General features: G+C 68.7%; 91 protein-coding genes and 17 pseudogenes (1 of these 108 running past the window's edge). 50 read left to right on the top strand and 58 right to left on the bottom strand.

The window, feature by feature from the left end; genetic code table 11:
• From ACIGDI_RS34385 to ACIGDI_RS34395, 3 genes are all read left to right on the top strand, one after another.
• On the top strand, positions 1 to 624 hold the 3' portion of the coding sequence (locus ACIGDI_RS34385) for a hypothetical protein (protein WP_399905056.1). 510 nt of this gene lie to the left of the window's left edge; only the last 624 of its 1134 coding nucleotides appear in the window; the start codon falls outside the window, past its left edge; it ends in the stop codon at positions 622 to 624.
• A 2-nt stretch (positions 625 to 626) separates the two neighbouring features.
• The gene (locus tag ACIGDI_RS34390) at positions 627 to 830 is read left to right on the top strand and encodes a hypothetical protein (protein WP_399905059.1); all 204 of its coding nucleotides are present in this window, start codon (positions 627 to 629) and stop codon (positions 828 to 830) included.
• Between the two features lie 81 nt (positions 831 to 911).
• Complete coding sequence (locus ACIGDI_RS34395) at positions 912 to 1190, top strand: hypothetical protein (protein ID WP_399905062.1); 279 nt, start codon at positions 912 to 914, stop codon at positions 1188 to 1190.
• Positions 1191 to 1371: 181 nt separating this feature from the next.
• Here ACIGDI_RS34395 and ACIGDI_RS34400 read toward each other — a convergent pair whose 3' ends face one another.
• The 6 genes and pseudogenes from ACIGDI_RS34400 to ACIGDI_RS34425 form a co-directional block, all read right to left on the bottom strand.
• Positions 1372 to 3573, bottom strand: coding sequence for an ABC transporter substrate-binding protein (locus ACIGDI_RS34400; RefSeq protein WP_399905064.1), 2202 nt, complete (start codon positions 3571 to 3573; stop codon positions 1372 to 1374).
• Positions 3574 to 3596: 23 nt separating this feature from the next.
• The gene (locus ACIGDI_RS34405) at positions 3597 to 5813 is read right to left on the bottom strand and encodes a bifunctional serine/threonine-protein kinase/ABC transporter substrate-binding protein (protein WP_399905067.1); all 2217 of its coding nucleotides are present in this window, start codon (positions 5811 to 5813) and stop codon (positions 3597 to 3599) included.
• Positions 5810 to 6697: a hypothetical protein gene (locus ACIGDI_RS34410; protein ID WP_399905069.1), complete on the bottom strand. Its 888-nt coding sequence runs from the start codon at positions 6695 to 6697 to the stop codon at positions 5810 to 5812. Before ACIGDI_RS34410 ends, ACIGDI_RS34405 begins: the two co-directional genes overlap by 4 nt.
• 183 nt (positions 6698 to 6880) lie before the next feature.
• A pseudogene (locus tag ACIGDI_RS34415) lies at positions 6881 to 7069 on the bottom strand (integrase core domain-containing protein); the annotation flags it as partial.
• Positions 7066 to 7539, bottom strand: a pseudogene (locus ACIGDI_RS34420) (transposase); the annotation flags it as partial. The pseudogenes ACIGDI_RS34420 and ACIGDI_RS34415, both read right to left, overlap by 4 nt.
• Positions 7540 to 7638: 99 nt before the next feature.
• Positions 7639 to 7812, bottom strand: a complete 174-nt coding sequence (locus ACIGDI_RS34425; protein WP_399905071.1) for a hypothetical protein — start codon at positions 7810 to 7812, stop codon at positions 7639 to 7641.
• Between the two features lie 835 nt (positions 7813 to 8647).
• Here ACIGDI_RS34425 and ACIGDI_RS34430 point away from each other — a divergent pair.
• Positions 8648 to 9088, top strand: a complete 441-nt coding sequence (locus ACIGDI_RS34430) for a hypothetical protein (RefSeq protein WP_399905074.1) — start codon at positions 8648 to 8650, stop codon at positions 9086 to 9088.
• Positions 9089 to 9339: 251 nt separating this feature from the next.
• Here ACIGDI_RS34430 and ACIGDI_RS34435 read toward each other — a convergent pair whose 3' ends face one another.
• The 4 genes from ACIGDI_RS34435 to ACIGDI_RS34450 all read right to left on the bottom strand — a co-directional run bounded on the left by ACIGDI_RS34435 (position 9340) and on the right by ACIGDI_RS34450 (position 15094).
• Positions 9340 to 10278 (bottom strand): hypothetical protein, encoded by a 939-nt coding sequence (locus tag ACIGDI_RS34435; protein ID WP_399905077.1) that lies wholly within the window; start codon positions 10276 to 10278, stop codon positions 9340 to 9342.
• A gap of 416 nt (positions 10279 to 10694) precedes the next feature.
• On the bottom strand, positions 10695 to 12497 hold the full coding sequence (locus tag ACIGDI_RS34440; protein WP_399905079.1) for a DEDDh family exonuclease: 1803 nt from the start codon (positions 12495 to 12497) through the stop codon (positions 10695 to 10697).
• Between the two features lie 384 nt (positions 12498 to 12881).
• A complete protein-coding gene (locus tag ACIGDI_RS34445) occupies positions 12882 to 13724 on the bottom strand; it encodes an SDR family oxidoreductase (RefSeq protein WP_399905082.1) in 843 nt (280 codons plus the stop codon).
• Positions 13721 to 15094 carry a flavin-containing monooxygenase gene (locus ACIGDI_RS34450; RefSeq protein ID WP_399905085.1) on the bottom strand — a complete coding sequence of 458 codons (1374 nt, stop codon included), beginning with the start codon at positions 15092 to 15094 and terminating at the stop codon, positions 13721 to 13723. The genes ACIGDI_RS34445 and ACIGDI_RS34450 overlap by 4 nt, the downstream gene beginning before the upstream one ends.
• A 108-nt stretch (positions 15095 to 15202) precedes the next feature.
• Between ACIGDI_RS34450 and ACIGDI_RS34455 the strand changes: the two genes are divergently transcribed.
• Positions 15203 to 16231 (top strand): AraC family transcriptional regulator, encoded by a 1029-nt coding sequence (locus ACIGDI_RS34455; protein WP_399905087.1) that lies wholly within the window; start codon positions 15203 to 15205, stop codon positions 16229 to 16231.
• A 176-nt stretch (positions 16232 to 16407) separates the two neighbouring features.
• Here the strand turns inward: ACIGDI_RS34455 and ACIGDI_RS34460 are convergent, their stop codons facing one another.
• Both ACIGDI_RS34460 and ACIGDI_RS34465 read right to left on the bottom strand, forming a co-directional pair.
• Positions 16408 to 17046, bottom strand: coding sequence for a TetR/AcrR family transcriptional regulator (locus tag ACIGDI_RS34460; RefSeq protein WP_399905090.1), 639 nt, complete (start codon positions 17044 to 17046; stop codon positions 16408 to 16410).
• A 607-nt stretch (positions 17047 to 17653) separates the two neighbouring features.
• Positions 17654 to 17863, bottom strand: a complete 210-nt coding sequence (locus ACIGDI_RS34465) for an FAD-dependent oxidoreductase (protein WP_399905093.1) — start codon at positions 17861 to 17863, stop codon at positions 17654 to 17656.
• A 228-nt stretch (positions 17864 to 18091) separates the two neighbouring features.
• Here ACIGDI_RS34465 and ACIGDI_RS34470 point away from each other — a divergent pair, with 228 nt between their 5' ends.
• Positions 18092 to 19321, top strand: a complete 1230-nt coding sequence (locus tag ACIGDI_RS34470; protein WP_399905316.1) for an MFS transporter — start codon at positions 18092 to 18094, stop codon at positions 19319 to 19321.
• 225 nt (positions 19322 to 19546) lie between these two features.
• On the opposite strand, the pseudogene ACIGDI_RS34475 reads toward ACIGDI_RS34470, so the two are convergent.
• Positions 19547 to 19954 (bottom strand): annotated as a pseudogene (locus ACIGDI_RS34475) (transposase); the annotation flags it as partial.
• An 8-nt stretch (positions 19955 to 19962) separates the two neighbouring features.
• On the opposite strand from ACIGDI_RS34475, the gene ACIGDI_RS34480 reads away from it, so the two are divergent.
• The 4 genes and pseudogenes from ACIGDI_RS34480 to ACIGDI_RS34495 all read left to right on the top strand — a co-directional run.
• Complete coding sequence (locus tag ACIGDI_RS34480; RefSeq protein ID WP_399905096.1) at positions 19963 to 20154, top strand: hypothetical protein; 192 nt, start codon at positions 19963 to 19965, stop codon at positions 20152 to 20154.
• 474 nt (positions 20155 to 20628) lie between these two features.
• Positions 20629 to 20898, top strand: coding sequence for a hypothetical protein (locus tag ACIGDI_RS34485; protein ID WP_399905100.1), 270 nt, complete (start codon positions 20629 to 20631; stop codon positions 20896 to 20898).
• Positions 20899 to 20905: 7 nt separating this feature from the next.
• Complete coding sequence (locus ACIGDI_RS34490; protein WP_399905103.1) at positions 20906 to 21952, top strand: helix-turn-helix domain-containing protein; 1047 nt, start codon at positions 20906 to 20908, stop codon at positions 21950 to 21952.
• A 53-nt stretch (positions 21953 to 22005) separates the two neighbouring features.
• Positions 22006 to 22520: pseudogene (locus ACIGDI_RS34495) on the top strand (RICIN domain-containing protein); the annotation flags it as partial.
• Between the two features lie 383 nt (positions 22521 to 22903).
• Here ACIGDI_RS34495 and ACIGDI_RS34500 read toward each other — a convergent pair.
• Positions 22904 to 23263 carry a DoxX family protein gene (locus tag ACIGDI_RS34500; RefSeq protein ID WP_399905106.1) on the bottom strand — a complete coding sequence of 120 codons (360 nt, stop codon included), beginning with the start codon at positions 23261 to 23263 and terminating at the stop codon, positions 22904 to 22906.
• Between the two features lie 120 nt (positions 23264 to 23383).
• The gene (locus ACIGDI_RS34505) at positions 23384 to 23878 is read right to left on the bottom strand and encodes a cupin domain-containing protein (protein WP_399905109.1); all 495 of its coding nucleotides are present in this window, start codon (positions 23876 to 23878) and stop codon (positions 23384 to 23386) included.
• A gap of 81 nt (positions 23879 to 23959) precedes the next feature.
• Between ACIGDI_RS34505 and ACIGDI_RS34510 the strand changes: the two genes are divergently transcribed.
• The 5 genes and pseudogenes from ACIGDI_RS34510 to ACIGDI_RS34530 all read left to right on the top strand — a co-directional run bounded on the left by ACIGDI_RS34510 (position 23960) and on the right by ACIGDI_RS34530 (position 27993).
• Positions 23960 to 24817, top strand: a complete 858-nt coding sequence (locus ACIGDI_RS34510) for a LysR family transcriptional regulator (protein ID WP_399905112.1) — start codon at positions 23960 to 23962, stop codon at positions 24815 to 24817.
• A gap of 102 nt (positions 24818 to 24919) precedes the next feature.
• Positions 24920 to 25312: pseudogene (locus ACIGDI_RS34515) on the top strand (DUF4232 domain-containing protein); the annotation flags it as partial.
• A gap of 183 nt (positions 25313 to 25495) precedes the next feature.
• Positions 25496 to 25993, top strand: coding sequence for a MarR family winged helix-turn-helix transcriptional regulator (locus ACIGDI_RS34520; RefSeq protein ID WP_399905318.1), 498 nt, complete (start codon positions 25496 to 25498; stop codon positions 25991 to 25993).
• A pseudogene (locus tag ACIGDI_RS34525) lies at positions 25986 to 27405 on the top strand (MFS transporter). Before ACIGDI_RS34520 ends, ACIGDI_RS34525 begins: the two are co-directional and overlap by 8 nt.
• A 42-nt stretch (positions 27406 to 27447) precedes the next feature.
• A complete protein-coding gene (locus ACIGDI_RS34530; RefSeq protein ID WP_399905115.1) occupies positions 27448 to 27993 on the top strand; it encodes a cysteine hydrolase family protein in 546 nt (181 codons plus the stop codon).
• 196 nt (positions 27994 to 28189) lie between these two features.
• Here ACIGDI_RS34530 and ACIGDI_RS34535 read toward each other — a convergent pair whose 3' ends face one another.
• Positions 28190 to 31021: a BTAD domain-containing putative transcriptional regulator gene (locus tag ACIGDI_RS34535; protein ID WP_399905118.1), complete on the bottom strand. Its 2832-nt coding sequence runs from the start codon at positions 31019 to 31021 to the stop codon at positions 28190 to 28192.
• 171 nt (positions 31022 to 31192) lie between these two features.
• Here ACIGDI_RS34535 and ACIGDI_RS34540 point away from each other — a divergent pair, with 171 nt between their 5' ends.
• From ACIGDI_RS34540 to ACIGDI_RS34550, 3 genes are all read left to right on the top strand, one after another.
• Positions 31193 to 31597, top strand: a complete 405-nt coding sequence (locus ACIGDI_RS34540; RefSeq protein WP_399905121.1) for a hypothetical protein — start codon at positions 31193 to 31195, stop codon at positions 31595 to 31597.
• Between the two features lie 176 nt (positions 31598 to 31773).
• The gene (locus tag ACIGDI_RS34545; RefSeq protein WP_399905124.1) at positions 31774 to 32217 is read left to right on the top strand and encodes a hypothetical protein; all 444 of its coding nucleotides are present in this window, start codon (positions 31774 to 31776) and stop codon (positions 32215 to 32217) included.
• 447 nt (positions 32218 to 32664) lie between these two features.
• Positions 32665 to 33747 carry a hypothetical protein gene (locus tag ACIGDI_RS34550; RefSeq protein WP_399905126.1) on the top strand — a complete coding sequence of 361 codons (1083 nt, stop codon included), beginning with the start codon at positions 32665 to 32667 and terminating at the stop codon, positions 33745 to 33747.
• A 383-nt stretch (positions 33748 to 34130) separates the two neighbouring features.
• Here ACIGDI_RS34550 and ACIGDI_RS34555 read toward each other — a convergent pair whose 3' ends face one another.
• The 3 genes from ACIGDI_RS34555 to ACIGDI_RS34565 form a co-directional block, all read right to left on the bottom strand.
• Positions 34131 to 35600 (bottom strand): oxygenase MpaB family protein, encoded by a 1470-nt coding sequence (locus tag ACIGDI_RS34555; RefSeq protein WP_399905129.1) that lies wholly within the window; start codon positions 35598 to 35600, stop codon positions 34131 to 34133.
• Positions 35597 to 36352 carry a polyprenyl diphosphate synthase gene (gene uppS, locus ACIGDI_RS34560; RefSeq protein ID WP_399905321.1) on the bottom strand — a complete coding sequence of 252 codons (756 nt, stop codon included), beginning with the start codon at positions 36350 to 36352 and terminating at the stop codon, positions 35597 to 35599. The genes ACIGDI_RS34555 and uppS overlap by 4 nt, the downstream gene beginning before the upstream one ends.
• Positions 36353 to 37627: 1275 nt before the next feature.
• Complete coding sequence (locus ACIGDI_RS34565) at positions 37628 to 38023, bottom strand: YybH family protein (RefSeq protein ID WP_399905132.1); 396 nt, start codon at positions 38021 to 38023, stop codon at positions 37628 to 37630.
• Positions 38024 to 38145: 122 nt separating this feature from the next.
• Between ACIGDI_RS34565 and ACIGDI_RS34570 the strand changes: the two are divergent.
• A pseudogene (locus tag ACIGDI_RS34570) lies at positions 38146 to 38283 on the top strand (S1 family peptidase); the annotation flags it as partial.
• An 85-nt stretch (positions 38284 to 38368) separates the two neighbouring features.
• Here ACIGDI_RS34570 and ACIGDI_RS34575 read toward each other — a convergent pair.
• The 3 genes and pseudogenes from ACIGDI_RS34575 to ACIGDI_RS34585 all read right to left on the bottom strand — a co-directional run.
• A pseudogene (locus ACIGDI_RS34575) lies at positions 38369 to 38488 on the bottom strand (VOC family protein); the annotation flags it as partial.
• A gap of 190 nt (positions 38489 to 38678) precedes the next feature.
• On the bottom strand, positions 38679 to 39122 hold the full coding sequence (mscL, locus tag ACIGDI_RS34580) for a large conductance mechanosensitive channel protein MscL (RefSeq protein WP_399905135.1): 444 nt from the start codon (positions 39120 to 39122) through the stop codon (positions 38679 to 38681).
• 130 nt (positions 39123 to 39252) lie between these two features.
• Complete coding sequence (locus ACIGDI_RS34585) at positions 39253 to 39759, bottom strand: GNAT family N-acetyltransferase (RefSeq protein WP_399905138.1); 507 nt, start codon at positions 39757 to 39759, stop codon at positions 39253 to 39255.
• A 180-nt stretch (positions 39760 to 39939) separates the two neighbouring features.
• On the opposite strand from ACIGDI_RS34585, the gene ACIGDI_RS34590 reads away from it, so the two are divergent.
• The gene (locus ACIGDI_RS34590) at positions 39940 to 40095 is read left to right on the top strand and encodes a hypothetical protein (RefSeq protein WP_399905141.1); all 156 of its coding nucleotides are present in this window, start codon (positions 39940 to 39942) and stop codon (positions 40093 to 40095) included.
• 509 nt (positions 40096 to 40604) lie between these two features.
• Here the strand turns inward: ACIGDI_RS34590 and ACIGDI_RS34595 are convergent.
• Together ACIGDI_RS34595 and ACIGDI_RS34600 are read right to left on the bottom strand one after the other, a co-directional pair.
• Positions 40605 to 42290 carry a ribonuclease J gene (locus ACIGDI_RS34595; RefSeq protein ID WP_399905144.1) on the bottom strand — a complete coding sequence of 562 codons (1686 nt, stop codon included), beginning with the start codon at positions 42288 to 42290 and terminating at the stop codon, positions 40605 to 40607.
• A gap of 550 nt (positions 42291 to 42840) precedes the next feature.
• Positions 42841 to 44127 carry a PQQ-binding-like beta-propeller repeat protein gene (locus tag ACIGDI_RS34600; RefSeq protein WP_399905147.1) on the bottom strand — a complete coding sequence of 429 codons (1287 nt, stop codon included), beginning with the start codon at positions 44125 to 44127 and terminating at the stop codon, positions 42841 to 42843.
• Between the two features lie 1216 nt (positions 44128 to 45343).
• Here ACIGDI_RS34600 and ACIGDI_RS34605 point away from each other — a divergent pair.
• Positions 45344 to 47050 carry an MFS transporter gene (locus ACIGDI_RS34605; RefSeq protein WP_399905150.1) on the top strand — a complete coding sequence of 569 codons (1707 nt, stop codon included), beginning with the start codon at positions 45344 to 45346 and terminating at the stop codon, positions 47048 to 47050.
• A 715-nt stretch (positions 47051 to 47765) separates the two neighbouring features.
• Here ACIGDI_RS34605 and ACIGDI_RS34610 read toward each other — a convergent pair.
• From ACIGDI_RS34610 to ACIGDI_RS34625, 4 genes and pseudogenes are all read right to left on the bottom strand, one after another.
• The gene (locus tag ACIGDI_RS34610; protein WP_399905333.1) at positions 47766 to 47918 is read right to left on the bottom strand and encodes a hypothetical protein; all 153 of its coding nucleotides are present in this window, start codon (positions 47916 to 47918) and stop codon (positions 47766 to 47768) included.
• A 27-nt stretch (positions 47919 to 47945) separates the two neighbouring features.
• Positions 47946 to 48084 (bottom strand): annotated as a pseudogene (locus ACIGDI_RS34615) (IS5/IS1182 family transposase); the annotation flags it as partial.
• A gap of 158 nt (positions 48085 to 48242) precedes the next feature.
• A complete protein-coding gene (gene dacB, locus ACIGDI_RS34620; protein ID WP_399905153.1) occupies positions 48243 to 49862 on the bottom strand; it encodes a D-alanyl-D-alanine carboxypeptidase/D-alanyl-D-alanine-endopeptidase in 1620 nt (539 codons plus the stop codon).
• A gap of 826 nt (positions 49863 to 50688) precedes the next feature.
• Positions 50689 to 50889 carry a hypothetical protein gene (locus ACIGDI_RS34625; protein WP_399905156.1) on the bottom strand — a complete coding sequence of 67 codons (201 nt, stop codon included), beginning with the start codon at positions 50887 to 50889 and terminating at the stop codon, positions 50689 to 50691.
• A gap of 543 nt (positions 50890 to 51432) precedes the next feature.
• Here ACIGDI_RS34625 and ACIGDI_RS34630 point away from each other — a divergent pair.
• Positions 51433 to 53322 carry a propionyl-CoA synthetase gene (locus ACIGDI_RS34630; RefSeq protein WP_399905158.1) on the top strand — a complete coding sequence of 630 codons (1890 nt, stop codon included), beginning with the start codon at positions 51433 to 51435 and terminating at the stop codon, positions 53320 to 53322.
• 1168 nt (positions 53323 to 54490) lie between these two features.
• Here the strand turns inward: ACIGDI_RS34630 and ACIGDI_RS34635 are convergent.
• Positions 54491 to 55033, bottom strand: a complete 543-nt coding sequence (locus ACIGDI_RS34635) for a hypothetical protein (protein WP_399905161.1) — start codon at positions 55031 to 55033, stop codon at positions 54491 to 54493.
• 822 nt (positions 55034 to 55855) lie between these two features.
• On the opposite strand from ACIGDI_RS34635, the gene ACIGDI_RS34640 reads away from it, so the two are divergent.
• Positions 55856 to 56554, top strand: coding sequence for an SDR family oxidoreductase (locus ACIGDI_RS34640; RefSeq protein ID WP_399905164.1), 699 nt, complete (start codon positions 55856 to 55858; stop codon positions 56552 to 56554).
• A 464-nt stretch (positions 56555 to 57018) separates the two neighbouring features.
• On the opposite strand, the gene ACIGDI_RS34645 is transcribed toward ACIGDI_RS34640, so the two are convergent.
• The gene (locus ACIGDI_RS34645) at positions 57019 to 58569 is read right to left on the bottom strand and encodes a hypothetical protein (protein WP_399905167.1); all 1551 of its coding nucleotides are present in this window, start codon (positions 58567 to 58569) and stop codon (positions 57019 to 57021) included.
• Complete coding sequence (locus ACIGDI_RS34650; RefSeq protein WP_399905170.1) at positions 58566 to 60002, bottom strand: hypothetical protein; 1437 nt, start codon at positions 60000 to 60002, stop codon at positions 58566 to 58568. The genes ACIGDI_RS34645 and ACIGDI_RS34650 overlap by 4 nt, the downstream gene beginning before the upstream one ends.
• Positions 60003 to 60689: 687 nt before the next feature.
• Between ACIGDI_RS34650 and ACIGDI_RS34655 the strand changes: the two genes are divergently transcribed.
• The 5 genes from ACIGDI_RS34655 to ACIGDI_RS34675 all read left to right on the top strand — a co-directional run bounded on the left by ACIGDI_RS34655 (position 60690) and on the right by ACIGDI_RS34675 (position 65916).
• Positions 60690 to 61067 carry a hypothetical protein gene (locus ACIGDI_RS34655; protein ID WP_399905172.1) on the top strand — a complete coding sequence of 126 codons (378 nt, stop codon included), beginning with the start codon at positions 60690 to 60692 and terminating at the stop codon, positions 61065 to 61067.
• 227 nt (positions 61068 to 61294) lie between these two features.
• The gene (locus ACIGDI_RS34660) at positions 61295 to 62014 is read left to right on the top strand and encodes a helix-turn-helix domain-containing protein (protein WP_399905175.1); all 720 of its coding nucleotides are present in this window, start codon (positions 61295 to 61297) and stop codon (positions 62012 to 62014) included.
• A 95-nt stretch (positions 62015 to 62109) separates the two neighbouring features.
• Positions 62110 to 62664: a dihydrofolate reductase family protein gene (locus tag ACIGDI_RS34665; RefSeq protein ID WP_399905178.1), complete on the top strand. Its 555-nt coding sequence runs from the start codon at positions 62110 to 62112 to the stop codon at positions 62662 to 62664.
• Between the two features lie 984 nt (positions 62665 to 63648).
• Positions 63649 to 64026, top strand: a complete 378-nt coding sequence (locus ACIGDI_RS34670) for a hypothetical protein (protein ID WP_399905181.1) — start codon at positions 63649 to 63651, stop codon at positions 64024 to 64026.
• Positions 64027 to 65220: 1194 nt separating this feature from the next.
• Entirely contained in the window at positions 65221 to 65916 is a 696-nt protein-coding gene (locus ACIGDI_RS34675; protein ID WP_399905184.1) for a hemerythrin domain-containing protein, read from the top strand.
• Positions 65917 to 66205: 289 nt separating this feature from the next.
• Here the strand turns inward: ACIGDI_RS34675 and ACIGDI_RS34680 are convergent, their stop codons facing one another.
• The 3 genes from ACIGDI_RS34680 to ACIGDI_RS34690 all read right to left on the bottom strand — a co-directional run bounded on the left by ACIGDI_RS34680 (position 66206) and on the right by ACIGDI_RS34690 (position 69250).
• The gene (locus tag ACIGDI_RS34680) at positions 66206 to 67075 is read right to left on the bottom strand and encodes an IS5 family transposase (RefSeq protein ID WP_399905187.1); all 870 of its coding nucleotides are present in this window, start codon (positions 67073 to 67075) and stop codon (positions 66206 to 66208) included.
• Between the two features lie 262 nt (positions 67076 to 67337).
• Positions 67338 to 68018 carry a hypothetical protein gene (locus ACIGDI_RS34685; protein WP_399905190.1) on the bottom strand — a complete coding sequence of 227 codons (681 nt, stop codon included), beginning with the start codon at positions 68016 to 68018 and terminating at the stop codon, positions 67338 to 67340.
• A 752-nt stretch (positions 68019 to 68770) separates the two neighbouring features.
• Positions 68771 to 69250: a winged helix-turn-helix transcriptional regulator gene (locus ACIGDI_RS34690; protein ID WP_399905324.1), complete on the bottom strand. Its 480-nt coding sequence runs from the start codon at positions 69248 to 69250 to the stop codon at positions 68771 to 68773.
• Positions 69251 to 69583: 333 nt separating this feature from the next.
• Between ACIGDI_RS34690 and nadC the strand changes: the two genes are divergently transcribed.
• The 3 genes from nadC to ACIGDI_RS34705 all read left to right on the top strand — a co-directional run bounded on the left by nadC (position 69584) and on the right by ACIGDI_RS34705 (position 72000).
• Positions 69584 to 70477, top strand: a complete 894-nt coding sequence (gene nadC / locus ACIGDI_RS34695; protein WP_399905193.1) for a carboxylating nicotinate-nucleotide diphosphorylase — start codon at positions 69584 to 69586, stop codon at positions 70475 to 70477.
• Positions 70465 to 71322, top strand: coding sequence for a PhzF family phenazine biosynthesis protein (locus ACIGDI_RS34700; RefSeq protein WP_399905196.1), 858 nt, complete (start codon positions 70465 to 70467; stop codon positions 71320 to 71322). Before nadC ends, ACIGDI_RS34700 begins: the two co-directional genes overlap by 13 nt.
• 384 nt (positions 71323 to 71706) lie before the next feature.
• A complete protein-coding gene (locus ACIGDI_RS34705; RefSeq protein ID WP_399905199.1) occupies positions 71707 to 72000 on the top strand; it encodes a DUF1330 domain-containing protein in 294 nt (97 codons plus the stop codon).
• A 543-nt stretch (positions 72001 to 72543) separates the two neighbouring features.
• Here the strand turns inward: ACIGDI_RS34705 and ACIGDI_RS34710 are convergent.
• The 5 genes from ACIGDI_RS34710 to ACIGDI_RS34730 all read right to left on the bottom strand — a co-directional run bounded on the left by ACIGDI_RS34710 (position 72544) and on the right by ACIGDI_RS34730 (position 77279).
• Complete coding sequence (locus tag ACIGDI_RS34710; RefSeq protein ID WP_399905202.1) at positions 72544 to 72906, bottom strand: SUKH-4 family immunity protein; 363 nt, start codon at positions 72904 to 72906, stop codon at positions 72544 to 72546.
• 399 nt (positions 72907 to 73305) lie between these two features.
• A complete protein-coding gene (locus ACIGDI_RS34715) occupies positions 73306 to 73614 on the bottom strand; it encodes a hypothetical protein (RefSeq protein ID WP_399905205.1) in 309 nt (102 codons plus the stop codon).
• 190 nt (positions 73615 to 73804) lie between these two features.
• Positions 73805 to 73999, bottom strand: a complete 195-nt coding sequence (locus ACIGDI_RS34720; RefSeq protein ID WP_399905208.1) for a hypothetical protein — start codon at positions 73997 to 73999, stop codon at positions 73805 to 73807.
• Positions 74000 to 75265: 1266 nt separating this feature from the next.
• Entirely contained in the window at positions 75266 to 76255 is a 990-nt protein-coding gene (locus ACIGDI_RS34725; RefSeq protein ID WP_399905211.1) for an ornithine cyclodeaminase family protein, read from the bottom strand.
• A 412-nt stretch (positions 76256 to 76667) separates the two neighbouring features.
• The gene (locus ACIGDI_RS34730; protein ID WP_399905214.1) at positions 76668 to 77279 is read right to left on the bottom strand and encodes a dihydrofolate reductase family protein; all 612 of its coding nucleotides are present in this window, start codon (positions 77277 to 77279) and stop codon (positions 76668 to 76670) included.
• 501 nt (positions 77280 to 77780) lie between these two features.
• Between ACIGDI_RS34730 and ACIGDI_RS34735 the strand changes: the two genes are divergently transcribed.
• Positions 77781 to 79418, top strand: coding sequence for a serine hydrolase (locus ACIGDI_RS34735; RefSeq protein ID WP_399905217.1), 1638 nt, complete (start codon positions 77781 to 77783; stop codon positions 79416 to 79418).
• 217 nt (positions 79419 to 79635) lie between these two features.
• Here ACIGDI_RS34735 and ACIGDI_RS34740 read toward each other — a convergent pair whose 3' ends face one another.
• Positions 79636 to 80664 (bottom strand): tetratricopeptide repeat protein, encoded by a 1029-nt coding sequence (locus ACIGDI_RS34740; RefSeq protein WP_399905220.1) that lies wholly within the window; start codon positions 80662 to 80664, stop codon positions 79636 to 79638.
• Between the two features lie 31 nt (positions 80665 to 80695).
• Here ACIGDI_RS34740 and ACIGDI_RS34745 point away from each other — a divergent pair.
• Positions 80696 to 80782, top strand: a pseudogene (locus ACIGDI_RS34745) (IS5/IS1182 family transposase); the annotation flags it as partial.
• 78 nt (positions 80783 to 80860) lie between these two features.
• On the opposite strand, the pseudogene ACIGDI_RS34750 reads toward ACIGDI_RS34745, so the two are convergent.
• The 3 genes and pseudogenes from ACIGDI_RS34750 to ACIGDI_RS34760 form a co-directional block, all read right to left on the bottom strand.
• Positions 80861 to 81153: pseudogene (locus ACIGDI_RS34750) on the bottom strand (DUF1330 domain-containing protein).
• A 33-nt stretch (positions 81154 to 81186) separates the two neighbouring features.
• Positions 81187 to 81399: a hypothetical protein gene (locus tag ACIGDI_RS34755; RefSeq protein ID WP_399905222.1), complete on the bottom strand. Its 213-nt coding sequence runs from the start codon at positions 81397 to 81399 to the stop codon at positions 81187 to 81189.
• 186 nt (positions 81400 to 81585) lie between these two features.
• A complete protein-coding gene (locus tag ACIGDI_RS34760; RefSeq protein WP_399905225.1) occupies positions 81586 to 82230 on the bottom strand; it encodes an MFS transporter in 645 nt (214 codons plus the stop codon).
• Between the two features lie 157 nt (positions 82231 to 82387).
• Here ACIGDI_RS34760 and ACIGDI_RS34765 point away from each other — a divergent pair, with 157 nt between their 5' ends.
• A complete protein-coding gene (locus ACIGDI_RS34765) occupies positions 82388 to 83143 on the top strand; it encodes a class I SAM-dependent methyltransferase (RefSeq protein WP_399905327.1) in 756 nt (251 codons plus the stop codon).
• A gap of 177 nt (positions 83144 to 83320) precedes the next feature.
• Entirely contained in the window at positions 83321 to 83659 is a 339-nt protein-coding gene (locus ACIGDI_RS34770; protein ID WP_399905227.1) for a hypothetical protein, read from the top strand.
• Between the two features lie 107 nt (positions 83660 to 83766).
• On the opposite strand, the pseudogene ACIGDI_RS34775 reads toward ACIGDI_RS34770, so the two are convergent.
• From ACIGDI_RS34775 to ACIGDI_RS34785, 3 genes and pseudogenes are all read right to left on the bottom strand, one after another.
• Positions 83767 to 83988: pseudogene (locus ACIGDI_RS34775) on the bottom strand (molybdopterin-dependent oxidoreductase); the annotation flags it as partial.
• A pseudogene (locus ACIGDI_RS34780) lies at positions 83983 to 84708 on the bottom strand (transposase family protein); the annotation flags it as partial. The pseudogenes ACIGDI_RS34775 and ACIGDI_RS34780, both read right to left, overlap by 6 nt.
• Before the next feature lie 126 nt (positions 84709 to 84834).
• On the bottom strand, positions 84835 to 85674 hold the full coding sequence (locus ACIGDI_RS34785; RefSeq protein ID WP_399905230.1) for a patatin-like phospholipase family protein: 840 nt from the start codon (positions 85672 to 85674) through the stop codon (positions 84835 to 84837).
• 137 nt (positions 85675 to 85811) lie between these two features.
• Between ACIGDI_RS34785 and ACIGDI_RS34790 the strand changes: the two genes are divergently transcribed.
• Positions 85812 to 86468 carry a TetR/AcrR family transcriptional regulator gene (locus tag ACIGDI_RS34790; RefSeq protein WP_399905233.1) on the top strand — a complete coding sequence of 219 codons (657 nt, stop codon included), beginning with the start codon at positions 85812 to 85814 and terminating at the stop codon, positions 86466 to 86468.
• A 114-nt stretch (positions 86469 to 86582) separates the two neighbouring features.
• Here ACIGDI_RS34790 and ACIGDI_RS34795 read toward each other — a convergent pair whose 3' ends face one another.
• Positions 86583 to 87488, bottom strand: coding sequence for an AraC family transcriptional regulator (locus ACIGDI_RS34795; protein WP_399905330.1), 906 nt, complete (start codon positions 87486 to 87488; stop codon positions 86583 to 86585).
• A gap of 126 nt (positions 87489 to 87614) precedes the next feature.
• Between ACIGDI_RS34795 and ACIGDI_RS34800 the strand changes: the two genes are divergently transcribed.
• From ACIGDI_RS34800 to ACIGDI_RS34830, 7 genes are all read left to right on the top strand, one after another.
• Positions 87615 to 88508, top strand: coding sequence for an MBL fold metallo-hydrolase (locus tag ACIGDI_RS34800; RefSeq protein WP_399905236.1), 894 nt, complete (start codon positions 87615 to 87617; stop codon positions 88506 to 88508).
• A 37-nt stretch (positions 88509 to 88545) separates the two neighbouring features.
• The gene (locus tag ACIGDI_RS34805) at positions 88546 to 89196 is read left to right on the top strand and encodes an NADPH-dependent F420 reductase (RefSeq protein ID WP_399905239.1); all 651 of its coding nucleotides are present in this window, start codon (positions 88546 to 88548) and stop codon (positions 89194 to 89196) included.
• A gap of 172 nt (positions 89197 to 89368) precedes the next feature.
• Positions 89369 to 89608: a hypothetical protein gene (locus ACIGDI_RS34810; protein ID WP_399905241.1), complete on the top strand. Its 240-nt coding sequence runs from the start codon at positions 89369 to 89371 to the stop codon at positions 89606 to 89608.
• A 681-nt stretch (positions 89609 to 90289) separates the two neighbouring features.
• Positions 90290 to 91123, top strand: a complete 834-nt coding sequence (locus ACIGDI_RS34815; RefSeq protein WP_399905244.1) for a DUF4397 domain-containing protein — start codon at positions 90290 to 90292, stop codon at positions 91121 to 91123.
• 76 nt (positions 91124 to 91199) lie between these two features.
• On the top strand, positions 91200 to 91892 hold the full coding sequence (locus tag ACIGDI_RS34820; RefSeq protein ID WP_399905247.1) for a class F sortase: 693 nt from the start codon (positions 91200 to 91202) through the stop codon (positions 91890 to 91892).
• A gap of 47 nt (positions 91893 to 91939) precedes the next feature.
• Positions 91940 to 92497, top strand: a complete 558-nt coding sequence (locus ACIGDI_RS34825) for a sigma-70 family RNA polymerase sigma factor (protein ID WP_399905250.1) — start codon at positions 91940 to 91942, stop codon at positions 92495 to 92497.
• Positions 92498 to 92816: 319 nt separating this feature from the next.
• A complete protein-coding gene (locus ACIGDI_RS34830) occupies positions 92817 to 93233 on the top strand; it encodes an anti-sigma factor (protein ID WP_399905253.1) in 417 nt (138 codons plus the stop codon).
• On the opposite strand, the pseudogene ACIGDI_RS34835 reads toward ACIGDI_RS34830, so the two are convergent.
• A pseudogene (locus ACIGDI_RS34835) lies at positions 93173 to 93601 on the bottom strand (alpha/beta fold hydrolase); the annotation flags it as partial. The gene ACIGDI_RS34830 and the pseudogene ACIGDI_RS34835 overlap by 61 nt on opposite strands.
• Positions 93602 to 93678: 77 nt before the next feature.
• Here ACIGDI_RS34835 and ACIGDI_RS34840 point away from each other — a divergent pair.
• Both ACIGDI_RS34840 and ACIGDI_RS34845 read left to right on the top strand, forming a co-directional pair.
• Positions 93679 to 94329, top strand: coding sequence for a helix-turn-helix domain-containing protein (locus ACIGDI_RS34840; RefSeq protein ID WP_399905256.1), 651 nt, complete (start codon positions 93679 to 93681; stop codon positions 94327 to 94329).
• A 285-nt stretch (positions 94330 to 94614) separates the two neighbouring features.
• Positions 94615 to 94824, top strand: coding sequence for a hypothetical protein (locus ACIGDI_RS34845; RefSeq protein ID WP_399905259.1), 210 nt, complete (start codon positions 94615 to 94617; stop codon positions 94822 to 94824).
• Positions 94825 to 95067: 243 nt separating this feature from the next.
• Here ACIGDI_RS34845 and ACIGDI_RS34850 read toward each other — a convergent pair whose 3' ends face one another.
• Positions 95068 to 95661 (bottom strand): hypothetical protein, encoded by a 594-nt coding sequence (locus ACIGDI_RS34850; RefSeq protein ID WP_399905262.1) that lies wholly within the window; start codon positions 95659 to 95661, stop codon positions 95068 to 95070.
• Positions 95662 to 96088: 427 nt separating this feature from the next.
• Here ACIGDI_RS34850 and ACIGDI_RS34855 point away from each other — a divergent pair, with 427 nt between their 5' ends.
• The gene (locus ACIGDI_RS34855) at positions 96089 to 96412 is read left to right on the top strand and encodes an anti-sigma factor (RefSeq protein WP_399905265.1); all 324 of its coding nucleotides are present in this window, start codon (positions 96089 to 96091) and stop codon (positions 96410 to 96412) included.
• Between the two features lie 241 nt (positions 96413 to 96653).
• On the opposite strand, the gene ACIGDI_RS34860 is transcribed toward ACIGDI_RS34855, so the two are convergent.
• The 4 genes and pseudogenes from ACIGDI_RS34860 to ACIGDI_RS34875 all read right to left on the bottom strand — a co-directional run.
• Positions 96654 to 97154 carry a hypothetical protein gene (locus tag ACIGDI_RS34860; RefSeq protein WP_399905268.1) on the bottom strand — a complete coding sequence of 167 codons (501 nt, stop codon included), beginning with the start codon at positions 97152 to 97154 and terminating at the stop codon, positions 96654 to 96656.
• A 456-nt stretch (positions 97155 to 97610) separates the two neighbouring features.
• The gene (locus ACIGDI_RS34865) at positions 97611 to 98450 is read right to left on the bottom strand and encodes an oxidoreductase (RefSeq protein WP_399905271.1); all 840 of its coding nucleotides are present in this window, start codon (positions 98448 to 98450) and stop codon (positions 97611 to 97613) included.
• Positions 98447 to 99037: a TetR/AcrR family transcriptional regulator gene (locus tag ACIGDI_RS34870; RefSeq protein ID WP_399905274.1), complete on the bottom strand. Its 591-nt coding sequence runs from the start codon at positions 99035 to 99037 to the stop codon at positions 98447 to 98449. The genes ACIGDI_RS34865 and ACIGDI_RS34870 overlap by 4 nt, the downstream gene beginning before the upstream one ends.
• A gap of 153 nt (positions 99038 to 99190) precedes the next feature.
• Positions 99191 to 99409 (bottom strand): annotated as a pseudogene (locus tag ACIGDI_RS34875) (epimerase); the annotation flags it as partial.
• A gap of 675 nt (positions 99410 to 100084) precedes the next feature.
• Here ACIGDI_RS34875 and ACIGDI_RS34880 point away from each other — a divergent pair.
• From ACIGDI_RS34880 to ACIGDI_RS34895, 4 genes and pseudogenes are all read left to right on the top strand, one after another.
• Positions 100085 to 100222 carry a hypothetical protein gene (locus ACIGDI_RS34880; protein WP_399905277.1) on the top strand — a complete coding sequence of 46 codons (138 nt, stop codon included), beginning with the start codon at positions 100085 to 100087 and terminating at the stop codon, positions 100220 to 100222.
• Positions 100223 to 100389: 167 nt separating this feature from the next.
• Positions 100390 to 101322 carry an aldo/keto reductase family oxidoreductase gene (locus ACIGDI_RS34885; RefSeq protein WP_399905279.1) on the top strand — a complete coding sequence of 311 codons (933 nt, stop codon included), beginning with the start codon at positions 100390 to 100392 and terminating at the stop codon, positions 101320 to 101322.
• A 143-nt stretch (positions 101323 to 101465) separates the two neighbouring features.
• A pseudogene (locus ACIGDI_RS34890) lies at positions 101466 to 102251 on the top strand (IS4 family transposase); the annotation flags it as partial.
• 58 nt (positions 102252 to 102309) lie between these two features.
• Complete coding sequence (locus ACIGDI_RS34895; RefSeq protein ID WP_399905336.1) at positions 102310 to 102555, top strand: hypothetical protein; 246 nt, start codon at positions 102310 to 102312, stop codon at positions 102553 to 102555.
• Positions 102556 to 102798: 243 nt separating this feature from the next.
• Here the strand turns inward: ACIGDI_RS34895 and ACIGDI_RS34900 are convergent, their stop codons facing one another.
• The 5 genes and pseudogenes from ACIGDI_RS34900 to ACIGDI_RS34920 form a co-directional block, all read right to left on the bottom strand.
• Complete coding sequence (locus ACIGDI_RS34900; protein WP_399905282.1) at positions 102799 to 103203, bottom strand: type II toxin-antitoxin system PemK/MazF family toxin; 405 nt, start codon at positions 103201 to 103203, stop codon at positions 102799 to 102801.
• Positions 103204 to 103570: 367 nt separating this feature from the next.
• Positions 103571 to 106114, bottom strand: a complete 2544-nt coding sequence (locus ACIGDI_RS34905) for an ATP-binding protein (protein WP_399905285.1) — start codon at positions 106112 to 106114, stop codon at positions 103571 to 103573.
• 1 nt (position 106115) lies between these two features.
• Positions 106116 to 106799, bottom strand: coding sequence for a response regulator (locus ACIGDI_RS34910; RefSeq protein WP_399905287.1), 684 nt, complete (start codon positions 106797 to 106799; stop codon positions 106116 to 106118).
• 127 nt (positions 106800 to 106926) lie between these two features.
• A complete protein-coding gene (locus ACIGDI_RS34915; protein ID WP_399905290.1) occupies positions 106927 to 107595 on the bottom strand; it encodes a potassium-transporting ATPase subunit C in 669 nt (222 codons plus the stop codon).
• Positions 107596 to 107600: 5 nt separating this feature from the next.
• Positions 107601 to 108335, bottom strand: a pseudogene (locus ACIGDI_RS34920) (HAD-IC family P-type ATPase); the annotation flags it as partial.
• Positions 108336 to 108426 lie beyond the last annotated feature (91 nt).

Here is a 108426-nt window from a genome sequence, read left to right on the forward strand (position 1 = left end):
GCAGTCGGCTCCGTACACATCGCCCACCCGGACGGGGAGCACGTGGGACTGAGCATCGGCATGGGTCAGGACGGGTCGATGCTCTACTGGGCGCGATGGGAGAAGGGCAACCTGCACAGCTGGGACATGAACGACGACGACCGCATCCTCGTCGACGTCCACCCCTCGGGTGGCAGGTTCCTGACCCTGGACCACAACTGCGGGGACCTCTCCGTCCATGCTTTCCCTTCGGGAACGGCATTGGCAACCGTCGACGATTCCACCATCCCCCCGCTCCAGCCCGGAGACGCGTACGAGGACTACGAGAATGAAGACGCCGCGTACTGGGACTACTACTGCGGGCACATCGACTCAACGGCAGTCATAGCCTCGACCACCGAGGCCGACGAGGAGCACGGTGAAGGCCGTCACTGGCTGCTTGACTCCGCCACCTTGGAGGTATTGGGGCAGGTGGGCTATCCGTGTCCCCCAGAAGGACCGGCACGGCCCCTTGGTGACGGAACCTGGCTCACCTACAACGCGGATTCCGGCCAGCTGACCCGTTGGGCTCTGCCGTCGTGGACTGGGTCCTTTGCTGGCGTCGCGCGGGTGGCGGAACGCGCCGCAGAGGCTCAGGAAGCGTGAGGATGGGCTCCCAGCTCGACTGGCCGGCCGATGCCGCCTCCCGCCCGCCGCGGCAGGTGTCCCAGCTGCGGGTTCCGGTGAAGTGGCTGTGCACGGCGTGCACGTTCATCGCCCCCACGGGCCTTCGGCTGCCCCGGACCCCGGAGCGTGCCTTCGCCCACCTTCTGCACTGCCCGGCCCGGCGTCCCCTCGCGGTGACGGACTGATCGTATGACCGCGTCCCGGTGGCCAGGGAACCCACCGGGACGCGCCTTCTCCCTGCTCTGCGCAGCAGATCGGAGAGCCTCATGTCGCAGCCCCTGAGTGCCGCCCCGGACGACTGGCAACGTGCGTGGAGCGCGCAACAGGACGCCGCGCTGGTTTCGGCCTTTCCCGGGCTGGAGCGCATGCCGCCTCCCACCGGCTGCTGTGATTCACGCATGCGGGTGGAACGGGCGGGCGAAGCCGCCGGCACCGTGTGCTTCGACGACCACGGCCGGGTGACGATCGACTTCACCGGCATCCCCCAGCAGGCGCTGGGCCATGCTCTTGACACGATCTTCGGTCCGGGATGGTTCGGTGAATGACCCGAAGGTATCGCCGAGGCTCGGCCCGGCATCTACTCATGGGACGACGAAGCCACTTGCGCCGAATACGAAGTCGGCAGCACATGTCGGTGTGGGAGAAGACCGACGGCTGACCCGCCGACCGGTACCGGCGGGTCGGCCGTCCGTGCCCGGTCCACCGGCCGGCTTCCCCGGACCCGGTTCAGGCCGTACCGCCGAGGTCGTTGGCGCGGGCGACGAAGCGGGCGGCGCCGCCTGTCACCTCGTAGAGGAACTCGCCGCTGTCCTCGGCCGCCTCGAAGAACTGGGAGTCCGGATCGTAGCGGACGCTGCGGGTGATGCCCTGCCAGGGGCGGCGCAGGAGTTCGGAGCGCAGGGCGGCGCGGGCCTCGTCACCTGCGGCGGTCAGGCCACGGACGGCGAAGCGTACGGCGTCGTAGGCCTCGGCCGCCCAGGGAGCGGGGGCGGCGCCGTAGCGGTCGCGGTGGGCGGCGGCGAACGTCGCGGTGCGCGGATCGACGGCGGCGTCCGTGTACGCCGTGCCCACCCGCCAGCCCTCGGCCGCCGCGAGGAACCGGTCGCCGAGCACATGCTCGGCGGCCACCCGCGTACCCCGGTGCCCCGCCTCCCGCAGCGCGCGGGCACAGGCGGCGGCGCGGTCGGGGCGTACGCCCGCGAAGAGGACCGCGTCGTCGGGGCGGGCGGCGATGCGCCGGGCGGTCGCGGTGAAGTTCCGGCCGGCGGGGACCTCCTCGAGCGTGATGTCGCCGGCGAGCTTCCCGTAGACGGTGACGATCCGGACCGTCGGCAGTGTGTCCGCGCCATCGGTCCGGTCGTGGACGACCACCGTGCGGGAAGGTCTCGCCACCCGGTTCAGGTAGCGCAGGATCGCGGGTGGCCCGGCGGTTCTCGTGGAGCGCAGCAGCAGCGTGGTGGTCTCGTTGACGCCGTCCAACTCGTCGGTGTCGGCGCGGGTGACCAGCAGAGTCACCTGGCCCCGGGTGCACACGGGGACGGCCGCCGGCACGGTGGCGTTCGTTCCGGCGCCGATCACCACGGTCACGTCCGGGTCGGCGGCCAGCGCGGTGGCGGTGGCGGCGGATCTCCGGGCGGTGCCGCCGTCGTCGGCCGTGCGCAGGGCGAGGGTGAAGGGCCGGGAGGGGTCCTGGTTGTGCTGGTCGACGGCGAGGCGGGCGCCGCGCTCGTGGGCCGTGAACGCGGGGTCGGACCGGTCTCCCAGCAGGGCTACCACCCGCCGGGGACGCCGAGCGGAACCGGCCGGAGCGGAGGAGGCGGGGCGGCCCCACCGCCACCACCAGGTGCCCGCGCCGGCCGCCGAGACGCCGAGGACCGCGCCCGAGGCGGCCAGCAGACGCCGACGGGTGGTGGGTGCCCCCGAGGCAGAGCCCGTCGCGTCGCCCCGCGTCCCGGCGTCGGACCTCCTCGCGTCGGACCTCTTTGCTTCCGGCCCCTCGGCGTCCGGCCCCTCGGCATGCGCGGGAGGGCCGTCGGCGACGGTGGCGTCCGGCACCGGCAGGTCGAGGACCCGCGCGGCCCTGGCGGCGACCAGCGCGGGCAGCCCCTCCGGCAGCCAGACCCGCTCGTCGAACGGTCCCAGCCTGTTGCGGAGTTCGGCGATGTCCGGCCGCTGTTCCGGGTCCTTGGACAGACAGGGCCGTACGATCCCGGCGAGTCCGTCGGGCAGGCCATCCAGGTCGGGTTCCTCGTGCACGGTCCGGTACAGCACGCCCGCGGCCCCGCCGGAGCCGAACAAAGGCCGGCCGGTGGCCGCGTGCGCGAGGACACAGCCCAGGGAGAACACGTCGCTCGGCGGGCCGACGGTGCGCCCGCGTGCCTGCTCCGGCGAGAGGTAGCCGGGAGAGCCGATGACGGACCCGTCCGCGGTGAGCGCGGTCGCCCCGACCGCACGGGCGATCCCGAAGTCGATCAGCCGCGGCCCGTCGGCGGCGAGCAGGATGTTCCCCGGTTTCACGTCACGGTGGACCAGTCCGCAGGCGTGCACCCCTTCGAGGGCCTCCGCCAGCGCGGCGCCCAGCGAGAACAGCTCCGCCTCGGGCCAGGGTCCGTGCCGGGCGACCGCCTCCGCGAGGGAGGGACCGGGCACGTAGGCGGTGGCCAGCCACGGGGAGCGGGCCTCGGCGTCGGCCGCGACGACGGGCACGGTCCAGCGACCCGTCAGTCGCGCCGCGAGTTCCGCCTCCCGCCGGAAGCGGGCCCGGAAGCCGGGGTCGTCGGCGTGCTCGGAGCGGATCGACTTCAGCGCGCACCAGGTCCCGAGCGGGGAGCGCGCCAGGTAGACCACGCCCATGCCGCCCGCGCCGAGTCTGCCCACCAGCCGGTACCCGCCGATAACGGACGGATCGGAGGACAGGAGCCGTTCCATGCCGTGCGCCCTCCGATTCCGCCTCAGCCCTGGGCCTTGCTCGCGCGGTGCAGATCCCCGATCGAGCCCACCTGCCGGAAGCGCCCGTCGTGGACCACGTGCACGAAGGTGCTCTCCTCCCAGCCGTCCGAACCTGCCTGGTACTGGTGGTAGTCACCGAAGGCGTAGGTCTTCGCGATGCCCCGGTACCTGGCCTTCGCCAGCCGCTCGCCGAGTTCGGCCCGCACCGGGTGCCGGCCCGCCGCGGCCGGCACCGTGCGGGCGAACTCGGTGAGCAGCATCCGTACCGTGTCGTACGCCTCGGCGGCGTGCGGCTCCGGCACGGCGCCGTAGCGCCTGCGCCAGGCGGCGGTGAAGTCGCGTGCCCTCGTCGACGTCAGTGCGGAGGCGTCCACGGAGGAGTCGACCACGTACCAGCCCTCGCCCGCGGCGCCCGCCAGGCGCGGGAAGTCCGAGCCGTACAGCAGGTGCTGCATCCAGCGCGGGCCCCGGAAACCGGCCGCGGCCAGGTCCCGGGACGCGCGGACCGTGGCGTCCAGCGGGCCCAGATAGGCGAAGGCGCTGACGTCGGACGTGAGCAGTGAACGCACCGTCGCCGGGCCGTCGCCTGTGTCCTCCGCCACGACCCTGGGCACGACCGCGCCGCCGAGGGTGTCCCGCCACTGGCTGACCAGCAGGCTGCCCTGGTCCTGGACGGCGGTGCCGCCGGACCGGTCGAGGACCACGCCGATCCGGCCCGGCTGCTTGGTCAGCAGGGCGTGCAACCCGATCAGGCCGCCGAGCACGGTGTGCGGAGTACCGGTCTGGAAGGTCGACGTGGGCGAGGTGACGAAGTAGTCCTGCTGGCCCGTGGTGCTGGAGACGTTGGTCAGTCCGGCCTGTCCGTAGACGGCCGACGCCGTCCGCATCGGAATCTCGCCGACCGGCCCGAACACGGCGACCACAGGGCGGTCCGCGGTGAAACGTCCGGCGACCTGCTGGGCGCTCGCCGCGTCGCCGCCGTCGCGTAGGACCCGCACCTCCAGGTCGTAGGCGCGGCCGGCGGCGGCGTTGTGCTGGGCGACCGCGAGCCGGGCAGCGCGCTCGCAAGGCCGACTGAAGAGGGCCGCGGAGGCGCCCGCCGTGCTGTGCACGCCCAGGACGTAGACGGGACGAGTGGCGGTCGGGGTCTTCCTCCCGTCGTCGCGGGTGGCGAGCAGTGCGGCGGCCGTCCCGCCGCCCGCGGCCAGCACCAGGGCCCCGCCGGCCAGCAGCAGCCGACGGCGTCCCGGACGGCGAGCGGCGTCCTCGGGGCCGCCGTCCGTCTCCGGGCGGGTTGCGCCGGACTCGTCGAGGGCCGTCGGCTCGATCTCGGGCAACGCGAGCCCTTCGGCGGAGCGTACGGCGATCATGCGGGCGACCGCGTCGGGAAGCCAGCCGCCCCCGTCCGACCCGTCCTCGGGCCCGGCGAGCAGGCGCCGCAGTTCCTCGGCGGTCGGTCTCACCGTCGGGTCCTTGGCCAGGCAGCGGGCCACGAGGGCACGCGGTCCGTCCTCTATCCCGTCGAGGACGGGTTCGTCGTGGACGGTGCGGTAGAGCATGGCCTCCGGCTCGCCGGTGCCGAAGGGCAGGCGGCCGGTCAGCGCGTAGGTCAGGACACCGCCCAGCGCGAAGACGTCGCTCGGGGGGCCGGCCGGTTCGCCGCGGGCCTGCTCTGGGGCGAGGAAACCGGGGGTGCCGACCACCAGGCCGGAGGCGGTCAGGGCCGTGTCGTCCTCGGCGCGGGCGACACCGAAGTCGATCAGCCGCGGCCCGTCCAGGGCCAGCAGCACGTTGCCCGGTTTGACGTCCCGGTGGACGAGTCCGGCCGCGTGCAGGCCCGCGAGGGCCTCGGCCAGCAACCGGCCCAGGGTCCCCGCGGCGGACGACGGCAGGGGGCCGTGCGCGCCGACCGCCTCGACGAGCGAGGGCCCGGGGACGAACGCGGTCGCGAGCCAGGGCTCGTCCGCCTCGGCGTCCGCGCCGAGTACCGGCACCACCCAGGGGCTCTCCACCCGCTGAGCCAACTCGGCCTCCCGCGCGAAGCGGGCCCGGAAGGCGGGGTCCCCGGCGCTCCCGCCCCGGATCACCTTGACCGCGGCGAGCGTCCCGGCCTCGTCGCGGCCCAGGTAGACCACGCCCATACCGCCCGCGCCGAGCCGTCGCAGCAGCCGGAACCCGGCGATGCGGGAGGGGTCGGAGGGCCTCAGCGGTTCGCTCATCGCGTGCCCTCCGTACCGACGCCGGCCGCCGTGGAGGCGCCCGCGCCCGCCGTCGCGCCCGCGTGGTTCCCGTACCGGCGGTCGATCCCGGCGGCGGTCAGGCCCACCCCCTGCCCCACGTTCCCGGAGACCTCGGTGTTCTCGTCCTTGCCGCGGCCCGCGCCGACACGGTCCGTGGCGGCCACCGTGACCGGACCGAGCCGTAACTTGTACCAGTCGAAGGGAAGGGCCCCTTTCTCGCCGTCCACGAGGTACTCCCCGCTCTCCGTCAGGTCGTCGTCGGCGATGGAGTTGCGCGCCTCGGAGAAGGGATCGGCGCGTGAGTACAGGCCGCGCACCCGTTCCGTGTCGCTCAACTGCTGCTGCGGACAGCGCAGCGCCTCCTCCAGGGACACAGCCATGTCACGGCGTGCCGAGACGGTGTCCCTGTGCACGGTGATGGTCAACGCCACGTGCACCGGCCCCTTGCCGCCGTGCGCGGGGAGGACGAACCTCCTGGTGAGACTGGCCAGTGCGGTGGCGGGCAGCGGCCGGCGGTGCCACACGCAGTCCTGTCCGAGCACGGCCCACTCGGCGGGATCGCTCTCGTACGGCACGTCCTTGCGGAACCCGGTGCCGAAGTAGTCCGGCCGTACGGTGATCCCGCGCACGAAGGCGATCGCCTCAGCGCGGGTCCGGGGTGCCCGGCCCTCGGCCACCGTGTAGGGCTCGTCGGTGGCGGGGGCGGAAGCCGAGGAGGAGGGCCCCGGACCGGCCTCGGCGCCCGTGTTCCGCGCCACTTTCGGCGTCCCGCCGGCCGATGCGTTCCCGTCCGCCCCAGGCGTGCATCCCGCCAGCAGCAGCGTCCCCGCCGCCACGGCCAGGACCGGTCTCCACTCCGCCATCCCAGCTCCCCGTCCGTATGGCTGTTCCCCTTGGAGGCAGTGTGACCCACCAAGGCACATGCCGACACCAACTGGAGCTGCCTGGAACGGAGTTGGCACATACCCGATGCCACAGCGGCCTTGTGCATGTCGTACGTCAAGGTGAACGACGCTGTGGCTGTGCCGGGCGAGCTCCAGCAGACACTAGGTGTATTGACCTGAAGCGTTGTTCACGCGGCTGATCGGTGGGTGGCCACCGAGTGCGGTGTGGCAGCGGTGGTGGTTGTAGGTGTGCAAGAAGTCTGACAGGGCTTCGGTGCGTTCACCGTTACCGGTGTAGGGCCGCAGGTAGGCCCACTCGTCGAGCAGGGTGCGGTTGAAGCGTTCGACCTTGGCCAGGTCTCCTTCACCCAGCCGGTGACGGCTTCCTCGTTGCGCTCCACTGCGGGGCGAGCGGGGACCTGGTGGCTGAAGCCGTGCCGGTGGAGCATCTGCGCGATGGCTGAGAGCGTCATGCTCTTGTGGAACCGGCGCCCGATCAGCGTCTTGATCCGTGCCAGCGTCCAGGCCTGGTCCGGCCAGCCGTGCGCCACCGGACCCTTGACCAACTCCTGCTCGAGCACCGCGAACAGTGCCTCGCTCAGCTTGGGCCTGGATGCGGGCCCCTTCGACTCCAGGCCGGATGTCCCGCCGTGCTTCCACGCCTGACGCCATCGTTGTACCGACCGCACGCTGACACGTAACTGCTTGGCGACCGCCCGGTTGTCATCTCCCCGGGCGAATAGCTCGGCCGCCTGCATCCGGATGTGCTGGCGAAACGCCCGTCGCTCCGCGGTCAGCCCGCCCCCTTGCGGATACCTCATACGACCGGCCTACCGCCAAAGCCGTCGCTTGTCAGCCCCGCGACATCACGCCAGCAAGGTCAGTAGCGGAGCGGGAGAGGAAGTTCGGGGCGACGGGGGTCAGGTTGAAATCTCCGCGACGGGCGGACCAAGGGCGGCGGCTCGTTCGCAGACTCGCTCTTCGCTGTGCACGCCGCGCTTGATAAAACAGGCCGATCCGGAAACCCGCGCCACGTCCACGGCGCGGCAGCGGCCGTTGGATGCGTCGCCGGTTTTCCTGGCGTTCCAGTACATGTGCCCAAGCTCACCTCGGCAGGAGTGACAAGTCGGAAACAGTCCAGGGTGGTTGACCGTTCATTCATACGTGGCTGCGGAGGGGACAGTGTCCCCGGGCCTTACCTCCGGCCCCTGGGGACGATCGTTCGGCTGAAGCCCCATGGAGCATCCCGCCGAGAGGCGACCGCCCTCCGCACGCCACCACATACGGCCTCGGCTGGTCACCCCCGTCCAGCCGGGGCCTTCCCTATACGCCTGCCCCCCTGTGAGCCGCCGCCCTGCACTGGTTGTGGCCACCCGACGGAATGCGCTGACCTGCTGAAACGCGACCCTCGCCGGTTGGTGATCCCGAGTAGAGGTGTGGAGATTCCCGGCGAACCGCCGTACGCCGACGTGTGACTGAGCGCGCCAGTTGGCCACGCTGTGCATCACGGTTGGACGCAAGGTGTAGAAGCTGGATCACGGCATGAGGGTGCATTGCTCGGGCATCAGGATTTGACCGTGCCCCGATGCGACAACGCACCTCGACCCACCACAACCAAGAAGTGCTGGTCGACCGGCTCAGCGACGGACGCGGTAGCGGATGTGGGTGGCCTCCGGCGTGTCGATCACCCGGATGATCTCCAACTCGATCTGCGACGGCAAGACGTCGAACAGGCGACGGCCATCACCGAGCAGCACCGGGATCCCAGCTCTCGCCGGAAGAAAGCTGGGCAGCCGGGCAGAGTGGCCGTGCTGTCATGGCATGTGGCTCCTGGTCTTCCCCCCCTCGAAGACCAGGAGCCATCAACCGTGTGTCCAGCAGTGGGACCCGCACCACGCCCGCTTCGGGGGACTCGGCATCACCCCCCGCTTGCTGGTCTCCGCCGTCGACACCAACCGTGCCCGCGCCGAACTGCAGACCCGGTACGCGCCCAAGATGCTCTCCGCGAGCACCCTGGATCTGCACGCGGAAGCCCTGCGTGTCGGGCCGCCCGGCATCAGCGCCTGTCTGCGCTGCTACAACCCGCCCGAAGCCGTCACCGGTGGTGACGAACTGCGCGAGCGCACCCGGGCCGGCGGCACGGCGGCCGTGCGGGCCCTGGCGGCCGAGGCGGGTGTCGCGGAGGCCGATGACCGGCGGTGGCTGGGCTGCGGCGAGATGGGGAACCCGGCTCCTGAACTCACTTGGCCGGCAGGCCAGCTCCCAGCTGGCCCAGTTCGCGGTGGGCTTCACCTCCGTCTCGCAGCCGAAACCGTCAAAGCCCACCTGTACCAGCCGCTGCGAGCCGCAGCCCCCAGCACAACAACATGACCTTCCAGTTCCTCAAGCCCACAGCCGGCATCAACGCCACCAACCCCTGGCCCGCGACCCGCACTGCCCCGCGTGCGCACCCACGCACCCCGTGATGCCCACCTGGCAGCGCCGCAGCGCGGACTATCTCGCACAAGAGCCGCCGCGAGCCCACAGCAGCAGCCAGGGCCCTCCCTCCCGCCCTGGGTAAGGAGCCGACCTCGCGGCATGCGGCCGCGGCGCAGTGGCGTTGCCGGTCAGCGGACACGCCCTCAGGCCGGCTCGTGTCGCGTCAGGCCAGCCGCGTTGCTCCATGAACCGGTGGTGTACCATCCGTTCGCATCCGGCCAGACGGTGTCCGCGCCCATGTCCCGGGCGAGTTCCAGGAGCTCTCGCTCGGGCTTTGCGGGCAGGAGAATGGCCTTGCGCAGGACGCCTGGCGTGTGGCGGGTGTAGTGGGCGAGCTGCCCGATGGCCATGCGGACGTCGTCGGTGGTGTTGCGGCCCGCCTTGGCCTCGATGAGCAGATTGAGGTGGGCGATCCAGGTGTCGGTGAACATCGGAGCGCAGTCGGCCGTATGCCGGATCGCGAGCCGATGGACCGCGTAGCCCTGGCTGATTATGTAGCGCTCGAAAGCCTTCGACAACCGGGTTTCGGGGCGTTCACCGGCCAAGGAGCGTTCCCGGACGTCGCGGCACAGCAGATCGCACCGCTCTACGCGGCGCACATCGATCCGGTGGGGATCGCCAGGCGGCAGGAGCTGGCCCGGCTGGTGCGTGACGCTGTCGATGCTGCGCAGCCGGAAGAGGGGATACTGCACCGGGGCTCCGCGGGGACCTTCAGCCGTCACTTCTCCGGCGATGCCGTCGAGCATGAAGGAGTCGACGAACCTCCACATCCGATCCGTCCGACGGCGCGGTGCTTGCAGGAGCTGGAGTCGCCGGCCGCTGGTCCACGCTCTCTCAATCGCCTTGTTCCCGGGGCAGGACTCCCAGCCCCCCGTGTCGAGACGGGTGGCCCCGGGATAGTAGTAGAAGCCGTCCTCCCGCCATCCGCCGCCGGGCACGAAGCCGGCGTCGAACAGAAAGATATGGCTGCTCCTGCCCGCAAGGGCAATACCCGATATCCGTGAGCCGCCGTAGCGCTCATGCAGCGTCGCGCGTGACGTGAAATCACCCTGCGTGTAGATCCACCGGTCCGTCGCACCCACAGTGTGCATCTCGAGTAACTCTCCCCGTGATCCTGAGCGTTCTCAGCACGGCAAGGCTAATCGGCACCACTGACACGTCGGCAGCCTGTAGCGTTGAGTTGGGCGGGAGAGGTGATCCGGCCTTCTCGAACCTGCGGGCCCCGGACTTCGCCTCACATCCCAGGACCGCGGCCCAGGCAAAGGGCTCAAACCAATCCGGCCGCCCCGACCGTCTTCCATTCCGCGGCGACACACGGCGTCGCGAGCCGCGGTACTCCGTCGTGCACTGCGCCCGCGGGCATATGGCCCATTCCCGGGGCACAAGCGGCCCTGCCGCCAATCAGCCGTCGCAAGCCCCACCCTCAGGAGGGGAAGTCGCGGCCGGTTCGCCTGCGCAGTAGGGCGTGCTCGGCCCGGTGATAGCCGAGCTGCACGGCTCAGTCCGTGATGTCGACGCCGAAGGAGCGGGCGGTGGTCGCCAGGTCGTGGTCATGGCCCTGGCCTACGGCCCGGATCCGCCAGAGAGGGCCGCGGCGGTAGATCTCGGCCAGCACCAGGCTGCGTTCCGTGGTGGCTGCATCCAGCGTGGCCTGGGCCAAGGCCTGTTCTCCGGAGGCAGGCACCACCATGATCTCAATGGGTCCGACATCTGCGAATGTGCCGGCTCCGTCCAGGGCGGCCGCGACAACGACCTTGTGCGTGGCGGCGGGCAACGCGCTCAACTCGACGACGATGGCTTGCTCGTTCGGGCCATCCGTCACCAACTGGACGACGCTGCCGGGGCTTTGTGGGGCGCCGTAGAAGACGAAGTCCTCATCGCAGGAGACCTGCTCGTCTTCGTCGACGATGAAGGCGACCACGTCCACCTCCTTGTTGGCCTGGTGGGCCCACGCCGCGCTCACGCGCCAGCACTGGGGGCCTTCTTGCTCGGTGGGCAGGTCGATGACACCGCCGCGGGGCAGGACACGCGGCGTGTCGGCCCTGGGCGACGACGCAGAAGCGCCGGCCGGTCCGGACACTGTGGCCAGGTCCAGGGTGTCCAGCCAGTCGTCGGCGTGAACCGGCAGGCCGCGGTCGGTGATGCAGGGCATGCGGCGATCGTGTTCGCCTCCGGGCAGGACGATGACGTCGGTGACACTGGCCGAGAGGTTCACGGCTGCGGCGCCGCCCAGGTCGACCACGCGGGAGCGCACGGCGACTGCCTCATCATGCGGGCCGCCCAGAACCAGGATCCGCCGGCCGGCCAACGCCCCGGCCGCCACCGGCGTGGCGGACGGACGGCTGCTGCGCGGGGCCGAGATGGCGGTGTCCGCTGCCGGGTGGGTGCTGCCGGGCCGGATGTCGGCAAGCAGCGCGAGGAAGGCCGCCTCGGTGATGACGGGGACGCCTGCGCTGTGGGCGGCGCGGGCCTTGGCCGTGTCACCGGCGCGGTCATTGGTGATCAGCACGCTGGTGTGTCGGCTGACGGAGCCGACCACGTTGAGTCCCGCAGCCACCGCACGGGCCACCAGTTCCTCACGGGCGGCGTGCGTGTCCCCGGTGAAAGCGACCCTCATTCCCTGCACCAACGGCGCCCCTGGCGCGAGAGGCCCGGGATTGCGGAAAGCACACGGCGTCTTGGGCACACGGGGCGGATAGCCGATGCCCTGCTTGGGCGGGCACGCCACCACTGGCAGCTGAAGGCCCAGTTCGCTGGCCGCGGCCAGGGAGCCGCGCAGCACGCCGGCCAGCACCCGGGCGTCATCGAGGGCGTCGTGCGCCTGCCGTTGCCGCACGCCGTAGAAGGAGGCCAGTGAGGCCAGTTTCAGATCGCCGGTGGGCGGCCCGATCCGCCGGTTGAGGGCCACGGTGCACAAACGCTGGGAGACCGGCAGCCAGGAGCGGGCCCGGGCGAACTCGTGCGCCAGGAACTCGTAGTCGAACTGCGCGTTGTGCGCCACCAGGATCCGGCCGGTGAGCAGCGCGCCGATCCGGTCGGCGACCCGCTCGAACGTGGGTGCACCGCGCAGCCGTTGTGGGGTCAGGCCATGGATGTGGACCGGGCCGGGGTCGCAGCCCGGATCGAGCAGGGTGGAAAACTCCTCCGTCAACTGCCCCGACACGTCCAGCGTCAGCACCGCCACCGACAGCACCCGGTGCTGATAGGGCCTCAGCCCCGAGGTCTCCACATCCACCACCGCCCAGGCTGGATCGCCCGGCAGACTCGAAAGACCATCAGCACAGGTAGGCATCGCGCTCATGACCGTCAGCATCGCCTGGCAACTGCCGTCCGCTCAACTCCGGCCACTCCTGGTGTGCTTGCTGCCGCGATGACGGCAACGGGCGGTGTCGTGGCGAGCGGAGTGAGATCGGCATGTCGACCCCAGGGTGGAGGTGACGACTGGCTGGTAGAGGCCGAAGACCACGTCTGCGGCGCCCGCGCCGGTGCCCTGGCCGGGCGCGTAGCGCGCTGTGTGGGTCCGGTGGACCGCACCGCAGCCGGCACCGCCCTGCCCCCCACTCCACAGCCCGATCCCTTGCCCCCCCCCACAGGTCTCCGGGGCAGCGGCCTCGCTCCGAGGTCCTGACCGCCCAGCGCCGCGAGCGAGCCCATGGCGGCCGGTGATCTCTCCCTGCGGTGGGTGTCACGGGGTGGGCCGGGGGTTCCGGCGGGGATCGGCCGCTTTTCGCCGGCGGGCCTTGGCGATGATGCGATCGAGTACCCAGTCGACGAACTGCGGTGCAGTGCCGACGAGACGGCTGAGCGCTCGAGTCTGGAAGTCCGGGATGACGGTGGAGCGGCCGGATCCGGTGCCGCGCAGGATGGCCTCGGCGACGCGCTGCGGGGTGAGCGGTTTGATCGTGCCGCTGATCGCTCGGAGCTCGGGTGGCTGCAGGGGCTCCTCCATGGCCAACTGCGGCGTGTCGACATCGGGCGGGTAGACGGCGGTGACGCTCACACCGTGGGGTTTGAGCTCCTGCCGTAGCACCGCGCAGAGTCCGCGTACGGCGAACTTGCTCGGGCCGTACGCCGCGTAGCCGAAGACGCCGAGCAGTCCGGCCGCGCTGGAAATGCAGGTGATCGTGCCGTCGCCGGCTTGGATCATGCCGGGCAGCACGGCCCGTACAGCGTGCAGGGTGCCGAAGTAGTTGACCTCCATCTGGGCTCGGAAGTCGCCCAGCTCAAGATCTTGGACGTAGCCTGGTTTGCTGATTCCGGCGCTGGTGAAGAGCGACCTGACCGGGCCGACCTCGGCCGCCAGTTCTGTGACGGCCAGGTCCATCGCTGCGGCGTCGGTCACGTCGGCCCCTCGGACGTGCACGTCGAGGGCGGAAGAGCGCAGCTGTCTGAGGTCGGTGTCGTCGAGGGCGATGACGGAGACCACCGCTCCGGCCCGGTGCAACTGCCGGACGAGTTCGAGTCCGATGCCGCTGCTTCCGCCGGTGACCAAGACGTGCCTGCCGCTCCAGTCGGTACGGCCGCTCACGCGACACCTGCCTTCCGGGCGGGGGCCTGGGCCCGCTGCTGGTCGAACATGCCAGGTGTGAGGTTCTGCCAGCCGATCCGTTTACGGATCTTGGCGAGGTAGCGGTGATAGGTGCGGGCGTCGATGTAGGAGCGGTGCCGCGCCGAATCCACGAAGCTGATGCCGCCGCTGAGCCGGGGCCGGTCCTCGGCGATCAGCCGGTCGAAGGCCGCGGCCCGCGCCGGGGCGTGCTCCTGGTCGTGCAGGTACTGGGCGAGGACATTGCTGATGTGGTCGAACAGGGTGTACGCGCTTGAGTTGGTCTCCAGGTAGCCCAGGCCGAACAGGTTGTGGTGGGACCGGTTGAACGCGGTGAGATACAGCTCCGGGCGGCCATCCTGCCACTCGAAATACTCATCGGGAACGTAAGGGATGGTCCAGTCGTATCCGGTGGCGTAGAGGATCAGGTCGATCTCCTCCGTACCGCCGTCGGTGAACCGGACCCGGGACCCGTCCAGGGCCGCGATGTCGGGCCGGATCGCCACATCGCCGTGCTGCAGGTGGTGCAGCAGCTGGCTGTTGAGCAGCGGGTGCGACTCGAACAGTTTGTGGTCCGGCTTGGGCAGCCCGTACCTGGTGAGGTCGCCCTGCAGGACGCGCAGGAGCAGCTTGAAGATCGGGCGCTCAAGGCGCAGCGGAAGCTGTGGTCCGTGCGCGCCGAACTCGTCGGTGGGGATACCGAACAGGTGCTTGGGGATCACGTGGTAGCCACGGCGAACGCTCACGAACGCGGCGTCGGCGTTCGCGGCCGCGTCGCAGGCGATGTCGGCGCCCGAGTTGCCGAGACCCACGATCAGGACCCGCTTGCCGCGGAACTCGGCCGGGTCGCGGAAGCTCCCCGAGTGCCGGATCTCGCCGGTGAAAGTGCCGGGGTGTCGCGGGATGCGGGGTATCCAGGTGGTGCCAGTGGCGCACACTACCGCCCGGTACCGGTGATGGGTACCGTCGTCGAGCCGCACCGTCCATCCGTCGCCGGCTTGCTCGACGCCGGTGACCGTGCAGTTGAAGCGGATTGCCTCGCGCAGGCCATAGGCCGCCGCGAAGTCCCGGGTGTACTTCAGGATCTGCCGGTGGCCCGGATAGTCGGCGAAGGAGTCCGGCATCGGGAAGTCGAAGAACCCGGACGTCTTGCGGGAGGAGATGAAGTGCGCCGACTCGTACATCGGCGTCCCCGGGTTGTCGATGTCCCAGATGCCACCGACATCCGAATGCCGCTCGTACTGGTCGTAAGGGACGCCGAGCCGTCGCAGGGCCCGGGCCGCCGACAATCCGGCGGGTCCGGCCCCGATGATGCAGACGCCTCGGTGCACCACCTCTGGCGTTCTCACCATAGGTCCTCCTTATGCTCTGGGTTCGCCCCGGATTAAAGTCCTGCTCACCCCGTGGCGGGGAGGGCGGCATCAACCAGAATGGGGGGCAGACCGGACAGGAGGGGTGGTGTGGGCGCGTACCAGGATCCGCGGCTGAGCGAGGCGGTCATCCCGCCGTCCGTGCTGGCTGGCGTAGTCGAGATGGGGCAGCGCGAAGCCCTCCCCGTTGACTCATGGTTCTCCGGCACGGGGGTGACCCCGGCGCATCTGGTCACCGCCGAGCCGGTCAAGCTGTCGTTCCGCCAGGCCGCCACGATCCTGCGACGGGCGCTGCGGGCCCTGCCCGGCGGGCCTGTCGGCATGCAGGTCGGCGGCCGGGACGCGCTGCTGACTTTCGGCATCCTCGGCCTGGCGATCAGGTCGTGCGCCACCGCCGCCGACGCCCTGGCCGTCGGACTGGAACTTCACCAGGCGTCCGGCAGCCTGATGGACTTGGAGCTCGAGGTCTATGGCCAGGAGTTCGCGCTGCGGCTGCATGAGCGGTCGCCGGAACCTGAACTCATCGCCTTCCTCTGCGAGGAGGTGCTGTGCAGCACGCTGGCGCTCACACGGTCCATCCTCGGAGACGACCACACGCCCACCCTTGTCGAGTTCTCCTACCCCGCCCCGCCGTACGTCCAGGAATACCGGCGATTCTTCCGCTGCCCCCTGCGGTTCGACGCCGAGGCCACCCGCATGCTCTTCCCGGCATCGCAGCTGGACCGCCCCATCCCCACCCGCAACGACCCCACCCGGGCGGCCGCCGTCGACACCTGCCGCCGGCTGCTCGACACCGGACGGGGAGACTCAGACATCATCGTGGCCGTCGAGACCCTGCTCAGCCGGAGCCTGCGACGACCCCTGTCCATGACCGAAACCGCCCGGCAGTTGCACCTCACCGACCGCACCCTGCATCGGCGACTCGATGCGGCCGGAGAACGCTTCAGCGCCGTACGAGACCGGGTTCGGCAGCGGCGAGCGACCTTCCTCCTTCACGAATCCAGACTGAAGATCGCCGAAATCGCCACCGAAGTGGGCTTCAGCGACGCCCGCGAATTCCGCCGGGCCTACATCCGCTGGACCGGGCATCCACCGAGCGCCGAACGGCGCGACCGCTGAAGCCCAGACCAGGCCAAGGGGAGTGTTACTGCAGGTGACAGGCTCGGGCCGACGCCGCCCCAGAAAGACGGTATTAAGCCTTTCATGAACGCCGGAAATCGCTATGTCCACGACCATTTTTGAGGGCCGCCAACGGCGAGGCGATCATTGTGCAGAATCTTCTGGAGCCGGCGATTTCACTCAGACAAAGTCACGGGCGCGTCAGACACCGCCGATTCGGCGCTCTCCAGTGCGACGAATCCGATGGCGAGAGCGTGCAGGGCGCGGTGCAGCGAGACGAGCTGTTCCGGCGCGGGCACAGCGACTCTGTGCAGAGCGAACCCGTCGATCAGTGCCACGATCGCCGCACTCGCGCTGCCGTCGGTGATGCCGCGTATTCTGAGCGCCGCAGCGGCCACCTCCTTCGTGGCCTGGATGATGACAGCGACCTCTTCCTGCAGCTCGGGTCTGCGTGAGGCGAACAGATACATTTCGAACTGTGCGACCGTGTGCTCGGGAGAAATCTCGCGAAAATACTCGATGAATTGGTCGATTATTAGGCTTCCGGGAGTATCGCTCTGGCTCACAATGTCCTGGAGCTGCTTCAAGTGCTCCAGTTCCTGGTCCATGGCGCTCCTGACCGCTTCGGCGATCAGGTGATCGAGGCTGTCGAAGAAGTAGGTTGCCGAGGATGGCGGTACTCCGGCGGCGGCAGCCACTGCCCGATGCGTCACGCCCGCGATCCCCTTCTCGGAGATCACCTGAAGTGCGGCGTCGAGGAGTAGCTGACGCCGGGCTCTGCCACGCTCCCGTACTGCTCTGTTGTCCCCTGACATGGGCTGATTTTCCCACCTTCCTCTCGGGTCGCTCCTGGTTGCCGACGGCTCCATCGTCATGCCGGGCCGCCGCGAGTCGCGCACCCAGGAGAGCACCATAGAACCTGGACAGCGGCCCTTCGATGACGATCCCGTGGGTGCTCGACAGTCCAGGACCGGTCCACGGCGTGCGTGGTGGACGGCCGCGCCAATGGTAGGCGGATCCCGGGGTCCAGGAGCTCGTGAGTCCGCACGTCGGTGAAGGGGAACCTCCGCGCCGGTGAGCCGGCGTTCTTGATTCGGCCGGTGGACTCCTGTGGCCGCGGGGCCGTCCAAGGAGATCCGTTGGACCGCCGTATCGTCCATCGGCCAGTAGCGGGCGGTGGTCCGTTGCCTCCACAGTTGCCTGCTTTCGTTGCCCAGCGGTGGCCGACATGGCAGGCCGGCGTCGAAGGTGATGAATGCGAGCCCCGCCTCCGAGAGCGCATGTCCCGTGAGGCCCGCATGACGCCAGAACGGTTCGGAGCAGACGGCGTATGCCTTCGAGAGCACCCCGGGCGACCAGCGTTGAAAGAGCGGTCCACGCCGAGTTCGTCTGCGATCGCGATGCCGCGGTCCCGCCCCGGACCTACGAAGGTGCCCCCAGTCCGACGCGGGCACCGGCCACGGTCGCGTTGCGGACACGCCCCCCTGCTTCATCCGCTGCCTCCAGGACCAGGACCGACACCCCGCGCTGTCGCAGGGTCCGTGCGGCGGCCAATCCCGGGAGACCAGCGCCGATCACGACCGTGTCAACCCGGGGCGGAGAATCGGCTCGGCGCCCGTACGAAGCACTCATCGTGGATCCTCGTGTTCTCTCGCACGAGGTGTCGAGCTTGGTTCGACGACGGCGACATAGTTGCACGATTGTCCAACTATGGCTCCGAGGTATCCGCCGTGGTCATCCAACAAAAAGGGCAGAGCCGTCGAGCGCTGACCATCCGGCCAGTGACAGCTTGCAAAACTTGGACTAGCGTCCCGTTTCAATCAATCGAGGTGTGCGCTGGAGGGGACCCATCAGATGCCGATGAGACACGGCGGAACAGCGGCCACGGTCGGAGCCGCGTACGCGGCTCAAGGTCTCGGATACGCCGCGGTCGTCACTGCGCTACCGGCCTTCAAGGAGCGGCTTACGATGGGCGAGACCCTCGTCTCTGTGATCATGCTTGGCACCTGCTTCGCCGCCGCCGCCGGATCAGTCCTCGCCGATCTGATCGCCGTGAGATGGAGCAGCCGGCAAGCCCTGTGCGCTGGTCTCGGCATTCAGGCGGTAGCCCTGCTGATCATGGCGTCCGAACCGCCCTTCGTGCCGTATCTCTGTGTACTCGTCGGGTACGGGATTGGGCTCGGTGCGGTGGACGCGTCGGTCAACATGCAGGGCGTGCTGGTCCAGAAGCACACGGGGGCCCTGCTGCTCGGCCGGTTCTATGCGGCGTCAACCGCCGCCGCGATTGTCGGGGCGCTGATGACGTCCGGGCTTGCCGCGTCGGGCTCCCTGGCAACAGGTGGACTCCTGGTCGCCGCGACCGTGCAAACGATGGTGGCGCTCACCGGTGCCAGGAAGTTCGATCGCAGCAGAGCCGCCCGTCCCGGCCACGACGTGGCATCCGACCGTACTCCGCTGCCAAGGCGTGGCATTTGGGCCGTGGGTGGCCTGGTGTTCGCGGCCTTCGTTGTGGACTCGGCGGTTTCCACCTGGAGTTCTGTCTATCTGGCCGAAGGCCTGCGAGCCACGGCGGCGGTCGTGCCTCTGGGCTACGCCGCCTATCAAGCCGCCGTACTCGTCTCCCGCCTCGCCACAGACTCTCTGACGAGGGTGCTCGGAAGCAACGCGACCGCACTCAGCGGCATCGCCGCAGGCATCGTCGGCTGCGTGCTGGTGTCATCGGTGCATGACACGACGGGGGCCGTACTGGGTTTCGCGGCTGCCGGGCTGGCCACAGGCGCGCTCGTACCACTGGCGTTCAATGCCGCGGGTGAGCTGCTGCCCCCACGTAGTGACGAGGTGATCGCACGCGTCAATCTGTTCAACTACGCGGGAGCGGTGGCCGGCGCCGTCCTGCTCGGTTTGGTCGCGGCCGGTCCCGCCCTCGGCACTGCCTTTGTCATTCCTGCCGTGTTCCTCGGTGCCGCAGCGCCCCTCGCCCGACGGGCCCCCGCTCTGGCCGCAGCATGCCCACCCGCGACGCACGCCGCAGCCGCTGCCAAGCAGCAGCTGCCAATGGAACAGCAGGGGCTGGGCTCCCACTACCCGTGATCGTCGCCGCAGTCGGTGTCGGCTCCCTGCACGGTCTCTCCCGCGTCCTGCCCTGCGTACGGCGTCGATGCGGCCTACGCCGCACATCTCCACCGAGCCCTCAGCCTCGAAACCACCCGCTGAGATCATCTGACCGACCAACGGCCCCGCTCTGGCCGCAGCATGCCCACCGAAGGGTTTTCGAGGGCACAAAGGCACCTCGGCACCAGGTTGAAGCGGACATGTCGTCTGACCGGTTTCAGCGAGACATCCGTCGAGGCGGTCGCTGCGGTACTGAATCTGCCGGAGACCCTGCCGAAGAGCTCGCATCAGGTGGTCGGGGTCGGTGAATGCGGTATTGGCCTGGCTGCTGCGTCGCAGCAGTGACCAGACGCCCTCGACGGGGTTGAGGTCGGGTGCATAGGCCGGCAAGAAGTAGCAGCTGATCCAGTCATGGCTGTCGATGAACTCACGCAGCCGGGCGTCCTTATGGACGTTCAGGTTGTCCCATACGAGAACGATCGGTGCGCCGAGTTGCTGGTAGGCGGCAGTCAGCAGGTCGCGATAGTCGGTCCAGGTGAAACTGCGTCTGCCGCCCCGCTTGTGATCGACGTGCCGCTTGGGCCGGTAGATCAGCCGCGAGCGCTCGCCAGGTCCGGGCGATGTACGAGAACGAACCGGACGTGAAGAAGGTCATCGACACCGCCAAGGGCGTCGAAGGCCTGATTCTGACCGCATGGTCAGAATCCGGGATACGACGCCGGTCCTCTGAAGGTGGTGGTCGGCTGAACGACGAAGCCGGCGCCCGGTGGACGGGTGCCGGCTTAGTGCGGGCAGATCACGCGCCAACGTGAGTCTGCCGGGTGCCCTTGTCAGCATCGGTTGCAGCCAGTAGCGGTTCAAGGACGTTCGCGGGCCGGGAGGACCTGGCCTCGTCATGTTCTGATGACCACCATCACTTACAGAAGGCGGCCTGGGCAAGCCGAGCATGGACACCGATGAGCCATAGCCGCAGGGCAGGCAGTCGGTTCGCACAGAGGCGGCGCGGCCGTGCTGGTCAGGGCGGTGCGGGTGGCGGGATGTAACCAGGATGTGAGAACCGCTCTCTTGGACACCACCGAACCAAAAACCTGACACAACACACCTATGGTGCATTGCGGGCGAGGATGCCTCAGCGGGGACCGCCACAGGACTGGAATGATGGAGGCATCCCCGGCGCGAGCGGTGACGCCAATCACCCTCGCACACACGGGATTTGCAGCCAGTAGCCGTTCAACTGCCCCGCATTCGTTATTCGTTGATGCCGGGGCCTTCGAAAGGACCCGCGCATGTCGATCGACAGCACCCCTGTACCCCCGGCCGGGGCCGGCCAGACGGACACGGCTCCCCGATTCGGCGCGCCGCAGGCCTTCACAGCCGTCTCGTTCCCCGCCCTGGGAGTCGCCCTGCACATGACCGGAATGCCGGTGCAGGACATCTTCGTGCTGCTGAGCGGCTGCGGTGCCCTGGGCGCCGCGGCGGTGGTCGCCGTTGCAGGCGGCCGGCGCCGCCTGGCCGGGCTAGCCTCCGCGGTGCTGCGCGCGGCGGCCGGGAAGTAGGCGCCGGATGGGACGCAGAGAGAAGCCGGTCGATCACAGCCGACCCGCGCGTGGCCGACTGGCCGAACACCTGCGCAGCTGGCGGGAGTCGGCCGGGATAGCCTACGAAGAACTGGCCAGCCGGACGGGCCTGTCACCGGCCACTCTGAAGCGTGCAGCCTGCGGAACCACGGTGCCCAAGCGCATCACCGTGGAGGCCTACGTCGACGGGTGTGGCGGCGGGCAGGAGGCGGTGCTGGCTGCGGATGAGCTGTGGCGCCAGGCGCGCATCGAAGAACGCAGCCGACTGACGCAACTGCGTGCCCCTCGGCCCGAACTTATAGGTGACGAGGGTGACTTGAGCCGGGCACTGGAGGTGGTGTTCGAGCAGGCAGGAGCACCGAGTCTGCGCGAGATCCGCGACCGCTCGGGCAACCCGCTCGCGCTGCCGGTCAGCAGCGCGGCCCGTATCGTCAACCGTGACACCATCCCCGCCGACCAGCCACAGTTGCAAGCCTTCCTGACCGGCTGTGGTGTCCCGCCCGAGCGGCATACGCCGTGGCTAGCGGCCTTCGCCAAGATCAGCAGCCAGTCCGCCAGTCTTTCCGGGGCCATGCCTGCCGGCGATGTCCCCGGGTCGGACGTCGAGCGCCGGGTGGCGCTGCGCCAGCGGCGTCAGCGGGCAACGGGCCCGGCAGCCTTCTGGTCCGCCATGCAGGGCGATACCTTCCAGCCGCTTCCGACGGGCGATTCGGCCGACCTGCATACCAGCCATGTGATCGCCGAGGCTGTCCGCAATGGGTTCACCGCGGACCAGGTCCGCCCCTGGCAACCGGACTACATGGTGCAACACGACGGCAGGTACGTGGTGGTCGAGGTGAAGAGTACGTCCAGCCCCAAGCACGGGCGCGGGCCGCAGTCCGGCGGATCTAAGCCAGCACCGCGGAGGCCGTCGGGCGGCGGCAGCGGACCTACCGCAGCTGGCGAGGCACGGAGCAAGACATCGCCAGATGACTGGTCCACCCCGTGCCTCTTGTGCCAAGAGCATGCTTCCGCCGGACACAAGGCGGCCTGAACAGGCACCACGCAGCCGACGGCGGCTGGAGGAAGAAGCAACTCGCGCAGTGGAACGTTACCGGCACCGCCTGGACCTTCACCGCCGACAACCCGGACCTCAGGGTCACCGGCAACAACGACCAGATCACCTCGCTCAGGGTCCAGTTCAACCCGTCGAAGTACTTCCGGATCACCAACGTCACCGACGGTCTCGCCCTGGACAGCGGCGGCAACGTCGCCTCCGGATCCAATCTCAAGCAGTGGAGCTGGGACTCCAGCACCAACCTCCACTGGCAGGCGGTCGACGTGGCGGCGGCTACTACAAGCTGGTCAACCGCACCAACGGCATGGTCGCCGACGGCTGGGGCAACACCGCCGACGGCTCCCCGGCCCAGCAGGCGCCCTGGAACGGCGGCCCCAACCAGCAGTGGAAGATCACCCCCCGGGGCGGCAGCAGCTACACGATCGCCAACCGCACCACCGGCCTGGTCCTCGACGGCGGCGGCAACGTCACCTCGGGCTCGGTCACCAAGCAGTGGACCTACGGCACCAGCACCAACCTGCAGTGGACCTTCACGACGCTGTGACTCCCGCAGCGTCATGACCCACGGCCCCGGCGGGCGCGCCCTCGGGCCTGCCCGCCGCCTCCACCGCCTCACCCCCGAACATCACAGCATCGAGGAAAGAACAGACATGGGGTGAACCCTGCGCCATCCGTTCTTCCATGTCGACCGACAGACGGCAGTTCGTTGGTGGCCTGATAGCAGCCGTTCCGGGGGCGGCCCTCGAAGCGAGCCAGGCCAAGGACCAGTTTCAACTCGCGGTAATCGTGCCGAAAGGCCACAGCAAACAATTGTGCCCCCATCGAGCAGCACGTGGATGACGGCGTGTTCGTTGTGCAGGAGACACGACAGAGGCCCCGTGGCGGTTGCATTCAGGCGGAGCCTCCGGTCAACACGGTGCTCCTCCATTACAATCCGGTGGCCAGCCAGATGGTCACGGTCGCAGTGATGATGAGCCCGACGTTGAGCGTGATCCGGCGATCTTCGCCGGTCAGGTGGACGGCGACTGCACCGATCTGCAGGAGTACGAAGCCGATGGCCGCGGCTGGCGCCAGTGAGGGAGCGATGCCGGTCAGCGGCGGCAGGATCAGTCCGGTCGCGCCCAGTAGTTCGACCGCTCCCAACAGCCTCAAGACAGACAACGGCATGCGGTCGACCCAGGCCATCATCGGTCGGAGTTGATCGCGGCTGCGGCTCACCTTTATCGCGCCCGCGTAGAAGTAGAAGAGGGCGAGAAGTCCCGCGACGATCCAATAGGCGAGGTTCATGGTTCCCGTTCTGGGCCACCGTTCCCGGGGTCCCGTCGATGGCGTCGACTACCAACAGGTGCCTGGAGAAGGCCCGGCCCGTCGTCCGAGGAGCGGCCGGGTCGTGCCGGGCCATCGGCTTCAGGCGAGGTCCGTGGCAGGCTCGGTGGCGTAGCGCTTCATCGCGTCGATGTTGGCTTGGGGCGTCGGCGACCGGCCGACGGTGAACGTGTCTTGGAGGTCTCGGAAGTACTGCACGTACAGGTCGGGCGTGAATGTGCTGAGCATGACGGCGGGTTGGTCGGTCCGGTTGGCGAAGGTGTGCGGGATACCGGGCGGAACCATCACAAGCGTGCCCGCGGTGGCATCGTGTTCCTCGTCTCCGACGGTGAACCGCACGGTGCCGGAGATGATGTAGAAGCCCTCGTCGTGTCGGGCGTGGCGGTGCTGCGGCGGCCCTTGAGTGTGCGGGGCGAGGACGGACTCTGCGATCGCGAGGCGGTGCTCGGTGTGGCTGCCGTCCTCCAGGACGCGCATGCGCGTGGTGCCCAGAATGATCGTCTCCCCGTCACCGGGGCCCATCACCGATATGGCGGGGCCGGTCTGCGGCCGGCTGGTCTTGGCTGCTTCGGTCATGCTCACCAGTGCACCGCCAGGGCCTTGTCGCTGTCCAAGACCCATCCCGCAGCGCCGATACCTCGTGGGTATCGTTGCAGCGTGGAGCTACGGACCTTGCGCTATTTCGTGGCGGTCGCCGAGGAACTCCACTTCGGCCGGGCCGCCACCCGACTGCACATGAGTCAGCCGCCGCTGAGCCGGGCGATCAAGCAGTTGGAGGCCGATGTCGGGGACTTGCTGTTCGCCCGCTCACCTGCAGGCGTCACGCTCACTACGGTGGGCAGAGTGCTGCTCGACGAGGCGCGGTCGCTGCTCGACCATGCCGATCGCGTCCGTGTGCGCGTGAGCGCGGCGGCCGGCGTCACGACCCTGACCGTGGGCATCCTGGGGGATGGCACCGACCCGGGAGTGTCAAGGCTGGCCGCCGCTTACCGCCGACGCCATCCCGGCATCGACATCCGCATCCGTGACACCGATCTGACCGACCCGACCTGCGGGCTGCGCGCCGGACTGGTGGACGTCGCCCTGACGCGAGCGCCATTCGACCGGACCGCTCTGACGGTGCGGGTGTTGCGGACCGATCCGGTCGGCGTGGTCCTGCGCGCCGACGATCCGCTGGCCCGACGCGACCGGCTGCGGCTGACCGACTTGAGCGACCGCCGCTGGTTTCAGTTCCCGCCGGGGACCGACCCTCTCTGGCAGGCGTACTGGAACGGCGACAAGCCGCGGAAGGGCCCAGTGGTGCGCGCTGTCCAAGAATGCCTGCAGGCCGTGCTGTGGAACGGCACGCTCGGTCTGGCCCCGCTCGGACACGACCTGCCCGCAGAGTTGGCCGTCGTACCGCTGACCGACATGGCGCCAAGTGAAGTGGTGGTGGCGTGGAACGAAAGCGACCGCAACCCATTGATCCGGTCCTTCATCGAGATCGCCACATCCGCCTACCGCCCTGAGCACTGACAACCGGTGCTGCCACAGCCCGTCAACCAGACGGCCACTGCCTCGGACCCGACCCCTTGAACAGGAATGATCCCCCGTGGCGAGTGAGCCGCGAAACAGGCCCTGACCGACACACGCCTCGACTGCACCGCCCCCCACCTGAAGGTCAAGCTCGTCGCCAAGGGCTCGGAGATGAACAGTCGGTACCACGACCTCCAGGTCACCAACACCGGCGGGCGTTGCGGCATACGCGGTTACGCGGGCCTGTCGCTCCTGGACGGCGGCGGCAAGCAGATCGGCAAACCCGCCACCCGCTCCAAGGACGGCGACGCGGTCTGTAACGTCGTCCTCGACAAGGGAGACAGCGCCCACGCCGTGGTCAAGAGGCCGGGGAAGGGCGTCACCGGCGGCGACAGCGCGGCCGAGCCCGCGAAGATCAAGGTCTACGCCCCGGGCGACACCAAGGCCGTCACCTCCTCCAACACGGCCGACATCCGCCTCTGCGGCGGCACCCTCACGATCGGCCCCTCGGCACGTCCTCGTCGTCCCCCTGACCGAAACCTCCGCTCCGCCGGGGGCCGAGCCGGGCCCGCTCGCCCCCGGGCGGTGGGCGTCACCCACCTTCGGCAGACACCGGCGCTCGGCCCTATGTACAGGCAAGGCTGTACAGTTCACCCTGCACAAGTTACGGTAGGTGGTATGCCCACCGATTCCGTCGCGAGCGGCACCCCCGGCTCGCCGCCCCGCCCCTCTCCCGCCGCCGTCCAGGCGTCCCGCGAGGTCAGGGTCGTCATCAGCCGCCTGCGCCGCCGCATCCTCGGGGCCTCCGAGGCCGAGGACCTCACACTCGGGCAGTCCACCGCGCTCGCCCGCCTCGCCCGCGAGACCGAGACGCCCGCGGCGGCGGCCGGGGTCACGACCAGCGTGCTCGCCGCCACCGAAGGCGTCCGGCACCAGTCGATGACCGCCACCGTCGCCGCGCTCGCCGCACGCGGCCTCGTCGTCCGCACCCCGGACCCCGAGGACGGCCGCAGGCTGCTGATCACCCTCACGCCCGAGGGCCGCCGCCGTGTCCACGAGGGCCGCCAGGCCCGTGCCGAATGGCTCGCGACGCGGCTCCAGGAGGAGTGCACGGAGGAGGAACTTCAGACGGTCATCGCCGCCATGTCCGTACTGGAGCGGCTGACGCATGACTGAGCCCGCCACGAGTGCCGGGACGAGCGACAAGAATCCCCAGGCCCAACAGCCCCGTTTCAACCGGCGGTTGCTGCCGCCGATGATGCTCGGCTCGGTCCTCAACCCCATCAACTCAACGATCATCTCGGTCGCGCTCATCCCCATCGGTGACGCGCTCGGCGCGCCCCCGTCGAAGACCGCGTGGCTCGTCTCGGCGCTCTACCTCGCGACTTCGCTCGGGCAGCCCGTCGTCGGACGACTCATCGACATCTTCGGGCCGCGCAGGCTCTTCCTCATCAGCACGAGCATCGTCGGCCTCGCCGGCGTCCTCGGCACCCTGGCGCCCAACCTCGGCGTCCTCATCGCGGCCCGCGTCCTCCTCGGTTTCGGCACCTGCGGCGGCTATCCGGCCGCGATGGCGCTCGTACGGAGCGAGGCGAAGCGGACCGGGCGCGACAGCCCCGGCGGCGTGCTCACCGCGCTCGCGGTCGCCAACCAGACCATCGCCGTCATCGGCCCGCTCCTCGGCGGCCTTCTCATCGCGGTCGGCGGCTGGCGCGCGACGTTCGCGCTGAACATCCCGCTCGCCGTCGCGGCGGTGCTGCTCGGCTGGTGGCGACTGCCCAAGTCGGCCGGTACGGGCGAGAGTCCGCAGCGCGGCCGGGTCGCCGCCCAGCTCGACTTGCCCGGCATGGCGCTCTTCGCGGTCACCTGCACCTCGCTGCTGCTGTTCCTCATGAACCTGCACCTGCGGGACTGGTACCTGCTCGTCATCACGCTACTCGCCGGAAGCGCCTTCGCGCTCCGGGAGTTGCGCGCCGCCACGCCCTTCATCGACCTCCGCGTGCTCGGCGGCAACACGCCGCTGCTCGCGACGTACGGGCGCGCCCTCGTCGCGTACGTCGTCGCGTACTCCTTCCTCTACGGCTTCAGCCAGTGGGCCGAGGAGGGGTACGGGCTCTCGCCGTTCCGCGCCGGGCTCGTGCAGATCCCCATGTTCCTTCTCGCCATCGGCGTCTCCATCTGGTCCGGGCGCCGGAAAGGCGTACGGAGCAAGCTCCTCGTCGGCGCGCTCGGGCAGATCGCCGCGTGCCTGATTTTGCTCACGCTCTCCGGCTCCAGCCCGCTGTGGGGCCTGCTCCTCGTCGCCCTGGTGTTCGGCGTCCCGCAGGGGCTCAACAACCTCGCCCTCCAGAACTCCGTCTACTTCCAGGCCGATCCGGAGCGCACCGCGTCCTCCGCCGGGCTCCTGCGCACCTTCGCCTACCTCGGCTCGATGGTCGCCTCGTCCGCGAGCGCCGCCTCGTTCGGGGAGCGCGCCGACACGGGCGGCATGCACGAACTGTCGTGGATCATGCTCGGCGCCGGTGCGGTGTTCCTCGTCATGACCCTCTTCGACCGCTCCCTCGGCCGGGATCGGCACGTCGGACTGACTCCCCTCCCACCCGGATTTCCCGCAAGTGAAAGGCACCCTCATGTCCCGCACCGCCCTGCTCCTCATGGACTTTCAGAACGCCCACGCCACCCGCGCGGACCCTACCGCCCTCGCCCAGGCCGCCGCCGCCCTGAAGGCCGCTCGGGAGAAGGGAGTCCTCGTCCTCCACGTCGCCCTCCGCCTGCGCGCCGGGCACGTCGACGCGCACCCGAACAACGCGGTGTTCGGCGCTCTCCCGCACGACCGCTTCGTACCGGGTGACCCGGAGGCCGAGATCCACCCGGACGTGGCCCCCGCGCCCGACGAGGTCGTCCTGTACAAGAACCGCGTCAGCGCCTTCGCGGGCACCAACCTCGACCAGATCCTCCGCGCCCAGGGCATCGGCCACCTCGCCCTCGCGGGCATCGCGACCGGCGGCATCGTACTCTCCACGGCGCTCCAGGCGTTCGACCTGGACTACCGGCTCACGACGCTCTCGGACGCGTGCGCCGACCCGAGCCCGGCGCTGCACGACGTCCTGATGAAGGACCTCCTCGCGAAGCGGGGCGAGGTCGCGACGGTGGCGGAGTGGACGGCGACGCTCTAGAAGGGCCGCGCCCTGGGGTACGGGCCCCCGCCGGCGAGGCGGTCCCACCCCGGGGGGGCGTACGGGACCTCGCGGGCAGTCTGCCGCTGCCGCTCGGCGTGGCCGACCATGGGGGCTCGCCCGTGATCGTCGGTCTCAACGGCCTGCGGCCACTGCGGGCATGGGCGACCTCGGCCATACGGCGCGTGACGTCGGCTCAACCCTCCTTAGCGTCAGGCCCCTTGTGCTCGTCGAGGGCGCTCAGCTGGCGCCGGACCTGGTCGGCCTGCTCTGTGCGGTGCTGGGCCTGATACAGGTCGAGGGCCTGCTGCCACGTGACGCGGGCGGCGTCGGCCCGGACGGCGGTGAGGAGCGCGTGGCCGAGGCGGTCGAGGGTGTCGGCTTCGGAGTAGGTGTGGCCCAGCTCGCGGTACAGGGCCAGGGCCTGCCGGTAGTACTCCAACGCTTCGGGGAGCCGGCCGGTGTGGTGGGCGATGTGGCCGAGGCTGTCGAGGGTGTGTGCCTCGCCTTCGCGGTCGTGGTGCCTGCGGTGCGCCTCCAACGCGGTCTCGCAGGCACCGCGCGCCTCGGTGTGCTCGCCCAGCCGGGTGGAGTACCAGCCGACCTGGTTGAGGGTCCGGGCCGCGCGGACGTGGTTGCCGAGAGCCTGGAACATGTGGAGGGCACGGCTGGCGTGTTCGCGGGCCGGCCGGTACTCGCCCCGCCGTCCCCACGCCCAGGCCAGTGTGTGGTGGGTGCGAGCCTGTCCGGCGAGGTCGTCGGCCTCTTCGGACAGCGCGAGCGCTTCCCGGAAGTGTTCCAGTGCCTCGTCGTGTCGGGCGAGGTCGGCGTGGGCCACGCCGAGGTGCCGGTGCGCGAGGGCGCGACCTTCCGGGTCGTCGAGGTGGTCGGCGGCGTTGAGCGCGGCCTGCCACGCGGCGAGGTCGTCGTGGAGGTGACCGCGTCGGACGTGGTAGGCGTCCAGCGCCAGAGCGAACTGCCAGACCGCGCGATGCCGGCCCCGGGCGGCGGCGAGCCGGAGGGCGGTGAGCAGGTTGGTGTGCTCGGTGTCGAACCACGCCAGCGCGGAACTCTCGTCGTCGAAGGCGAGTGGCTCCACGCCGGGTCCGGGCGGCCCCAGCCGCAACGGCTGGGTGTCCGGATTGATCAGGCGCTCGGCGTTTTCGGCGGTGTGCAGATAGAAGCCGAGCAGCCGGTTCAGAGCCGCGTCACGAGTGTGCGGATGGAGGTCCTGTTCGGCCCGTTCACCGGCGTAGAGGTGGACGAGGTCATGCATCCGCCAGCGGCCGGGGACGCTCTGTTGTACCAGCGAAGCGCGCTCCAGGGCCCGCAGGACGGTGCGCGCCTTCGCGACGGGCACGGCGGCCAGGGCGGCCACCGCCGGAACACCCAGTTCCGTGCCGGGCGCGCTGCCCAGCAGCGCGAACATCTCCGCCTCGGCGGCGGGCAGATCGGTGTAGGACCAAGACAGCACGGAGGAGAGGTCCGCGGTCGGGTCGCCTTCGTCCAGCGCGGCCAGCCGGGCGGTGCCGTCGCGCAACTCGTCGGCCAGCGCCCGCAGGGGAAAGCCGGGATGCGCGGCGGCGCGACCGGCGATGATGGCCAGCGCGAGAGGGTAGCCACCGCAGCGGGCCAACAGGTCGTCCACCGCTTCGGGTTCGGCGGCCAGCCGCTCGGCGCCGAGCCGGCGCGCCAGCAGTTCCCGTGCCTCGGACTCCGGCAGCACGTCCACCGGAAGCAGATGGGCGCCGTGCGCGGTGACCAGCCCGCTCAGACGGTCCCGGCTCGTCACCAGCACCGCGCACGCCGGGCTCCCCGGCAGGAGTGGAGCGACCTGCTCCAGATCGTAGGCGTTGTCCAGCACGATCAGCATGCGCCTGCCGGCCACACGACTGCGGTAGAGCCCGACCAGGGCATCGTCGTCCGCCGGAAGAAGGCCCGGCTCCACGCCCAGACCATGCAGGAACGCCTTCAGTGCTGCAGACGGCGCGAGCGGTTCCGCACCGGGCGCGAAGCCGCGCAGATCAATGAACAACTGCCCGTCGGGAAACCCGTCGAGATGCTGTTGGGCCCAGTGCAGGGCGAGCCATGTCTTGCCGATCCCGCCGGCGCCGGACAGCGCCGAGATCACCACCGTGCCGCCCGCTGCCGCCGCCTTGTCGAGGACGCCGGTCAGAGTGGCCAGTTCGGCGGTGCGGCCGGTGAACGACGGTGGCGGCGCGGGCAGCTGGCGCGGTATCGGCTCGGGCCCACCCGTACTCCCCGGACCGGACCCCGCCGGGTCGGCGGTGAGGATCCGCTGGTGCAACCGCCGCAGTGCCGGAGAGGGGTCGCTGCCCAGCTCTTCGGACACCATCGTGCGCATGCGCTCGTAGGCGTCCAGCGCCTCGGCGTGGTGCCCTGCCTGGAACAGGGCCGAGATCAGTGCCTCCCACAGCCCGTCCCGGAGCGGATGCCGGGTGAGCAGCGGTCGTACTCCTGCGACCGCGTCGGCGTGGCGACCGGCGCCCACCAGAGCCCGGGCATGACGCTCGGCCACCGCCAGCCGACGCTCCTGTAATCGCACGATGTCCATCAGTGGCCCCGGCCCCAGTTCGAGATCCTCCAGCGGCTCTCCCCGCCACAACGCCAGCGCCCGCTCGAAGAACCCGGCCGCGCCGGCGAAGTCACGCTCGGCGAGTGCCCGGTCCCCGCGGCCGGCCAACTCCTCGAACGCGAGCACGTCCACCTCGTCGGTTGCCGCGGCGAACAGATAGCCCGCCGGCCGGCTGATCAGGCGTTCGCCGTCCTCGCGCAACAATCGCCGAAGTGCCGCGACATATGTGCGGATGTTGGTGTCCGCCGAGGCCGGCGCCGTCTCCCACACCGCCTCGACCAGGGTCCGTACCGTGACGACCTCGTTGGCGCGCAGCGCGAGTACCGCCAGCACGGCTCGCTGACGCGGCCCGCCCAACGCGAGCACCTCACCACCGTGGCGAACCTCCACCGGTCCCAGCAGCCGGAACTCCACCGATCCCCCCTGACGCACGTCACACACCGGAAACAGACCCAGTCCACTAAAACACCGCACCCAGCGGCCGTGTACGGCATCTGTGCGCCATCTGTACGCCCGCGCGACAACCTGGACCTGCCAGCCGGAAACCAGCGCTCCGGGGCGTCAAGCGAACCTGGACGCCTCGGACACCGAGGGAGGACCGACATGCGGACCCGAACGAAGTCACTCGCCGTCGGAGTTGCGAGTGCCCTGACCGTGATCGCCACCGGCGTGACGGCGAGCGCCCCGGCCCAGGCCGCGCCACAGCCGACTGCCAAGTCCGTGACCGCCCACAGCACACGCCACGGCGCGCGCCCGTTGGGCGTGGTGACGTGGACTCGAAGCTGCGGGACCACCTACGGAGGGCTGAGCACGAGCGCCTACGCGCTGACCAACAAGGGATCCGACGGTTCCTGCAAGGGGGACGCCTGGGTGCGGGTCAAGTGGCGTGGCTCGTGGAGCGGCTGGGTGCACAACGCCTCCGAGGCACGAATCAACGTCGGCTCCGGCCTCCAGGCCGCACAGCACAAAGGCTGCGCCGACTGCCACGTGTACACCACCTACCCCTGACGGCAGGAAGTCACCGTAGCCGGTGAGCAATCGAGAAGCTCGCACCCCGGTGTACGAGGACAGCGGGGTGCGCGGGTCGGAGAGCGTTGGTGGCATCGGGGGGACCAACGCTCTCCGGCCGCCCAGTCATGGCGGCGCGGACCGGCGCCGCCGGCGAACAAAGGGGGAATCAAATCATGAACACTCGCAAGAAGACGCTGACCAAGCTGCTGATCGTGACGGCAGCCGCGGCGAGCACGGCGGTGCTGGCGGCGGGACCCGCCCTGGCCGCCGACGACAGTACGGCCATCACCACGCCGGAAGGCTGCGGTCGTCTGGACTTCGACGACTACGGTCCGGGAGCTCCCGGCGGCGGTGACAACGACGACTACTTCGTGATCCACGACATGTGCGCTGACGGCGCCGGTGTCAAGGCGTACGCCTGGCAGAACGGCCACTACCTGGGCAGCCGGTACAACGGCAACGGCCTGGCCGGCGCCGCCGTCGTCTGGGACCCGTTCTTCAACGGCAACGTCGCACCGGGCGACAACATCGGCATGAAGGTGTGCCTCGCGCACGGCGACGGCGACCCCGCGCCCTACGCGTGCACCTCCCACACCTTCACCAGCGTCGACGGCTAGGACGTGCCGCCGACCCCGGCTGGACCGTGACCGCAGTGGGGGTGAGGGCGGCGTGCTCCTCAGGGGACTTGACCACAACACGCACCCGGGCGCCGCAGTCGCGGTGCCGGATCTCGATGGCGGGCCCCGGAGGGTCGCCGACTGACGTCTCGCCCCACTGCCGAAACTCCCGTCTGTTCGACGGGGGCGCCTTGTCCTTCGTCTCGGCCAATTTACGGCGGATGGATGACGGCGAGTCACATCACGAACGCCGCTGACAAGCGAGCCCGCCGGGACCGCCGCGCCGGCAGACCGGCGGGGCTCGGCGATCGACCCTGGCCTACCTATTCCATGCGGGAAGTGCCCATGTTTCACGGGGGAGTTCGCGCCGTGGACACCGATCGTTCCCGCGGCTAGCGTGATCACGAACCACCACATCAGCTGGACAATCAGTAGAGGGTGATGCAGTTGCGCGAGAGAACCGAGGACGGCGAGGCATCCGCCGTCAGTCGTCGCACTCTCCTCCGGACCGGTACAGGCATAGCGGCCGTCGCTGCGAGCGGCGGCTTTTCCGTGTTTGCGGCTCAGTCTGCGTCCGCTGTCGTGGGGACGTCGCAGCGCTTCGTTCTCGACGGGGCCGGCGGGAATTTCTTTGTGAACGCCCCGCTCCACCAGCCCTACTGGGCGATGCAGTCCTTCGCCTTCGACCACGTCTTCGGCCACATCTACCTTGTGCAGACGAAGGTCGGCAGCGCCAACGGGGATCTCTGGGTGACCAGGACCGACATGTCCGGTCAGATCCTGGGCGCCATGGCGATCCACGGCTTCGACCACGGCTCGAACATAGCCATCGAACCGGACACCTATGGATCCCCCTATATGTGGGTTCCGGGCGACTGGAGAAATCTGCATCCCCAAGACCCCGACAGCAAGCCCAACAGCCACACCATCGCCCGATTCAAATACGTCGACGGAGGTGACCTCAGTTACGCGGACCCGACGGTCAGGAAATTCATCATCCACCTCTCCGATTTCGTCGATTGCCCGAGACCGGCCATCGATCCCTACAACAACCGGATTCTCCTCCGGTACATGGGAACCACAAACCCGTGGCGCCTCGCGCTCTTCGACCTCCCCAGCGTCCTCAGCAAGGGCTTCGTCGACGACATCCCGCTCCCCCTCCTCACCGCACGTGAACTGCCGAGCAACAGCGATATCGGCCTCACCACGGACGACGAATTCCAGGGCGTGACCGCCTATGGCCAGTACGCCTACCTCCTCTACGGAGGCCCTCCGAAGAAGACCACGGACCCGGCCAGGCCGTCCTACCTAGTCACACTGGACATGAACAACGGCGGGAAGTCGGTCAGGGACATCTTCCAGACCCACGCGGGTGACAACGCGCTCCCCGGCCGTGAACCACAGGGGATCGCGGTCTACCGCTCTCCGAGCGGGCCCCAACTCGCGTTCGGCTTCTCCAGCAAATACGACAGCAACGACCCCGTCCAGTTCCGGTCGACCATCTTCTACAAAAGTGAGCTCACGAACTGACTGGCCGCCCCGCGACGCCTTTGAAGCCGCCCTCCTCAGGCTCCGCTGGAACCGAGACAGTTGCCGCTGCGGCCCGCAGTGCATCCGAGAGATGGAACCGGCGATGGTCGACGAAACCGTGAACAGCAGCGCAGGCCTCGACTACTGGGACTCCAAAGGTATCGCACGGTGCCTCCTCGCCCCCGCGCCCGAACGCAAACGCTGCGACGCTGCCGAGGATTTCAAGTGCCGGCTTCGCCTGCAGACCGGACAGGCGTGTCATGTCGTGCCTCATCGTTTGATCCCTCACCCTCGGTTCAATGCGTCAGGGCACTTTTTGACACTCCGGAAGCATGAACTTCACGCTCCAGTGGCTGGCAGCCTCATCGGCTGCCGCCCCTGCGTCAGGCGTCGGCGAGGAGAGGATCGTACGGGGTGTTCGTGCGGCGGCCTGACATGAAGGAAAGGAAGTCGCCCACGAATGCGCTGCGCCTGTAGGCGCTGTCGGCGGTTGTGAGGTCGCGGTGGAAGCCTGTGCGGAAGAGCGCCCGGTACTCGTGCGAGTCGATGGTGCCGCTGCCGTCCTTGTCGGCGGCGTCGAAGAGCACTTCGGCGACGCGGATGAGAGCGGGGCCGGCGAGGGTGGGTACGGCGGCGGCGTACTCGTCGGCGCTGACACGGCCATCGCCGTCCGTGTCCAGAGCGGCCTGGAGCTCGCGCCACCAGGCGGCGAAGGCATCGTAGAGGCGGGTCTCCGCGGGTTCGTCCAGGTCAAGGCGGGTAGCCAGTTCGCGTGCCATGGCGGCGAGGTCAGGCCAGTCGAGGTAGCCGTCGCCGGTCTGGTCCAGCACCTGCCGGAAGAACTCCTCCGCGGAGCGACGGCCCTCGTGTGTGGCCGTCGAGGTGGCCGAGGCCGGGCCGGGCCCGGTGTCACCGCTCAGTGGTGTGAGGAGGCGGAGCAGGGCCGATGCCCTCCTCAAGCGGGCGCGTAGCGCGGCCACGGTCCGGGCGCGGGGGTCGTCGCTGCAGGGCGAAAGGGAGAGTGTCTCGATGATGGCTTCGGCGTTGATCCAGCCCTCGGGCAGGAAACGGGTGAGCCCGGCAGCGAGATAGGCGCCCTGCATGAGGAACGGGGCGCCGGGCATCTCCGCCAGGCCCGCCTTACGCCGGTAGGGCTCGGGCAGCGAGGCGACGGTGATCGCGCCGAGGAGCGGACTGACGACGGCGCGGCCGACCGCCCACACTGCCGGCGCACCGTCGAGCAGTGCCGGGGCGGGCAGATGGTCGAAGAGCCGGTAGAGAATGATGCGGGCTGCTTCGGTGTTCTCCAGCTCCTCCTCGACCACCCTGTCGAAGTAGCGCCAGAAGTCGCTCAGGTCCTCGGGGAGTTCCGCTGCGTCGCCGTCGAGTGTGGCGAGGTACGCGCGGTACTCGGCATACATGCGCTCCATGCTGTGCTGGTCGAGCGGTTGGCCGCTCAGCCGGCACATGGTGACGGCGCTCTCGAAGAGGGTGGCGACCACCCAGGCGCGGGTCGCGCGGTCCATGGCGTCGTAGGCGCGACCGCGGGAGTCGCTGCCGCTCATGCGGGCGTGCAGCCGGTTGAGCCGGGCGGCCTCTCTGTCGCGTACCGCAGGGTCGGTGTCGAACATGCGCCGCATGCTCAGGAAGGTGTTGCGCAGCCGGCGCCAAGGGTGGGCGACGAAGGTGGAGTTGTCGGCGAGTGCCGCGCCGATCTGCGGATGAGCGGCCTCCAGCACGGTGGCGCGGATTATGGCCAGCGCCCAGCGAGGGTCGTCGAAGAAGGCGCGGAACTGCGAATCCTGGCGGAACAGGGTTGCCCCGTCGGCCGTTTGCGTGGTTCCAGTCGTCATGACGTCTCTCCGTTCGTCTGGGGCGGCACGCCACCGAAGCGGCGGTCACGGCGCCGGTAGGCATGCAGGCAGGCGAGGAAGTCACCGGCCCGGAAGTCCGGCCAGAGCACCTTGGGGAAGACCCACTCGGCGTAGGCGACCTGCCAGAGCATGAAGTTGGAGATGCGCTGTTCGCCGGAGGTGCGGATGACGAGGTCCACGTCGGGGGTGTCGGGAAACGGCAGGTGCTCCGCGAAGAGTCGCTCGGTCACCTCACCGGCGGGCGTCCCGTGGCGGATCAGCGACCTGGCGGCTTCGACGATGTCTCGGCGCCCGCCGTGGTCGAAGGCGACGGTCAGGGTCATCCCCTGGTTGGCGGCGGTCAGCGTCGCCAGATCCTCGAGGTTCTGGGCCAGTTCACGCGGAATGCGGGGGTCCGTGGCCCCGAGGAAGCGGCAGCGGATGCGGCGGGCGAGCAGCAGCGTCGCGTGCTTGCGCACAACCCGGCTGACCAGGCGCATCAGGTAGTCCACCTCGGTGCCGGGACGGTTCCAGTTCTCCGTGGAGAAGGCGTAGAGGCTGAGCCATTGGACACCGGCCGTGCGGGCCGCCTCGATGATGTCGATCACGGTGGTCTCCGCAGCCCGGTGGCCCGCCGTTCGGGGAAGTGAACGCCGCTGAGCCCAGCGGCCGTTGCCGTCCATCACACACGCCACGTGCCGCGGCACCGCGCGCGGCGACCCGTCGTCTTCGGGCCGCTCGTGGCCGAGCAGTCCCCCACCTGGCCAATCCCCCGTCGCCGCGCGTGCGCGCTCGACGTCGTGGTCCGTCACACCCAGCCCCGTCTCGCCCCTACGCCCTCCACATTGGAGCGTTCTCTCTCAGGAGTCTGAGCGCCTGGAAGGGCCCCGACCTGCCAAACGGACACCCGTCACCCCTGGCTCATTTGCCCGATTCCCCCACACGGCACCAGACGCTCCGTCATTCCCGTGCAAGTGACAACTGTGCAGCACGCGACCGCCGGACCCGTGTCAGCCCCGTACGCGGATGCGGTACATCGATCTCCGGCAGGCGCTCGCCGGTGTGGTGAGGCGAAGCTGTCCCAGATGCAGTGAGGCTGGCTCCGCTACCACGGGGGAAGTGACGGAGCCAACCCGTTTCCACCGTGCAACAACTACCTCCGGCGTGCTCGTGCTCCAGGTGCAATCCCATCTGCAACGCCTGTCGTGGCGGATTTCCGACCGTTACCGATCGCAAGCTTGAGGTGACGCCGGGGGATGCTGAGCGTTCGGAGCCAGGGTGGCTCGGTGCACGGGCGGGACGGGTGGGGACATGGCGGGCGCAGACCTTCGGGGTGCCGCGAAAGGGTCGGCGCGGTGGGGCTGGGAGCTGATGCCCCTGGAAGGAACGCCGCACCGTGCTGCGCGCCCTCACCGCGGCCGAACAGCACCTCGACCATGCGGGCACCGAACAGCCCGCCTGGTGTGCCTGGGTCTCCGACGCCGTTTGCCGGTCTGTCAACCTGTTCCAGCGCGGGCGTGTGTCGAGGTGGCGTTGCTGCCTGGCCGCATGACGGTGTCGCGTCGCTTCGTTTCGGCATGCCCGTGACGAGGTCACTGCGGCACTTCAGGACATGATCGAACTCGTAGTGTCCTGGGATGCGGTTGAGAGGCCGCCTCGCCCGCAGCTGTTCCCGTCCCGGCCGCTGACCGCGTGCGGCACGGCCCCACCGCCGCTCACGTCGCATCCAAGTGACCGCGAGCGTGCTGTGCTCCCGAACTGGCGGACCGTCACCGTGGTTGGACTCCGGTGGGGCGGCCCCGGTGCCCCGCTCCACCCATGGCGTGAGCGTCGGCGGCTTCAGGGTGGCTTTGTTCACGAGAACCGAGAGCAGATGTTCACCACATCGGGGGCCAGGTGCCGGAGGCCCTGTTCGATGGCAGTGGCGCTACCGCCCGCATCCCTGAGGAACGTCAGCTTGGGTGATCAAACTGATCAGGGCTGAACCTTGGACTGCGCACGCAACGGCGGGAGCCTGGGAGTGCCGGTCACGGCCCTTCGTCCCCATGACGGTGGGCGACCCTCCACCACCCGTCCTCTCGACGGTAGACCTGCGTCACCCGGAGCGTGTAGCTCGTGGGCTCGCCGTGGACGGACACGGACGTGTGCTCGAAGCCGGCCGTCCAGGCCAGGTCGCCCACCACGTCGAACGCCCGCAGCTCGAACGCATACGACGTGCAGTCGGAGAAGCTCTCCGCGAGGTGGGTGAAGAGCTCATCGACCTCGCGTAGCCCGAAGGCGTTGCGCCAGGCGCCGAGCACACTCACCGGCTCCTGATGGGACCACAGCGCCCTACGCGGGTCCGCGTCGCCGTTGTGGATGGCCAGCTCCGCCGCGTACAGGTCGGATCCGACCCAGGCAAGGAAGTCGTCGCGCTCGCTCATGGCAGCCATCGAAGCGCCGCTCCGGCCTGACCGCCTCCCAGCCCGGCAGGCGGGTGAGCTGCGATTGGACCGGCTTGGGTGGTTGGGGGCGGTGGTGGGCCACACCACCGCCCCCAACCACCGGCTCCTTCATCAGTGGCGACCGGACCCAGGGAGTCACCGCAGGGGACTGGGGCAACTGCTCGTCCGGCGGGGAGACCTGGTTCAAGCCCGTCAATGAGATCCTCAACCGCTACGGGCAGACCCTGCATACAACCTGAGTCACCCGAGCTCCGGGGGAGGTTCCGTCACGGCGCCGTGACGGAACCGCCGAGCCGCGAGGAACCCCGGCGCCTGACGGCCCGGTCAGGCCACCGGCTGGGTAAAGCGGATGCTGTTGCCGAAGGGGTCCCGCAGGCCGCAGTCGATCCCGTACGGCCGCTCGGTGGGTTCCTCGGTGAACTCCACGCCCCGGCCCCGCAGCGTCGGCCCGGGCGGCCTGGCCGCGGCGGCGCAACAGCAGACTCCGCTGGACCACGAACTCGAGCAGGGCGGCGCGGACGCCGGCGCCATCCAGTACATACCGCTCAAAGGCGCGGCTGACAGCGGCCACAACAGGCAGCGCGCGGGGTACCACGGGTGAAGCCGCGCAAATCAGCGGGCCATGGGGGTCGGGTCACCCGGCACGCTGGGTTGTCTGTCCGGCCTGAGCGGGTACGGCGGGCAGGGAGACGGTGCAGGAGGCGCAGCGTCGGGCCTGGGCGGGTACGGGGCTGAGGCATTCGGGGCAGTCCCGTTTGGGGGCCTGAACGTCTTGATGCGGGGCGAGGCGTTCGTGGAGCTTGTTGATCGGGAGCACGACCAGGAAGTACAAGGCGCTGGCGAGGAGGAGGAAGCTGATCGCCGCGTTGATGAAGGCGCCGTAGGGGAATTTGGTGGCGCCTATGGTGAAGGTCTTGCGGCTCATGTCACCGGTGGCGCCGGTGGCCAGCCCGACCAGTGGTGTCAGGAAGGCGCTGACGAAGCCGTTCACCACGGCGGTGAACGCTGCCCCGATGACGATGCCCACGGCCAAATCGACCACGTTGCCGCGCAGGATGAAGCTGCGGAAGCCCTTCACCTTCTCACTCCCTAGAGGCTCTTGACGTCGACGGGCGGCACCGAAAGCGCGGTCAGCCCACTCCCCCACCTCGGATGCCCTGCCACCCCTCACCCATGCCGGCTCCGCCGCACGGCACGGTGCATTGGGGTCAGCCGCCGGCCGGGCCGACCGGGCCAGAGAGTGTCTGGTGAGCATGGGGGCAGGGCGTGGCAGAGGTGGTTGTGGGAATACGCATCCGGCGCAGGAGATCACGGGTGGCGCGCTTGTGCAGCGTGCTGCGCCAGGTCAGTCCCGGGTGGCGGGACCGTAGGTGTGACAGCGCCCGGGTGCCCAGGCCTGTGCTGCGGAAGCGCTCGTCGATGACGACGGCGGTGATGACACCCTGGGCGCAGTCAGTGCAGATCCGGTACCGGACCTGGCCGACGACCTGGCGGGTGTGCACGAGGAGCAGGCATTCCTCGCCCGGGCCGGGGTCGTCCGGGATGTGCGTGGACAGGAAATGGATTGCCCGGTAGGCGAGGACGCGGCGGCGCAGGCGGCCGGGTGACCAGCCTCGTGAGTGCTTGGCGCCGTCGTGACCGGGCGGCGATGTGTCGGCTGTGGAGGCCTGGCCGATGAGACCGTTGCTGGTGGGACGCGCATGTAGTCCGTGCATGACGTCTCGTGTGCCCGAACCGCCGACGGATACCCGTTCCAGTGACTCCCGCCAGCCCGATGCATTGCACCCCGCGCGGCCGCCGTGACGTCGCGGCGGACTTCCTACACCAGCCGGCCATCCCGTGCCTCGGCGGCACGGGCCCGGACAACCCCCACCGACACGATCGCGAAGAAGGACATGGACCAGCTCGGCGGCAGCGCCCGCCGGCTCAATCGTCACAACGCGGAGGTAAAAGCCCTGGCGGTCATGCTGCATCCCAGCCAGGTCATTGACGCCAAGGCCCTCGCGGTGCCGAGCATGCGCGTCGTCACCCGGCCCTGTTCGAGAAGCTGAAGGCCGCCGTGACGAGTTACGCGGCCGCGCTAGCAAGCACCTCCAACCGCTGGGCGGACGAGCAGGCGGTCCGCGAACAGCTCGCCCACCACGAGCTGACCGGACGACCGTCTTTTCACCACCTGCTCCGGGCCCGTACGCGCCTCCACCTGAGCATGGTGGCGCCGCGATCCGGTGAGGCGTGCCACTCCTGCCGCACCCGCCGTCGGCCGCCCGCACATCGGGGGCCGACGGTGGGTGCGGCATCTCGGATCGCGACTTGGGGGCTACAGGCGGGCCGGAGCTGGTCAGAGGTCGTTTTCAGCTGGTTTGCGTCGCTTCACGGCGGCGGTGGTTCAGGCATGAGCCGACATCTGACCAGCAGTGTGGGCCCGACCGGTACACCGGACGAGCCCACACTGCGTGCAGCGGGTTCTACGGTGAGACTCCCCCGCTGCATCGCGGTTTTCGCGACCACGGTGCCGGCGGCGCCGCGGCCGGAACCGGGGACCGTGCTGCCGGGCCGGGGCTCAGGCGTCGATGATGACGGGGATGATGAGGGGCCTGCGGCGGTGGGTGCGGAACGCCCAGTTCGCCACGGCGCGGGCGACGAGTTGTTCGAGTTGGCGGGCGTCCCCGACGCCCTCCTCGGCCGCGGTGGCCAAGGTCTTCTCGATGACGGGGATGACCGATTCGAAGGTGGCGTCGTCGTGGACGAAGCCCCGGGCCAGGAAGTCCGGGGCTTCGGCGAGCGCGCCGGTGTCCGCGTCGACGATCGCCACCACCGTGACCACGCCTTCGGCGGCGAGAGTGAGGCGGTCCTTGAGGGAAGCCTCGGTGGCGCCGCCGACTTCCATGCCATCCACGTAGACGTTGCCGGCGGGCACCTTGCCGGTGATGGACGCCCGCCCGTCGACCAGGTCGACGACGACGCCGTCCTCGGCGATGACGACCCGTTCGGGATCGACGCCGGTACGGATGGCGAGGTCGCCGTTGGCCCGCAGGTGGCGCCATTCACCGTGCACCGGCATGACGTTGCGGGGTTTGACGATGTTGTAGCAGTAGACGAGTTCGCCGGCGCTGGCGTGCCCGGAGACGTGCACCTTGGCGTTGCCCTTGTGGACCACGTGGGCGCCCCACCGGGTGAGTCCATTGATCACCCGGTAGATGGCGTTCTCGTTGCCGGGGATGAGAGAGCTGGCGAGCAGGACGGTGTCGCCCTTGCCGATGCGGATCATGTGGTCGCGGTTGGCCATCCGTGACAGCGCGGCCATCGGCTCGCCCTGGGAGCCGGTGCACACCAGGGTGATCTTGTGGTCCGGGAGTTTCTCCAGCTCCTTCGTGCTCACGACCAGACCGGAGGGGACCTTCAGATAGCCAAGGTCACGGGCGATGCCCATGTTGCGGACCATCGACCGGCCGACGAAGGCGACCTTGCGGCCGTGCTGGTGGGCGGCGTCCAGGACCTGCTGGATCCGGTGCACATGGCTGGCGAAACTGGAGACGATGACCCGGCGCGGCGCAGTGCGCATCACCTGCTCGATCGCCGGGTTCAACTCCCGCTCGGAGGTCGTGAAGCCGGGCACTTCGGCGTTGGTGGAGTCGGTGAGGAACAGGTCCACGCCCTCCTCGCCCAGGCGGGCGAAGGCACGCAGATCGGTGATGCGGTCGTCGAGAGGGAACTGGTCCATCTTGAAGTCGCCGGTGTGCAGCACCATCCCGGCCCGGGTGCGGATCGCGACCGCGAGACTGTCGGGGATGGAGTGGTTGACCGCCACGAACTCGCAGTCGAAGGGCCCGAAACCACGCCGGTCGCCCTCCCGCACCCGCACCGCGCGCGGCCGGATGCCGTGCTCCTTGAGCTTGGCCTCCAGGAACGCCAGCGTCAGCTTGGAACCGACGATGGGGATGTCGCGCCGTTCGCGCAGGAGGTACGGCACGCCGCCGATGTGGTCCTCGTGGCCATGGGTGAGGACGATGCCCACGACGTCGTCCAGCCGGTCCCGGATCGAGGTGAAGTCCGGCAGGATCACGTCCACGCCGGGCTGGGTCTCCTCGGGGAACAGCACACCGCAGTCGACGATGAGCAGCTTGCCGGCGTGCTCGAAGACGGTCATGTTGCGGCCGACCTCACCCAGACCGCCCAGGGCGATGACCCGCAGCCCTCCCTCGGGAAGGGGCGGGGCGGCTTTCAGATCGGGGTGCGGATGACTCATACCCCTGACGGTACCCGGAGAGCGGGCAGAGTGATCCATTGCCCGTGTGATCTACCGAGCGCTGAGCGGTCGTCAACGGGGAGACACCCTCCGGTGGGCGTGACAATGAACCGTCCGGGTGCCCGACCGCCGGTACTCCCGTGACCCCGCGGCCCTCGCCTGCGCCGCATGCGGCTCCCTCGCAACGACGCTCTTGCCCTCCTTGGCGGCATCCTGAGCCTGGGAGAGGTGGCGTGCCTTGCGTATGACCAGGATCTGTGTCGGCAGTCTCCTGGACCATGGGCCAGTCTCCTGCGCCAGTTGATCGTCAGTAGTTGTGTGACTTCTGCTGCTGGTGCGCCAGTTCCCCGCCGGGGCCCGAAGCTGGAACCGTTGCTGCTGTCTGATGATGAGCGGGCGGAGTTGGAAGATGAACCCGTCGGGCGACATCGGCCCAGGCCTTGTCCTCCCTGCGGGCGCGGATCGTGCTGGCCTGTGCGGGGCCGGAGATGCCGCCGATCGTGGCGGTCGCGCAGGCTTTTTGAACTATCAGGTTGCCCGCGCCGGCACCTCAAGGCAGCGGCATCGAGCGCAGAGAGCCGTGCGTTCGTGCCATGACGACGACGTGGCGTGCGGTGTCGCCGGGCACGATGAGCAGGGGGCCTTCGCCGTCCCTCGTCTGCGGATAGGACGCGGACATGGCGGGGGCGGCGGCTCCGGTCGCCTGTGGCCCGGTGTGCAGGTCGATCGTGATCACGCGGCCTCGCGTGACCCGGTCGTTGCCGGGGGTGAAAGTCACGAACCGACCGTCGGTGAATGCGCCTTCGGGTGTGGTGTCGTAGTAGCTCCACAGCCTGCGCCGGCTTTTGAGGTCATAGGCGTTCCAGTCGCCCGCGCTCGAGTCCTCCGCGCTGGCCTCGAACAGCATCAGCACGCCGTCGGGGGAGATCAGGGCACGTACGGGCTTCTGCCCGGTGTCCTTCGGTGTCGGCAGTGGCTCAAGCGTCGTCGGGTCCAGACGCCGCATGGGCGGGAAGACGTCCTCGGCCGACAGCGGACTGCCGGTGCACACCAGGTAGTGGCCGCCGGAGGCGAGGTGCGGGCATGCCGTGCCCGGGGGGCTGGTCGCCACGGTGTCGCCGGTTCGGGCGGTGCGGGCGGTGACTCTTCTGCCGTCGGTGGTGTAGACGCGCCCGCCGAACGCGGCGATGCCCTCGACCGGATCCGCTGCGACGTCGCGGCGCCACAGGGGCGTGCCGTCCGAGGCGCGCAAGGCGGTGAGAGCGACATTGCCGGCGGTGTGAAGCGGCGCGTCGAAAGCGTAGACGGTGCCGTCCGCCGCGCCGATACCGACGTAAACACGCCCCACGGCCAGCCGCTTGGTCCAAGCAGCCCGGCCCGTCCGCAGATTCGCGGCCTGGAGTACACCGCCAACGCCGCTCACCGCCCGCTCGTGAGCCGAGTCGACGACGAGCCCCGCGCTCTTGCCACTGCCGGCCGCCAGCACCTGCCAGGTGATTTTCCCGTTCGCCCGGGACCGCCCGACCAGGCCACCGGAACGAGTGGCGCACACGACCTGGTGTGCCGTCGCACCACAACTACCCGACGCCTCCTGCCGGGACAGACCCGTGCTCCACGCACGCCACGGACCAGACCACCGGCGACTGAGCCGCCGTAGCCCCCGAGAGGCCGGACGAAGTAGCGGCGGACGGGCGGGCGGTCCCAGTCGGCGCACACCCGGTGCCCATCGGCGCGCACAACGCCACGAACGCCACGAACAGTGCCGCATGTATCCGACCCAGACGCCCCATTCTGCTCCCCCCTGTGCGCGTCGGTCATCCTCGCACGAGCTGCCCATCCTGTCCGCCTCGTTGACCGGATCGTGGCGGGGGCGGGCGCGGCTGGATCGACAACCGGCGCCACGGCGGGCGCGCTCTCACCGGGCAGAAGGGCAGGTCCTCCCGACATTGGCCCAGGGGTCTCCCGGCGCACCAGCGGCCAGGACCTTCCCTGAGGACGACTCCCCCGCGGATGCCAACCCGGACGCCTCCGCGCTGACCTGCACGCACGGCGGTCGGCTCCTGTGCCGGTGGTGCATGGGAAGTGGTGCAGGAGAAAAGGGGGATCAGCGTGAGGTTCACCAGCGTCCGCACCTGACCAGCCGTTAGCGCTGCTGCTCACGGACGCCGACATGAATTCCACCGTCTTCGGCCTCTGCCGTCTTCTGCCCGGCGTACACCAGCCGACCTGTGGGCCGCACCCCCGAAAACGCCCCAGCGCACCGGTCCGCACCGGCGGCAGCAGCTATGTGCCATCGCCGGTCCGCTGGGCTGGACCCTGCCCGACCTCTTCGAGGTCGCCGATGAGCCGTACTCGCAGGAGTTCCGCCCGGTGCCGCACTGCCGCCGCCTTGGGTGGCTCTTCGCTGCTGCTGTCCCCTTGACCACCGCTCAGCTGATCGACACCGCCGAGCAGGCGGACCGGCTGAGTGTGCGTGAAGATCACGGCGCTTGGCAGCCCGTCTCGCAGGGCTTTACCCAGGAGTGCCCGGACTTCCCCTGACAGCAAGAGCTGCTTCGGTTCCTTCCGGCATAGGTCGGGCGCCTTCGCACGACGTCCGCTCCAGAGCCGTAGTCCTCAGCCGGGCTCGCGCTCATCGCTCAGCGCGAGCCCCGTCGGCAGACACCCGCGTCCGGCATCAATTAGTGAGGGCACGGCATCCCAGCTCTCGGCCGACGAAAGCGGACCGTCGTCGTTCGGTGGGTGCGCGCTGCCGAACGTCCGCGCCGTCTTCGGGCTGGTAAAAGTCCAGGCCATGACGTTGACAGCGGTTTCGCGGCCGACGATGAGCGGGTCATGGCGTGCGTGGGGAGCTGCGCCGCCCCTAGGGACCACTTCGCCGTTTGCGTCGGCGGTCGAAGTGATGAGCGGGGTGAACAACCTTGCACCGACCCCTAGGCGTACCGACTAGTCGGTACTAGCCTCTGGCCACGCTCTCGGAGCCGGGCGCACCGAGCCCCCGTCGCCGTGACGCCACACCCGGTTTCCGTTTCCGTACCAGCAGGAGGAGCCGTATGTCCGCCACACCGACGGCGTTCGACGCCGACAGACCTACGCCTGATGGGCCCAGCGTGGGTGCCCGCGGTCCGCTGACCCGCCTGTACCGCCGCGATCTCGCCGACTATCCGCCCACCGGTCGCCGTATGGCGTATCTCGCGATCGTGGTCGTCACCACCGTCGTGCTGTACTACATGCTCTACATCCAGTACGCGGTGGCGACGTCGATCATCACGCACTTCGACATGACGTACCGCTACTTCGTCTGGGTCTCGGTGGTCGGCAATGCGATCGGGGCATTCGCCTCACTCGTCGCCGGTCTCGCTGATCGCTGGGGCCGGGCGAATCTGGTGGTCTACGGGCTGCTGATCGCCTCACTCCTGGTCTTCTTCGGGCTGCCGAACGCGGCGAGCAAAAGCGCCTACATGGGGCTCTTCGCGCTCGTCAGCTTCATCGAGGGCATTGTGCTGGTCGCCACCCCCGCGCTGATCAGAGACTTCTCCCCTCAGCTCGGCCGGGCCACCGCGATGGGGTACTGGACGATGGGACCGGTCATCGGCTCTCTGGTGGTCACCACCGTCACCAGCAACACCCTCGACACTGCGACCTGGCAGGACGAGTTGCGGTATTCGGCGATGGCAGGCTTCATCGTGTTCGTCGTGGCGATCTTCGCACTGCGCGAGCTGTCCCCGGCGCTGCGCGACCAGACCATGGTGTCGCTGCGGGACCGGGCACTGGTCGAAGCGCGCGCCAGGGGGCTGAACACCGAGGCGGTGCGCCGCGGCGAGTGGCGACAGATGATGCGCCTGGACGTGCTGGGATCGGCCTTCGCCATCGCCGTGTTCCTGCTGCTCTACTACGCGGCGGTCGGCAACTTCGTCGTCTACTTCGCGACCACCTTCGGCTACACCGAACAGCGCACCAACGCGCTGGCCAACTGGTACTGGGGCGCAAATGCCATCGCCCTGGTCCTGGTAGGCCTGCTCTCGGACCGCCTGAAGGTCCGCAAGCCATTCATGATCTTCGGCGCGGTCGGCTCCATCGCCGTGACCGCGATCTTCGCCACCCGCGCCACCCACGTGGCGACCGACTACTACACCTTCGCCTGGCTGTTCATCGGCATCGGAGTCTTCAGCGGCATCGCCTACGCACCCTGGATGGCGAGCTTCACCGAGACCGTGGAGAAGCACAACCCGGCAGCAACGGCGGCGGGCTTGGCCGTGTGGGGGTGGACAGTGCGCATCGTCGTCGCCGTCTCCGCAGCCTTCATCCCGGTGCTCGTGACGTCCGTGACTCCGCTTGTGGAGCACGGCGCCGAGGTCAAAGCTGCCTCGGCTCAGGCCGCGCCCGCGCTCACCATCATCAACGCGCATCCTCAACTCTTCGCCGAACTGAACAAGTACACCCCGACCACGGTGCCACCCGCACTTGGCGCCCGCGCCGTAAAGGAAGTCGGTGCGGCGAACCTGGCTGTCGTACAGAAGGCCGCGCCGCAGCTCAAGTTGTTGCGGGAATACGGACCTCAGGTCCAGAAAGCGTCGAAGGATGGACCCGGCGAGTGGCGCAACTGGTGGTGGATCTGTGTCGGCGGCCAGGTGCTCTTCCTGCCCTTCGTCTTCGTGATGGCAGGCCGCTGGAGCCCGAAGAAGGCGCGTGAGGACGCCGAGGCACACCAAATCGCGGTCGACCGCGAACTGGCAGCCCTCTCCGCGGCCGAGAAGTGACCGGACGCGGGGCCGGCAGCCGTGGACGGATTGACCGGCCCCGCGGTCATGGGTGGTCGAGGGTCGCGAGGCTCTGGGGATGGTCGACACCGAGGACCGCGGACGTGGTCCCGCGATGCGCGCGAGGGCGGCGAGGGCGCTGCTGCCACTGGGGTCGGAGCCGGCGCTGGTGGCATTGAGTTCGGCGTTGGCGAGGACGGCGCGGACGGCCAGGGCGCGCGGGTCCTCGGTGCCGTAGGTGGCGGACCCACGCAGGCCGATGATCTCCAGGGCCTCTCTGCCCCGCGCCGCCTGCTCGGGCCGCCCTGTAGCGGCCGCGTTCCTGATGGCCCGCAACGCCAGGTCGAAGGCGGCGTCGAGGGAGAGAGGGTTGGTCGCCGGCGATCTCGCAGAACGTCCGGGCGGCCTGCGCGAAGGAAGTCGTGGCTCCTTGGTCCTGCACGCCGGCCATAGTCGCCCTAACGGCCGCCCGCACCCAGTTGATCATCAGCCGGACCGCGGCTTCCTCCTCCTTCCCGTCCCTGTCCGCAGGCCAGGACCCGCCCATGGCGCCGAGCGCTTCCTCCGCCGACTCGGCCCACCTGCCGGCGTCCCGTGCGTTGCCCGAACGCAGGTTGACGGCGGCGAGATCGGCGAGGATGCGGGGCCGCAGGGACTGCGCGCCTTCCCGCGTCTTGCTCAGCCCCGTGACCAGCGCCGACCGGGTCTGGTCCAGTTACTCGTGCTTGGCGAGGAGCACAGCCGCGTCGCTCCAGACCTCGGCCCGGCAGGCCTGCGGACCGGCCTCCGCCAGTTGCAACAGCCGCAGGCCCAGCCATACGACGCGCAGGGAGGACGCTTCGAACCGGAGCGCCAGCAGCACCGTCACGGTGCAGCTTGCCGGTCCCCCGCAGGACCGCCGACGGCGAAGGCCACGGAGGGAGCGGATGGGCGGGAGGCCGCGGACCAGCGGGATGAGAGCTTGGCTGCCGTGAAGGTTCGCGGCGGAGACGCCGATCGACGGGGGGCAACCCGCGGCGGTCGACGATCAGGTGGGTTTGTCCGTGCCCAGCTCGTATCAGTACATCCGCACAACTGAAGGGGTGGGACCCGTGTGGGTCCGGCGGGGTGATCGCACGCCCGGGGCCGGTGAAGTGACGCGATCCCGGGCGTTTTCCGTACCGTCGGCGCTGGTAGCGGTTGCCACGCGCCGTCACAGGTGTGCCGAGGCCTCCTCCTGCAGCAGCGCGGAGATCTGGTTTGTGTCGTCGAAGATGCGCATGACGCCCTGGATGTCGGGGGCGGTGGCGGAGTTGACCAGTTCAACGAAGATGACCACATGGCCGTCGTCGGTCAGCAAGTAGCCGGCCTGGCTCTGGTCCGCCACGGCGAGCCGGCCGTTGAGCCGGTCCAGGCCGATGACGGTACCCGGTTTGGCGAAGACCTTGCCTCTGGCCGGGCAGTGAGTGCAGGAGCTCGCGTTCGAGCCATCGACCCCCAGAATGGGCAGCGACAGCCGGAAGGCGGTCGCATCGGGAGTGTGCAGCCAATAGGCGAGAACCTGGGCGAGGCCGACTGGCGTGGCCTTCTCTGTCGCGTCGCCGCCGCGTCCGTCATCGAGTTGGAACTGCGTCGGGTCGACGTGCGCGACCCGGGTCAGGAAGTCGTGCTCGACCCCGAATCCGCCGGCGAAGCAGTCCTTGCTGCCCCGCAGACCGGCCATGTTGCACAGGGCCAGGTTTGCGCCGAGGTTGTGACTGACCTTCAGGATCAGCTTGGCGTACTGCCTGTAGGGCGGGGAGATATAGGCGGCCACCCGCGAATCATGGTCGTAGGAGGCGGGCAGTTTGCGCTCCGGGTTGGGGCCGGTCTGCCGGGCGCTGACGGTGACGCCTGCCCGGCCGAGCGCCTCGATCAGCGCGGTGCGGCCAAAGGCATTGGGATCCTGGACGGGTGAGGTCCTCAGGACGGGCTGCGTCCCGGCCGCGATCTGCCCGGACACGGTGATCTTGGTGCCGTCCGGGGAGGCCTTGACCGCGATGTTCGTCGTACCGCCGGCGGCCACCGTCTGCACCTTGAAGTCGACGCTGTACGGCTTGACCTGCGGGCGCCAGAACAGCTTGGCCGGGTGCCCGGCGGTGGTGGGGGTGGTGAGCAGGTCGATGAGGTTGTCGTTGATGATCAGCGGGGTGGGCTGCGGGTCCAGCTCCGGGGGCGTGAAGATCCTGGGATCGACGACGACGTCGCCCTGGACGCGGGTGATGCCCGCCTCGCGCACCTGCCGGGCGATCTGGTCCACTCCGGCGAGCGGGTTCTCCGGGGTGAGCGTGGCACCGGGCAGGTCGTTGGCGGACGTGTGGTCGATGTCGGTGTAGTCCACCGAACCGTCGGGCTTGGTCCGCCCGCCCATCGTCAGGTCGCCTTGGGCGACCAGTGCCAGGTTCCCCTTCAGCGTCGAGCCGTGGCGCGTGCCCGCCGCGTACACGGGCGTGGTGAATCGGTGGCCTGGGCCCAGGCTGTGCCAAGCGGCCGAGAGGGTGACGAGTTTGGTGTCCGAGCCGGGGACGAAGGACTGCCGCGCGAACTGGGAGTGGATCACGTACCCGTCCGAGGGGTCGACCTCGTAGACGCCCCATTGCGCACTCTCGTAGCCGGGCTTGTGCATGATCGCCTCGACGGCGGGCGGGAGGTCGCTGACGTGCCCCGTTCCGCGTGTGCGTGCCGGCGCGGCCGCCAGAGCCACAGGAGCGGTGACGGCCACGCCCGCCAGGGTCACGATCGTCGCGCAGGCTGCGGCCCAGGGCCGCATCCGACTACGGAACATCGATTTCATGCACACCGCCGATTCGAGGAAGCAGTCCAAACCGAAAAGCCGTGAGGTATACGACAAATTCGGCAGAATCGTACGGGCCAGGCCCCACTCACCCTTCCGGCTGCACTCCCCGATGACGGCATGTCGGGCGCAGATCATCCCTTCAGCCGATCACAGCCGAGCCCGCGCCGCCGGCCCATCACACAGGGTCGGTTCGCGTCACAGAAGGGCCCTGAGACGACGATCGATCCGCCGTGCAGGTTCGCCGTCCAGCGGCACTCCCACGCCGTACCGACCCTGGGGGCTGGCGGCAGTACACGGTGAGCATGCATGGCGATCCCTCACAGCGGGTCTGAGCAGCCGCCGGCTTGCTGACCGCGGTCCTGACAGGGGCGGACGTCCCGCGGAAGAGCCGTTTGTGCTTCCTCGCGTTCCACGGCGGGCAGTGATCGGCGAGAGGCCGGCAGGTCGACCGATGGCCCGGTCGCAGGGGCGGCCCTCATGGACCGTCAGGCCGCCCCTTCGCATCCGCGTCGGCCTTGCTGTCCTGACCAGCCGCAGACGATGAGCAGGTTGCGGTGGCCGGTGTTGAGGCCGGCCGACTGCGTCAACACCGCCTCCGCTCTGCACACCGTCTTCGTCTTCCTGCACATCCACCACGACCCACCCCACCCCCGGCCTGCCCGCCTGCCGGGTCCGCTCAGGGAGTTCGGCGGGCCTTCCCGGGACAGGCGGCCCAGGGGGCGGGGTTCAGAGGACCGGCTGCGGTGGTCAGATCTGGCTGGCCCCGCCGTCGACGTATATCTCGGCACCGGTCATGCAGCTGCTGGCCTCGCCGCAAGGAAACTCAGGACGCCGGTGACGATGGTGGCATTTTCGGTGGCGCGCAGAAGGCGTTCGGCGTCACCGAGGTTGTCGCCGCCCAGACCGGGTATCCACAGGGCCCCCAGCCCTGCTGGTCGAGTTCGGCCGCAGCCTCGCGGATCTCGACGTGGTCAAGGTGCAGACGGTGTTCCGGACTCCAGATGCCGGTGGTGCCGATGTCCATGGCAGTGCCTTCCTCCACCGCGGTCCGTGCGGCGTGTGGGTGGTGCGTCCGGTCGCGGCGGGCCGGCCCTGGTGCGCCGTCCTGCCGACCGTTCAATGCCCTTCACCACAAACCAGAAAGATGACGCGTCAACTATCTGCCTGTGTGTGCCACCCAGCCCACGCTCCCCTTCACGGCGCGCACTGGAATCTTGCCGACGGTGCCGCACCGGGGTGCCGGCTCTTGGGCTTCAAGGTCACCTTCAAGCCCCACGCGGTCCCCCAGGGTCAGCATTCGTTCGCCCTCGGCGCGAGCCGTGCGCCCGGGGTGAACGAGCCGATCGGGCGGTGGGGCACTGGCCCCGCACTCACCTGGGCGCCTGACCAGGGCCTCAGGACAGGACCCGCGGACGAGGCTCGTCGGCGCTACCGGGACGCCGGCGACCCGGAATACAGTCTCCGGCAACCTGCTCGGCCATCTTGGCCAATCTGAGGTATGGGTGGAGACAGCATGCTGCACGCTGTCCCCTCCCCCAGCCCCCGGGGTGCCACGAAGGAGTGCGCAATGGGTAAATACGAGGACGTCTTCCACGCCAGCAGCGAAGACCCGGAGAGCTTCTGGCTTGCGGCTGCGCAGGGCATCGACTGGGATGTCGCTCCGCGACGCGCCCTGGACGCCTCCGGCGCCCCGTTCTACCGCTGGTTTCCCGACGGGCGACTGAACGTCTGCTTCAACGCGCTGGACCGTCACGTCGAAGCGGGACACGGCGATCAACCCGCACTCATCTACGACTCGCCCGTGACCGGCACCCGGCGCACCTACAGCTACACCCAGCTGAGGGACGAAGTCGCGACCTTCGCAGGAGGGCTGGCGCGACTGGGCGTGGGGCAGGGCGACCGTGTGGTGATCTACATGCCGATGGTCCCCGAGGCCGCCATCGCAATGCTGTCCTGTGCACGGATCGGCGCGGTCCACTCGGTGGTCTTCGGCGGGTTCGCCCCGCACGAACTCGCCCTCCGCATCGACGACGCCGCCCCCAAGGTCGTCGTCTCCGCCTCCTGCGGCATCGAGGGCAAGCGGGTCATCGCGTACAAGCCGCTGCTCGACCGAGCCATCGAACTCGCGGTCCACAAACCGCAAAAGAACGTGATCCTGCAACGCCCTCAGGAGCGAGCCGAGTTGGGGACCGACGATCTCGACTGGGCCGACCTGGTAGCCGCGGCACCACCGGCCGACTGCGTGCCCGTCCCTGCGAACGCCCCCCTCTACATCCTCTACACGTCTGGAACGACCGGAAAGCCGAAGGGAGTTGTCCGCGACAGCGGCGGGTACGCGGTGGCCCTGCACTGGTCGATGGGTGCGGTGTACGACGTGGGCCCAGGCGAAACGATGTTCACCGGATCGGACGTCGGCTGGGTCGTCGGCCACTCGTACATCGTCTACGCCCCGCTGCTGGTCGGCGCGACCACGGTCCTGTACGAGGGCAAGCCGGTCGGCACTCCGGACGCGGGGCAGTTCTGGCGCGTCGCCGCCGAGTACCGCGTCAAGTCGATGTTCACCGCGCCCACAGCTTTCCGGGCCATCCGTAAAGAGGACCCGAAGGGGCTGCTCACCGCGAATTATGACATCTCCGGCCTGCGCTACCTCTTCCTGGCAGGCGAGCGCCTCGATCCCGAGACGTACCACTGGGCGAGCACCCTTCTGGACATCCCGGTGATCGACCACTGGTGGCAGACCGAGACGGGCTGGCCCATCGTCGCCAACCCGATGGGCATCGAAGCCGCGCCCGTCAAGCCCGGTTCACCCACCCGCCCGCTGCCGGGCTGGGATGTCCGCGTCGTCGACCCCTCGGGCGATCCGGCACCCCCGGGCGTCGACGGTGCCATCGTCGTGAAGCTCCCCCTGCCGCCGGGCGCCCTGCCCACCCTGTGGAACGACGACGACCGCTACGTCGCCTCCTACCTCTCCGCCTTCGACGGCTACTACCTCACCGGCGACAGCGGACACATCGACGACGACGGCTACGTGTTCGTCATGGGCCGTACGGACGATGTCATCAACGTGGCCGGACATCGACTGTCCACCGGCAGCATGGAGGAAGTCCTGGCGGCTCATCCCGATGTAGCGGAATGCGCAGTCATCGGCGTCGCTGACGCTCTGAAGGGGCAGATCCCGCGCGGTTTCGTCGTCCTCAAAGCCGGCACCAGCCGCGAGGCGAGCGAGATCGAGGCCGAACTGGTCCAGCTCGTGCGCGACCGCATCGGCGCCGTTGCGTCACTCAAGAGCGTTGCGGTCATTGCCGCCCTGCCGAAGACCCGATCGGGAAAGATCCTGCGCAAGACGATGCGCGGCATCGCCGACGGCCACGACGAGCCCATCCCTTCCACCGTGGACAACGCGAGCGTCATCGAAGCTCTCCGCCCCGTTCTGCGCAGCCAGGATCCCACCCCTTGACCGTCGGCCAAGGGCCGCCTGACCGCCGGTGGACGTCAGGCGGCAACCGGCGGCCCAACTCCGCACCTACCGTGCCACCTACGAACGCCGCAACCCGGTCCTCAACCGTGACCGGCAAGCCGCGACATTCGCCGAGTGGTACCTGGACTGGCTCACTCACGAGGAATCGCTGAACACGCCCGAACAGCGCCGAGCCGCCCTGCAGAAAAGACACGCGGGCGTGGACAGACCCATCTGGTTTCGCTGGTTCGCCTCCTAGAGTCCAACAACCACTGCGTTAAGGTCGGGCAAGGAACAGATGGCGGCGGCGGGCTGAGCGCATTGGCTTGGGGCCGCCGTGGTGTGGCTGGTGACGGGCCGGTGCGGCAGTATGCGGCCTGATACTACCGAGGCCCAGTCAACACGAACCCACGTACGACACCGGCGGGCTGCGGGTGACCTCGGCAACTGCCTCTTGGACTTCGGGACGCCGAGGCCATCGGACACCCCTGTGCAAGCGGAACCGACCGAGGCGAGGATGACGACGTGTTGGTCGTGACTGCCGTCCTGGAAGCCCCCGATACCGCCGCTGTCCCTTTATGACCGGAGGTGGAGCTGCCTCCCTACCAGTTAATTGCTCTCTCAGCCAGCATGTCCTCACCGGAAGTCTGCAGCGCGCTGACCATGCTGACCGCCTACAACGCGCGGACCGGTGATGAAGACCGCCCCCTAATAGGCGCTGGCGAGGCGATTCGACGGCTACTGGACACAGACAAGATCATCGCACCAGGAGGTCTGCGCGTTCACGACACCCGCGTGAGAGGCGATCTCCCAGTAATCCTGCACACCGTCCAGAAGGAACTGCAAGGCTTTTCCCTCCCTCACCAAGCCTGGGCCACGCGCCATGTTTCGACCCTCGCCGACCCACTGGCAGCCAGACTCGACGAAGATCTGGCCATCTGCGCACCACTACTACCGGCTACTCCTGGCCGACTCGCCCCCTGACCACCCCTGACCGATCCCGAAAAGTCTGTGCCACAGCCTGACTTCGGCAGACGGCACCAGCGGGCTTGGGCACGAGGTGAGCGCCGTGTCCGCCGCCCACCTCGACTGGACCGGTCAGGTCAGCCGTCAACCACGGGGCCTTCCCGCACTGGCGTCAGCTCCGAGCTTGAAGCTGAACTCCCGGTCACGCATGGGGGATGACGGGGGTCGGGGCGCAGCAGAGTTCTGATGCGTCCGTGCTTCGGTGGGGGGTGCCGCGATGATGTGTGGTGCCGTGGTCGCGGGCTAGTTCGCCCATCGCCGCATGCAGCGCGCCTTCCAGGACTGAAGGTTGATTCAGGGTGCCACGTCCGTCGGGTGGACAGATCCAGCGCAGGTCACCCCAGCGGCAGTGCGGAGCAGGCGTTGCGATCCAGCCGCCCGTGGTGAGGTAACGGATGTTGTGTCCGACCCAGATGCTTGAGGGGTCATGCGGCAGGAAGAAGCCGACGTGCTGTCTCCTGCTGTCGAGCAGCGCGGGGCCGGGTTCGACGCGAGGCACGCAGGACAGAACGTCGGCAGTACGCAGCCCGAGGCAGGCGGGAACGATCAGCACGTCCCAGAATCGCCCCGCGGCCAGAAGGTGGATGCCTGTGGTGCCGTGCTGCCAGTCGCTCTTGCACAAGCCCGGCTCGCGAGCTGCAGCAGCAAGCCACTCGACCGCGTTCGTCCAGCGCGTAAGCGCCATCCCCAACCTCCTGCGTCCTGGCGGGCCGCACAACCCGGCCGCCATCTGACCCGACCGATCACTTGATCACCCCGCGCGCGACAGGTGGCGGCACGCTGCCCCGACCGAGCACTCCCACCGAACCGACGCCGCTGCCACGCAGACCCGCACTGCGCGCGTCTTCGTTCCCCAGCCGTCGGCAGGATGACTCGTCGAGGAGTGCGGCACAGCCGGCGGGGTCCGAGCCGACTGTCACCCCTGACGCAATGAGTGATCACTCATCGCCACTGTTTGCCTGTGTGCGACATGCGTTGAAAGTGCGTGAGCGCCCAGTGAAACGGTGCGTGGAAGGGAGGACCAGAGGGGAGGTGCGCAGTTCACCGCATACAGCGAGCGCCAGCGCACAAGGACGGCGAACAAACGGGGACAAGCGCTGTCACGCGCCCCCTTGCGCATACCGCCTTGAGGCACGCAGGAGGCGAACTCGGGGCACGGTCCACCCGTCACACAACGTGCGATGAATGTGACGGAAGAGGATGGTGAGCAAATGGGACCCCACCCCCGATGCCACGCGCCGAGGCTACGGCGAGACGCCGTCGCTGCGATTCCGGGCCGTCTCCTGCCGGCGGCTGGGGAACGAAGGCGCGCGCAGTGCTGGCCCGGGAATCCACTCTCGACATGTTCTTGAGCAGCGCAAACACCTCCACCTGACGAAGCGGTGCCACTTCCTGATCTACAGCCAGGAGCGGAGCCGTCGGAGAAAGACGGGAGCGAGCGTCGAAGATCGCTGGGTAGAGTGCAGGCGCTTTGCCCCGATGACCACGTCGCCGAGGAGGCCGTCCCATGGAACCCGTCACGCTGATCACCGGTGGCTCGACCGGAATCGGCGCCGCCACCGCCCGCGCCCTGATCAAGCAGGGCCACCGCGTGGCCGTCACCGGACGCGACGCGGGCAAGCTGGCCGCTTTCGCCACCACCGTTGGGGCGGGCGAGCGGCTGCTGACGATCACCGGCGACGCCGGCGAGGCAGATGACGTCGCCGCCTCCGTCCGCCATGTGCTGGCCACCTGGGGCCAGTTGGACAACGTCATAGCCAACGCTGGTTTCTCCCTGCCCGGCAACTTGGAGACCCACGCCCCTGAGGACATGCGCAACATGATCCTCACCAACGTCCTGGGCCCCGCCCTGCTGATCAAGGAGACCCTGCCCCACCTGAGGACGTCCAAGGGTCGAATCGTGATCATCGGCTCGGTCGCCGGCGTCCGCCACACGCCCGGCAACCTCTACTCCGTCACCAAGTGGGCCGCCCACGCCCTCGCCGAGAACACCCGCCTCCTGGTCGGCCAGGACGGAGTCGGAGTCACCGTTGTCGCCCCCGGCGTCGTGGACACCCCCTTCTGGCACGCCCGCGGCGGCACCCCCGAGGCAGCCGCCACGATGACCGCCGAGCAGATCGCGGACACCATTGTGTTCGCCGTGAACCAGCCCGCAGAAGTGGACATCAACCACATCACGGTGCGGCCGACGGGGCAGGTTGGCTGAGGTAGAACTCCAAGGGCCGTACGGGGAGTGGCCGTTGGCTCCGCCATCCATCGTGTGGCGCGGGCCAGGTCGCCTTCGGATCTGGTTCACCTTCCTCTGGGCCCGCTGATCGGCTGCTGGACCGCAGTCCGCAGCAACGGCTGCGCCGGATGAGCGAGCGGGCCGGGTGGTCGGCGCGCGGTGCGGCTTCCGGGGCGCGGCCTCGCTCGCGCTGGCCCTTTCCGTGCCGACACCGCTCGACTTCGGCGGGGACTTCCTCGACCGAGGGTTTCGGCATTCTTGGTGAGCCGCTCATCGGAAGCGCAGGCGCCGTGCACGGCGACCATCGCCCCAGACGTCCCGCCGCATGTACTCCCGGCCTGATGTGACGTGCGGTGTGTACTGCCTGATCAGCGTGCTCCACTGGCCGGTGGTGGCGGGCCGCCTGTGGGGCACGCCACCTGGCACATGGGCCGCTGCGCCCGTCAGATGGTGGACCGGGCGCCGGGGAGTGCTTCGCCGAAATCGATCTCGGCATATCTGCGCTTGAGTCCGGCGGCGGTTCCGCTCGTGGTCGTGGATCCGCTGATCACGGGCCCGGAGGCGGATCCCCGGGCGGTCCACAGCAGACCGTCGGAGTTCTCGCCGGGGGCACCCACCATCACGTCCGCCTTGCCGTCCTTGGTGACGTCGACGAGGTGGGTGGCGGCGCCGAAGTCGTCACCGCTCTCGGCGGTCCCGGGCACGCCACTGGTGTTCTGCGTGTAGGCCCGCGAACCGGTCGTGGTGAGACCGGCGGCGGATCCGCGCAGCAGCGTCACCCCGCCCGCGTACTTGGCGGACCCCACGGACTCCCCCGGCGTGCCGACCAGGACGTCGGCGTACTTGTCGCCGTCGGTGTCGCCGACACCGAGGGACATCCCGAACAGGTCACCGTCCTCGCCGGCGCCGGGCACACCCGCGGTGTCCTGGTGAATGATCTGCGGTTTCTGGCCGGGTGTGATGCCCTGCGCGCTCCCGTAGAGCACCTGGATCTCACCGCCGCGATGGGCGGGGGTGGCACCCGACGTCAGGGACGCGTCGTAGGGCACGCCGGTGACCAGGTCGCCGTAGCCGTCGCCGTTGATGTCGCCGATCTGCCCGGACAGGCCGTCGGCGAGCGGCAGTTCGGTGTAGCGGCCGTCGTCGCCCTCGGCGTAGACGGGTCCGCTCACGTCCCCGTCAGTGGGGCCCGGCAGCCAGAAGCGCTCGGCCCGTCCGTCGCCGTCGACGTCCCCCATGACGACACCGCGGTTGGTCCCGAGGTCGTTCACGAAGTTCCTCCGCGCCGCGGCTCCGGTACGGGTGAAAGGCCCGGTGTAGGTGGTGGCGCCGCAGTTGCCGGTGACCGCGATGTCGGGTGCTCCGTCGCCGCCGACGTCACCCACGGCCAGACCGGCCCCGAACCCGCAGCCCTCGTCCAGCCCGGTCGGGGGTGAGATGGAGGCCCCGCCCTTGAGGCCGGTCGGGCCTCCCCACACCACGGTCAGCGAGCCGACGCCCCACATGGTGCCGGCGGACTCGGCCGGCGTGCCGACCAGCAGGTCGGCGTAGCCGTCGCGGTCGAGGTCTGCGGAGGTGACCGCCTCTCCGAACCCGTCCCATTCCTCCGGCGTGCCGGGTATGCCGGTGGTGGCCTGGGTGATGACCGTGCGGTGGGCGGCCGACACCCCGGTCGCAGAGCCGTAGAGCACGACGACCGCGCCCGCGGCGTCCACCGTGCCATTGGCAGCCCCGGGTGCCCCGACGGCCAGGTCGCGGTAACCGTCACCGTTGAAGTCGTCTTGTACGGCTGCGGTGTTGGCGCCCCGGTAAGGCGCCGCGGCTGAGGCCGGGCCTGCCGGCAGTACGACGGCGGTGAGCGTGGTGGTCGCGCTCACCGCGATCGCGGCGGTCAGGAAGCGCGGGGAGAACCTGCGCGAGGTACGGACGTGCGGGTGGTGGGACATGACGGCTCCGGGTTCGGGGGCGTGCGGTACGGGGCGGTTGTGCGTCACGGGCCGGTCACCACGCTTCCGAGGTGGGCAGCGCCGGCCGATCCGAGGCCCGCGCCGCCGGTGCTGACGCTGAGGGAGCCGGACGCGGTGACGGACGTGGCCGAACCGCGCAGTGACCACACCGCTCCCGCGCCGCCGTTCTCGCCGGAGGCGGCGACGACGAGGTCGCCGTAACCGTCCTTGTCGGTGTCGACGATCCGCACGGCCGAGCCGAAGGCGTCGCCGGTCTCCGAACTGCCCGGGACACTTGCGGTGTTCTGCGTCCAGACGCGGGCGTGAGCGACGTCCAGCTGCCCGGTGGTGCCGCGTACGACAGTGACGGCACCGCTCGTGCCGTTCTCTCCCGGCGCGCCGATCACGAGGTCGGCGCGGCCGTCCTTGTCGGTGTCACCGATCGCGACGGAGGCACCGAAGCGGTCCTTCGCCTCACCGGAGTCGGGTACGCCGGGCGTGTCCTGCGTGATCGTCTGGACCCTGCTCGGGGAGCCCGAGTACCCCGCGTCGTAGTAAATGGTGACCTGGCCGCCGAGCGACGTGTCCGGACTCTGCGAGGGGTCCTCGGGGGTGCCGATGACGAGGTCGGGGGAACCATTGCCGTCCAGGTCCCCCACCGCGGACGTGGTGCCGGCGGGCAGGTCGCCGCCCTCGAACCCGGCCGGGTCGGCGAAGTAGGTGCCGGGGTCGTCGCCGGTCCCGTCGTAGCCCCAGCCGCCGTCCGAGACGCCCCGGCCGTGGACGATCAGGCGGTCGTCATCGGTGTTCGGCAGGTCGATCGCCGTCAACGCGACGATGCCGTAGGCCGGGTTGAAGGCGTACCCGTTGCCAGAGGTCCCCGTCTGCGAGGACAGGTCGGCCGGTATGAAGGTGACGTCCGTATCGTTGGCGCCCACGGCGATCGACAGCTTGCCGTCGTTGACGGGGTTCAGGCCGTTGTAGGTCCCCACGGCCAGCGTCCGCCCGTACGCGTCGTGGGACGACGGCCACGGGTCCTCGACCGACTTCGCCTTCGTCAGGCCCGAGGACGTGCCGTAGACGACGGTGACCGAGCCGCCGCCGTCGTCGCCCGCGACGTCCTCACCGGGTGAACCGACGACGAGGTCGCTGTAGCCGTCCCGGTTGAGGTCGGACACGACGACGGCCGCGCCGAACCGGTCACCGGCCTCGGCCGCCCCCGGAACGCCGGCGGAGTTCTGCGTCACCACGGTGCGTCTGGAAGGATCGATGCCGTGCGCGGTGCCGTAGAGCACCACCACCGCTCCGGCCTGCGCGTGCCCTGCCACGGTGGCGTCCGGAGCGGAGATCACGACGTCGCGGTAGCCGTCCTTGTTCACATCGCCCGGTGTGCCGACGGCGGCCTCGGCACTCGCCACGGCCAGGGGCGTGAGGCCGGAAGCGAGCAGTGTCGCGGACATCAGCAGAGTGCGTTTGCGCACGGGCTACTCCAGAGAGCGTGAAGCGGGACGTGACATGGCGCCGTCATGGCAGTGCCCGCAAGACTCTCGGGATGGCGAAAAGGTTGTGCAGGTAGTCGATGTTTTTCCGGACAGTGGGGCCGGAGACCCGAACTCCCGGTGACACGGCCGCCGGCGGCACCCACGAGGCCCAGCCGTACCTGGTGGGTATCAGGTCAACTACCGCTTCTGGAGGCAGCTTTGCCGGACACGGTCAGCGAAGGGTTGGCGTGAGCAGGCAGGCCCTCTGCGAGGTGCCGCTGCAGGTGCCCCAAACATGTCTGTTCGTTGTGCAGGCCTTGTCGCGCCCCAGGGAGCAGAAGGGAGAACTGCTGGACTCCCTTGCACCCTGGCCGCGGGAAGGGGGCGAAGCGAACGCCGCGCCGTATTACGTGCCCTCACCGCGGCCGAGCAACACCTCAACCACGCCGGTGCCGACCGGCCAGCGGAAGCTGGGGAGGGCGTTTCGATGGTGTTCGAATGGATGGCCGGGATTCAAGGGCCGCGCCAACGGTGCGGCGTAAAGAGGTCGACTTTAGAAAGTTGCATCAGTCGACCGAGTGGCAGGCCCTCCCGGCGTCTGCACGATGTGGCGTTGAAATGGGGCCTCCGGGTCACGCGACTCAAGCATCACTTCCTGACCGGGCGGTCGGCACGTATCGTCCGGACATGGACACCATTGCCTCACCCCGCGTCCTCGTCATCGGGCTTGATCCGTATCGGTTGCCCGGGCCGTGGGATCCCGAGCCGGTAGCCAAAGCGATCGAGGCGGGACTGGCCAAGTTCGCCGAACATGACGTGTCCGTCGAGACCTGCCTAATCGGTCTTGATGGAAGTGACGACGTAGAAGTGGTCGTCGGGAATGCCCTGCGAGCCCATCCGTGGGAGTGCGTCACCGTCGGCGGTGGTTTGCGGCACTCAGACGATCAAGTTGAACTCCTCGAACAAGTCATCAACCTAGTGCGGCTGCACGCACCGGAGGCGGCCATCGCGTTCAACACCACCCCAGCCACTACCTACGAGGCCGCTGCCCGTTGGATCGAGTGACGACAACAATCCCAGCAGCTTGAGTCCCGGCTCCTCCCTTTCCCTGTCTGGGAATGGCATGGCGGTGTGCACAGGAGGATGCCGGACACATGAGCCCTTGGGCGTGGGCCGCCGACCGCGTTCGGGCCGAGCCGCGCGGATCCTCCAGCGCGTCTCGCACGAGCTTTGGCTGTCAGCGCGACGTGGCACACTGACGGCGCAGGCGGCGGTGAACGGGGGCGATCCGGTTGGGGTTGGAGATCGAGAGTCGGCCGTCGGAGTTGCCGTACATCGAGAGAGTGTGGCGCAGCCGCAGCATCGAGGTGGGCCGGATGACGTCGATCGCGGCATCACATTGGGAGCTTGTCTTCTGGGAGCACGACGGCCAGGTGCAGGCGGCCGTGGTGGGACCGGAGCCCAGGGCGTGTCTGGCTCCCGTCCCCAGGGATGCCACGTTCTTCGGTATCAGCTTCGCTCTCGGCACCTCGATGCCTCACGTGCCGATCAGCCGGCTTGTGGGTGGCAGCGCGGAGATCCCCGACGTGACGCGGCGCTCGGTGTGGCTGAAGGGTTCCGCTTGGCACGTGCCCGATTACGACAATGCGGAGACGTTCGTGCGCCGCATGGTGCGTGAGGGCATCGTGGACTGCGACCCGATCGTGCCGGCGGTGCTCGGCGGCATGACCCCCGATGTCTCTGAGCGGACCCTCCAGCGGCGTTTCGTCGCGGCGACGGGCCTCACCCAGGGGGCCATCCGACAGATCCAGCGTGCCCGCGAGGCGGCGGTTCTGATCCAAGACGGGGTGCCGGCGCAGGACGTCGTGCACCGGCTGGGCTATTTCGACCAGCCGCACCTGGCGCGGTCCTTGACCCGGTTCATCGGCCGGACCGCCACTCAGCTGAGAGCCCCGGACAGGGCGGAGCCGCTGTCGCTTCTGTACAAGCCCTCTTCCCCGGTGCCCGCATAGTCTTCCTGACGTAGCCGACGGGGTCGGCTCGCCCCGGCCGGAGCGCTCTTCGGCCGGGACCGGGCAGACGGCTCTGAACTCATCACGGAGGAATCATGCGCAAGGTCGTTTCGGGTCTGTTCGTCTCGCTCGACGGTGTCGCCCAGTCGCCGAACGAATGGCAATTCGCTTTCGACGAGGAGATGGGCGCGGCGCTGGGAAAGACGCTGGAGACGGCCGACACGATTCTGCTGGGCCGGACGACCTTCACCGAGTGGGCCGGCTACTGGCCGACGGTGACCGACGGCGAGGACGCCGGCTTCGCCAAGTGGATCAATGACTCACCCAAGTACGTCGTCTCCTCCACGCTGGACAGCGTGCACGACTGGGCGAACAGCTCGCTCATCAAGGGCGATCTGGCGGCCGCGATCCAGGAGCTCAAGGCGGGCGAGGGCAAGGACATCACCGTCGCGGGCAGCCCCACGCTGGTGCGTTCGCTGCTGGAGCAGAACCTGCTGGACGAACTGGTACTGCTGATCCACCCGGTGGTGGCCGGTGAGGGCCGCAAGAAGCTGTTCGCCGACGACGCCACTTTGAAGAAGCTGGAGCTGGTCAGCGCTCAGCCGACCAGCAGCGGAGTGATCATCGCGACCTATCGTCCGATGCGCTAGCGCGGTCGGCGAGGGCCGGGAACTCGCCGTGGATCTCCCGGCGCAGGGCGGGGCTGGCCAGTAGTCGCAGGCGAGACCGTGCGTAACTCAGCACCCGTCTAGTGGCCCATCCACGAGCTTGAGCAGAGGCTCAGTTGGACGGACGCCTACCACTGCTCAACTGCCCCACGCGACCGACCGCTGCGCAGTCTGTCCGGTCTTGGCCCGCCGCGCGCTGTGGGAGCTGCCAGACATCTGAGGAGCTAGGCGGGCAGGGGCTTCGCTCACACTTTGTTCTCAGTCTTGACCCGAGACGGTCCATGGCCCCGCAATCGTCCGAGCGCGTTTCGATTCCACCTCGACCATGCGGTCACGGCATGGTGGAGGGTTCTCGCCGGAAGCTGCGCAGAGTCCAGCACGTGATTGGGCGCGTGGTTGGGGAAGAGATTCACGCGGATCTCACCGTGGGACGTCCGGATGGTGGCGATCGGGTTCCCGGTCGACTGGGCCACTTTTGCAGTCCTTCGCTCGTCACCTTCTGTGCCCACTCAGTGTGCCGTGCGTGCGATGCATCCATCTGCCCGGCCAGCCACGCAAGGAACAGAGCGCGTGGGCGCACGCGGTCGCTTCGAACACGAAGACCTGTAGGCCAACCTCGCGGGCGCCGAATAGACCGACCAAACCTTCGCCGCCTACGGAGCCGACAGCACCCCCATCACCACCCTCCGCGCCTGGGCCACGCCATGGGCCAACGTCCTCGCAGCCCGCCTCCATGAACAAGCCGACGACCCGAACAACGACTGAACACGTCCAGAAGAGACCACATCCAAAAGCAATCCCCCGACACCAGCCCCCTGGTCACAGCAGCGCCCGCCCGGGGCCGTTTTCGAACAACGCCGCAGCCGTAACGGCGACAGCCATCAACACACAAGCGGCGTCTACGCTTTGCGTGTGCGATATCTGACGGAGCCCTTCGCTGTGGGCGCCCTGAGGCGGGGCCGATCGGTGGAGCAGTTCCTCGGTCCTGCCGGCTCGCCCGAACGTCCCGCGGTCCGCTACATCGAGGTCAGACCGGCAAGGACCCGCTACGACATCTACCTACGCACTCTGGAAGACGTCGGTCACGAGACCTTCGTAGACCTGGTCGAGTTCCCCCCTCTTGACGCCGACGACGAGGCAGAGGAGTTCGGCCGTCTCGTCGGGACACGCGAGGATCCGCTTGGCGCCCTGGCAGCCGCCGAAGACGTCACCCGAGCGGAACGCGGAAGGTGGGTCAACGCCGGTGTGATCCAAGACGAGTACCGCGACTACGTCACGGCAGGACGGCCGACGCACAGTTCACCAGACGGGCACCCTTGGCCTCCGCCGCCGCCCATGGGCTGACCGTCCTTGGACGGTACGACCCTCGAGCCGGGACCAGGGACATCACGGCTGATCCCCCCCCCCCCCCGGGGGCCCGTGGCGTTGTACATGTGCTCACGCACCCCCGATGACTTCGGGCGCCACAGGATCGAGATCGCCCCGACACCAGCAGCGTCGTCGACATCACCGACATCACGATCAGCAAGCGTCGCGGCATCCACCACGGGTCCGGCTCTTTTCCCGCCAGCGTCCGCTGCACCACGCCCCGCACCAGACTCTCCCACCAAGGTCCCCGGCCGCACGGCGTGTCCCCATGCCTGCATGCGCCTGCACTACGGGAGCCCGATCCTGCCGAAAGCACGCCTCACCAGTGCCAACCAAAGATCCGTACGCGGTCCTTAGGGCAATCGCCTGAGCCACCAAACGGCAATGCCGTAGGCAACGGCCGACACAGCCAGTCCCGTGAAGACCGTCGCCTCGTACGCCCAGTCGGGCAGTGAACGCATGAAGAACCCAAACGTGACGTCGCGCGTGACGAGAAACGCTGCGAGGGCGGCGAACATCGCCCCCGCTGAGTGTCGGGTCCACCCTCCCGGCTTCGAGGCGACGCGGCGATCCGAGTGAGGGGCAAGGGGTTCTGTCACCCGTCACTTGTACCGGTCCCGATGCCGCACATCAATGGCTGGCCGCCCGAGCCACATTGCGGCAGGGGATCCGTCATGAGCTGCATGGGTTTGTTCGAGGCTGATCTGCTGGCGTCGCCGACCTCGACGAGGTCCCCGCCCGCCCAGTCAGCCGCACGCGCTGCGAGCGTTCATCTGCTGGTAGGCGAGCCGGTGCAGGTCGCCGTCGTGCGCGACGGCTTGGTGCAGCGGCGTGTCTTCTCCCGTTGGCCACGTCGGCGAATCGCAGGGGGAGGTTCCGCCCTGAGGGCTGGGGAGATCATTGACGGATCAAAGAGGGGGCCGTGAGGAGGTGCGTCATGGCGCAGCTCAGCGCGCAGGTCTCGCACGGCGGGGTGGTATTTCTGCTGATGCGGGGAGTCGGCGCGCTGTTCATGGGGTCGGTGCGGGAAGCGGCGAATCAGCGGTGGTGGGACTCCCTGTACGGGCTGCTGAGCGTGGGGCAGTGGGCGGTGCTGGACGGCACAGCCAGGGCCACTAGGCTGCGGGTTCCCCGGAATGATCACCGTTCCCTCACAGAAGTGGACCCCCGATGCCCACCACCGCCGGTCCGTTCACCGCCGACGAGCGTCTGGACCCGCAGGAGATGGTCGTCCTGCATCGCGTCTTCCGCCGCGAGATACCGCTCCTGGCCGACCTGATCGAGGCCGCCGCCCCGGGCGACCGGCGACGCACCGCCGTACTCGCCGACCATCTCGACCTGGTCCTCGGTGCCCTGGGCGAGCACCACGAGGGCGAGGACGATTTGCTGTGGCCCAAGTTGCGCGAGCGCGCCGCCCCCGGCGACAGCGTCGTCTCACGGATGGCCGGCCAGCACGAGGCCATCGCCGGCGCGCTCGCCGCGGCCACCGAACTGTCGCACCGCTGGCGCACCCAGGCCGACCGCGACACCGCCCTGCCTCTTGCCGAAGCCTTGCGCACACTCGACCGGCACGCCGCGGCCCACATGGACGACGAAGAAGAACACCTCCTGCCCCTGATGACCGACCACATCACGCCGCGCGAGTGGATCGAGGTCGGTGAACGCGGACGCCGCAGCGTCCCCAAGTCAAAGCTCCTGATCTTCCTGGGTGCGATCCTCGAAGACGCGACCCCAAACGAACGCCAGCTGTTCCTTTCGCAGATGCCTGCCCCCGCCCGCCTCCTGTGGCGCACCCTCGGCACTCGCCTCTACAAGCGCACCACCGACCGAGTGCGCCGAAGCGGTGCCGCGCTCCCCCCGACTTAGAGGTCGTTTTCAGCTGGTTTGCTCCGCCTCATGTATCTCTTAACTCGTCCTGGGTCCCACGCGTGTCGATTTCCGGGACACCTCCGCTAGACGGAGGGGGCATCGGTGCACGTCTTGGGATGAGACAGGCTTCGCAGGATGAGACTGGCAAGTCGGGCCTCACAGGCGGCCCCTGGAGCGCCTCCGCCTTTGTCGCCCCTCAAGTCATGCCCTGCCACAGGTACATGTTTGGATGAAACAGGCTTCACGGGAGAAAACGACCTCTTAGAGGTCGTTTTCTCCCGTTGTTTCATCCCGGGATGCGTATTTGATCCGCTGATGCCGGGTCGCGCCAGGAGATGGTGGTCTCGCCGGTGAGACGGCGGGCCATCAGGTCGGTCATGGCGAGATGGATCATGGCCTCGGAACGGGCGGGGAGGGCCTCGTAGTCGCGCGCCAGGCGGCGGTGGAGCATCAGCCAGCCGTAGGTCCGCTCGACCGCCCAGCGTTTCGGAATCGGGGTGAAACCCCTGGCCCCGGGCGCGCGTTCGACTATTTCCATGTCGATGCCGCGGGTGGCGGCGTGCTCGACGAGGTGCTTGCGGTAGCCGCCGTCGACCCAGACCTTGCGCAGGGCGGGGTGGTCGGCGGCCACCTGTCCGAGCAGGGTGCGGCCAGCGGTGGAGTCCTGGACGCCAGCCGCGGTGACCAGCACCGCCAGCAGCAGGCCGAGCGTGTCGGTGACGACGCTGCGCTTACGCCCGACGAGCTTCTTGCCCGCGTCGATGCCCTGCGTCCTGACGGGCACGGAGGTGGAGGTCTTGACGCTCTGGGCGTCGATCACACAGGCCGAGGGGTGGCGGTTCTTGCCTTCCTGCTGACGCACCAACTCGCGTAAGAGACCGTGGAGCTGGGCGAAAACGCCGTCGGTCTGCCATTTGGCGAAGTAGCCGTAGACCGTCTGATGGGGCGGGAAGTCGTGCGGGAGGTAGGCCCACTGGCAGCCGGTGCGGTCCACGTACAGGATCGCGTTCATGATCTCGCGCAGGTCGTGCCGGGGCGGCCGGCCGAAGTCCAGGGCCCGGCCGCGGCGTTCGAAGCGCCAGGCGGACAACACCGGCTCGATCAACTCCCAGCGGGCATCGGACAGATCACTCGGATACGCACGACGGTCGGTCATGACCCGGGCGTACCGCCGATTGGGGGCGTGCGCCCAGGCGTGTGTTCCGCCGCGCGGAAGCACGGGACAGATCCAGGCGTCCTGGAATGAGACGGGCGTAGATCCGCCCACGCCCCAGATGCCACACCATCCGCCCCGCGAGCCGCGACCCACCCCGCAGACTCACCAGCATCAGCTCGTCGACAGGCGCAAAATAATAGATAGCACCGCACTGCAGATGAAAACGACCTCTAAGAGGTCGTTTTCTCCTGTGAAGCCTGTTTCATCCAAACATGTACCTGTGGCAGGGCATGACTTGAGGGGCGACAAAGGCGGAGGCGCTCCAGGGGCCGCCTGTGAGGCCCGACTTGCCAGTCTCATCCTGCGAAGCCTGTCTCATCCCAAGACGTGCACCGATGCCCCCTCCGTCTAGCGGAGGTGTCCCGGAAATCGACACGCGTGGGACCCAGGACGAGTTAAGAGATACATGAGGCGGAGCAAACCAGCTGAAAACGACCTCTAAGGCCTCCGTGAGACGGCGGTCTTCTCCCGGCGGCCGCCGCCGACGAAGCGCTGGAGCCGTGAATGCGTGGCGGAGCGGTGGCCGCTGGGAGCCAGCTTCGGCGTTCACCTGGGTCACTCGTGCGCCTGCGATTCCCAGTGACTCGACGATACGGTCGGCGGCTGACGGCGAGAAGAGGCCGGTGGTAACGCTGAGGCCGAATTGAGGCGTGGGAGGATTTTCCACCTCGCGTAGCAGGAGGAAAGCCTCCCCCTCTGCCGGAGAGAACGCAAAGCAGTGCCACTCGCCGAGATTGTCGCAGGTGGTCTCTGCGGGGCCCCACCGCTTCTCCAGCGCCGCACGGTCGATATCGACCTCAGCGAGCCACCTGATGTCACGCGGACTGACGTCTTCTCCGGGGACCCGCTTCATATCCGCGGGGTTCAGCTTCCTCAGGTCCATATCTACCGCACCTGTGTGATGACGATCGGAATGGAGGCCATTCTTCGCCGTCCATCTCGAAGTCCTTGACACCGTCCTCCACGCCGGCCTCCCAGGAAGCGTATCCAGGTCTGTTGTTGGCCTCGGGCTTCACGGTGGTGTAGAACTCCAGGCTTCCCGGCTTGGCGCTCTTGGGGATGGGACCGACATGTGCCTGTTCCGTGGCGTTTCCATGCCACCTCGGGATCTTGCCCCACAGCTCGCCGGACTCAGCAACGGTGCGGGCGTTTTCGACTGTCTGTTTTCGCGACGTCAGCCGATGGAACGGCCCATACAGGGTCACCGGCCCCTCCGGCATACTCTCCGGTCAGCGCCTTGGCCCGGCCGCGACGGCCGCACTGCCGATCGTCATGCTACCGCCGGTCGCCGTCTCCGCGGCACACACCGGTGCGGTGGCCAGGCAGCCCTCGCCCACGGGTGATCAAGGGGCGGAGAGTCGCCGTCCGTCCGCGTCCAGGTGAACGAGGACACAACCGATTTGGGACGTGGGCCACCTCCGTACGAGGGTCTCAGGCCTGCAGCACCGCAGCCGGAGGGGACACCGTCACCAGAGCCTGGCGTACTTGGAGCGGCTCATGCATCTCCACGCAGCGTCCGGCTATTCCATGCGCTACGGCGCATCCCGAGGCCTTGGTGCGAAGAGCCGTCGAGCGGGGCATGGAGTGGCTCGCTCCGACGGCGGTCCCGCCCCGCCTCCGATCCGAGGCGGGGCGTCAGTCCGCGGAGTCCCTCTCCGGCGTCCCGTCGTCCACCGCGTCCGGATGTGAGACACGGCTGGCGGACTGGTCGTCGGTGCGGTCCGCCCCTTGCGGGTCGATCGCGGCCGCCCAGCGCTCCGCCCAGCGGGCGAGGGGGTTCAGGGCGTGGCGCGCCTCCTGTCCCAGCGGGGTGAGCTCGTAGCGGCTGTCCGGTAGTTGGTGAATCACCTGGGCATCCAGCAGTTCGGTCAGGCGCTGCCGCATCACACTGGAGGACATGTCGTCGCACCGCTTCTGCAAGGGGCGGAAGCCAAGCGGACCCGCGCGAAGCTCCCAGAGGATGCGCAGACTCCACCGCCGCCCGAAGAGATCGAGTGCGGCCATGAGGGGGCGGCCGGTGGTCGAGCCGCGAACAGGATTGCCAGGCCTGGGTGTTGCCATGTCGGGATGTCCAGCTCTCCAGGGTTGATGCTTCGAATACCGACACGCTAACATCGGTGACCGCTTCGGAAATCGAAACAGAAGAGGCTGTGCTGGCACCTGCCCTGACGACCTGGGTGAGAAGCGCTCCTGAAAGCCCGGGTCGACGGAGGCGAGACCGGCCGGGAGGACCGGTACATGCGCAAGGTGCCCCGGGTTCGACGTCAGCGCCGAGTCGCACAAATAGGACGCCCGGAACCTGTTCGTGGCGGGGGGGACGGGTGACCGGTACGCGGGAGATCGAGTACAGGATCCAGCAGGTCCCGGAGACCGGCCCAGTCAACTTCAGTGCTGCCTCGTCAGCGGTTGCCGCCACCGAGCCAAGGTCCACTCAGAGCTGGAGACCAGATGATCACGACCGAGTTTCCCTCGGCGGCAGCACGGGCCGCCGCCGCTGCCGCCCTGGCCGAGGACGCGTCGGGGAAGGACATCACCACCGTGTGGAGCGTTCCCGAGGACCTGGCGGCCAGAGCCGAGATCCGCACCCGGGACAGCGGCATCGCCGCCGGCCTCCCCATGGTCGCCGAGGTGTTCGCGCAGGTCGACCCCGAGGTCAAGGTCGAGCCGGTCGTCGCCGACGGCGCCCGACTGGCCGCCGGACAGGCCCTGGTGCACCTGTCCGGTTCGGCGCGCAGCCTGATCACCGGAGAGCGTACGGCGCTGAACTTCCTGCAGCGCATGTGCGGCATCGCGACGCTGACCGACCGCTACGTCCAAGCTGTGGCAGGGACCAGGGCGCGCATCCTGGACACGCGCAAGACGGCGCCGGGCCTGCGCGCCCTGGACAAGTACGCGGTCACCGCCGGCGGCGGCCACAACCACCGCCTCGATCTCGCGGCGATGGTCCTGCTCAAGGAGAACCACATCGCCGCGGCGGGCGGAGTGACCGCCGCGATCGAGGCGGTCAGGCGCGGGATGGCGCGCACCGGGCAGACCGTGGAGAGCGATGTCGAGGTGCAGACCGTCACCCAGGCCGTCGAGGCCCTCGACGCCGGAGCCCGCTGGATCATGCTCGACAACATGCCGGTGGCCGACATCGAGCAAGTCGTGAAGTTCCGGGCCGGGCGGGCCGACGCTTCCCGGATCCTGCTGGAGGCCTCGGGCACCATCCGCCTGGACACAGTTCCCGCCATCGCCGGGACTGGCGTCGACCTCATCTCGGTCGGGGCGTTGACGCACAGCGCGCCCGCACTGGACCTGACCATGCTGCTGACCACCGGCCCGGTGCCATGTCCGAGGTAGCGGTCGTCGACGCGTGTCAGCGAGACGGCGCGGGTGGCAGCCCGACCGCCGTTCTGGATGACGCGCCGTTCACCGACGAGCAGCGATGCCGCATTCCCACGGAGTGGGGAACATCGCACGCCGTCTTCCTCCGCGCGACCGGAATCGAGCGTCGTCAGCCCGCGTACACGCTGCGGTTCTTCACTGCCCAGGGCGAACTGCCCGCCTGCGGCCACGGCACCGTCGCCGCCCTCGCCCTGCTCGCCGAACGGGAAGGCAGCGACCACGACTACCGCGCCGTCCTGCGTACGGCCCACCGCAGCTTCGACGGTCGGGCAAGCCGAAGCAGTGACGGCCTGACAGCGTCGTTCGACCCGGGACCGGTCAGCCTGCGTAGCGCCGGTGGACCCGAACTGAGGGCAGTCGCAGGCGGCCTCGGACTGACGGAGGACGCGGTTGCCGGCGACGCCTGCGTGGCGTCGAACGGACGGCCGAGGCTTCTGCTGCCCATCCGATCCCGCGCCGCACTGGCCGAACTCACGCCGGACTCCACCCTGTTACGCGCAGCCTGTGACCGCTACGGCCTGCTGGGCTGCTACGCCTACTCACCCCCGGACCGACACGGCCGAGCAGGAGCCCGGATGTTCGCCCCGTCGATCGGCGTCCCCGAGGACATCGCCAACGCCAACAGCACTGCCTGCCTGGCAGCGCATGCTGCCGGGTTCGGCACACACCGCCTCACTGTCGACATGGGTGACCACCTCGGCAGCCCGTCCACCATCACAGCGACGGTCCACCGCGACCGCACAGGACACCGGATCCGGGTCGGCGGCCAGGCAGCGATCGTGCGCAGGGGCATGCGATGAGGCCCGCGGCTCAAGGCGAGGGTGGCGGTGCGCAGCAGGTCCGACCGCTCCGGTGGGAGCCCGGCCAGGTCTGGCGGCATCTGTGGCAGGGGCTCAGGTTTGATGACCGATCACGTCGAACTGGTGCGACTCCTCCCTCCTTGTCGGCTCCTCTTCGTTCCAGTCCGGGCCGCCGCCCTTCCGCCGAGGCCACTCATCGACTCGACCGGCTCTGGCTCGTCCTCGCCCGCCGACGCTCACCCGAGACCAATCCGATCGCAGCCCCAGCCGGTTGATCGAAGCCGTCCGACTTCGACGCCGTCTCCGCCGGCTCGCTGACCCACAGCGCGCCGGCCATGGATCTGAGCATGCTTCTGATCACCAATTCTCAGCACAGGAGGTACCGTGGCCAAGGGCTACTGGGTCAGCGTCTACCGCACCATCGCAGACCCTGAGAAACTTGCCGCCTACGACAAGTTGGCCGGTCCAGCCGTCAAGGCCGCGGGCGGGCGGCTGCTCTCCCGCGGCAGCCGGGTCGTTGCACACGACGCCGGAATCGCCGAGCGCACCATCCTGATCGAGTTCGACAGCTTCGAACAGGCAGTCGCCGCACGCGCGAGTGCGGCCTACCAGGAGGCACTTGCCGTACTTGCTGATGCCGTCGAGCGCGACTTCCGCATCATCGAAGGCCTCGACTGACGACCGACGCCGTGTCAGGGAGGCACACGATGCCGGCCGCGGGGATCGCCCCGGCTCGTCAGCGCGCCGCACCATCGCGAAAGGCGTCAGGCCGGGCGCATCGGCGGTGATGTCCGGTCCGGCGACGGTTCCTTCCCGACGGCGCGGCGGCTCGGACGTCGCCTCGATGTCGGCGAGGGTGCGTTGATGAGGTTCCGGCGGCCGATGTGAGTCATCAGGGCGGCGTACGGGTTCGAGGTCGCGATGTTGGAGAAGTAGAACGTGCCTCGGCGACCGGTGGCGCGCCCGGGCCGTGGTAGGGCCGACTGTCTGATCCGCCGTGATCGCCTGATTCAGCGATCACGGCGGCGCGGGTAGCTCCGACGGCTCACTCAGTAGCCGTCAACCCCCAGTTCCGTGATGCCGGCGTAGAGCCAGCTCCACACGGTGCCCGTTGGGGTGTCCTGGTCGGCCAGGTCCGGGGCGAGTTCCGCCAGCTCCGCCAGGAAAAGTTCCGTGACGTCCTCCTGGCTGCCCTCTACCGGGTACGGGTGCCAGCGGGCGTTAGTAGCGGTCGACGGCCTCCAGGACGCGGGTGAAGACGTCGAGGTCCGGTGCGAGCAGCACCAGCGCGTCGTCCGGCCCGGTCAGACGGCTTCGGATGTGCACGGTGCCGTCGTGACGGTGGAGGTACAGCTCGCCGTACTCGGTGTCACCGAAGGCGATCAGGTCCTCCGCGGCCACCCCGTCGGGCAGACCCTCGCCAGCCAGGTCCTCCCGGGCCGGGGGACGCATGGCGTCGACAGGGCGGGTCTCGTACTGGCCACTGTGGCAGACCCACCAGGTGGGCAGGCCGACGTCCCGCAGAAACCGTCTGCTGCCCGCGTGGGCGAGTCCCTCGGGCAGCTCGCTTTCGGGGATGCGCACCACGTGCTGCTTCCCGGTTGACCTCTGGTCAACCGGGCACCCCGCGGCACCCGCTAGTACAGAGGTACGCCTCCCCGGCGTCCCACCTTCCTGTCTAGGCAGCGCTTTGTGGTGCCGGTCCGCTTCCGCCCGGTGCTCAAGAACCACCGGAGGCGTTACCGCCCCGTCCACATCCCGCTCGGCATGGGTGTACAAGGCCCTCCCCATCTGGCCCGTTGTCGTTTCAAGGCCGTTGGCCGGCCTTCACTGGCCCGACTGAAGTCGACCGCCACCTTCCCGATGGCCAGGCGCGTGCAGAGGACGAGGCACCCGCTCGACACAGGGAAACGGAGCCACGCCCTGACCAGGCGGTCCAGAGGGCAGCGCGGCTGATGGTGTGTCCCAGGGCAACTGAAAGGATCAGGTCTCTATCAACATCCTGGCGCGGTCCGCGAGCAGAGGCATCAACCGCCCCCGCCAAGTGTCGAGATCGACATGCCCGCTGGACATGCCGCCGTGGGCGTACTGCTCCCGGTACACCTGCGACTCACGCTCGGTGTCGAGGTCGACCCCCACTACCTCACTGAACGCCACTCGCAGGAGGCTGCTCACCTCCGCAACGGATGCCGGGATGTCGGTTCCGGACAGGTGGCCGCGAAGGGCCCGCCAGACGTAGGGGTCGCCCCGCAGACCCCACTGCTCCGGTTCGGGATCGAAGAGGTTCGCCATCTTTGGTCCTGCGTCATCGTGTGCCATGACGGCAGCCTCGCACGACTGCGCTCTTGACCAGCGGCTCAGGCTCCAGCACACCGGTTCAGTCGGACTTCCCACGTATGTGGGAGACGGTTCGCCCTACGGATTGCTGCGCCGCTGCGCTTCAGCCGGGGCACCCGCCGGCCACCGAGCGGAAGTCGCTCGGTCAGCTTGTCGCCTCTGCGCGAAGGCGCCGCACGTCCCGTAGCAGCGTGTACAGCTCGACGACGGCGATCACGCCTCCTGCGACGATCCAGAGAGCCGATGCCCCAGAACGGTACGCATCGATGGCCACGATGAGCAGCATCGCGCTTCCAAGGAGGCACACAGCCGAGATCAGAGTGCTGATGCGAGTGGTCACGTGGACATCTTCAGCGACATCATCGCGCAGCGGGTGCGATGTGAAGGATTCGGCTTCGTATTGCAACGCCGGTTGTCGCCTGAGATGGCAGATCAAAGGTTGTGGCCACGTTGTTCGATGGAACTGATCGGGCCTGGTGTTGGCGCCGCCGATGCCCCGTGGCCCCTACAGGCTGTGATCGACGGTCACGGGCCCGCGCATGGTCGGATCCGTGATCAGGTCCTCACCGCGATGGCTAGATCCAGGGCGCCCACCCGAAGGTGAAGAGGTACGCCCGCCGCAGCGCATCCTCTCCCCGCACAGCTCGCAGAAGCGTGACCACCAGTGCCGCGAGGAACAGCACGGCAAATGCTCCGCCAATGGTGGCACCCACCACGGCTCCCGCCGCCATGCCAGTGACCCCACTCACCACGATCACAATCCCTAGACCAAAATGCGCAGCTGGTAGGTCTGCGCGCAAAGCATGTCGTACGGCCCTACGAGCCATACGCATGTCGGAGCTGTAGCGCTCTCGTGCTGCCACTGGGTCAGCCGCGGAGCCCTCGGGCCACTGTTGCACCTACTCACCCCCTGGCTCGGGCAACTACTCTCCGCCGGTCCCAGACGAACCGCCGTCCCAACTTCAATGTGTTCAGGCTCAATTGGTCTTGTCCAGGGCCTGGCGGACCCAGTCGAAGTTAGTGGGGTCTTGATCATGTCGGCGGGTGAGCCGAGGTTGAGTCATTGCCGTACCCGGGTGGCGAAGGCGCGGGCCTGGCGGCGCGAACGCCTTCGCCGGCGTTGCACCTGGCGGCGTAGCCGTGCGCTCGTCGAGAACGACGTCGTACGCAAATTCACCCGCACCGGCTTCCGGGACATCGAGCCCGTCTACCGCCACCCCTCTCCATCGACGACTGCGCCCTGCACCCACGTTCCGACGCCGACACCATTCGCCCTCATGTGACGCCTCGTACCTCCTCCTCACGACAGACCGCGGTCGCCGTCACGGCCGTCCACGACGGCGTGGCGGTGAGCCAACTGCCAGTGCAGGGCGGGGACGGCAATGTCCGCGGTTTCGAACCGGGCGGCCGTCAGCGGCGGAACACGGGTGACACGTGGCGGGGCTGGAGTGGGTGCGGAGACGGGGTCCGGGCCGGCCGTGATCGAGCAGTTGTCGGCGGACGCGCCTATGTGCTCAACGACGTACAGGCGAATGTGCTCAACTGTGCGCTGTGCGTTGCGGATCGAGCAGCCGCTTGGGCGGGGCTGTCCCTGCTGGTGGCGGCGTCACTGCAGAGCGATCTCCTCGCCGATCGATTGCTCGCGGGCGGCCGCGACGACCAGGGCCGTGGCCGCGGCGTCCTGTACGGCCACACCGACCGACTTGTAGAGGGTGATCTGATCCGGCGCGGTGCGTCCCGATTTGCTGCCTGCGATGAGCTCGCCCAGCTCGGCGTGCACGTGATCGGTTGTGATGAGGCCGTCGCGGATCGGCATGAGCAGGTCGTTGCTGCCCGCGGGTGGCGGTGCGAGCACGGCCTGGCGGGACTCGACGCATACCAGCGCCTCGGCGACCGTGGCGTCGTCGATCTCGCGGCCGGCCGGGTTGTAGCCCACCGACGTGATGTGCAGCCCTGGTGACAACCAGGGGCGACGGATCACGGGTTCGACGGCGTGCGTCGTCGCTGCGGCGATGTCCGCGCCGTCCAGCGCCTCGGCGTAGCTGGAGGCGGCCTGCACGTCAGCCTCGAGGACGGAGGAGAGTTCCTCGGCCAGGGCAGCGGCTCTCGCCCGGTCCCGGCCGGCCACACGGATCTGCCGGATCGGTCGGACCCGGCAGATCGCGCGAGCGTGGGACCGGGCCTGCACGCCAGTGCCCAGCACGGCCAGCACCGACGCGTCCTCGCGGGCCAGCAGCCGCGCCGACAGCGCGGAGCAGGCACCGGTCCGCGCTGCGGTGATGGCCGTACCGTCCAGCACGGCAGCGGGCTCGCCGGTGTCCGGATCGAACGCCACGATCAGCGCCTGATGGGTCGGTATCCGAGCCCCGTCGTTGTGAGGAAAGAGTGACACCAGCTTGGTCATGAGCACCTCGGCCGACGCCAGGAAACCCGGCATGGCCGCCAGAAAGGCATCGTGTTCGGGCACGAGGGCGGCGACGCGATCGGGCACCGAGGCACGGCCCGCACTGAGGTCTGCCATCGCCGGGACCAGGGCATCGATCAGCGTGTCCACGTCGAGCAGGTCCTCGACCTGCGAGCGGCTCAGCACCAGCATGCGCCTCAACCTCCTGTTGCCGGTCATTCGGCCGGCGACCGCACAGCCAAAGCGTCGAGCATCGACGCCCGTCGCACCAGTCATGACACGCCCCACTGCCTGAGCACGTTCATCCGTACGCGGCTGAGCACATCGGCGTGTACGCCGACAGCAGGACAGCAGGACGGCAGTCGGGTCTCCAGGGCCCCGGCGAAGGTGATGCCGACGTGCGCGAACCGGTCGGCGACCGTGCGGCTCGCGAGGGGGACGTCGGGGACTGTGGAAACGGGGGCAGCCGAAACGGGCTGGGCCTGACCCGTGAGGCTTCCCTCGTTCCGAGGTCACGAGGACGGCAGTGAGGAGGCGCGACACCACCAGGACCGGGTCCGATGCCGACACCACCGCCGCCGTCAGCCGTGCGACCGTCGAGACGTCACCGCCGCGCAGGGACGCCGAGCGGCGGGTGCTCGAGAACGCGGGGCTTGTACTCGACCAGCTGGATGCGGTCGTCGAAGGTGCGATGCCCGATCATCTCGAGGGCAACGTCCGGATAGCCGTCGTAGATGCGTTCTTCGCCCGTGGCCCCTGTGATCACCGGGAACATCACGACCCGGAAGCGGTCGACGAGTCCGGCTCGTAGCAGGGACCGGCACAGGCTGAGACTGCCGATCGTGCTGAGAAGCCCCGAGCCACTCGACTTCATGGCGCGGACCGCCTCGACGGCGTCGTCGCGGACGAGCCTGGAGTTGGCCCACGTCAGTGGCTCCTCGAGCGAAGAGGAGAACACCACCTTCGACGCTTGCGTGAGCTCGTCGACGGACGCCTCTTCTTCGGGCCTGAACTCGTCTTGGCCAGGGGGGACCTCGCCTGCGGCGAAGCCCGACATCAGGCGGTAGGTGTTCGCTCCCATCAGGTAGGTGGCCTCGGGCTGCTCGCCGAGCCATGCGAGGTACTCCGGCCCCTCGAGGCCCCAGAACCCGGGCCACCCCTCCCCCGATGCGTAACCGTCTAGGGAGGTGATGAAGTCGACGAGGAGCTCCGACATGGCGGTGTCCTTTCGTGGGGTGTCACGACCTTGGACCGGCCGGGAGCCACAAACTCATCGGACGCGCTGTGGAGTACCGAGAAAATCCATGGCCGAGCAGTCGATCCGGTCGGCGGAGCGGTACTGCTTCGGAGGACCGGGGCCTCACATGTGTGGAGAGGGTTTCGACGGTGTTCGAAGGGATGGCTGGGCGGCGCCTACGGTGTGACGCAAAGAGATCCATCCTAGCGATTGGGACCAAGCGGTTCGGCAGCGGCTCTTACAACACGCCGGGCGGTGTGGCCGTCCGGTGGAAACGCCACGCACCTGACTGCCCCGCCGACGATCATGCCGAACCTGAGCGGTGTGTGCCGACAGCCACTGTTGTACGGGAGGTGCGACACCCTCATGCGTCCGGCCGAAGCGCTGGGCCTGACGGACGAGCGTGGCGGCGTACCCCGGATCCCCCGAACGGGCTGCCAAAGCGCGACAGGTGCCGGGGGCGGGATTTCCATGGAAGACATGTCCCGACTCGACAGCGCATGCCACCGTCCCCTTCGCTCTGCCGCGGCACTGGGCCTGGTGGCGGTGCTGACCGCCGGCTGTACCGGGGCCGACGCCGACACCACCACCGCCGCCGGCCGCGCGGTCGTCGAGACGTCGCCGCTGCCCACCGTCCCACCCGCCCAGCCACCGTCACAGCTCACCCAGGCCGAGGTAGACACCGCGGTGAGCCGGCTGGACGGCGTCGTACGGGACGCCATGCGCCGCACTGGCGTGCCCGGAGTCGCCGTAGGCGTGGTGCACGACGACAAGGTGCTGTATCTGAAGGGGTTCGGCGTGCGGAAGGCAGGCACGAAGGACCGGATCGGAGCCGACACCGTCTTCCAGCTCGCCTCGGTCTCCAAGCCCCTTGCGTCCACGGTGGTCGCCGCGGCAGTGGGCGAGAAGACCGTCGCCTGGGACGACCCGGTCGTCAAGCACAGCGCCGGCTTCACCCTGAAGGATCCCTGGGTCACCCGCCATGTCACGCTGGCCGACCTGTTCTCGCATCGCAGCGGCCTGCCCGACCACGCCGGAGACCTCCTGGAGGACCTCGGTTACGACCGCTCGTACATCCTGGACCACCTCCGCTACCAACCGCTCGCCCCCTTCCGCGCCCACTACGCGTACACCAACTTCGGGCTGACCGAAGCCGCCGTCGCCGTCGCACGAGCCGAGGGGACAAGTTGGGAGAAGCTGTCCGCCGAGAAGCTGTATCGGCCGCTCGGCATGGACTCCACCAGCTCTTCCTTCGCCGACTACGACAAGGCAGCCAACAAGGCCTCCCTCCATGTGAAGACCGGGGACACCTGGCGTGCCGAGCACGTGCGCGACGCGGACGCCCAGAGCCCGGCGGGCGGGGCCAGCTCCACAGTCCGGGACATGACGAAGTGGCTGCGCCTGCAACTGGGCAACGGCAAATTCGAGGGGCGGCAACTCATCGACGCCGACGCGCTGGAACAGACCCACCTGCCGCACATCGTCTCCGAGCCGCCGCACGCGCCCGCAGGCAGGGCCGGGTTCTACGGGCTCGGCTGGAACGTGAGCTACGACGACCAGGGCAGGCTGAAGCTCAGCCACTCCGGCGCCTTCGCGCTGGGGGCGGCCACCAACGTCACGCTGTTGCCCTCGGAGAAGCTCGGCATCGTCGTCCTGACCAACGGCGAGCCCATCGGCGTACCCGAGGCGATCGCCACCACGTTCCTCGACACCGCGCAGACCGGCGGGCCTACCGTCGACTGGCTGACATTCCTCGGGCCCATCTTCAAGCAGGCGGCGGAGGGAGAACGCTCGCCGGTCGACTACAACAAGCCTCCGGCCTCGCCCGCACCCGCCAAGGCGACCAGCGCCTACACCGGAACGTACGCCAATGACTACTACGGCCCGATGACCGTCAGCGCCCAGGGGGACGAGCTCACCATGCAACTTGGGCCCAAGAAGCAACGATTCACCTTGCGCCACTACGACGGTGACACCTTCAGCTACAGCACCACCGGCGAAAACGCCGTCGGCTTGTCCGGCGTGACGTTCACCGTCGGGTCTAGCGGACGCGCCGACAAAGTCCGGGTCGAGAACCTCGACACGACCGGTCTCGGCACCTTCACGAGGAACGACTGAGACTTGTCTCGAAACTGATCTTCGACTGCAGCAGGTGGATCCCCCTGCACTGGGGAGCTCCGAGCCATGCGACGAGAGTGGGTTTGTGTAGGCGGGCGGCGCCAAGCATGGCGAGGACGCCGTCGTCCTTGACGTGGTGGTGGCGTGGGAACTCAGGCTTGGGTCGCACTGCTGGGCAATTGCTGGCTGGACCTGCTGCTCCTGGAGACGCGGAGCCTCAGGGGTTTTGGATACGCCGGACCGCAGCCACGAGTTCGGCAGGCAGTGCGGGACCAGCGCACGCGTGATCAATCAGCAGGTCCCGGTATGAGTCGTTCGGCAGATTCGGCGCGAGTTTGATGAGTTCGCTCAGATCGGCACGCGAGCCGGTCAATCGTGCACGATAGGCAGCCCCTGCCGCGCGAAGCGAGAGCTCAGCCGGCTCGTATCTCATCCCCTGATCGATCAGCCGGACCGCAGAGGTGAAGTCGCCCTGCTCAGCACGCACATCCGCCAAGTCGAGGTAGAGCGACCAGTTGGCCGGTTCCAGGGCAAGAGCGCGCTCGAACGCCGCCACGGTCTGCTGAAGATCACCCAGCTTGCGCCACGTACCCGCTCGCACAACTTCCGTCAGCATGATCCGTTCAACGGAGTCCGCCTGGTCGCAGAGGGCAAACGACGCATCGGTGAGACCGCACGCCCGCAGCAAGATCGCCATCTTGGCCAACGCCTCCGGCAACGGCTGGCGGGCAGAGACCACGTCGATGGCTTCGAACCAGGGCCGGAATCGTTCCTGCATGCTTTCGGTGTCCAGATCATGGCCATAGTCCATCGTCCGCATTGCGGCCTCGGCCATCGCATCGGCACTCACCACACCGAGAAATCGTTCATCCCTGAACCAGGGGGCTTTGGCCCAGGCGATGTCGGGTCGCACACCCGTGACCGATCCGATCGCCAGCACCGCGCCGTCCATGTCGTCCCGGAGGAAGCTGATGTACGACTGCGCCAGTACCGTCCTCAAGGAGTCGGCACCCTGAACGACCTCGGCCAACTCCGACGGCTTGTCCCTCCACAACTCGGCAAGAACCGCATAGGGCTCGGGGTTCTCAGGTGCGGAGGCGATGGCACCCGCAAGATAGTGCACGGCTGCTGATGGGCTGCCCCCGCAGTGCACCATCACCCGCGCGAGACCTATTCCAGCTGCTACCGGCCGATTCGACATCGTCCGAGAGTATCCCTGGTCCGAACTCTGTCGGCCGGCCCCCATGGCTCGCTGGACACGATGCCATGATCTTGTTGTGGCAGGAGTGATTGCGGCCTCGGAACCCTCCTGGATAGCCGCAGTCACCGGGCTGAGCCCGCGGCAGGTCCGCAAGCTGATTACCGAAACGGTGCAGCGCGCTGACGAGCCGGGGTGATCCCCGCGGCCGGCATCGTGTTCCTCCCTGACGCGGCATCGGTCGTCAGTCGAGGCCCTCGATGATGCGGAAGTCGCGCTCGACGCCGTCGGAGAGGCGACCAGTGCCTCCTGGTAGGCCGCACTCTCGCGTGCCGCGACGGCCTGCTCAAAGCTGTCGAACTCGATCAGGACGGCACGCTCGGCGATTCCGGCGTCGCATGCGGCGACCCGACCGCCACGGGCGAAGGTCCGACCGCCCCCGGCCTGGACGGCCGGAGCGGCCAGCTTGTTGTAAGCAGCCAGCTTCTCAGGGCCTGAAATGGTGCGGTAAACGCTGACCCAGTAGCCCTTGGGCATAGAACCTCCAGTGTCGGGATGAGTGCATCCGACTTACGGGTTGGTCTCGGACGAGCGTCGGCGGGCGAGAGCGAGGCTTGTCAGCGTCGTGATCGCCATGGCGCCGATGCCGACCAGCGCCGCGGTGGTGTAGGCGCTGTCGTCGGGGAAGAGGTGGCCGGGGGCGGTGCCCGCGGCCAGGATCAGGCCGCCGATGGCGCTGCCCAGGGAGTACCCGACGCTGCGGACGACGTAGCTGAAGCTCATGGCGCTCGACGTCTCGCTCTGGGGGTGACGGCCAGGATGACGCCGGGCATCGCGGCCGAGAAGCGGCCGACGCCGAAGCCGAGCATGCCCGTCGCCGCGAACAGTTCGGCCAGATCCGACCGGGCGCCGCGAACAGAGCACACCCCCCGCCGACCACGACGGCGCTGCCGGGCCAGGAGCAGGGGGTCAGCGCACCGCGACGACAGCGAGGCCCGCCGCCACGGCGAGGTGCCGGCTCCACAGATTCCGTTCGCCGGCGAGGAATAGCACCAGGAGCAGTGCAGCGGCCAGGACGACCGCGCCTGCCACGTCCACGTGAGCGGAGCGGCCTTCGGGAGCTGCGGGCATGGAGCGCCACGCGGTCACGAAGGCCATGGCGGTGACGAGCAGGCCGAGGCCGTAGGCGGCCCGCAGTCCCCCGAACTCGGCGAGCAGCGCGGCCAGCGGGTAGCCGACGCCGGCCCCGATGATCGAGACCACCGAGATCAGCGCGATCACGGCCGCGCTGCGCTCCTCGGGAAGATGGTCGCGGGCCACGCCTATCATCAGCGCCGTGAGACCGAGTCCGACGCCTTGGCCGCTCGGCCCACGAACAGCCAGGCGAACGGCAGCGGCAGCACGGTGCGTGCTGCCGATGACGACGATCGCCAGCGGGGCGAGTTTCATGGCCCGCCGGTGCGGACCGGCTCCGAGCCGGCCGAGGACGGGTGTGGCGACGGCGCCGCTGAGCAGGGCGATGGTCAGCGTCCACTGCGCGCTGTGGAGGGAGACGTGGAACGTGGTCGCCACGCTGGTGATGAGCGGCGTCCCGAGGCTGGCGACCGCCGCCACGTCCCAGCTAACCAGCCGGTGACATCCACTCAGACGGACAACTGACCACCCGCAAACACCGTCAGAGCCATCCTTGCGAAAACCATTGGTGCCCGGCTTGCTCCGCTGATGGACTGGCCTCCTACCGTGAGTCTGCCGCGTGACGGAGGTAGTGGTAGTGACAGGCTATGACGTGCTTGCCGAGGTGTACGAATGGCTCATCTCGGATGCAAAGTTGCCTCCAGCCGAGTTCGCTGCGTCGTTCGACGACGTCCTCAATCTCCTGCCGTCGAACGCTCACGTCCTCGACTGTTCGTGCGGAACCGGACAGTTGGCGGTGGGCCTCGCCGGTCGTGGCATGCAGGTTGTCGCAACTGACGCCAGCGAGGCAATGGTTCGTCGGACTGCAGAGTTGTCTGAGGAGTTCGGGGCATCCGTCCGGGCCCTACGGGCGAACTGGGAAGAGTTACCCGACCATTTCCAGGACAACACGTTCGACATGGTGTTCTGCGTTGGCAACTCGCTTCACCATGCCGCGGGCGCGACAGGCAGGGGTGCTGCTCTGGAGTCGATGTCACGGCTTCTGCGCCCCGGCGGGCGCTTGGTACTCACATCCCGCACTTGGGAACTCGTGAGGGCCAGAGGTTCCCGGCTGGAGATCAGTGACCGACTCGTCCGCCGGAACGGTCGCGATGCCGTCGTGGTCTACCGCTGGGAGATTGCGCCGCATTGGGAGGAGGAGCACCACATCGAGATTGCGATCGCGCAAGTTGAGGCGACTGGCTTGGTTCTTGTCCGCTCGGAACTGCTGTCCTGCTGGCCCTACCGGTACGAGGAACTCGAAGTCGAGCTGCACCGGGTCGGACTCCAGACGGAACTGAGCACGTTCGATCTTGAGGCGGAGAACTACATGGTGGTCGCGAGCAAGGTATAAACACCGGACTCTCAGTCCCTGGCCGGACCGCGCGGTTGCTCGCAGGACGCTTGCGCCCTCTCATCGGTGCGGTTTCAAGTGGTCAACACAATGCCTCGGGCGAGGAGTGCTCGTCGATCAGACGGCGGTAGATCCGGGGTGACGGTGTGGCGCTGTTTCCTGGTCGCGTCCAGATCAATGAGCAGGATCTCGTCGATCAGCAGCGTGAACGGATCCAGCTTCGACGGCCGCGCCGAAGCGGTTGTCGTGCGTGGCTGCGGCCAAGCCGAGGTCAGGGCCTTGTTGACCGTGCTCCAGGTGACGCTACTTGCACTGCAACGCCCGGTTCGACATGCCATCGTGGGAGTCGCGCCGCAGCCCGGCGTACAACTCGACCTTCGACTGGCCAGGCGGCATCGGGGGTGCTCCTTTACTGAGCACTTCCAGCTTGACACCGCAACCCCGATGGGGACGGCAGAATTCGCGAACATCTTTCTGGGCCATCACCTGGTGCCGTCAGCTTTCACGAACAACTGACGTCACCAACTGCCGACAGAACCACGCCCGCCAGGACCGCGCTACGCCCTCGTACAACGGGAGATCCTCGCCCTCGACACCGTGACCGGTGAGATGGCCCTTCCCTACCGCACGCCACGCCAGCGCGCGACCCCGATCGCACCCAGTGTCCACGCGGTGCCGCTGACCGTCTCGTCCTGCTGAGTCGTGTAGTAGGAGCGGCCGTTTCCGGTGCACTCGACGAAGGCGGTACGGGTGACGGCCAGCAGGGCTCGCAGATCGTCGTACCCGAACTCCACCAGCCGGTCCTCGCCAGGGGTGCCGCGTAGCCCGCTCCCCCACAGGACGAGGCTCGTGATGCGGGTGGTCGAGCATCGGAGCTTGCGAAGGAGCCGCCATGTCTTCAGGGTGGCCACCGCCTGCTCGACGAGTGCCCGGATCTTGGCATGGGACCGGTTCACGGCCTGCTGAGCCGTGGAAAGGCTGTCCCAACGGCCGTGGCAAGGAATGCGGATTGTGCCGTCGTCACCGTGGTAGCCCTTGTCCGCCCGGCAGGTGATGCCAGCTGCGGCGAGGGCGTCGACGATGCCGTGCTCGCGGGCTGCCCGGACGTCGTGGACGGCTCCGGGCAGGGCAGGTGATGCCCACAGGAGGCGGCCCTTCGGGTCGGCTATGACCTGCACGTTCATGCCGTGCATCTTGTGCCTGCCGGAGTAGAAGTGCCGGTCGGCGGCGATCCGGTCGATCGCCATCAGCGTCCCGTCCAATATCAGGTACGCCTTCAGCAACGCGGCCCGGACGGCTTCGGCGAGCAGAGGTGCGAGGGCGCCTAGGAGCTCGACGGCCTCAATGACGTAGCGGTAGACGGTGGTGATTCCGACGCCGAAACCGGCTGCGAGCTGGGGATAGGTATGTCGGTTAGGGAGGTGGACGAGAACGAGTAGGGCCTCTCGGCCCGCACTCAGACGCCGCCATCGGGTGCCGATAGCGCGGCGGCGCGCTCGCAGGCGGGCGGACAGAAAGCGAAGGGCAGTGCCGGACACATCGACACCCGACGGATAGACGAACACGCGCAGCCTCCGGTAGAGACGGTTCTCTGGTCGAAACCCACCTACCAGGAGCTTCATCGTCTCGTGCGCAGACGACTTCGTTTTCCCGAATTCAAGGAAAGTTTGGCAACGTGTGCGCTGCCGCAGTCACCCCTGCCAGGCGTCGGCCACCGAAGGGGCCAGTGCACCGGCCTGGGCGTGGCCCGCGCGGGCGGCAGCCGGCCGGCGGGTGTCATCCGCCATGTTGCGGCCCATAATGCGGCGCGCGGCGCGGTCGGGGGACATCAGGATGACACGCGTTCCGTCGTCGGTCAGTTCCGCAGCCTGCTGCGAGGCGCTCGGATGCGGCCCGACCGCCTGAGGGACCGGCACGACCGCCAGTACCTGGCGGTACCCGCGCGCGAGTTGAAGGTTGGCGGTCGAACGGCTGCCGCCGTCCATCCAGCGTCGGCCCGCCACGGTGACCGGCGGCCATACGACGGGTACAGCGCAGCTCGCGGCGACCGCTTCGAGGAGTGTCGCTCCAGAGTGCGAGCTGAACACCTCCGTCTGTCCGCTTTGCGCGTCAACCGCGGCGATCCGCAGCTCCCGCTCGGGCCAGTCGCGTACGTGGCCCAGGAGCGCACCTACCGTGTCGAAGACGTCCGACTCGGGGCCAGTCCGGGCGCGGAGTGCTGCCCGGGCGAGGCGTTCGATGGACCGCTGGGGATCGCGGGAGCCGAGCGCAGCCCAGAGGAAGCGCGCTGTCTGACGCGCTGTCACCGGCAGACGAACCGCGTCTGCTCCGGACAGCTGACGCTCGTAGAGATCCGAGGCCGGAACGCCGGACCGGAGCCGGGATCCGAAGACGGCACCGGCGGAGGTCCCGATCACGACATCGGCGCTGCCGAGATCGATCCCGGCCTCGGTGAGGCCGGCGAGCACCCCGGTCAACCAGGCTCCGCCCACCGGTCCGCCGCCGCCGAGCACGAGTGCGGTGCCGGGCATGCTTTCCCCTCCCCGTGAATGACCGCGGATGTCCCCCCGCGGGAAGCAAAACGGGGAGCAATCCCCGCTTGCTCGGCCGACGATAGCATCCGTATCGGGGAATGCTCCCCGATACGGGGCGAGGAGAGGGAGACACCATGGGCGACCGTTCGCCGGTAGGACGCCGTGATGCGCTGCGCAACCGGAAGCTGCTGACGGACAAAGCCCGCGAGGTCTTCGCCGAACAGGGCCTGGACGCTCCGCTCGATGTAATCGCCCGGCGGGCGGGCGTGGGCAACGCCACCCTCTACCGCCACTTCCCGACCCGCGCCGCGCTCGTCGACGAAGTCTTCCGGGATGCACTCACGGAGACCACAGCAGCGGGCAAGCGGGCACGGACCGCCGAGGACGCATGGACTGGACTCACGCAGTACCTGCGAACCGTGTTCGCGGGCCTGGCCGCAGACCGCGGCACCAACGACCTCATGACCACGAACCTGGAAGGCGTCACCTCCCTGGAGGCGATCCACGCCCACAACCGCGAAACCATCGACGAGCTGCTCCGGCGCGCTCAGGAGCAGGGCACCATCCGCCCGGACCTCACCACCGAGGACCTGCTCTTCACCCTCGCAGCACTGGGCCGGGCTGTTCCCGCGCTCACCACGGTCGCCCCGGATACCTGGCTCCGCCCGCTCGCCCTGCTCCTCGACGGTCTTCGCACCAACCCGACCGCGCCCCCGCTGCCCACGCCGGCCCTCACTTCCGACCAGCTCGGCAAAGTGCTGCTCAATCTCGGCCCGCACAGGCGGCGTTGAGAGGCCTGTGACTCACACGGTTGCCCTGTAGGCCGCCCCCTGACCAGGAACCTCTCCGCCTCGGCGTCACGATCAGGTTGAAAAAGGCTCACTGTCTTTTCGTGAGCGAGGCGCCTACGCGCCCTGATGGGCCTGACGGAACGCGCCCGGAGTCATGCCGGTGTGGCGGGTGAAGAACTTACCGAAGTTGGTGGGTTCGACGAAGCCGAGCCGTCGTGCGATCGTCGCCACCGGTTCGTCTGTGTGGGCGAGCAGCCGTTGAGCCTCCAAGGCCACGCGGGCGTCGATGACGTGCTTCACGGGCTGTCCGGTGGCGGCCAGGCAGGCACGCGTCAGTGTCTTGACGGTGTACCCCAGGCGGTGGGCGTAGTCGGCGGCGCGACGGGTGGTGGTGTACCCGCGCTCCAGCTCGGCACGGAAACGGCGGTACACCTCGCCGCCCGCCTGCGGGTCGCCACCGCCCTCGGGGTGCGGCAGGCGGTCGATCTGCAGGAGCACCGTTGCAAGGAGGAGCTGGAGGATCTCCGCCGACACGGTCTGCGCCGGACGGTCGTACTCAGCCCGCATCTGCCCGAACAGGGTCGACAACACGGCGTACTCGGGGCCCGCCCCCAACTGCCTGCAGGCCGGCCCGTACCACTCCCCCACCAGCCGGTCGGCACTGCTGGTGTGCGACGGGAAGGCCGGCGTGAAGAGGAGGTGGGTGCCGTTCGCCGTGCCGGGCCGGACGAAACGCTGGACCTGGCCCGGCCGGACCCACAACAGGGTGCCGGGGCGGCATGGATAGGTCACGAAGTCGATCGCATGCTCGCCGTTCCCCTCCGTGATCAGCGTGAGCGTGTGGAAGTCCACCCGGTGCACCAGGTCGGGCCGCCGGCCCCGGCGCCGACGCCGCTCGTGCAGCGTGGCGAGATCGATGATCTCGAACCCGGGAACCCGATCGTCAGGGGGACGGAAGCCAAGCCGGAGGATGGCGTCTCCCGGGGCGGGATCGCCGTCTCGCAGGTCCGCGGGACGCATCACCATCTCCAGATGTCCTCGATTTACCATGCCGCGTCTTCAGCGTATCTCGCCTGCCTGCGGCGATGTGACAACAGTGGAGGACATCGAGGCGGCACAAGGCCGTCTTCACCGCAAGGAGCCCCTATGAACGGCTCGGTCACCGTCCTCGGCAAGGGCGCGGTCCGCATTCACAGCTACATGTCGCCGGCCGACACCTTCCACACCACCACCCAGCTGATCGAGACCCCGGCGCGCATCATCGCGATCGACGCCCAGCTGCTGCCCGCCTACGCAGACGAGGCCGTCGCCTACGCCAAGGGACTCGGCAAGCCGATCGACCGCCTCATCGTCACCCACGCCCACCCGGACCACTACAACGGCGCCTCCCGCTTCGGCGTCCCCGTCCACGCGCTGGCTCGGGTGAGTCAGCAGATCGTCGCCCGCGGCGACAGCCACCTGCCGACCGGCCAGGTCATCCCGCTCGCCGAGTTCACCCCGAGCGTCGCCCTCGTCCCCGGCACGGAGGTCATCGACGGCGTCACCTTCGTCTTCGAGGCCGTCTCAGGCGGCGAGGCGGCCGACGAACTCCTGATCAAGCTGCCGGAGCAGGGCGTTCTGATCGCCCAGGACCTCGTCTACCACGACCTCCACCTCTACCTGGGCAACAACGACATCATCGGCTGGCAGCAGGCCGTGTCGCAACGGCCGACCTCCCCATGGGGGCGGCGCCGTCCAGGCCCTCGCGACCTCCGGCGGCACCGTGCCCCACCCCGTCCACCGCCCGGCAGCGCTGCCCACCAGCAACCCGATCCCCGGCGACACCCCAGGGCATCGCCCGCCAGCAGGGCACGCCGTACTTCTACGTCGGCAGCACCGGCGACGGCACCACCTACGGCGGCACCATCCACCGGAGCGCAACCCAGGTGTTCCTGCGCGGCGGCAACGACGATGGCCCCGACCTTCTCATCGTCAACTTCCAGTTCCAGATCGTCGACCCCTGGCTGCTGTTTCGACATCGTGCGGGTGCGCGTCCAATAGCAGTACGGCACCTCAGCAAAGAGAAGGGACCACGCCCATGAAGATCACCATCATCGGGGCCGGGAACATGGCCCGCGGTATCGCCACCCGGGTCCTGGCCGGCGGCCACACGGTCACCATCACCGCCAAGGACCCCGGCAAGGCCGTACGGCTCGTCGACGAACTACGCCAACAGGCTGACGGCGCAGGGCGGGTGGGTGCCGACGACGAAGCCGCCGTCGACCAGGCGGACATCGTGGTCCTCGCGGTGCCCTTCGACGCGGCCAGGCAGCTCGCCGCCTCCTACGGGCCACGGCTCGGCGGCAAGGTGCTGATCGACATCAGCAACCCCGTCGACGCCACGCTCGACGCACTCGTCGTCGCCCCGGACACCTCCGCCGCCGAGCAGATCGCCGAGGCCGCCGGAGCGGAGGTGCGCGTGGTCAAGGCGTTCAACACCACTTTCGCCGCCACCCTGGTCGCCGGTCAGGTGCACGGCACTCCGCTGGACGTCTTCATCGCCGGTGACGACCAGAGCGCCCGCGAGGAGGTCGCCGACCTGGTCGCCTCCGGCGGACTGAACCCGGTCGACGTCGGCGCGCTCGAGCACGCACGCCAGCTGGAGGGCTTCCAACTGCTCCACATGGCGCTCCAGATCCGCGAGGGCGGCTACGGCTGGGCCAGCACGATCAAGATCGTCGCCCCCTGAACCGATTCCCCGCCCCCATCCACGCTGTCGGCCCGCCTTATCCCTGCGGGCAGACAGTGGCCCCGACGCACACCAGGAGAATCACCCCACCAACCTCGACAAGGGCACGGTCCTGCGCATCCCAGCCACGGCGCGCAGCACCGCGGGCACAATCCAGGTACAGGCCACCGGTATGCCCTCCATCGACGACTTCGCCTTCACCGGTCGCGGCGACACCCTCCTCGCCGCCCGCGACGACAACCAGGTCGACCTCGTCCGCCCCGACGGCACCCACTCCGCGGTGCTCACGGCCGCCGACGGCCTCCAGACTCCGACCTCCGTCGCGGTCCACAACCACACGGTGTACGTCCCCAGCGCCGCGTACCTCACGAACGAGGACCCCGACCTGCTCGTCGCCCACCTCGACCGCTGACACAGCCGTACCGGCCGCCCCATCCCCGGCGGGGGCGGGCGGCAGGCAACCCTGACGCTCGCGCCGCCGACCGACGCAGTCCGGAACACAGATGGGCGCAACTCCGCAGACCGGCACCCCAGCGGACGACACACAACGAGCCGCCGCCCGGGTCCGCACGGACCTGACACAGCTGGAGCGATGCGGCTTCTCCCCCGCCCGCGACGACGTGACCGAACAGATCCTCTCACTCAAGCGCGAAGCGGTGGAGTTCCGTGACGCCGTCGGGCCACTGCTGCCGGTCCTGCCGCCCTTCACCACCGCGCGGGAAGACTGGCCGCGCCAGATCGTGCCCTTGTCCTCGCCATCCCCACGCTGGTCGGCGGGATCTACGCCGATCGGGGCGCGGGCCGCAAGGAATTGCGGCTGGGATTCATCGTGGATCCGGCCGTCGGGTCGACCTGCTCCCAGCGGTAATCGGACTCGCGTTTCGGTGACTTCGTCGACGACGCGGCGCGATCACCTGCATCTGATCGTTACCGCGCCTACCAGCTGGCCGCGCTCTACCGCCACGCCAGCCGACTGCCGGAAAGCACGAGCCGCTGAAATAGATGTGCAGCCGGGTGAAACCATCCTTCGCCCGTTGACGGAATGCGTTGCCACGAAGGTTCAAGCAGGTCTCGATCGAAAGGGAAGACCGCCATGAACACACGTGTTGCGGGCGCCACCGTGGCCGTCGCAATTGCCGTCACCCTGTCCGTCAGCGCCGGGGCTTCCGCGTCGGCTCAGCAGCAAGCCGCTGGTGATCAGGCCACGGTGTCAGTACTGCACGCCGTGCCCGGCCTGACCGTCGACGTCTACGCCGGGGACAAGGAGCTGATCCCGGACTTCAAACCGGGCACGCTCACGGACCCGATGAAGCTGGACGCGGGCTCGTACGACATAAAGATCTTCAAGGAAGGTGAGGGTCCGGACGGCTCGCCGGCCATCGAGAAGAAGGTGGACGTGCCCGCGGGCGCGAACGCAACGCTGGTCGCCCACCTCACAGCCGACGGCAAGCCTGCGCTTGACGCGTTCGTCAACGACATGTCCAAGATCCCCGCGGGGAAGGCCCGGCTGACCGTGCGCCATGTGGCCGCCGCACCCGCGGTCGACGTCCGGGCCAACGGGAAGGCCGTCTTCAAGGACCTGCAGAACCCCAAGGAGGCCAAGGGCGAGGTCGCTGCCGGCACGGTCTCCGCCGACGTGGTGCTCGCCGGAACCGACACCGTGGCGATCGGGCCCGCCAAGCTGAACCTGGCCGAGGGCACCAACACGGTTGTCTACGCCTGGGGCAGCGCCGATGACAAGAACCTGCAGCTCAAGGTGCAGTCCCTCACCGGAATGCACTCGGCGCCGAGTGGTGTCCCGGCCGGCGAGACCGGCGCGGCCGCCGCTCACAACGAGGGTCTTCCGATCGGTGCTCTGTCCCTGGGCGCGGTGTCGGCCCTGAGCGCTGCGGGACTGCTCCTGCGGCTGCGCCGAACCTCGCGCTGAGACCTACGCCCATCGGGGTGCCGCCGCGGTCGGTCCGGCGGCACCCTGCCCTTCTCCCAGTGAAGAGGAACTCTGCATGAGCAAGCCCTCGTCACGGCTTCTGCTGGTCATGGGACTGTCCGCCGCCCTGGTGGGGCTCATCGTCTCCGCCCTGCTGCTCGTCGATGCCCGGCTCGGGGGCCCGGTGGCCGGTGCCCGAGACTTCGGCACGGCGTCGGGCGCCGGCCCCGTGTCCTCCCATCAGACGCCGCGGGTCCCGCCCGAGGACTCGTCCGCGGCCAGGGCGCGCGGTGCCGAAGCGCCGAGGCGTACAGGGACGAGCGAACCGTCGTCGCTGACCCTGCCCCGTCTCGACGTGAGGGCAACCGTCAAGGCGGTGGGCGTCGCGGCCGAGGGTCAGATGGAGATACCCGCCAACCCCAAGCAGGTCGGGTGGTACCGCTACTCGCCGGAACCGGGTTCCCCGGAAGGTTCGACGGTCATCGTGGGCCACGTCGACTCCAAGGGGCGCGGACTGGGGGTGCTGGTTGCCCTGAAAGACGTACACGCAGGTGACCGGGTGCTCGTGCGGCAGAAGGACGGCGGCGAGGTGGAGTACCGGGTGAGCTCGCGCCGCACTATCGGCAAGCGGGACCTGGCAGCGTCCGGGGCGTTCCGCCGGGACGGGCCGGCCGTCCTGACTTTGATCACCTGCGCGGGCCCCTACCTCGCGGACAAGGGCGGATATCAGAACAATCTCGTCGTCACTGCTGTGGAGGCGCCGACGTGACGACGGCATGGGGCGGCTCCCAGGTACTGGCGGCTACTGTTGCGGTCATGAGCACCCGCTCGGACGGAGAGCTCGGGCAAGGCTTCGCCGACGGCGACGAGGCCTGCCTCAACGAGGCATACCGCCGCTGGGGCGCGCTGATCTTCACCGTGGCAGCAAGGAGACTGGGAGACTCCGAGGAAGCGAAGGACGTCACTCAGCAGGTGTTCGTCGGTGCATGGCGAGGTCGCAAGAGCTACGATCCCCAGCGTGGTTCCCTCAAGACATGGCTGATGGGTATCACCCACAAAAAGGTGGCCGATGCGCTCATCCGCCGCTCCCGGCATCAGCGGGACATCGAAGCGGTCACCGTGGCGGGCGCCGCGGAGGTGTCTCGGGAGGATGCCCCAACGGATTCCGTCGTCGACTTCGTGGTGCTGGCGGACGAACTGGACCGCCTTCCCGAACAACAGCGGACCGTACTCGAAATGGCGTTCTACGAGGATCTCACCCAGGCGCAGATCGCCCAGCGCACCGGCCTTCCGCTGGGGACCGTCAAAAGCAACACACGGCGCGGACTGATGCGCATGAAGAAGCGATTGGAGGTGGACGGTGGAGCACACTGATGAAGAAACGCTGGCGCTGATGGCGATCGGAGAAAATCCGTCCCCTCCGGACGAAGAACACGTGCGTACGTGTGCGCGCTGCGCGCGTGAACTCGATGCACTGCGCCACGTCGTCCTGACCATGAAGGGGCGGTCTCCCCGGGAGGATGAGCTGCTCCCGCCTCCGGCCGACCTATGGGATTCCATCGCAAGCGAGCTGGGCCTTCATCGTCAGGATGAGGGCGCTGCCCCGAACACCGCCGAGCAGAACCCGACCGGAGGCCACCAGCCCTCGCCGAGGGTGGCGGGGCCAAGGTTCCGGCGCCTGAGTCGCCTGAGTGTGGCACTCGCCGCTTGCGCCGCGCTCCTGGGTGCCGCCGCGGGCAGCACGATCACCTGGTGGGTCACCCGGGACGACGCGACCGTGTCCGTCACCGACGGGAGGCGGCTGGACTCCCTGCAGGCGAACTCAGCAGGGTACGCACGACTCAGCGGCAGCAGCGGGCACCGCACTCTCACCATCACGGTCAAGGGCCTGCCCCGGACGTCCGGTTACTTCGAGGTGTGGCTCATGGACCGTACCCATTCCAAGCTCGTGTCCATGGGCGTCCTGGGCTCCGACGGCCGGGCTTCCCTGCCCGTGCCCACCAACATCGACCTGCGCGAGTACTCCGTCGTCGACGTCTCCGTCCAGCCTTACAACGGCAAGCCCGACCATTCGGGAGACAGCATCGTCCGCGGCCCGTACGCCGGCTGACGCCGAAGGTGAGGACGGGTTGGTAGGGGCTGTCCGGGCAACAGCGCGATTCTGATCGCTGAGGGGGCTGGGCTGACCCCGCCGAAGACGAAGTAGCGTTCGTCGACCGGCTCAACAACGTTGGCTACCTGGGGGCTTCGCCTCTCTGCGGGTCTCTGTCGATGCCTATACCCGCTACCGGCGCAGGCGGCGGCGATGTTGGAGCCCCAGTCGTGCCCGACGACCGCGCTCTCCTCGCCGAGGGCGCGCACGACGGCGACGTTGTCCTCCACCAGGTCGAGCATCCGGTATGCCCCGGTCGCTGCGGGCTTGGAGGAGCGGCCGTAACCGCACACGTCGATCGCCACCGCCCGGTACCCGGCCGCGGCGCCGCGACGAGCCTTGCCATTCTGGCAACATCGCAGGACACAACTGGCAGGCGGTATGGCTAAGAAGGAGCTGAAAGGTGGCAGTCAATGACGTGGACGGCGTCTTGGCCGCGATGGGGCCTGGGCTGCGGGCCGCGCGCGAGCATCACGGCGCGACGCTCGCCAGTGTCAGCTGCGCGACCGGGATCTCGACCAGCACGCTGTCTCGAATCGAGACCGGGCGGCGCAAGCCCACCCTGGAGGTGCTGCTGCAGCTGTCGAAGGAGTACGGCGTCTCCTTGGACGACCTGTCCGGCATCACACCTGCCCCCGCGGCCACGCCGCGCGCCACGGCTCCGCTGAGCTTCGGCGACGACAAGGCGGTGCTGCCATTGACCCGCTACGTCGGCGGCCTGCACGCCCACAAGCACGTCCTGCCCGCCCTCAAGGCCCCGCCCGCGCGCCCTCGGCAGGTCTCCCACGACGGCTACGAGTGGCTGTGTGTGCTGTACGGGCGGCTGTGGCTGGCGCTGGGCGAACAGGACCTCGTCCTGGTCGCCGGGGACACCGCCGAGTTCGACACTCGCACCCCGCATGGGGTGGCGAACACAAGCCCTGGCGGTCCGGTCGAGTACCTGATCATGTTCGGACCGCAGGGCGAGCGCCTCCGACCACGCATACCTCCAGTCGTCGGCCACAGCAGCCGTGAGCCGAATCGCGTCTCGGCCGGCCGAGACGAAGGGAAATAGGCTCCGCAACCGCGGAGCCAGTCCCGGGGCCCACGAATGGAGACGTACTGACGCACAACCCGCACTGCGGCACAGGCGCAGACGCGCTGGCATGGACTGCTACGGCGACTTGCGGCATGACGACGTCAGGAATCACCGAGGAGAACCGCTTGCGATCAGCCGTCGGCGCGCTCTGTGGCGCCGGTGGTGTCTTCCTGGGGCCACGCGCGTTGAGTTCCCGGCAGCTTGATTCGGCATGCGCATCCGATCCGCTGTCCGCCGCGGAATCACGCCGAGAGGTGAACGATGGAACAGTCGGAGTTTGTCCAGCCGGATCGTGCGGTCGCGGTGATGTACGCGGTGTGCGCTGGCTGCCGTTTCATGGGAGAAGTCGTCACAGTGGATGAGGACGTGAACACCGTCTTCGTACAAGCTCGTTCCCATGCTCGAGCGGCTCACTTCGGGGAGTCGATGACGGGCATAGAAATCGTCTGGGACGTCATCCCCGCGATCTGAGGAGTCAGCTGCGCTGGAGCAGGCGCGAAGCCGATCGGGCCTCGAAGACGGCGCCCGACAGACGGGCGAGAGATGAATAGCCACGTCCCTCTCACCAGGCGCTGGCCGGCATGGGCGGCGTCAGGCGGCAGGGGCAGTTCACGACGTCAAGTGAGTTGACGCGGTTCGCCCGTGAGCTTTTGAGCAGAGATCGTGCAGGCGGTGCCGGGAAGTGGAGGCACCGCCTGCCGTCGCGTGAATGGGTCAGAAGCTGGGGCGGGTGTCGGCGGTTCCCACAGTCAGGCTCGTGCTGAAGACCTTGGTCTTGAGGGTGGAGTTGAGTGCGCCGGCTGCTTCCTTGGTGAGCTTGAGCGTGACGTTGGTGGCGTCGGCCTCGTGCTTGCCGAGCTTGACGTGGGCGGTGGACAGGTCGAGCTTGAAGACGGGGACGCGCGTCTTGGTCCCGGCGACGAGGCCGGTCAGTCGTCCCTTGGTGAGGTCGATGGTGAAGTTCTTGACTTCCAGAGAGCGGCCGTTGAAGACGTTGGTGAACTTCAGGCCGCCGCTGTGCTTGATCTTCCCGCCGAGGGGGTTGGCGGTCAGCGAGCCACCGGTGATCGGGTAGGTGGCCTTCAGGGTCGGCTGACCACCGACGGTGGTGAGGCTGGGCTTGCCGGGACGGGTGACGATGGGGGCGATTCCATTGGACAGCAGCGCGTTGGCGATCGCCGGAGCCACCGTCACGGAGGTGTGGCCCCCCTTGATGTGGACGGTATGGGGGGTTGCCGAGGCGGTGGGGGCTGCGATCACCAGGGCCGCGACAGTGGACGCAGCGGTGACAAGTACGGTGCGGGTCATGGCAGTTCACTCCTGAGGCGTGTTGTTCCGGGTGAAGCGGATGACGGGGACGTATTCCGCCACTGCCACCGGAGTGGATGCGGCCGGCAGCCGAGCAAATTACAGGCGCCCGATTCATCCCTTTCACGGCCAAACTGCCGATACTGGAAGTGACCTTGAGAGCCGAAATCCTCCGTGCTTCCTCGATCGTTCGAAGGTCTGCAACCGATGCGGCCTCGCCGGCGGTATGTCTCCTCGACCCATCCGTTGGATTGCAGGCTGGAAGGAAGGCCGTCATGGGCGCTGGCACGGCACGGGGGCTCCGAGCGGCCTTCCAGCCTTGTTGCTTGCTGACAGCGGACGGCGCATCGCAACACAGCAGCACCCCTCTCCGCGCTGAAAGTGGCGGAAGCCCGCACTGCGCAACGATGGTTGCCGGGCATATCCGTTGGCGGTCAGGCGTCGCACCGGCTGTTGCTACGGCCGACTCGCCCTCGACGGTGACCACCACCGCCAGTTTCATGAGCAGGCCCGGGTCGAGGCGCTCTCAGTTCCCACGACCTCGGGCTACTTCGAGGTGTGGCTCATGGACCGCTCCCACACCAAGCTCGTGTCCATGGGAGTCCTGGACCCCGACGGAAAGGCCACACTGCCGGTACCGAAGAACATCGACCTCGGGGAGTACTCGGTCGTCGACGTTTCCGTACAGCCCTACAACGGCAAGCCCGATCACTCCGGCAAGAGCATCGTCCGTGGACGTTACGCCAGTTGAGGGTCGGGCTCCGTGACGGGAGGCAGTGGGTGTCGTGGCCGGCGTCGCCGGGGCCCAAGACCTGGGTGGATCCTGCTCGACCGCAGGAGCTCATCAGAGCCAGCGCCTGGGGGTTCGAGGCGTCCGCGGTGCGACTGCCGATGGTGCTGCAGGACCGTCAGGGATGCCGCGCCGAGGGCCGTCAGGGAGAGCAGGACCGTGTTGGTGCGCACTGTGTACTCCTGGAAAGCGGGATATCGGTCTACAGGTAGCAGCCGTTGGGCCCGAGCAAGGGATTTGTGTCGACGGGGAGTTCGCGGTCGGGATCGACCACCATGGAGGTGGAGGAGAGGGTCAGGCGGCTCTCGCAGCGTTCTGCGCTGGTGCCCTCGTAGTAGCCGATCCAGATGTCGACGCGGCGCGTACCCGAGCGGTTCCAGTCGTCGCGGCAGGCCCCACACAGGTCCTCCATGATGAAGTACTTCTTCACGTAGGAGAGGTAGATGCGCGTCCCGACCGGGAGCGCGGGAGCGTAGGCGGCGACGGTGACGGGGTCGTCGTAGGTTCCGACACCGCCGGCCGTCGAGTGGCGCGGAGCGCTGCCGGGGTAGGCGATGGCACCGCCCACGGGATCGTTGTCCCCTGCCGCGAAGGCGGTGACCTCGGTCTGATAGGTGGTTGCCGCGTTCGAGGGGCCGGCCGTGCCCAGTACGGCGCCGAGGGTCAACCCGGCGATGGGCAGCACGGTGCTGAGGCGTCTCATATCGCTTCCTCGCGGATGTGGGGGTCATGGTCGGCAGGTTCTGCCGCTTCGGGACTCGCTGAGATGCGATGCCGACGTCGAGCAGGGTTCCCTGGTGAGCGCGCCCCTTGGAGGCACCGACAGTGCCATTTTCGAGCGCGGAGCCAAAGAGGAGCTCGGAGTAAGAGGCCTGACGTATCGTCAGTACAACTCGGTCTGTCAACGACTGGGGTATTCGCGTCAGGCTTGGAGCTGTCAGTGCGGCAGACGACCTCCAAGCCGAGAACCAACGCCCGGACCGTGTGCCAATGGTGCACTTGCATGCAGATCCCTAGCGCGCCGCGCCCTCTGCGGGGGTGCCGCGGCGGCACGGGACTCGCACACCCAGGAGCGGACTCGACCGGCTAATACTGCATCACAGTGCGGGCATGGGCAGCGCTGCCGGCTGGGTCGTGATCGGTCGGCCAAGGAGCCTGGTTACGCAGCGCTCCTGAACTGGCGGCGGAGGTAGGCGTCGAAGAACCGAGCTCCGAGCAGGCGCCTGCTGTGGACGAGCAGCTTGGCGGCGGGGGTGACCACGTAGCGGGTGCGCGGATGCGCGCCGGTGACGGCGTGCTCGATGACTTCGGCGACGGACTCGGGTGGGGCGGACAGCAGCTTCGAACGGTAGGACTGGGCCATTTGCCGGTCGGCGGCCTCGTTCAGGCTGTCGTACGGCCCGGTCGGGGCCGCCGAGTCAGCCAGGGTGTGGGCTGCGGTGTCACCGAAGCCGGTGCGGATCAGGCCCGGCTCGATCAGGCTCACCTTGATCCCGAAGGGTGCGACCTCGAAGCGGAGTGCGTCGGTGAGGGCTTCGACGGCGTACTTGCTGGCGTGGTAGTAGCCACCGGCCGGGAAGACGAGCCGGCCGCCCATGGAGCCGACGTTGACGATGCGGCCCCGCCCGGCGGCGCGCATGCCGGGCAGCACCAGCTGGCTCATCCGGGCCAGACCGAAGACGTTGGTCTCGAACTGGCGACGCACCGCGTCCAGGCCGGTCTCCTCGACGGTGCCGTACGCGCCATAGCCGGCATTGTTGACCAGCACACCGACCGAGCCGTGCTCGCTCTCGATCATCTTGACGGCATCGGACATCGACTGTCCGTCCGTGACGTCCAGGGCCAGAGTGCGGGCTCCGGCCGCGGCGAGATCGGCGAGGGATTCCGGTCGGCGGGCGGTTGCGTAGACGGTCAGCTCGGGGTGGGCGGCAAGGCGCAGGGCCGTGGCCCGGCCGATACCGGAGGAGGTTCCGGTGATCAGTACGGCGGTGGTGGTCATGATGCTTCCTTGTCGGGGTGAGGGTGGTCCAGACCGGCGACGAGCAGCGCGACACCTTGGCGCAGGCGTCGGGCCGGTGCCTCGGGGTCGGTGAGGTCGGCTTCGAGGCCGCGGGTGAACGCCAGCAGCAGTTCCGCGACTTCGCCCACGTCCGCCGTGCCCAGATCGGGGCGGGCGGCGGTGATCGCCGAGGTGAGCAGGTCACGCATCGCGTCGTTGTAGGCCTCGACGAGGTCCGCCGACTGACGGGTCTCGACGCCGAGTAGCTCGGCCGCGTGCGCGGGGCTGTCATGCCAGAGCCGGGCGGCCAGCCCCAGCTTCGCCTCCAGCACTCCGGTCAGCTGCTTCGTCAGATCTCCCGGGGTGGTGGTCGCGGCGCGGGCGTCGACCAGGGCCGCGTCCAGCAGCCGGGCGGCCAGGCGCCGGAACGCGTCCTGCTTGTTGCGGACGTACTGGTACACGGCGGGGCGCGACATGCCCGCCTCTCGGGCGATGTCGTCCATCGTGCTGCGTCGCACGCCATGCCGGGTGAAGCACGCATAGGCAGCATTCAGGATCTGATCGAGCCGATCCTCGTCGTCGAACATACTGACAATCCTTGCATGGAATGTCAGAGTGTTCAATCTGAGGTGAGGTGCCGCTGTGGGTGAAAGCGCCTTGGGCTCGTACGGGCTCCAGCCACGGGTCAAGGACAGACAGTTCTTCTGGCGTCGACGTCGGCGTTCAGCGTCACCGGCGTGCAGAGGGTGAGGACCCGCCAAATTCACCGGCCCTGCGATGTCCTGCCGGTCGATCAAGAACTCCACCGCGCGCACGAAGTCGCGTTCATGGATCCACGACACGTACTGCGCTCCCCCGGCGACCGGACCGCCGAGACCCAGGCGGGCCGGCCCCAACAGAACGGCGAAGACCCCGCCGGGATCCGAGCTCATCACCATGGCCGAGCGCAGCCCGAGCCGTCAGCGCCCTGAACTGACCACCCAACCCGGTTTCGAATTCCGCAGAGCCGGGTGGCCAAACGAGCTCAACTGACCGCCCTCAGCGGTCTTGCAGGGCGCCGCCGGGACCCGCGATCGCAGTCGCGGGCCTGCTCGGGGTCGAAGGCGGCGAACCAGGCGTGCGGGGCCGAGATGACCGTGCACGGGCACTGATGGATCTCGTTGTCCGGGTCTGGCCGCTCGATGCCGTCGAGGCAGCGATCGCAGGCACGCACGCCGTCTGGCGTGGATCCATTCACATCCCACAGTTCTCAATTTCAGAACCAACAGTTGTTGGATTTCTAGATCGGCGATTTCTAGAGTGAGCACGCGACGTCGCACTGCACCGCGCACGCGCCAAGGCGTCCGGGAGGAGGCTCATGCTGTATCGCACCCTCAGCGACCAGACCATCTCCGCAACCAGCCACGCCCGCCAAGTCGGCGTCGACGCGATGGGTGCCTACCACTTCCATCGTCCGACCCCACCATCCCGGTTAGTGCAATACGGAAATTGCTCGACGAGGGTGTCGTCATGATGGCCGGCATCTCAAACGCCGGCGTCGCACAGATCGACGTAGCCCGCGAAATGTTCGGCGGTCGGCTCGTGTCGGTGGAGGACCAGTGTCCGCCCGGCTTCCACTTAGGCCGGGGGAACTCGTGCACTGCACCAAGCTCGGCCTCGCTCTCCTGCCCTGGCGCCCCCTCGGCGGTCTCGCGAACGCGAAGGGCATCGCGGAACGTCACAGCGCGGTCCAGCAGGCCGCCGTCGGCAAGGCGGGCACCAGTGTCTACTGAGTCACGCTCGCCCGGGAGCTCGCGCTCGTCTTCATCCCGATCCCCGGGCCCCCGCTCCGCGGGCATCCGCGACTCCGCAACCGCAGCCACAACCGATCTCGAATTCACCGCTGACCAGTTCGCACTTCCTTCCGTCTGAAACGTTCACGTCACAGCGAAAGAGTCACATGAAGACCTTCACCCTGCCCGGCACCAACATGGTGGTCCCCAACGTCGTCCTTGGACTGATGCGCATCGAGAACATGACCGACGAGGCGGTGCGCACGCTCGTGAACACTGCGCGGGACAACGGGATCACGTTCCTCGATCACGCCGACGTTTACGGCTCGGACGACCACGGTTGCGAGCGTCGGTTCGCCGAAGCTATGAAGCTCAGCTCGTCGGAGCGTGAGCAGTTCGTCATTCAGTCGAAGGCCGGCATCGTCAAGGATGGGCCGTACTTCGACTTCTCTCATGACCACATCATCGAGTCCGTGAACGGTTCACTCCAGGCACTGGGCACGGACTATCTCGACATCCTGCTGCTGCACCGTCCCGACGCTCTCGTCGAGCCGGAGGAGGTGGCCCGCGCCTTCGATGAGCTGTCGGCGGCAGGCAAGGTGCGTGCCTTCGGCGTCTCCAACCAGACGCCCCGACAGCTCGATCTGCTGCGCAAGCACGTGACGCAACCAATCGTGGCGAACCAGCTGCAGCTGTCGATCACTCACGCGCCGATGATCGCGCAGGGCGTCGCCGCGAATATGCAGGACCTCGACCAGTCGGTCGTACGTGATGACGGCATCGTCGACTACTGCCGCCTGCACGACATCACCATCCAGGCGTGGTCGCCTTTCCAGGCGGGGTTCTTCGACGGCCCGTTCCTCGGTTCCGAACGCTTCCCCGAGTTGAACGCGGTGGTCGACCGGCTGAGCGACAAATACGGCGTGCCGGCCGAGGCGATCGCGGTCGCGTGGATCACGCGCCATCCCGCGCAGATGCAGGTCGTGCTTGGCACGACCACGCCAGAACGCGTCAGGGCCGCCGCGCTCGGTTCCGACATCCCGCTCACTCGATCCGAATGGTACGAACTCTTCCGCGCCGCCGGATACAAGGTGCCCTAATGGCAATGCCGTTGCAATAGCTCGTGGGCGTACGCTGCTGTGCAGTGCTCCCGGGGGTGGTGCGGGTGTCTGCAGACGTCGGTGAGTTATCGGGCTTAGGGCTGCTGACCTGGGTGTATCCGTCCCGGTTGGTGGATCGTGTGGTGGCCGCGTGCGGTCGTGCGGAGCAGCGCAGACGCCTGCTGCCGACCCGGCTGGTGGTGTACTTCGTGCTCGGGCTGGCCCAGTTCTCCCCGGCGCCGTATCCGGACGTGATGCGGCACCTGGTCGAGGGCCTGCGGGGCCGGGGTCTGCTGGGCGAGTGGCACATCCCTGCGAAGTCGTCACTGTTTCGGGCCCGCCAGCGACTGGGTCCGGAGCCGCTGCGGGTGCTGTTCGCCACGACCGCCGAACCGATGGGCACCCAGGCGACCCCGGGCTGCTTCTGGCGGGGACTGCGGCTGCTGGCGGTGGACGCCACCTGCTGGGACGTGGCCGACAGCCCGGCGAATGAGGCCGCCTTCGGCCGCCCCGGAAACAGCCGCGGCCACGACAAGTCCTCCTTTCCCCAAGTGCGGATGGCCTGCCTGATCGAGGTGGGCACCCATCTCGTCCTGGACGCCGAGCTGGCCGGCTGCCGCACCGGCGAAGTCACTCTGGTCGGCCGCCTGCCCCGCTCCTGCGGACCGGGCCAACTCCTCCTGGCCGACCGGGAGTTCCTCGGCGTGCCGTTGTGGCGGGCTTTCACCGCCAGCGGCGCCGATCTGCTGTGGCGGGTGCCCGCCAACCGCATCCTGCCCGTCGACCGGCAGTTGCGGGACGGCTCCTGGATTTCCCGCATCCACGCTCACACCGATCGCGCTCACACTGATCCCGTCGCAGTGCGAGTGGTGGCCTACCAGCTCAACGGCACCGGCCGTGAGGGTGAGGACTACCGGCTGGTGACCAGCCTGCTGGATGCCCGCCGCTATCCTGCCCGCCAGCTGGCCGCGCTCTACCAAGAACGCTGTGGAGAGCGTCTTCGCCGAGCTCAAGACCCATCAACGCGGAGCCCGCGTCGTCCTCAGCAGCAAGACCCCCGACGGCGTCCTGCAACAGATCTGGGCACACCTGCTGGTCCACCACGCGCTGCGCGAACTGATGGTGAGAACCGCCGCCACCCGGGGCCTGGACCCGGACCGGATCTCCTTCACCGAAACCCTGCGCTCCGCCCGGCACAGCGTGACCGTCACGCCGGGCAGCTTTTCCCCCTGACCTGCTGGTCAGAACGCTCGTCGTGCTCCAGCAGGACCTGCTCGAACGCCTCCTGCCGCGCAGACGCCTGCGCAGCCAACCTCGCGTCGTCAAACGCAAGATGTCCAACTACTGGCTCAAACAGGCCGAACACCACACCTGGCCCCAGCCCACCCGCACCGGCACTCGAGCAGTCCGCGTCCAACGACCCCAACCTGCGAATGCGTAAAGCAACAGCATTGGCCCTGATGGGTGTTTCTCCCTCTACCCGAGTTCACCGAGACGGAGGGCGTCCCTTATCTCGCTTAGCTTCGCGGTCGTCGCCGGGGTCTGCTCCTTCGCTTGTTCAGCGAGTCGCAGGGCATCGTCAATCTCGCTGAGCTTCGCCGAGGACAGGACGCCCGCCCGCTCTATCAGGTCGTCCCGTGACACAGTGGTCAGCCACGTGCAAGGGGTGAAGCCTGGACGCGGGAACGCGAGCCGCAGCACGCCTTCGAACGGCACTCCTTCACCGGCGCCCAGCATCACTTCGATGCCCAGCCCGCTAATGTCGACGCCCGCCGGAGCGACGACCTGCATCACCCGGATCCCGGACGCGTCGTCTCCCGACAGCAGTACGACCAACCTCCGCTCGTCGAACTGGACCCACCAGACTTCGCCACGTTGCACAAGTCCTCCAGACACAGGACGGCAGACAGACGCTGCCCGAGCCTGACGCGCTGTGGAGACGGGTGTGGCCACCGTTGATCATCGGTGTGTGAAGACTGAAGATCACGCGGTGGCCGCAGGTCACAGCGTAAACCCTGCCCACTGGCAGGAGACGTTCGAGGGCCTGATGAGCCGGATAGCCGGACGGTTCACTCAGGTCTAATCCCGGCGCCGAGCCCGGAAGTTGTACTCGGCCTGCTGTCGGACCTGGACAGGGAGTTCGAGGCCGTGCCGCCCGAGGTGTGAGGTCTCCTTCCCCCGCTCCTACCGTGGCTCCGCAGCCGGAAGGCCGTGACGCCCGCAGGCTGAGCGCCCCGGGCTCGCGCCGTCAGGAGGTGGCCGCGGCCGAAAGGTCGGGCTGCTCCGGCAGGCGCTGGGGTGCCGTCGGCACGCTGAGCACCATGGTGAGGCCACCGCCGGGTGTGTCCTCGGCACTCAGGGTGCCGCCCATGGCTTCGGCGAAGCCGTGGGCGACGGCGAGGCCGAGTCCGACGCCGTTGCCGCGGGGGGAGTCGCCGTAGCGCTGGAAGGGTTCGAAGATGCGGTCCTTGGCGTCGTCGGGCACACCGGGGCCGCGGTCTACGACGCGTACCTCTACGCGGTCCGCGATGGCACTGGCCGACACGAGCACCCTCTCCTCCGGTGGGCAGTACTTGACCGCGTTCTCGACGACGTTGGCGACGGCCCGCTCCAGCAGCCCGCGGTCCACGTTCACCATGGGCAGTGTCTCCGGGATGTCCAGCTCCACGCTGTCCTCGGGCACTCCACCGAGGGCCATGGGCACGACCTCGTCGAGGTCTGTCTCGCGGATGATCGGGGTGACGGTGCCGGTCTGGAGCCGGGACATGTCGAGGAGGTTGCCGACGAGGTGGTCGAGGCGGTCCGCGCCTTCCTCGATGGCTTCCAGGAGTTCCGCCTGGTCCTCCTCGGACCACTCGACGTCGTCGGAGCGCAGGGAGGTGACGGCCGCCTTTATCCCGGCCAGGGGGGTGCGCAGGTCGTGGCTGACGGCGGCGAGCAGTGCGGTGCGGATGCGGTTGCCCTCGGCCAGTTCCTTGGCCTGGTCGGCCTCCTGCCGCAGGCGCCGGCGGTCCAGGACGACGGCCGCCTGGGCGGCGAACGCGGCGAGCACCCGCCGGTCGGCGGCCGGCAGCACGCGCCCCGACAGCGCCAGGGACATGTGGTCGCCGACCGGCACGTCGACGTCCGCGTCGTCGGGGTCCTGGCAGGGGCGGGGGCCGACGCTGCCCGCGCAGGTCCACGGATCGGTCTCGCCGACGCGTTCCAGCAAGGCCGCCGACTCCATGCCGAAGGTCTCGCGCACCCGTTCCAGCAGCTCCTCCAGGCCGGTCTCGCCGCGGAGTACGTTGCCGGCGAGGAAGGAAAGGATCTCGGACTCGGCGCGCAGCCGGGCGGCCTGGTGCGTGCGCCGGGCGGCGAGGTCGACGACCGAGGCCACGGAGACGGCGACCCCTACGAAGATGGCGATGGCGACGATGTTCTTCGGATCGGCGATCGTCAGGGTGTGGACGGGCGCGGTGAAGTACCAGTTGAGCAGCAGGGAGCCCACGACCGCGGACGCCAGCGCCGGCAGCAGTCCGCCGGCCAGGGCCGCCGCCACCGTCAGGGTGAGGAACAGCAGCATGTCGTTGGCGAGGCCGACGTCCGGGGAGGCGCTGGTGAGCAGCCAGGTGAGCAGGGCGGGACCGAGCACACCGACGAGCCAGCCCCAGACGACCCGGGCCCGCCCGAGGCGTGCGCCGCGCGCCACCGGCAGTCCGCGGCCCTTGCCCGCCTCGTCGTGCGTGATGAGGTGGACGTCGAGGTCGGGCCCGGACTCCCGGGCGACCGTGGCGCCGACGCCGGGTCCGAAGGCGTACTGCCAGCTCCGGCGGCGGGAGACACCGAGGACGATCTGGGTGGCGTTCACTCCGCGTGCGAAGTCCAGCAGCGCGGCGGGGATGTCGTCGCCGACGACCTGGTGGAAGGTGCCGCCCAGGTCCTCCACGAGGGTGCGCTGGACGGCGAGTTCCTTCGGTGAGGCGGAGGTGAGGCCGTCGCTGCGGGAGATGTAGACGGCCAGCACCTCGCCGCCGGCGCCTTTCTCGGCCAGCCGCGCGGCCCGGCGGATGAGGGTGCTGCCTTCTGGGCCGCCGGTCAGGCCGACCACGATGCGTTCACGCGAGCCCCAGATGGTCGAGACGTGGTGCGCGCTGCGGTACTCGGTCAGGTAGGCGTCGACCCGGTCTGCCACCCACAGCAGCGCCAGTTCACGCAGGGCGGTGAGGTTGCCGGGCCGGAAGTAGTTGGACAGGGCCGCGTCGACCTTGTCCGGTTTGTAGATGTTGCCGTGCGCCATACGGCGGCGCAGGGCCTCGGGGGACATGTCGACCAGCTCGATCTGGTCGGCCCTGCGCACCACCTCGTCCGGCACGGTCTCCCGCTGCCGTACCCCGGTGATGGACTCCACGACGTCGGCGAGCGACTCCAGGTGCTGGATGTTGACGGTCGAGACGACGTCGATCCCCGCCGCCAGCAGTTCCTCGACGTCCTGCCAGCGCTTGGTGTTGCGGGAACCGGGGATGTTGGTGTGGGCGAGTTCGTCCACCAGGGCGACGGCGGGGGCGCGCCGCAGCACGGCGTCGATGTCCATCTCGGTGAAGGTGCTGCCCCGGTATTCGATCTCCCGGCGCTGAATCTCCTCCAGACCGTGCAGCATCACCTCGGTGCGCGGCCGACGATGGTGTTCCACGAAGGCGACCACGCAGTCGGTGCCCCGATCGATCCTTCGGTGGCCCTCGGAGAGCATGGCGTAGGTCTTGCCCACGCCGGGTGCCGCGCCGAGGTAGATCCGGAGCTTTCCGCGTGCCATGTCATCCTTCGAAGCGGTAGCCCATGCCGGGCTCGGTGATCAGATAGCGGGGGTGGGCGGGGTCGGTCTCCAGTTTGCGCCGCAGCTGGGCCATGTAGACCCGCAGGTAGTTGGTCTTGCCGCTCTGTGAGACGCCCCAGACTTCCTGCAACAGGTGCTTCTGTGTGATCAGCCGCCCCGGGTTGGTCACCAGGATCTCCAGCAGGTGCCATTCGGTCGGGGTCAGCCGTACGTCCTGGCCGCCCCGTACGACTTTCTTGGCGAACAGGTCGATGCTGAAGTCCCCGGTCTCGACCATCGTCGTCTCCGGGACGAGCGGGGTGTCCTCGGTGCGGCGGACGGCGGCGCGGAGCCGGGCGAGGAGCTCGTTCATGTTGAACGGCTTGGTGATGTAGTCGTCCGCGCCGGCGTCGAGTGCGGCGACCTTCTCGTCGGACCCCTGTCGAGCGGACAGGACCAGGATCGGTACCCGGGTCCAGCCGCGCAGGGCCTTGATGACGTCGATGCCGTCCATGTCGGGCAGGCCGAGGTCGAGCATCACCGCGTCGGGCTGGCGGGCAGCGGCCAGCCGCAGGGCCGTGGCCCCGTCGGGCGCTGCGTCGACGCCGTACTTGCGTGCCTGCAGGTTGATCACGAGGGCCCGTACGAGCTGCGGGTCGTCCTCCACCACCAACACCCTGGTCATGGGTGCGTGCCTTTCCTGTCGTGCGTCGGGGCCGGAGGGCACCGGACGCGAGGCAACCGACGTCATCGCAGCGGGAGTTGACGGATTCGGGACGGCCGCCAACTCCCGTGCGTGTCACGTCATCCCATCAGTGCTCTGCCACAAGGTCCTTGAGCGCGATGTTGAGTTCGAGGACGTTCACCCGGGGCTCGCCCATGAAGCCGAGCGTGCGGCCCTGGGTGTGGTCCTTGACGAGCTTCTCGACCCGGGTGACCGAGAGGCCGTTCTTCACGGCGATCCGGTGGACCTGGATCTCCGCGTAGGCCGGGGAGATGTCCGGGTCCAGGCCGGAGCCGGAGGACGTGACCGCGTCGGCGGGCACCTCGGATGCCCTGACCGTGTGGCCGGGCACCGCGTTGTCCTTGATGACGGCCGCCTTGGCGTCCTGCACCTGCTGGATCAGGTTCTTGTTGTCGGCGGAGAGGTTGGTCGCGCCCGACAGCAGCAGCTTGTACTGGGTGTTGACGCTGTTGCTGCCGAGTCCGTTGGCCGGACGGCCCTGGAACCACTTCAGGTCCCGGTCCGGGGTGTCCTGCCCCTTCTTCAGCGGCAGGTTGTACGACTGTCCGATCAGGGAGGAGCCGACGACCTTGCCGTCGGCCTTGACCTCGGAGCCGTTCGCCTTGCTGTGGAACAGCGCCTGGGCGACACCCGTGACGACCAGCGGGTAAATGACGCCGGTGACCAGGGTCAGCACGAGGAGGGCACGCAGGCCGGCCCCGAGCAACCGGGCGGTGTTCGTAACGGAGTTGTTCATGGCGATCAGCCGATTCCGGGGATGAGTGAGATGAGCAGGTCGATGAGTTTGATGCCGATGAACGGGGCGATCAGCCCGCCGAGCCCGTAGATCGTCAGGTTGCGCCGCAGCAGCCTGTCGGCGCTCACCGGCCGGTACTGCACGCCCTTCAGGGACAGCGGCACCAGCGCGATGATGATCAGGGCGTTGAAGATGACCGCGGACAGGATCGCGGAGTCGGGCGAATCGAGGCCCATGATGTTGAGCTTGTCCAGGCCCGGATAGACCGCGGCGAACAGCGCCGGGATGATCGCGAAGTACTTGGCCACGTCGTTGGCGATGGAGAACGTGGTCAACGCGCCCCGGGTGATGAGGAGTTGCTTGCCGATCTCGACGATCTCGATGAGCTTGGTCGGGTTGGAGTCGAGGTCGACCATGTTGCCGGCCTCCTTGGCGGCCGACGTACCGGTGTTCATGGCCACACCGACGTCCGCCTGGGCCAGCGCGGGCGCGTCGTTCGTGCCGTCACCGGTCATCGCGACGAGCTTGCCGCCCGCCTGCTCCCGCTTGATGAGCGCCATCTTGTCCTCGGGCGTGGCCTCCGCGAGGAAGTCGTCGACGCCCGCCTCCTCGGCGATCGCCTTGGCGGTCAGCGGGTTGTCGCCCGTGATCATGACGGTTTTGATGCCCATGCGGCGCAGCTCGTCGAACCGCTCCCGCATGCCCTCCTTGACGACGTCCTTGAGGTGGATGACCCCTAGGTCGTGTCTTCAATTGATCTTGAGTAGTGGATCATGGTCGGGTGATACGTCGCCATGAACTGTCCGATGAGGAGTGGGAGTTCCTCCGTCC

It is taken from the genome of Streptomyces sp. NPDC085900, from assembly GCF_044540925.1.
Classification (GTDB): Bacteria; Actinomycetota; Actinomycetes; order Streptomycetales; family Streptomycetaceae; genus Streptomyces; species Streptomyces gilvifuscus.

What these genes read in the sequence shown, in the direction of transcription:
- ACIGDI_RS34690 (WP_399905324.1), bottom strand. Translation starts at nt 69,250, where the DNA reads ATGTTAGCGTGTCGGTATTCGAAGCATCAACCCTGGAGAGCTGGACAT.
- ACIGDI_RS34395 (WP_399905062.1), top strand. Translation starts at nt 912, where the DNA reads ATGTCGCAGCCCCTGAGTGCCGCCCCGGACGACTGGCAACGTGCGTGG.
- ACIGDI_RS34740 (WP_399905220.1), bottom strand. Translation starts at nt 80,664, where the DNA reads ATGGGGGCCGGCCGACAGAGTTCGGACCAGGGATACTCTCGGACGATG.
- ACIGDI_RS34595 (WP_399905144.1), bottom strand. Translation starts at nt 42,290, where the DNA reads ATGAGTCATCCGCACCCCGATCTGAAAGCCGCCCCGCCCCTTCCCGAG.
- ACIGDI_RS34470 (WP_399905316.1), top strand. Translation starts at nt 18,092, where the DNA reads ATGAGACACGGCGGAACAGCGGCCACGGTCGGAGCCGCGTACGCGGCT.
- ACIGDI_RS34870 (WP_399905274.1), bottom strand. Translation starts at nt 99,037, where the DNA reads ATGTTCGACGACGAGGATCGGCTCGATCAGATCCTGAATGCTGCCTAT.
- ACIGDI_RS34480 (WP_399905096.1), top strand. Translation starts at nt 19,963, where the DNA reads ATGTACGAGAACGAACCGGACGTGAAGAAGGTCATCGACACCGCCAAG.
- ACIGDI_RS34815 (WP_399905244.1), top strand. Translation starts at nt 90,290, where the DNA reads ATGAACACACGTGTTGCGGGCGCCACCGTGGCCGTCGCAATTGCCGTC.
- ACIGDI_RS34630 (WP_399905158.1), top strand. Translation starts at nt 51,433, where the DNA reads ATGGGTAAATACGAGGACGTCTTCCACGCCAGCAGCGAAGACCCGGAG.
- ACIGDI_RS34725 (WP_399905211.1), bottom strand. Translation starts at nt 76,255, where the DNA reads ATGCTGGTGCTGAGCCGCTCGCAGGTCGAGGACCTGCTCGACGTGGAC.
- ACIGDI_RS34505 (WP_399905109.1), bottom strand. Translation starts at nt 23,878, where the DNA reads ATGACCGAAGCAGCCAAGACCAGCCGGCCGCAGACCGGCCCCGCCATA.
- ACIGDI_RS34500 (WP_399905106.1), bottom strand. Translation starts at nt 23,263, where the DNA reads ATGAACCTCGCCTATTGGATCGTCGCGGGACTTCTCGCCCTCTTCTAC.
- ACIGDI_RS34400 (WP_399905064.1), bottom strand. Translation starts at nt 3,573, where the DNA reads ATGGAACGGCTCCTGTCCTCCGATCCGTCCGTTATCGGCGGGTACCGG.
- ACIGDI_RS34425 (WP_399905071.1), bottom strand. Translation starts at nt 7,812, where the DNA reads ATGTACTGGAACGCCAGGAAAACCGGCGACGCATCCAACGGCCGCTGC.
- ACIGDI_RS34635 (WP_399905161.1), bottom strand. Translation starts at nt 55,033, where the DNA reads ATGGCGCTTACGCGCTGGACGAACGCGGTCGAGTGGCTTGCTGCTGCA.
- ACIGDI_RS34680 (WP_399905187.1), bottom strand. Translation starts at nt 67,075, where the DNA reads ATGACCGACCGTCGTGCGTATCCGAGTGATCTGTCCGATGCCCGCTGG.
- ACIGDI_RS34605 (WP_399905150.1), top strand. Translation starts at nt 45,344, where the DNA reads ATGTCCGCCACACCGACGGCGTTCGACGCCGACAGACCTACGCCTGAT.
- ACIGDI_RS34755 (WP_399905222.1), bottom strand. Translation starts at nt 81,399, where the DNA reads ATGAGCTTCAGCTACGTCGTCCGCAGCGTCGGGTACTCCCTGGGCAGC.
- ACIGDI_RS34590 (WP_399905141.1), top strand. Translation starts at nt 39,940, where the DNA reads ATGGACCAGCTCGGCGGCAGCGCCCGCCGGCTCAATCGTCACAACGCG.
- ACIGDI_RS34865 (WP_399905271.1), bottom strand. Translation starts at nt 98,450, where the DNA reads ATGACCACCACCGCCGTACTGATCACCGGAACCTCCTCCGGTATCGGC.
- nadC (WP_399905193.1), top strand. Translation starts at nt 69,584, where the DNA reads ATGATCACGACCGAGTTTCCCTCGGCGGCAGCACGGGCCGCCGCCGCT.
- ACIGDI_RS34885 (WP_399905279.1), top strand. Translation starts at nt 100,390, where the DNA reads ATGAAGACCTTCACCCTGCCCGGCACCAACATGGTGGTCCCCAACGTC.
- ACIGDI_RS34845 (WP_399905259.1), top strand. Translation starts at nt 94,615, where the DNA reads ATGGAACAGTCGGAGTTTGTCCAGCCGGATCGTGCGGTCGCGGTGATG.
- ACIGDI_RS34665 (WP_399905178.1), top strand. Translation starts at nt 62,110, where the DNA reads ATGCGCAAGGTCGTTTCGGGTCTGTTCGTCTCGCTCGACGGTGTCGCC.
- ACIGDI_RS34685 (WP_399905190.1), bottom strand. Translation starts at nt 68,018, where the DNA reads ATGGACCTGAGGAAGCTGAACCCCGCGGATATGAAGCGGGTCCCCGGA.
- ACIGDI_RS34700 (WP_399905196.1), top strand. Translation starts at nt 70,465, where the DNA reads ATGTCCGAGGTAGCGGTCGTCGACGCGTGTCAGCGAGACGGCGCGGGT.
- ACIGDI_RS34460 (WP_399905090.1), bottom strand. Translation starts at nt 17,046, where the DNA reads ATGTCAGGGGACAACAGAGCAGTACGGGAGCGTGGCAGAGCCCGGCGT.
- dacB (WP_399905153.1), bottom strand. Translation starts at nt 49,862, where the DNA reads ATGAAATCGATGTTCCGTAGTCGGATGCGGCCCTGGGCCGCAGCCTGC.
- ACIGDI_RS34485 (WP_399905100.1), top strand. Translation starts at nt 20,629, where the DNA reads ATGTCGATCGACAGCACCCCTGTACCCCCGGCCGGGGCCGGCCAGACG.
- ACIGDI_RS34390 (WP_399905059.1), top strand. Translation starts at nt 627, where the DNA reads ATGGGCTCCCAGCTCGACTGGCCGGCCGATGCCGCCTCCCGCCCGCCG.
- ACIGDI_RS34465 (WP_399905093.1), bottom strand. Translation starts at nt 17,863, where the DNA reads ATGAGTGCTTCGTACGGGCGCCGAGCCGATTCTCCGCCCCGGGTTGAC.
- ACIGDI_RS34655 (WP_399905172.1), top strand. Translation starts at nt 60,690, where the DNA reads ATGGACACCATTGCCTCACCCCGCGTCCTCGTCATCGGGCTTGATCCG.
- ACIGDI_RS34820 (WP_399905247.1), top strand. Translation starts at nt 91,200, where the DNA reads ATGAGCAAGCCCTCGTCACGGCTTCTGCTGGTCATGGGACTGTCCGCC.
- ACIGDI_RS34555 (WP_399905129.1), bottom strand. Translation starts at nt 35,600, where the DNA reads ATGACGACTGGAACCACGCAAACGGCCGACGGGGCAACCCTGTTCCGC.
- ACIGDI_RS34770 (WP_399905227.1), top strand. Translation starts at nt 83,321, where the DNA reads ATGAGCAGGATCTCGTCGATCAGCAGCGTGAACGGATCCAGCTTCGAC.
- ACIGDI_RS34715 (WP_399905205.1), bottom strand. Translation starts at nt 73,614, where the DNA reads ATGGCGAACCTCTTCGATCCCGAACCGGAGCAGTGGGGTCTGCGGGGC.
- ACIGDI_RS34905 (WP_399905285.1), bottom strand. Translation starts at nt 106,114, where the DNA reads ATGGCACGCGGAAAGCTCCGGATCTACCTCGGCGCGGCACCCGGCGTG.
- ACIGDI_RS34545 (WP_399905124.1), top strand. Translation starts at nt 31,774, where the DNA reads ATGAACACTCGCAAGAAGACGCTGACCAAGCTGCTGATCGTGACGGCA.
- ACIGDI_RS34405 (WP_399905067.1), bottom strand. Translation starts at nt 5,813, where the DNA reads ATGAGCGAACCGCTGAGGCCCTCCGACCCCTCCCGCATCGCCGGGTTC.
- ACIGDI_RS34915 (WP_399905290.1), bottom strand. Translation starts at nt 107,595, where the DNA reads ATGAACAACTCCGTTACGAACACCGCCCGGTTGCTCGGGGCCGGCCTG.
- ACIGDI_RS34825 (WP_399905250.1), top strand. Translation starts at nt 91,940, where the DNA reads ATGAGCACCCGCTCGGACGGAGAGCTCGGGCAAGGCTTCGCCGACGGC.
- ACIGDI_RS34565 (WP_399905132.1), bottom strand. Translation starts at nt 38,023, where the DNA reads ATGAGCGAGCGCGACGACTTCCTTGCCTGGGTCGGATCCGACCTGTAC.
- ACIGDI_RS34520 (WP_399905318.1), top strand. Translation starts at nt 25,496, where the DNA reads ATGCCCACCGATTCCGTCGCGAGCGGCACCCCCGGCTCGCCGCCCCGC.
- ACIGDI_RS34810 (WP_399905241.1), top strand. Translation starts at nt 89,369, where the DNA reads ATGCCCTCCATCGACGACTTCGCCTTCACCGGTCGCGGCGACACCCTC.
- ACIGDI_RS34730 (WP_399905214.1), bottom strand. Translation starts at nt 77,279, where the DNA reads ATGTCGGAGCTCCTCGTCGACTTCATCACCTCCCTAGACGGTTACGCA.
- ACIGDI_RS34800 (WP_399905236.1), top strand. Translation starts at nt 87,615, where the DNA reads ATGAACGGCTCGGTCACCGTCCTCGGCAAGGGCGCGGTCCGCATTCAC.
- ACIGDI_RS34585 (WP_399905138.1), bottom strand. Translation starts at nt 39,759, where the DNA reads ATGCACGGACTACATGCGCGTCCCACCAGCAACGGTCTCATCGGCCAG.
- ACIGDI_RS34530 (WP_399905115.1), top strand. Translation starts at nt 27,448, where the DNA reads ATGTCCCGCACCGCCCTGCTCCTCATGGACTTTCAGAACGCCCACGCC.
- ACIGDI_RS34410 (WP_399905069.1), bottom strand. Translation starts at nt 6,697, where the DNA reads ATGGCGGAGTGGAGACCGGTCCTGGCCGTGGCGGCGGGGACGCTGCTG.
- ACIGDI_RS34735 (WP_399905217.1), top strand. Translation starts at nt 77,781, where the DNA reads ATGTCCCGACTCGACAGCGCATGCCACCGTCCCCTTCGCTCTGCCGCG.
- ACIGDI_RS34640 (WP_399905164.1), top strand. Translation starts at nt 55,856, where the DNA reads ATGGAACCCGTCACGCTGATCACCGGTGGCTCGACCGGAATCGGCGCC.
- ACIGDI_RS34805 (WP_399905239.1), top strand. Translation starts at nt 88,546, where the DNA reads ATGAAGATCACCATCATCGGGGCCGGGAACATGGCCCGCGGTATCGCC.
- ACIGDI_RS34790 (WP_399905233.1), top strand. Translation starts at nt 85,812, where the DNA reads ATGGGCGACCGTTCGCCGGTAGGACGCCGTGATGCGCTGCGCAACCGG.
- ACIGDI_RS34860 (WP_399905268.1), bottom strand. Translation starts at nt 97,154, where the DNA reads ATGAGACGCCTCAGCACCGTGCTGCCCATCGCCGGGTTGACCCTCGGC.
- ACIGDI_RS34490 (WP_399905103.1), top strand. Translation starts at nt 20,906, where the DNA reads ATGGGACGCAGAGAGAAGCCGGTCGATCACAGCCGACCCGCGCGTGGC.
- ACIGDI_RS34850 (WP_399905262.1), bottom strand. Translation starts at nt 95,661, where the DNA reads ATGACCCGCACCGTACTTGTCACCGCTGCGTCCACTGTCGCGGCCCTG.
- ACIGDI_RS34450 (WP_399905085.1), bottom strand. Translation starts at nt 15,094, where the DNA reads ATGGTGAGAACGCCAGAGGTGGTGCACCGAGGCGTCTGCATCATCGGG.
- ACIGDI_RS34785 (WP_399905230.1), bottom strand. Translation starts at nt 85,674, where the DNA reads ATGCCCGGCACCGCACTCGTGCTCGGCGGCGGCGGACCGGTGGGCGGA.
- ACIGDI_RS34600 (WP_399905147.1), bottom strand. Translation starts at nt 44,127, where the DNA reads ATGGGCAGCTCGTGCGAGGATGACCGACGCGCACAGGGGGGAGCAGAA.
- ACIGDI_RS34910 (WP_399905287.1), bottom strand. Translation starts at nt 106,799, where the DNA reads ATGACCAGGGTGTTGGTGGTGGAGGACGACCCGCAGCTCGTACGGGCC.
- ACIGDI_RS34795 (WP_399905330.1), bottom strand. Translation starts at nt 87,488, where the DNA reads ATGCGTCCCGCGGACCTGCGAGACGGCGATCCCGCCCCGGGAGACGCC.
- ACIGDI_RS34540 (WP_399905121.1), top strand. Translation starts at nt 31,193, where the DNA reads ATGCGGACCCGAACGAAGTCACTCGCCGTCGGAGTTGCGAGTGCCCTG.
- ACIGDI_RS34675 (WP_399905184.1), top strand. Translation starts at nt 65,221, where the DNA reads ATGCCCACCACCGCCGGTCCGTTCACCGCCGACGAGCGTCTGGACCCG.
- ACIGDI_RS34440 (WP_399905079.1), bottom strand. Translation starts at nt 12,497, where the DNA reads ATGAGCGCGATGCCTACCTGTGCTGATGGTCTTTCGAGTCTGCCGGGC.
- ACIGDI_RS34625 (WP_399905156.1), bottom strand. Translation starts at nt 50,889, where the DNA reads ATGGACATCGGCACCACCGGCATCTGGAGTCCGGAACACCGTCTGCAC.